Source organism: Flavobacterium anhuiense (genome assembly GCF_004151235.1).
Taxonomy (GTDB): Bacteria; Bacteroidota; Bacteroidia; order Flavobacteriales; family Flavobacteriaceae; genus Flavobacterium; species Flavobacterium anhuiense_A.
Map to the genome: position 1 here is coordinate 115,344 of NZ_JUIV01000003.1, position 115,343 is coordinate 230,686.

At 32.2% G+C, this 115,343-nt stretch carries 99 protein-coding genes, 3 tRNA genes and 2 pseudogenes (2 of these 104 cut by a window edge); 49 read left to right on the plus strand and 55 right to left on the minus strand.

Annotated features, from left to right (window positions below; genetic code table 11):
• Positions 1–1,199: the start of an alanine--tRNA ligase gene (alaS, locus tag NU08_RS06035; RefSeq protein WP_129746295.1), read on the minus strand. The gene continues 1,441 nt to the left of window position 1, outside the view; 1,199 of the gene's 2,640 nt are visible here — the first part of the coding sequence; the start codon lies at positions 1,197–1,199; its stop codon lies off the left edge, out of view.
• Positions 1,200–1,476: 277 nt separating this feature from the next.
• Between alaS and NU08_RS06040 the strand changes: the two genes are divergently transcribed.
• The 8 genes from NU08_RS06040 (at position 1,477) to NU08_RS06075 (ending at position 9,058) form a co-directional block, all read left to right on the plus strand.
• Entirely contained in the window at positions 1,477–2,454 is a 978-nt protein-coding gene (locus NU08_RS06040; protein WP_129746296.1) for a M23 family metallopeptidase, read from the plus strand.
• Between the two features lie 48 nt (positions 2,455–2,502).
• Complete coding sequence (locus NU08_RS06045) at positions 2,503–2,835, plus strand: MerR family transcriptional regulator (protein WP_012023968.1); 333 nt, start codon at positions 2,503–2,505, stop codon at positions 2,833–2,835.
• 34 nt (positions 2,836–2,869) lie between these two features.
• Positions 2,870–3,454, plus strand: coding sequence for a LemA family protein (locus NU08_RS06050; RefSeq protein WP_095928713.1), 585 nt, complete (start codon positions 2,870–2,872; stop codon positions 3,452–3,454).
• 86 nt (positions 3,455–3,540) lie between these two features.
• A complete protein-coding gene (locus NU08_RS06055; RefSeq protein WP_129746297.1) occupies positions 3,541–3,978 on the plus strand; it encodes a TPM domain-containing protein in 438 nt (145 codons plus the stop codon).
• A gap of 3 nt (positions 3,979–3,981) precedes the next feature.
• Complete coding sequence (locus NU08_RS06060; RefSeq protein WP_129746298.1) at positions 3,982–4,821, plus strand: TPM domain-containing protein; 840 nt, start codon at positions 3,982–3,984, stop codon at positions 4,819–4,821.
• Between the two features lie 117 nt (positions 4,822–4,938).
• Positions 4,939–5,352 (plus strand): RrF2 family transcriptional regulator, encoded by a 414-nt coding sequence (locus tag NU08_RS06065; RefSeq protein WP_012023964.1) that lies wholly within the window; start codon positions 4,939–4,941, stop codon positions 5,350–5,352.
• Positions 5,353–5,605: 253 nt separating this feature from the next.
• Positions 5,606–8,167, plus strand: a complete 2,562-nt coding sequence (locus tag NU08_RS06070; RefSeq protein WP_129746299.1) for a TonB-dependent receptor — start codon at positions 5,606–5,608, stop codon at positions 8,165–8,167.
• Positions 8,168–8,314: 147 nt separating this feature from the next.
• Positions 8,315–9,058, plus strand: coding sequence for a DUF2490 domain-containing protein (locus NU08_RS06075; RefSeq protein ID WP_242502488.1), 744 nt, complete (start codon positions 8,315–8,317; stop codon positions 9,056–9,058).
• A gap of 96 nt (positions 9,059–9,154) precedes the next feature.
• Here the strand turns inward: NU08_RS06075 and NU08_RS06080 are convergent, their stop codons facing one another.
• From NU08_RS06080 to era, 3 genes are all read right to left on the minus strand, one after another.
• On the minus strand, positions 9,155–11,908 hold the full coding sequence (locus NU08_RS06080) for an outer membrane beta-barrel protein (protein ID WP_129746300.1): 2,754 nt from the start codon (positions 11,906–11,908) through the stop codon (positions 9,155–9,157).
• Between the two features lie 156 nt (positions 11,909–12,064).
• The gene (gene der, locus NU08_RS06085; protein WP_129746301.1) at positions 12,065–13,378 is read right to left on the minus strand and encodes a ribosome biogenesis GTPase Der; all 1,314 of its coding nucleotides are present in this window, start codon (positions 13,376–13,378) and stop codon (positions 12,065–12,067) included.
• A 324-nt stretch (positions 13,379–13,702) separates the two neighbouring features.
• Positions 13,703–14,584: a GTPase Era gene (era, locus tag NU08_RS06090; protein WP_111377359.1), complete on the minus strand. Its 882-nt coding sequence runs from the start codon at positions 14,582–14,584 to the stop codon at positions 13,703–13,705.
• Between the two features lie 117 nt (positions 14,585–14,701).
• On the opposite strand from era, the gene NU08_RS06095 reads away from it, so the two are divergent.
• A tRNA-Met gene (locus NU08_RS06095) sits at positions 14,702–14,774 on the plus strand.
• A gap of 245 nt (positions 14,775–15,019) precedes the next feature.
• On the opposite strand, the gene NU08_RS06100 is transcribed toward NU08_RS06095, so the two are convergent.
• The 8 genes from NU08_RS06100 to NU08_RS06140 form a co-directional block, all read right to left on the minus strand.
• Positions 15,020–18,109, minus strand: coding sequence for a T9SS type A sorting domain-containing protein (locus tag NU08_RS06100; RefSeq protein WP_129746302.1), 3,090 nt, complete (start codon positions 18,107–18,109; stop codon positions 15,020–15,022).
• Positions 18,110–18,456: 347 nt separating this feature from the next.
• Complete coding sequence (locus tag NU08_RS06105) at positions 18,457–19,845, minus strand: serine hydrolase (RefSeq protein ID WP_129746303.1); 1,389 nt, start codon at positions 19,843–19,845, stop codon at positions 18,457–18,459.
• A 542-nt stretch (positions 19,846–20,387) separates the two neighbouring features.
• The gene (locus NU08_RS06110; RefSeq protein WP_129746304.1) at positions 20,388–24,188 is read right to left on the minus strand and encodes a T9SS type B sorting domain-containing protein; all 3,801 of its coding nucleotides are present in this window, start codon (positions 24,186–24,188) and stop codon (positions 20,388–20,390) included.
• 408 nt (positions 24,189–24,596) lie between these two features.
• Positions 24,597–24,947: a DUF3997 domain-containing protein gene (locus tag NU08_RS06120; RefSeq protein ID WP_165352417.1), complete on the minus strand. Its 351-nt coding sequence runs from the start codon at positions 24,945–24,947 to the stop codon at positions 24,597–24,599.
• Positions 24,948–24,960: 13 nt separating this feature from the next.
• On the minus strand, positions 24,961–25,245 hold the full coding sequence (locus NU08_RS06125) for a hypothetical protein (RefSeq protein ID WP_129746306.1): 285 nt from the start codon (positions 25,243–25,245) through the stop codon (positions 24,961–24,963).
• 65 nt (positions 25,246–25,310) lie between these two features.
• Entirely contained in the window at positions 25,311–25,796 is a 486-nt protein-coding gene (locus tag NU08_RS06130) for a hypothetical protein (protein ID WP_129746307.1), read from the minus strand.
• A gap of 3 nt (positions 25,797–25,799) precedes the next feature.
• Positions 25,800–25,988 (minus strand): hypothetical protein, encoded by a 189-nt coding sequence (locus tag NU08_RS06135; RefSeq protein ID WP_129746308.1) that lies wholly within the window; start codon positions 25,986–25,988, stop codon positions 25,800–25,802.
• Positions 25,989–26,375: 387 nt separating this feature from the next.
• Positions 26,376–26,954 (minus strand): hypothetical protein, encoded by a 579-nt coding sequence (locus tag NU08_RS06140; RefSeq protein WP_129746309.1) that lies wholly within the window; start codon positions 26,952–26,954, stop codon positions 26,376–26,378.
• A 23-nt stretch (positions 26,955–26,977) separates the two neighbouring features.
• Here NU08_RS06140 and NU08_RS06145 point away from each other — a divergent pair, with 23 nt between their 5' ends.
• The 5 genes and pseudogenes from NU08_RS06145 to NU08_RS06165 all read left to right on the plus strand — a co-directional run bounded on the left by NU08_RS06145 (position 26,978) and on the right by NU08_RS06165 (position 32,385).
• Positions 26,978–27,250 (plus strand): helix-turn-helix domain-containing protein, encoded by a 273-nt coding sequence (locus tag NU08_RS06145; RefSeq protein ID WP_262708811.1) that lies wholly within the window; start codon positions 26,978–26,980, stop codon positions 27,248–27,250.
• Between the two features lie 149 nt (positions 27,251–27,399).
• Positions 27,400–27,567: a hypothetical protein gene (locus NU08_RS22265; RefSeq protein ID WP_165352419.1), complete on the plus strand. Its 168-nt coding sequence runs from the start codon at positions 27,400–27,402 to the stop codon at positions 27,565–27,567.
• A gap of 155 nt (positions 27,568–27,722) precedes the next feature.
• Positions 27,723–29,312, plus strand: a complete 1,590-nt coding sequence (locus NU08_RS06150; protein ID WP_165352420.1) for a S8 family peptidase — start codon at positions 27,723–27,725, stop codon at positions 29,310–29,312.
• Positions 29,309–31,513 (plus strand): annotated as a pseudogene (locus tag NU08_RS22490) (lantibiotic dehydratase family protein). Before NU08_RS06150 ends, NU08_RS22490 begins: the two are co-directional and overlap by 4 nt.
• Positions 31,513–32,385: a thiopeptide-type bacteriocin biosynthesis protein gene (locus NU08_RS06165; RefSeq protein WP_129746314.1), complete on the plus strand. Its 873-nt coding sequence runs from the start codon at positions 31,513–31,515 to the stop codon at positions 32,383–32,385. The pseudogene NU08_RS22490 and the gene NU08_RS06165 overlap by 1 nt, the downstream one beginning before the upstream one ends.
• A 173-nt stretch (positions 32,386–32,558) precedes the next feature.
• Here the strand turns inward: NU08_RS06165 and NU08_RS06170 are convergent, their stop codons facing one another.
• The 3 genes from NU08_RS06170 to NU08_RS06180 all read right to left on the minus strand — a co-directional run bounded on the left by NU08_RS06170 (position 32,559) and on the right by NU08_RS06180 (position 34,514).
• Entirely contained in the window at positions 32,559–33,035 is a 477-nt protein-coding gene (locus tag NU08_RS06170; RefSeq protein ID WP_317126348.1) for a DUF1772 domain-containing protein, read from the minus strand.
• A 1-nt stretch (position 33,036) separates the two neighbouring features.
• On the minus strand, positions 33,037–33,663 hold the full coding sequence (locus NU08_RS06175; protein ID WP_129746315.1) for an NAD(P)-dependent oxidoreductase: 627 nt from the start codon (positions 33,661–33,663) through the stop codon (positions 33,037–33,039).
• An 80-nt stretch (positions 33,664–33,743) separates the two neighbouring features.
• On the minus strand, positions 33,744–34,514 hold the full coding sequence (locus tag NU08_RS06180; protein WP_129746316.1) for a helix-turn-helix domain-containing protein: 771 nt from the start codon (positions 34,512–34,514) through the stop codon (positions 33,744–33,746).
• A 236-nt stretch (positions 34,515–34,750) separates the two neighbouring features.
• Here NU08_RS06180 and NU08_RS06185 point away from each other — a divergent pair, with 236 nt between their 5' ends.
• Positions 34,751–35,515: a ThuA domain-containing protein gene (locus NU08_RS06185; protein WP_129746317.1), complete on the plus strand. Its 765-nt coding sequence runs from the start codon at positions 34,751–34,753 to the stop codon at positions 35,513–35,515.
• Between the two features lie 117 nt (positions 35,516–35,632).
• On the opposite strand, the gene NU08_RS22270 is transcribed toward NU08_RS06185, so the two are convergent.
• The 5 genes from NU08_RS22270 to NU08_RS06200 form a co-directional block, all read right to left on the minus strand.
• Positions 35,633–35,785, minus strand: a complete 153-nt coding sequence (locus NU08_RS22270) for a hypothetical protein (RefSeq protein WP_165352422.1) — start codon at positions 35,783–35,785, stop codon at positions 35,633–35,635.
• 613 nt (positions 35,786–36,398) lie between these two features.
• A complete protein-coding gene (locus tag NU08_RS22275; protein WP_165352423.1) occupies positions 36,399–36,560 on the minus strand; it encodes a hypothetical protein in 162 nt (53 codons plus the stop codon).
• 427 nt (positions 36,561–36,987) lie between these two features.
• Positions 36,988–38,319 (minus strand): DUF6734 family protein, encoded by a 1,332-nt coding sequence (locus NU08_RS06190; RefSeq protein ID WP_129746318.1) that lies wholly within the window; start codon positions 38,317–38,319, stop codon positions 36,988–36,990.
• 172 nt (positions 38,320–38,491) lie between these two features.
• Positions 38,492–39,289 (minus strand): SDR family NAD(P)-dependent oxidoreductase, encoded by a 798-nt coding sequence (locus NU08_RS06195; RefSeq protein WP_129746319.1) that lies wholly within the window; start codon positions 39,287–39,289, stop codon positions 38,492–38,494.
• A gap of 13 nt (positions 39,290–39,302) precedes the next feature.
• The gene (locus NU08_RS06200; protein ID WP_129746320.1) at positions 39,303–40,115 is read right to left on the minus strand and encodes an AraC family transcriptional regulator; all 813 of its coding nucleotides are present in this window, start codon (positions 40,113–40,115) and stop codon (positions 39,303–39,305) included.
• A gap of 249 nt (positions 40,116–40,364) precedes the next feature.
• Between NU08_RS06200 and NU08_RS06205 the strand changes: the two genes are divergently transcribed.
• The 3 genes from NU08_RS06205 to NU08_RS06215 all read left to right on the plus strand — a co-directional run bounded on the left by NU08_RS06205 (position 40,365) and on the right by NU08_RS06215 (position 44,586).
• Entirely contained in the window at positions 40,365–41,927 is a 1,563-nt protein-coding gene (locus tag NU08_RS06205; protein WP_242502490.1) for a serine hydrolase, read from the plus strand.
• Positions 41,928–42,211: 284 nt separating this feature from the next.
• The gene (locus NU08_RS06210; RefSeq protein WP_129746321.1) at positions 42,212–43,309 is read left to right on the plus strand and encodes an exopolyphosphatase; all 1,098 of its coding nucleotides are present in this window, start codon (positions 42,212–42,214) and stop codon (positions 43,307–43,309) included.
• Between the two features lie 194 nt (positions 43,310–43,503).
• Positions 43,504–44,586: a DUF1214 domain-containing protein gene (locus NU08_RS06215; protein ID WP_129746322.1), complete on the plus strand. Its 1,083-nt coding sequence runs from the start codon at positions 43,504–43,506 to the stop codon at positions 44,584–44,586.
• A 46-nt stretch (positions 44,587–44,632) separates the two neighbouring features.
• Here NU08_RS06215 and NU08_RS06220 read toward each other — a convergent pair whose 3' ends face one another.
• The 7 genes from NU08_RS06220 to NU08_RS06250 form a co-directional block, all read right to left on the minus strand.
• Positions 44,633–44,947 (minus strand): hypothetical protein, encoded by a 315-nt coding sequence (locus NU08_RS06220; RefSeq protein ID WP_129746323.1) that lies wholly within the window; start codon positions 44,945–44,947, stop codon positions 44,633–44,635.
• A 382-nt stretch (positions 44,948–45,329) separates the two neighbouring features.
• Entirely contained in the window at positions 45,330–46,382 is a 1,053-nt protein-coding gene (locus tag NU08_RS06225; protein ID WP_242502491.1) for a hypothetical protein, read from the minus strand.
• 76 nt (positions 46,383–46,458) lie between these two features.
• Entirely contained in the window at positions 46,459–46,938 is a 480-nt protein-coding gene (locus NU08_RS06230; protein ID WP_129746324.1) for a hypothetical protein, read from the minus strand.
• A gap of 53 nt (positions 46,939–46,991) precedes the next feature.
• Positions 46,992–47,471 carry a YybH family protein gene (locus tag NU08_RS06235; protein ID WP_129746325.1) on the minus strand — a complete coding sequence of 160 codons (480 nt, stop codon included), beginning with the start codon at positions 47,469–47,471 and terminating at the stop codon, positions 46,992–46,994.
• A gap of 140 nt (positions 47,472–47,611) precedes the next feature.
• The gene (locus NU08_RS06240) at positions 47,612–48,679 is read right to left on the minus strand and encodes a type II asparaginase (RefSeq protein ID WP_129746326.1); all 1,068 of its coding nucleotides are present in this window, start codon (positions 48,677–48,679) and stop codon (positions 47,612–47,614) included.
• A gap of 24 nt (positions 48,680–48,703) precedes the next feature.
• Positions 48,704–50,152, minus strand: a complete 1,449-nt coding sequence (locus NU08_RS06245) for an aspartate ammonia-lyase (RefSeq protein ID WP_129746327.1) — start codon at positions 50,150–50,152, stop codon at positions 48,704–48,706.
• Positions 50,153–50,190: 38 nt separating this feature from the next.
• Positions 50,191–51,417 (minus strand): DcaP family trimeric outer membrane transporter, encoded by a 1,227-nt coding sequence (locus NU08_RS06250; RefSeq protein WP_242502492.1) that lies wholly within the window; start codon positions 51,415–51,417, stop codon positions 50,191–50,193.
• 430 nt (positions 51,418–51,847) lie between these two features.
• Here NU08_RS06250 and NU08_RS06255 point away from each other — a divergent pair, with 430 nt between their 5' ends.
• Positions 51,848–53,425, plus strand: a complete 1,578-nt coding sequence (locus tag NU08_RS06255) for a tetratricopeptide repeat protein (protein ID WP_129746328.1) — start codon at positions 51,848–51,850, stop codon at positions 53,423–53,425.
• Positions 53,426–53,461: 36 nt separating this feature from the next.
• Here NU08_RS06255 and NU08_RS06260 read toward each other — a convergent pair whose 3' ends face one another.
• Positions 53,462–53,707 carry a hypothetical protein gene (locus NU08_RS06260; RefSeq protein ID WP_129746329.1) on the minus strand — a complete coding sequence of 82 codons (246 nt, stop codon included), beginning with the start codon at positions 53,705–53,707 and terminating at the stop codon, positions 53,462–53,464.
• Between the two features lie 295 nt (positions 53,708–54,002).
• Here NU08_RS06260 and NU08_RS06265 point away from each other — a divergent pair, with 295 nt between their 5' ends.
• Positions 54,003–55,259, plus strand: a complete 1,257-nt coding sequence (locus NU08_RS06265) for a putative DNA modification/repair radical SAM protein (RefSeq protein ID WP_129746330.1) — start codon at positions 54,003–54,005, stop codon at positions 55,257–55,259.
• A gap of 5 nt (positions 55,260–55,264) precedes the next feature.
• Positions 55,265–56,050, plus strand: a complete 786-nt coding sequence (locus NU08_RS06270) for a TIGR03915 family putative DNA repair protein (protein WP_129746331.1) — start codon at positions 55,265–55,267, stop codon at positions 56,048–56,050.
• Between the two features lie 155 nt (positions 56,051–56,205).
• Here NU08_RS06270 and NU08_RS06275 read toward each other — a convergent pair whose 3' ends face one another.
• Entirely contained in the window at positions 56,206–57,672 is a 1,467-nt protein-coding gene (locus NU08_RS06275) for a glycoside hydrolase family 130 protein (protein ID WP_129746332.1), read from the minus strand.
• A 190-nt stretch (positions 57,673–57,862) separates the two neighbouring features.
• Between NU08_RS06275 and NU08_RS06280 the strand changes: the two genes are divergently transcribed.
• Positions 57,863–58,402 (plus strand): helix-turn-helix domain-containing protein, encoded by a 540-nt coding sequence (locus NU08_RS06280; protein WP_129746333.1) that lies wholly within the window; start codon positions 57,863–57,865, stop codon positions 58,400–58,402.
• 88 nt (positions 58,403–58,490) lie between these two features.
• Positions 58,491–59,429, plus strand: coding sequence for a hypothetical protein (locus NU08_RS06285; protein ID WP_129746334.1), 939 nt, complete (start codon positions 58,491–58,493; stop codon positions 59,427–59,429).
• A 28-nt stretch (positions 59,430–59,457) separates the two neighbouring features.
• On the opposite strand, the gene NU08_RS06290 is transcribed toward NU08_RS06285, so the two are convergent.
• Positions 59,458–59,700 (minus strand): hypothetical protein, encoded by a 243-nt coding sequence (locus NU08_RS06290; RefSeq protein ID WP_242502494.1) that lies wholly within the window; start codon positions 59,698–59,700, stop codon positions 59,458–59,460.
• Positions 59,701–60,111: 411 nt separating this feature from the next.
• Here NU08_RS06290 and NU08_RS06295 point away from each other — a divergent pair, with 411 nt between their 5' ends.
• The gene (locus NU08_RS06295) at positions 60,112–60,657 is read left to right on the plus strand and encodes a DUF4494 domain-containing protein (protein ID WP_111422523.1); all 546 of its coding nucleotides are present in this window, start codon (positions 60,112–60,114) and stop codon (positions 60,655–60,657) included.
• Positions 60,658–60,743: 86 nt separating this feature from the next.
• Here NU08_RS06295 and NU08_RS06300 read toward each other — a convergent pair whose 3' ends face one another.
• Positions 60,744–61,163, minus strand: a complete 420-nt coding sequence (locus tag NU08_RS06300; RefSeq protein ID WP_129746336.1) for a hypothetical protein — start codon at positions 61,161–61,163, stop codon at positions 60,744–60,746.
• Between the two features lie 209 nt (positions 61,164–61,372).
• On the opposite strand from NU08_RS06300, the gene NU08_RS06305 reads away from it, so the two are divergent.
• From NU08_RS06305 to NU08_RS06315, 3 genes are all read left to right on the plus strand, one after another.
• Positions 61,373–62,905, plus strand: coding sequence for an ArnT family glycosyltransferase (locus NU08_RS06305; RefSeq protein WP_129746337.1), 1,533 nt, complete (start codon positions 61,373–61,375; stop codon positions 62,903–62,905).
• Entirely contained in the window at positions 62,898–63,422 is a 525-nt protein-coding gene (locus tag NU08_RS06310) for a DUF4269 domain-containing protein (protein WP_129746338.1), read from the plus strand. The genes NU08_RS06305 and NU08_RS06310 overlap by 8 nt, the downstream gene beginning before the upstream one ends.
• Positions 63,423–63,513: 91 nt before the next feature.
• Positions 63,514–63,586, plus strand: a tRNA-Met gene (locus tag NU08_RS06315).
• On the opposite strand, the gene NU08_RS06320 is transcribed toward NU08_RS06315, so the two are convergent.
• The 5 genes from NU08_RS06320 to NU08_RS06340 form a co-directional block, all read right to left on the minus strand.
• Positions 63,546–65,102, minus strand: a complete 1,557-nt coding sequence (locus NU08_RS06320) for a recombinase family protein (RefSeq protein ID WP_129746484.1) — start codon at positions 65,100–65,102, stop codon at positions 63,546–63,548. The genes NU08_RS06315 and NU08_RS06320 overlap by 41 nt on opposite strands.
• Positions 65,059–65,268: a hypothetical protein gene (locus tag NU08_RS06325; RefSeq protein ID WP_129746339.1), complete on the minus strand. Its 210-nt coding sequence runs from the start codon at positions 65,266–65,268 to the stop codon at positions 65,059–65,061. Before NU08_RS06325 ends, NU08_RS06320 begins: the two co-directional genes overlap by 44 nt.
• Before the next feature lie 258 nt (positions 65,269–65,526).
• Positions 65,527–65,913 (minus strand): hypothetical protein, encoded by a 387-nt coding sequence (locus tag NU08_RS06330; protein WP_242502495.1) that lies wholly within the window; start codon positions 65,911–65,913, stop codon positions 65,527–65,529.
• On the minus strand, positions 65,897–67,519 hold the full coding sequence (locus tag NU08_RS06335) for a hypothetical protein (RefSeq protein WP_129746340.1): 1,623 nt from the start codon (positions 67,517–67,519) through the stop codon (positions 65,897–65,899). The genes NU08_RS06330 and NU08_RS06335 overlap by 17 nt, the downstream gene beginning before the upstream one ends.
• 34 nt (positions 67,520–67,553) lie before the next feature.
• The gene (locus NU08_RS06340) at positions 67,554–68,123 is read right to left on the minus strand and encodes a hypothetical protein (protein ID WP_129746341.1); all 570 of its coding nucleotides are present in this window, start codon (positions 68,121–68,123) and stop codon (positions 67,554–67,556) included.
• 180 nt (positions 68,124–68,303) lie between these two features.
• Between NU08_RS06340 and NU08_RS06345 the strand changes: the two genes are divergently transcribed.
• Positions 68,304–68,705: a helix-turn-helix domain-containing protein gene (locus tag NU08_RS06345; protein WP_129746342.1), complete on the plus strand. Its 402-nt coding sequence runs from the start codon at positions 68,304–68,306 to the stop codon at positions 68,703–68,705.
• Between the two features lie 200 nt (positions 68,706–68,905).
• Here NU08_RS06345 and NU08_RS06350 read toward each other — a convergent pair whose 3' ends face one another.
• Together NU08_RS06350 and NU08_RS06355 are read right to left on the minus strand one after the other, a co-directional pair.
• Complete coding sequence (locus NU08_RS06350) at positions 68,906–69,202, minus strand: hypothetical protein (protein ID WP_129746343.1); 297 nt, start codon at positions 69,200–69,202, stop codon at positions 68,906–68,908.
• Positions 69,183–71,195, minus strand: a complete 2,013-nt coding sequence (locus NU08_RS06355; RefSeq protein ID WP_129746344.1) for a histidinol-phosphatase — start codon at positions 71,193–71,195, stop codon at positions 69,183–69,185. Before NU08_RS06355 ends, NU08_RS06350 begins: the two co-directional genes overlap by 20 nt.
• 584 nt (positions 71,196–71,779) lie before the next feature.
• Between NU08_RS06355 and mobC the strand changes: the two genes are divergently transcribed.
• From mobC to NU08_RS06400, 9 genes are all read left to right on the plus strand, one after another.
• The gene (gene mobC / locus NU08_RS06360; RefSeq protein WP_242502496.1) at positions 71,780–72,136 is read left to right on the plus strand and encodes a plasmid mobilization relaxosome protein MobC; all 357 of its coding nucleotides are present in this window, start codon (positions 71,780–71,782) and stop codon (positions 72,134–72,136) included.
• On the plus strand, positions 72,124–73,368 hold the full coding sequence (locus tag NU08_RS06365; protein ID WP_129746346.1) for a relaxase/mobilization nuclease domain-containing protein: 1,245 nt from the start codon (positions 72,124–72,126) through the stop codon (positions 73,366–73,368). The genes mobC and NU08_RS06365 overlap by 13 nt, the downstream gene beginning before the upstream one ends.
• 150 nt (positions 73,369–73,518) lie before the next feature.
• On the plus strand, positions 73,519–75,501 hold the full coding sequence (locus tag NU08_RS06370) for a class I SAM-dependent DNA methyltransferase (RefSeq protein ID WP_129746347.1): 1,983 nt from the start codon (positions 73,519–73,521) through the stop codon (positions 75,499–75,501).
• Between the two features lie 2 nt (positions 75,502–75,503).
• A complete protein-coding gene (locus tag NU08_RS06375) occupies positions 75,504–76,805 on the plus strand; it encodes a restriction endonuclease subunit S (protein ID WP_129746348.1) in 1,302 nt (433 codons plus the stop codon).
• Between the two features lie 3 nt (positions 76,806–76,808).
• Positions 76,809–78,101 (plus strand): AAA family ATPase, encoded by a 1,293-nt coding sequence (locus NU08_RS06380; protein ID WP_129746349.1) that lies wholly within the window; start codon positions 76,809–76,811, stop codon positions 78,099–78,101.
• Positions 78,070–78,804 carry a retron system putative HNH endonuclease gene (locus tag NU08_RS06385; RefSeq protein ID WP_129746350.1) on the plus strand — a complete coding sequence of 245 codons (735 nt, stop codon included), beginning with the start codon at positions 78,070–78,072 and terminating at the stop codon, positions 78,802–78,804. The genes NU08_RS06380 and NU08_RS06385 overlap by 32 nt, the downstream gene beginning before the upstream one ends.
• Positions 78,801–81,827 (plus strand): type I restriction endonuclease subunit R, encoded by a 3,027-nt coding sequence (locus NU08_RS06390; RefSeq protein WP_129746351.1) that lies wholly within the window; start codon positions 78,801–78,803, stop codon positions 81,825–81,827. Before NU08_RS06385 ends, NU08_RS06390 begins: the two co-directional genes overlap by 4 nt.
• A gap of 150 nt (positions 81,828–81,977) precedes the next feature.
• Positions 81,978–84,029, plus strand: coding sequence for an McrB family protein (locus NU08_RS06395; RefSeq protein WP_129746352.1), 2,052 nt, complete (start codon positions 81,978–81,980; stop codon positions 84,027–84,029).
• Entirely contained in the window at positions 84,016–85,326 is a 1,311-nt protein-coding gene (locus tag NU08_RS06400; RefSeq protein WP_129746353.1) for a 5-methylcytosine restriction system specificity protein McrC, read from the plus strand. The genes NU08_RS06395 and NU08_RS06400 overlap by 14 nt, the downstream gene beginning before the upstream one ends.
• Positions 85,327–85,658: 332 nt before the next feature.
• On the opposite strand, the pseudogene NU08_RS06405 reads toward NU08_RS06400, so the two are convergent.
• The 8 genes and pseudogenes from NU08_RS06405 to NU08_RS06440 form a co-directional block, all read right to left on the minus strand.
• Positions 85,659–86,243 (minus strand): annotated as a pseudogene (locus tag NU08_RS06405) (IS1 family transposase); the annotation flags it as partial.
• 297 nt (positions 86,244–86,540) lie between these two features.
• On the minus strand, positions 86,541–88,733 hold the full coding sequence (locus tag NU08_RS06410; protein WP_129746354.1) for a peptidase domain-containing ABC transporter: 2,193 nt from the start codon (positions 88,731–88,733) through the stop codon (positions 86,541–86,543).
• A complete protein-coding gene (locus tag NU08_RS06415) occupies positions 88,733–90,031 on the minus strand; it encodes a radical SAM/SPASM domain-containing protein (RefSeq protein ID WP_129746355.1) in 1,299 nt (432 codons plus the stop codon). Before NU08_RS06415 ends, NU08_RS06410 begins: the two co-directional genes overlap by 1 nt.
• Before the next feature lie 65 nt (positions 90,032–90,096).
• Positions 90,097–90,291 (minus strand): hypothetical protein, encoded by a 195-nt coding sequence (locus NU08_RS06420; protein ID WP_129746356.1) that lies wholly within the window; start codon positions 90,289–90,291, stop codon positions 90,097–90,099.
• A gap of 19 nt (positions 90,292–90,310) precedes the next feature.
• The gene (locus tag NU08_RS06425) at positions 90,311–90,511 is read right to left on the minus strand and encodes a hypothetical protein (RefSeq protein ID WP_129746357.1); all 201 of its coding nucleotides are present in this window, start codon (positions 90,509–90,511) and stop codon (positions 90,311–90,313) included.
• 16 nt (positions 90,512–90,527) lie between these two features.
• Positions 90,528–90,725: a hypothetical protein gene (locus NU08_RS06430; RefSeq protein ID WP_129746358.1), complete on the minus strand. Its 198-nt coding sequence runs from the start codon at positions 90,723–90,725 to the stop codon at positions 90,528–90,530.
• 154 nt (positions 90,726–90,879) lie between these two features.
• Positions 90,880–91,062, minus strand: a complete 183-nt coding sequence (locus tag NU08_RS06435; protein WP_129746359.1) for a hypothetical protein — start codon at positions 91,060–91,062, stop codon at positions 90,880–90,882.
• 28 nt (positions 91,063–91,090) lie between these two features.
• Entirely contained in the window at positions 91,091–93,499 is a 2,409-nt protein-coding gene (locus NU08_RS06440) for an outer membrane beta-barrel family protein (RefSeq protein ID WP_129746360.1), read from the minus strand.
• A 450-nt stretch (positions 93,500–93,949) separates the two neighbouring features.
• Here NU08_RS06440 and NU08_RS06445 point away from each other — a divergent pair, with 450 nt between their 5' ends.
• From NU08_RS06445 to NU08_RS06460, 5 genes are all read left to right on the plus strand, one after another.
• A complete protein-coding gene (locus NU08_RS06445) occupies positions 93,950–95,704 on the plus strand; it encodes a helix-turn-helix domain-containing protein (RefSeq protein WP_129746361.1) in 1,755 nt (584 codons plus the stop codon).
• A gap of 138 nt (positions 95,705–95,842) precedes the next feature.
• Positions 95,843–96,004 carry a hypothetical protein gene (locus NU08_RS22280; protein WP_165352424.1) on the plus strand — a complete coding sequence of 54 codons (162 nt, stop codon included), beginning with the start codon at positions 95,843–95,845 and terminating at the stop codon, positions 96,002–96,004.
• Positions 96,005–96,047: 43 nt separating this feature from the next.
• On the plus strand, positions 96,048–97,739 hold the full coding sequence (locus NU08_RS06450; protein WP_129746362.1) for a S8 family peptidase: 1,692 nt from the start codon (positions 96,048–96,050) through the stop codon (positions 97,737–97,739).
• Entirely contained in the window at positions 97,736–99,940 is a 2,205-nt protein-coding gene (locus tag NU08_RS06455) for a lantibiotic dehydratase family protein (RefSeq protein WP_129746363.1), read from the plus strand. Before NU08_RS06450 ends, NU08_RS06455 begins: the two co-directional genes overlap by 4 nt.
• Complete coding sequence (locus tag NU08_RS06460) at positions 99,941–100,813, plus strand: thiopeptide-type bacteriocin biosynthesis protein (RefSeq protein ID WP_129746364.1); 873 nt, start codon at positions 99,941–99,943, stop codon at positions 100,811–100,813.
• A gap of 145 nt (positions 100,814–100,958) precedes the next feature.
• Here NU08_RS06460 and NU08_RS06465 read toward each other — a convergent pair whose 3' ends face one another.
• From NU08_RS06465 to NU08_RS06475, 3 genes are all read right to left on the minus strand, one after another.
• Positions 100,959–102,437, minus strand: coding sequence for a serine hydrolase domain-containing protein (locus NU08_RS06465; RefSeq protein ID WP_129746365.1), 1,479 nt, complete (start codon positions 102,435–102,437; stop codon positions 100,959–100,961).
• 217 nt (positions 102,438–102,654) lie between these two features.
• Positions 102,655–103,035, minus strand: coding sequence for a nuclear transport factor 2 family protein (locus NU08_RS06470; protein WP_129746366.1), 381 nt, complete (start codon positions 103,033–103,035; stop codon positions 102,655–102,657).
• 93 nt (positions 103,036–103,128) lie between these two features.
• Positions 103,129–103,929 carry an SDR family NAD(P)-dependent oxidoreductase gene (locus tag NU08_RS06475; protein ID WP_129746367.1) on the minus strand — a complete coding sequence of 267 codons (801 nt, stop codon included), beginning with the start codon at positions 103,927–103,929 and terminating at the stop codon, positions 103,129–103,131.
• Between the two features lie 133 nt (positions 103,930–104,062).
• Here NU08_RS06475 and NU08_RS06480 point away from each other — a divergent pair, with 133 nt between their 5' ends.
• Positions 104,063–104,581: a GNAT family N-acetyltransferase gene (locus tag NU08_RS06480; RefSeq protein WP_242502498.1), complete on the plus strand. Its 519-nt coding sequence runs from the start codon at positions 104,063–104,065 to the stop codon at positions 104,579–104,581.
• A 53-nt stretch (positions 104,582–104,634) separates the two neighbouring features.
• Here NU08_RS06480 and NU08_RS06485 read toward each other — a convergent pair whose 3' ends face one another.
• Entirely contained in the window at positions 104,635–105,048 is a 414-nt protein-coding gene (locus NU08_RS06485) for a hypothetical protein (protein ID WP_129746368.1), read from the minus strand.
• Between the two features lie 500 nt (positions 105,049–105,548).
• Between NU08_RS06485 and NU08_RS06490 the strand changes: the two genes are divergently transcribed.
• Positions 105,549–105,620: transfer RNA gene (locus tag NU08_RS06490), tRNA-Glu, on the plus strand.
• Positions 105,621–105,726: 106 nt separating this feature from the next.
• The gene (locus tag NU08_RS06495) at positions 105,727–106,926 is read left to right on the plus strand and encodes a PQQ-binding-like beta-propeller repeat protein (RefSeq protein WP_129746369.1); all 1,200 of its coding nucleotides are present in this window, start codon (positions 105,727–105,729) and stop codon (positions 106,924–106,926) included.
• 73 nt (positions 106,927–106,999) lie between these two features.
• Here NU08_RS06495 and NU08_RS06500 read toward each other — a convergent pair whose 3' ends face one another.
• Together NU08_RS06500 and NU08_RS06505 are read right to left on the minus strand one after the other, a co-directional pair.
• Positions 107,000–107,305, minus strand: a complete 306-nt coding sequence (locus NU08_RS06500; RefSeq protein ID WP_129746370.1) for a hypothetical protein — start codon at positions 107,303–107,305, stop codon at positions 107,000–107,002.
• A 235-nt stretch (positions 107,306–107,540) separates the two neighbouring features.
• Positions 107,541–108,383: a Two component regulator three Y domain protein gene (locus NU08_RS06505; protein WP_129746371.1), complete on the minus strand. Its 843-nt coding sequence runs from the start codon at positions 108,381–108,383 to the stop codon at positions 107,541–107,543.
• 180 nt (positions 108,384–108,563) lie between these two features.
• Between NU08_RS06505 and NU08_RS06510 the strand changes: the two genes are divergently transcribed.
• Both NU08_RS06510 and NU08_RS06515 read left to right on the plus strand, forming a co-directional pair.
• The gene (locus tag NU08_RS06510; protein WP_129746372.1) at positions 108,564–109,052 is read left to right on the plus strand and encodes a DUF1761 domain-containing protein; all 489 of its coding nucleotides are present in this window, start codon (positions 108,564–108,566) and stop codon (positions 109,050–109,052) included.
• A 118-nt stretch (positions 109,053–109,170) separates the two neighbouring features.
• Positions 109,171–110,316: a GNAT family N-acetyltransferase gene (locus NU08_RS06515; RefSeq protein ID WP_129746373.1), complete on the plus strand. Its 1,146-nt coding sequence runs from the start codon at positions 109,171–109,173 to the stop codon at positions 110,314–110,316.
• A gap of 2 nt (positions 110,317–110,318) precedes the next feature.
• On the opposite strand, the gene NU08_RS06520 is transcribed toward NU08_RS06515, so the two are convergent.
• Positions 110,319–111,188 (minus strand): diacylglycerol/lipid kinase family protein, encoded by an 870-nt coding sequence (locus tag NU08_RS06520; protein WP_129746374.1) that lies wholly within the window; start codon positions 111,186–111,188, stop codon positions 110,319–110,321.
• Between the two features lie 61 nt (positions 111,189–111,249).
• Here NU08_RS06520 and NU08_RS06525 point away from each other — a divergent pair, with 61 nt between their 5' ends.
• A complete protein-coding gene (locus NU08_RS06525) occupies positions 111,250–112,212 on the plus strand; it encodes an App1 family protein (protein ID WP_008467079.1) in 963 nt (320 codons plus the stop codon).
• A 348-nt stretch (positions 112,213–112,560) separates the two neighbouring features.
• Here the strand turns inward: NU08_RS06525 and NU08_RS06530 are convergent, their stop codons facing one another.
• On the minus strand, positions 112,561–114,483 hold the full coding sequence (locus NU08_RS06530; RefSeq protein WP_129746375.1) for an ABC-F family ATP-binding cassette domain-containing protein: 1,923 nt from the start codon (positions 114,481–114,483) through the stop codon (positions 112,561–112,563).
• Between the two features lie 438 nt (positions 114,484–114,921).
• On the opposite strand from NU08_RS06530, the gene NU08_RS06535 reads away from it, so the two are divergent.
• Complete coding sequence (locus NU08_RS06535) at positions 114,922–115,305, plus strand: DUF983 domain-containing protein (RefSeq protein WP_066032663.1); 384 nt, start codon at positions 114,922–114,924, stop codon at positions 115,303–115,305.
• On the opposite strand, the gene NU08_RS06540 is transcribed toward NU08_RS06535, so the two are convergent.
• Positions 115,286–115,343, minus strand: the final stretch of a protein-coding gene (locus NU08_RS06540; RefSeq protein ID WP_129746376.1) for an NAD(P)/FAD-dependent oxidoreductase. 1,016 nt of this gene lie beyond the right edge of the window; only the last 58 of its 1,074 coding nucleotides appear in the window; its start codon lies off the right edge, out of view; the stop codon is at positions 115,286–115,288. The genes NU08_RS06535 and NU08_RS06540 overlap by 20 nt on opposite strands.

Below are 115,343 nucleotides of genomic sequence, written 5' to 3' on the forward strand. Positions count from 1 at the left end.
TCTGTATTGTTATTTGAAATTACAGCATCTAAAAGAACTAATCCTTGATCTAATGTTTTCAAGAATGAATTTTCCTCTTCACGAATTACATTCGAACAAAGTGCTTTCTGTGTTCTGATTTCTGGGAAAGAATCTCCCATTTGTTCGCTTAAAGTTTCAACTAATTTAAAAATAAATGGCTCTTTTGTTCCTAAGAAAGTAAATCCGTAACGAATTGCACGACGCAAAATTCTACGAATTACATATCCTGCACCCGTGTTAGAAGGCAACTGACCGTCAGCAATAGCAAAGGCTACCGCACGAACGTGATCTGCCACTACACGAATAGCAATATTCATTTTATTTTGTTCTTCACTAATGCCTGTTACATCATTAGTTGTATATTTAGCTCCAGTAATGGTTTCGATTTCTCTAATTAAAGGCATGAAAACATCCGTATCATAATTTGATGTTTTTCCTTGTAAAGCCATGCATAAACGCTCAAATCCCATTCCGGTATCTACGTGTTGTGCTGGAAGTTTTTCTAAAGATCCATCCGCTTTACGGTTGAATTCCATGAATACGTTATTCCAGATTTCAACTACTTGCGGGTGATCATTGTTCACTAAACTTTTTCCAGAAACTAATGCTTTTTCTTCTTCAGAACGTAAATCAACGTGAATTTCAGAACAAGGTCCGCATGGTCCTTGGTCACCCATTTCCCAGAAATTATCTTTTTTATTTCCTAAAATGATTCGATCTTCGTCGATTAAAGTTTTCCAGATATCCCAAGCTTCTTGGTCAAACGGAACATTATCTTCTTTACTTCCTTCAAAAACAGAAACATAAAGATTCTCTTTAGGAATTTTGTACACTTCTGTCAATAATTCCCAAGCCCAGTTGATCGCTTCTTTTTTGAAGTAATCGCCAAAAGACCAGTTCCCTAACATTTCGAACATCGTGTGGTGGTAGGTATCAATCCCTACTTCTTCAAGATCGTTATGTTTTCCTGAAACACGAAGACATTTTTGCGTATCGGCTATTCTTGGACTTTTTGGAGTTCCGTTTCCTAAGAAAAATTCTTTAAACTGGGCCATTCCCGAGTTATTGAACATTAGGGTTGGGTCGTCTTTAAGAACAATAGGAGCTGAAGGAACAATAGTATGCCCTTTACTCTCAAAAAAATCTAAAAATTGTTTACGTACGTCTTGTGATTTCATATTTAAATTAGAAAAATGTGTCTGTTTAATGTGTCAATTTGATAATTAGACGATTAGATAATCCATTCATTTGATGATACGTTAAGTTTTTTATAATGTGATTAAAAAACTTATAATTTAAACAATAAATTGCCTATTTTGCGCATTATCTAATGATAAAATAGCCCCAATATCTAATCATTAATCCTTGTAAAAAAAGTGTCGAAGAGCTGAAACATTTATCAGTTTTATTCGACTAACTTATTTTACAGGGAGCAAAAATAGCGTATTTTAAAATATGGCGAAAGTAAAATATTATTACGACCCAGAAAATCTGGCTTATACGAAAATAAAAACCAGAAAAAGAATAAAAATAGGTTACGCATTACTGTTTTTAACTGCTTCAGCATTATTCGGTTTTTTAGTTTTTGTCCTTTTAATTAACACGCCGTATTTCGAAACCCCAAAAGATCGTCTACAGGCACGAGAAATTGAAAATTTAAAACTTCAATATGCCATTTTGAATAAAAAACTGGATGAAATTGATGAAGCGGCAGATGCTTTAGAAGAACGTGACAATAACATTTATCGAGTTTACTTCAATAAAGCTGAAATTCCAGATTCGATTCGAAAAGCTGGTTTTAGAAGTTCTGACAGATACAAAGCATTAGAAGGATATAACAATTCTCAATTGGTTTTAAATGCAACAAAAAGAATTGACAAACTTTCGAAGCAATTAGCGATTCAGTCGAAATCTTTAGATGAAATTTTAAAATTAGCTGGAGCTAAAGAAAATTTATTGTTAGCGATTCCTGCCATTCAGCCAGTTCGAAATGAAAATTTAAAACGTGTCGCGTCAGGTTTTGGATATCGCATTGACCCTTTCACGAAAGTGAGAAAAATGCATAACGGAATGGATTTCACCGCCAATACAGGCGCTCCAATATACGCAACTGGAGATGGTGTGGTGCAAAGAGCTGACAATACGGCTTCGGGATATGGAAATCATATCGTGATAAGGCACGGTTTTGGATACGAAAGTTTGTATGCGCATTTAAGCAAATACAACTGTCATCCGGGACAACACGTAAAACGCGGTGATGTTATTGGATATGTGGGAAGCACAGGTAGATCTGAAGGTCCACATTGCCATTATGAAGTGCATAAAGATGGAAAAGTAGTCAATCCGTTAAATTTCTATTACGGAAATATTTCTGCTGTAGAATATGTAGCGATTTCGCAAATGGCAAACCAAGAAAATCAATCATTAGATTAATATTCTAAAAAATAGTATTTTTGAAATAAAAATAGAAAAAAACGAACCATGCATATTGAACTTTCTAAAGACAAACGATATTACAGTATTGGCGAAGTGGCCAAAGCTTTTAATGTCAATGCTTCTTTGATACGATTTTGGGACAGCGAATTTGACATTCTAAAACCTAAAAAAAATGCAAAGGGAAATAGGATGTTCACACCAGAAGATATTACAAATCTTCAATTGATCTATCACTTAGTAAAAGAAAGAGGATTTACACTTGAAGGCGCCAAAACACACTTAAAAGAGGGCCAGAAGAAAACGTTAGATAAATTCGAAATAATACGTAAATTAGAATCGATAAAAACGCAACTGAACGACATAAAAAACGAATTGTAATTAAAAATAGAAATAAACTTAAATCAAAACAAATATGAAAAAGTGGTTAATCCCTGTAGGAATTATTGTAGCACTTATTGCTATTATCGCATTTTGGTCGATTGGTATTAAAAATACTGCTTTACAACACAGTCAAGCTGTAAATAAAGAATGGGGAAATGTTCAAACGGCTTACCAAAGACGTAATGATCTTATTGGGAATTTAGTAAACACTGTAAAAGGTGCTGCTGACTTTGAAAAAGGAACTTTAACTGCTGTAATAGAAGCTCGTGCAAAAGCTACTTCAGTAACAATTGATCCAAGCAATGTAACTCCAGAACAATTAGCAGCATTTAACCAAGCTCAAAGCGGAGTAAGTTCATCTTTATCAAGATTATTGGTTTCTGTTGAGCAATATCCAACTTTAAAAGCTAACGAGAACTTCTTGAAATTACAAGATGAATTAGCAAGTACTGAAAATCAGATTTTAACTGCTAGAACACGTTTTAACGAAGCTGTACAAGTTTATAACGGATATGTCTTAAAGATTCCAAACAACTGGTTCTTGAGCGAATACAAAGAGAAACCATACTTTGAAGCTTCTACTGGAGCAGATAAACCAGTTGAAGTAAAATTCTAAAGATTTAATATTTTTGATTAACGATTTTAGATTTCAGATGTAATCTGAAATCTAAAATCTACAATCTAAACTCTAAAATAATTTCCATGTCAAAAGTAGAAGATTTTTTAAGCAAAGAAGAAGAGCAAGAAATTGTTGAAGCTATTCGTATGGCTGAAAGTAATACTTCTGGCGAAATTAGAGTACATATAGAAAAAACAACTTCTAAAGTCCATTTTGATAGGGCTTTAGAAGTTTTTCATGAATTGCGAATGGATGAAACTAAATTGAAAAATGGAGTATTGCTCTATTTTGCAGTTGAAGACAAAAACTTCGTGATTTGTGGAGACAAAGGAATTAATGATTTAGTTTCTAATGATTTTTGGGATTGTACCAAAGATATTATGGTGAATCATTTTAAAGCCGGCAATTTTAAACAAGGAATTGTTGACGGTATTTTGAATGCCGGAGAACAGCTTAAAAAATATTTTCCTTCTCAGGAAGATGATGTAAACGAACTATCTAACGAAATCTCAAAAGGATAAATAATGAAAAATTCCAAAATTAAAATCCCAAATTCTAATAGAATTTTTCAGATTACTTTTTTATTTATCGCATTATTTATCAGCAATGCTATTTTTGCGCAATTTGAGATTCCACCAAAACCTAGTTTTCAGACTTCTGTTTACGATTATGCTAATATTTTAAGTTCTACTGAAAAAGCACAATTAGAAGAAAAACTAATTCGCTATTCTGATTCGACTACAACTCAAATCGTAGTTATTACCATTGAAAGTTTAAAAGGAGAAGATGTAAGCCAATTAGCAACAAAATGGGGTCAAACTTGGGGAATTGGAGGAACTAAAGAAGACGATAATGGAGTTGTCATTCTTTTAGCTAAAAACGAAAAGAAAATCGCTATCAATCCAGGATATGGACTTGAAGATCGTTTAACCGCGGGGATTGGAGGAACAATCATCAGAAACATCATTATACCAGAATTTAAAGCAGGAAGTTTCTACAACGGTCTTGATAAAGGAACTGACGCTATTATTGATGTCTTTAAAGGAAAATTTAAAGGCGAACGTAAACAAGCAAAAAAAGGACAAGACTTTCCTATTCTGCCTTTTATCGTAATTGTCGTAATTGTTTTAATCTTGCTCTCTCGAAATAAAAGAGGCGGAGGCGGAAATTCTGGCAACAATGGTGGTGGAGGCCCTAGCCTACTCGACGTTATTATTTTAAGTAATCTTGGAAGAAGTGGCGGAGGAGGATTTGGAGGTTTCGGTGGAGGCTCATCTGGCGGTGGTTTTGGCGGAGGCGGTGGCTTCGGCGGCGGATTTGGCGGTGGAGGTTTCTCTGGCGGTGGATCTAGCGGAGGCTGGTAAATTAAATTTTGTTTGATGTTTTAAGTTTTGTTTAAAGTTTCAAGTTATCTTTGAAAAGATTTTAGTTTCAAAATTTAATTCATAATTTATAATTCATAATTCATAATTAAAAAATAGATGTTATCACATAAAGCAAAATACGCCCTTAAGGCCTTACTTTATTTAGCAGAACAAGACGAAAATCACATTTCTAGAACTGTAGAAATTGCTGATGGCGCTAACATTCCTAAAAAGTTTTTAGAGCAGATTTTATTAGATCTAAAACGCGGTCGTTTTGTAAGCAGTAAGCAGGGAAAATTTGGCGGATATTATCTGATAAAATCCAAAAATGACATCACTTTGGCAGAAATTCACCGATTATTTGACGGTGCAATTGCACTTTTGCCATGTGCTTCTTTAAATTTTTACGAGCCTTGCTCAGATTGTAAAACCGAGTCTGAATGCAGTCTGCGTCACGGTTTGATGCTAATTAGAGACAAAACTTTGAAGGCTATGGAAGGCATTACAATTGCTTCTCTTGTAAAAAAATAAAAAAATATTTTCTAAAGTCTAGTAAATCGATAGAATTAATTATATATATTTGCCAAAAATAATTAACTAATCATTTACAAAATTTTAACTCATGAAAGTACATTCTAGTAAATCAGGTGGACAAAATCTTTTGCAAAAAAAACCTAATTATAATTTCACAACTGTGAATAATGTTTCATCTATGATGTGTATGTGTTGGTAAAAAAAAATTTAATTTTAAATTCTACTAATCATATATACTTAATATAAAATAATGAAAACATCTATAAAAAATTTACTTACAATACTTGCAGTTTTAACATTCTCAATCTCATTCGCTCAAAAAATTGAAGGGGTTGTCACTACTGATCAAAATATCCCTTTAGAAGCTGCCAATGTGGTAATTAAAGGAACTACTTTTAGCACAATTACAGATTCTGAAGGAAGATTTTCAATAGAATCTCAAGGCAAATTACCGCTTACATTATTAGTTCAATATATTGGCTATAATACTGCTGAGCTTGAAATTACAGCTATACCAGCCTCTCCATTATTAATCACTCTACGCGAAGAAAATAAACTTGTTGAGGTTGTGGTTTCTTCAAGAAGAAGAATTGAAAAAGTGCAAGATGTGCCAATCGCCGTTTCTGTTGTTACAGGAAAACAAGCAGAAGCTGCAGGAGCTTTTAACGTTAACCGTATTAAAGAATTGGTTCCTTCTGTTCAATTATATTCTTCTAACCCTAGAAATACTGGAATTAACATTAGAAGTTTAGGTTCACCATTCGGACTTACAAATGATGGTATCGATCCTGGAGTTGGTTTCTACGTAGACGGTGTTTATTACGCTCGTCCAGCAGCAACTACTTTAGATTTTATCGATGTGGAGCAAATTGAGGTATTACGTGGTCCACAAGGTTCATTATTTGGAAAAAACACTACTTCTGGAGCTTTCAATATTACATCTCGCAAACCAAGTTTTACACCAGGCGCAGATTTCGAAGTAAGTTATGGAAACTATGCTTTTTTACAAGCTAAAGCTTCTATCACAGGAGCATTAGGAAAAAAAGTTGCGGGTCGTTTATCTTTCTCAGGAACGCAGCGTGATGGTTTAGTTGACAACATTGTTACAGGAAGACCAACAAACACTTTAAACAATCAAGGTTTTAGAGGACAATTATTATGGACTCCTACAGAAAATACAAACGTTACTTTTGCAGGAGATCTTACAACACAGCGTCCTGACGGATATGCTCAGGTTGTTGCTGGTGTTGCTCCTACTCAAAGAGCTGCATACCGTCAGTTTGATGCTATTATTAAAGATTTAAATTACCAATTACCGAGTTTAAATGCTTTTGACCGTAAAATAGATCATGACACTCCTTGGCGTTCTGGACAAGATTTAGGAGGAGTTTCGTTAAACATTGATACTAAAATTGGAGGCGGAACACTTACTTCTACAACAGCTTGGCGTTTCTGGAACTGGGATCCATCAAACGACAGGGATTTCACAGGATTACAAGTTTTAGCTAAATCTCAGAATCCAACAAGACAAACTCAGGTTACACAAGAAGTTCGTTATGCTGGACAATTAACTTCAAAAATTAGTGGTGTTGCAGGAGTATTCTTTATTGATCAAACTTCTCAAACAAATGGTACAGAAGAATCTGGAAATGCACAATGGAGATTTTCTCAAAGCTCAACTAGTCCGCTATGGAAAACTCCAGGTCTTTTTGAAGGATATGGAATTCATACTGATGCAAGAATTAGAGCTTCTAGTGCAGCAGTATTTGGTCAGATTGATTGGGCTCTTACAGAACGTTTCCATATTTTACCAGGTTTAAGATATAACTTTGATAAAAAAGATGCGCACTATTCTCGTACGACTTATGGAGGTCTTCAAACTACAGATCCAGCCTTATTGGCTTTGAAAAAATCTGTTTACTCAGATCAGGCATTTGATTCAGATACAGACAATACAGACTTTTCTGGAAACATAACGTTAACTTACAAAGCATCAGACAAAATCAATATTTACGCAACAGCTGCTAAAAGCTACAAACCTGTTGGAGTTAACGTAGCTGGTCTTCCATCAAACTCAGCTGGACAGCCAATGACTGAACTTGCAGTGATTAAACCTGAGAAAGTATATCATTATGAAGTTGGTGTAAAAACTTCTCCATTCAAAAATTCAATCTTCAATTTAACGTTCTTTAATACGGACATCAAAGATTTCCAAACCAACGTTCAAGCAGCTGAATTAGGAGTAAATCGCGGTTATCTTGCTAACGCAGATAAAGTACGTGTAAGAGGTGCAGAATTGGACGCAAGTTTTGTTATCAGCTCGCATTTAACTATCAACGGTGCTGCAACTTATACTGATGGTAAATATGTGAAATTTACAAATGCGCCACTTCCGTTAGAAGAAACAGGACTTGTTGTTAATGGAGTTCAGGTATCTTACAAAGATGTATCTGGAACTGAATTGCCAGGTGCATCAAGATGGGCAGGTTCACTTGGAGGTGAACTTTCTGATAACGCAAGATTCTTTGGTAATGCTGGAAAAATTTTCTTCGCTGCCGACGGATATGCTCGTTCTGAATTTTCTTCAAGCCCTTCGGCTTCAAAATATTTAGTAGTACAAGGTTATGCTATCTTTAATGCTCGTTTAGGTTTCCGTGCTTCGCAAGGTTTATCTATTCAGATTTGGGGAAGAAACCTTTTCAACAAAGATTACTATGAGCAATTATTGCCTGCAAGTGGAAACACCGGACAATATGCCGGAGTTCTTGGTGATCAAAGAACTTATGGAGTTACATTTAAGTATTCGCTGTAAGATGGTTAGTTAGTTTTAGTATAAAAAAGAGATGCATTTCACAATGTGTCTCTTTTTTTTTATTTCACAAAAAAAACTTCAAAACAAATTTTAAAATAGAAAGAAATAAGATCATTTGTATAAATTCGCAGCTTGAATTTATAGTTTTTGAACAAATCTTTTAGATTATTTTTTATTATAATCTTTGCTTGCCAAGTAATTACGGGGCAAAATCAAAGAAATATCGACCATCAGACTTTGACTTGGATTCGATACTATAATATTTTTCCCTTATCTGAAAAATGGGCTATTCATTCTGAATTTGATAATCGAAGCTTTGTAAACCCTGTCCATGAAAATCTTTTTGTTATAAGATCTCAAGCTCGTTACAGAGCAACTAAAATGATGGATTTTGGTGCTGGATTTGCTTTTTTTAGTGTGAATACTCAAAACCCAAACATTGATCCTGATTATTCCGTTCCTGAATATCGTGGACAGCAAGACCTTACTTTAATTAACGATATTTCCAAAATAACTTTTCATAATCGTTTTCAGTTAGAAGAGCGATTTATTCAAAAAGCAGACAAAAACGGACTTCTGGATGAATTCTCATTTGCTTTCCGATTCAGATATCGCTTGCAATCCATGTTTACTCTTTGGGAAAAAGAAGGCAGAAGCATAAAGGGTACGATCTCTGACGAAGTTTTATTCAATTTCGGAAAAGACAATCGCAGAAATACATTCGATCAAAATCGTTTCTACGTTGCTTTACGTTATCATTTCAATCCAAATCTGGGTTTAGAATTGGGTTATTTAAAAAACTTTCAAAGACGCGCCAGCGGTGTAGATTTCTATGATCGTGATATTATCAGGTTTACAGTCTATCATAGAATTAACCGGAAAAAGTTATGAGTTGTGAATTACAAAAAATGCCTATCAAATATAATTTGATAGGCATTTTTTGTAACCTTTGAACCTTTGTTCCTCTGAACCTTTGCACCTTAAAAACTAAGATCCTCTCTGTCTCCTTCCTCCTTTTTTGCTTTCGGCAAAATTTCCAATTTTATAAGCTAAAGAAAACATTACGTAACGTTTTAAAACTGTATTTTCTTCATCTCGGATCGAAGTTGGCGAAATGGTTCTTGTTGCACTTTGGTTTTGATTTAAAACATCATATACTTTTACTTTTGCATATAGTTTTTTATCCAAAAACCCGTAAGACAAACTAGTATTCCAAAGGAAGAAATCCTTTTTAAAATCATCTGAAATATTTGAATTATACGTATATCCAAAGTCATTTCCGAAAATTAAATTTGCTGGCCAATACGATGTTGTCTGTAAATTAATTCTATGAATTACATTTGAAGTCGCGTCTCTTGAATAGTTTTCATATCGCGTTTCATTATATGATAAACTATAAGATGGCGCAATCGAAAGCACTTCACCATAATCATAAGAAGCATAAACACTTGGCGTAACGACAACCGATTTTGCATAATACAAAACAGCATTGGTGAATCCTTTATCAAAATTATAATTACCGCTTAAACGCAAACCGTATCTGAGAGTATGTGCATCTTTTTTAATCTGCTGATTCCAGTTTCCTCCAATCGAAGCCGAATATGTTCCTGAAATATTTACATAAGTCGTATTTCTTTTTCCGCTGTCATCATAAATCGAAGTAGAAACAACATCATTATTATAATAATCTCCTTTAAGGAACAAACTATAACCTGAGCGCGTTCTAAAATCAAAGTTTTTAAAATCTATACCCGCAGTACTTTTTTCAATCGGATTAAGATTTGGATTTCCAATGACACTATTTAACGGATTATTTAAATCTGCAACCGGCATTAATTGCGTAGCCGACGGAAGTGCATTTGAATAATCGTATTTAAAAGTTAAGTTTCTAGAACGGTTGAATTTGTATCGAAGCTGCGCAGTTCCGTAAGGCAGCATATATCTTTTATTCAGATCTGTAGCTTGATTTAAATAAAAGGAATGATTATCAAACTCCACAATTGATGTTCTCGAATTTACATTCAGCGTAAATTTACTTTTCTGCCAAGTAATACCCACTTTTGGTGTAATCGAATTTTGTTTTGATGTGGTATAGTTGGTCAGCGATAAATTTAAATCTGAATATTCTTGTGATGCATCATCAAAATTAAATGTCTTCTGATCATTCATAGAACTCTGCCAGTCAAAATCGGTTCCGAAACGCAATCTCAATGAATCTGTAACCGGTTCTGTATATTCTAAATCTAGCGAATAAGCATCGCTTTTTGATGTATTTTTTGCATTCTGGTTTCTTTCATCATTTGGCTTATTATCCTGATAAAATATAGTCTCAGAAATATTGATTCCGTTAGAATCATTTTTAGTGTTATTATTATTGAAAACTACACTTAAATTTCGTGATTTCTTTTCGAAAGTTTTATTGAAATTAATACTGTTTGCAAAACTTGTATTAGAGCTTTCTGTGTGCGATGTGGCTGTACTTTCGTTTAATGCATCGCCATTTTCATTTTCAGAAAAAGTCGATGATTCAGTATTACTGTTTGATTCGGATAAATTCAATTTAGGAGCAAAAACAATCTGCATAGTAGGATTGATTTTGTATTCTAATTCAAAATTAGCCTTGTTTCCAGTGTTTTCATTTCTAGTTTTAGAATCGGCTTCGGTCAAAATATTCCCTGTTGGCAATAAACTCAATTGGTTCGATTTGCTATCATTTTTAGTCACGGCATTAGTAAAGTTGTAACTACTCATGAACTCCAAATCTTTTGTCCAGTCATCAGAATAATTAATTCCGGCTAGAGTAGATTGCGTAATTCCTTTTCCTCCACTGCTTGCGCCTTGACTTCCGCCTTTAGCATTTCGCCCGCCTCCCATATTATCAAAAACCTCATCCATAGAAAATCCTGTTGAGTTGATATTGTTTGAAGAAGCCAAAACGCTTATTTTTTGTTTATTTTTAAAGAAATTCATCATTAAACTGCTTTCGTAGCGCTCATCTGAACCATATCCGCCAAGAACTTTTCCGAAATAGCCTTTATTTTTTTTCTCGTCAATGGTGATATTTATGCTCGAATAATCTGAAGTCGATTCTTCTTTGGCCAATTCTTCTTTTTTGGTTTTAAAATCAGAAACCTGAACTTTTTTAATAATATCAGCTGGAAGGTTTTTAATGGCAATAGCGCCATCTTTATCAAAAAATGCTTTTCCGTTGACTAAAACCTGATTGACTTCTCGCCCATTTACTGTAATTTTTCCCGTATTATCTACATCAAAACCGGGCAACTGTTTCAGCAGCGTTTCGACATTTGCATCTGGACGCACTTTATAAGAACCTGCATTAAATTCTAGAGTGTCTTTTTTAATGGTAATTGGCGGTGCTTCGCTTTTAACTACCACTTCATTTAAAACATTCGCATTTTCAAGCAGGTATAATTTACCAAAGTCTTTACTTTCTGTAAGCGCTTTTTGTTCTTCAAAATAAGCTTGATATCCTGTATAATTTACTTTTAAGAAAACGGGCTTATCATACTTTTTAGTATTGATAATAAAATTTCCATTTTTGTCTGTGGTAGCATATTCAATAATGGTTGAATCTTTTACTGCTGAAAAATAAACAGTAGCTAGTTCTAGCGGAAGCTGCGAGTTGATATCAACCACAGTTCCTTTAATAACGATATTGTTTTGGGCATTTGCTGAATAAACAAAAGCTAAGAACAATAAAAGCGAATAAATTCTGGTCATAAAATTGGGTTAGTTAGATCAGTAAGACTTAAAAAAATGCAAAAGGTTTAATTGTATTTTTTACATTTAACCAAATATGATGCCAATACAAAAACCGATCTTTTAATAATCAAGACACCAAACATAAAAAAATCCCCTATTCAAGGGGACTATTTTTTATTTTTCTCTTATATAAATATCGATCGGAACTCCTGCGAAATCCCATTTCTCACGAATTTTATTTTCCAAGTATCTCTTATAAGGTTCTTTAACGTATTGCGGTAAATTGGCAAAAAATACAAATTGCGGCGTTTGAGTTGGCAACTGCATGCAATATTTAATTTTTACATACTTCCCTTTCATTGCTGGTGGCGGATAAGATTCAATCACCTTCAACATATATTCGTTGAATTTTGAAGTTGGGATTCTCTGTTTTCTATTTTCGTAAACTTGAACTGTAGCTTCAAGAGCTTTTAACAAACGTTGTTTTGTTAAAGCAGAAACGAATAAAATTGGCACATCTGTAAAAGGCATCAATTCTTTTTTGATTTTCTCTTCGTAATCACGTGTAGACATGGTATCTTTTTCTACCAAATCCCATTTGTTTACCAAAATTACAACACCTTTTCTATTCTTCTCAGCCAACCAGAAAATACTCTGATCCTGACCTTCAAATCCACGAGTTGCATCGATAACCAAAATACAGATATCTGCATGTTCGATTGCACGTACAGAACGCATTACAGAGTAAAACTCTAAGTCTTCCTTAACTTTTGCTTTACGACGAATTCCCGCAGTATCGACCAAATTAAATTCGAAACCAAAACGGTCAAATTTTGTATCAATTGCATCACGAGTAGTTCCAGCAATATCAGTAACAATATAACGGTCTTTACCAATTAAAGCATTGATAAAACTAGATTTCCCAGCATTTGGACGTCCTACAACCGCAAAACGAGGCAATTCAACTTCTGGCGTTTCTGGCTCTGGTTTTTCTGGGAAAGCTTCGATTAAAGCATCCAGCAAATCTCCTGTTCCGCTTCCTGAAATACTAGCGAAAGTATAATATTCACCTAAACCAAGGTTATAAAACTCAACCGCATCTTTTTCACGCATCGCGTTATCAACCTTATTTACAGCCAATAAAACTGGTTTTGTTACTTTACGAAGCAATTTTGCAACGGTTTCATCCATTGGTGTAATTCCTTCTTCAACATCAACCACAAAAATAATAACATCGGCTTCGTCGATAGCAAGTTCTACCTGTTTACGGATTTCACCTTCGAAAACGTCATCAGACCCTCGAACATATCCACCTGTATCAATGACAGAAAACTCTTTTCCGTTCCACTCGCTTTTACCATAGTTTCTATCGCGGGTAACCCCAGATACTGAATCTACAATAGCTTCTCTTCTTTGTATCAGCCTATTAAAAAGGGTCGATTTCCCTACATTAGGTCTTCCTACTATCGCAACAATGTTATTACTCATTTTATTGAATTTTAGATTTTAGACTTTAGATTTCAGATTCTTAGCTTCCTAAAAACCTAATCACTTGTAATCTAAAATGCCTTATTTAAATTTTTTGCAAAGGTAGTTAAAAAAAGTTGCTGAGACGCTAAGTTTCTTAGTACCTAAGTTTTTATTGTTTTTTTGTATAATTTTCAAGAGCTAATCCAGCTATCCGCTATATCTTTTCCTGGCTAAAGAAGCCAGAAAAAGGATACCGCTCCTATCTGGGCTAGGGCACCTATTTTCAAAAGAACTTTCGTTTGACGATTAAACAAATCAACGATTAACCGATTAAACAAAAAACTATTGATTATATCCGAAACGTTTCAGCATATTAGCATTGCTTCTCCAGTTTTTGTTCACTTTTACATAAAGCTCGATGTGAATTTGTTTTCCGAAGAATTTCTCTAAATCAGCTCTAGCATCAGTTCCCACTTTTTTAAGCGCAGCTCCTTTATGCCCGATAATGATTCCTTTTTGCGTATCGCGCTCCACCATAATTACCGAACGGATTCTGATAATATTGTCGGTTTCGTGAAATTCTTCTGTAACGATTTCTACTGCGTATGGAATTTCTTTAGCATAATTCAATAAGATTTTCTCACGGATAGTTTCATTTACAAAGAAACGTTCTGGCTTGTCTGTTAATTGGTCTTTTGGATAATAAGGTGGTGATTCTGGCAATAATTCGATAATTCTTCCAAAGACTTCTGGAACGTTGAAGTTCTGCAAAGCCGAAATCGGGAAAATCTCTGCATTTGGCACTTTTTCTTTCCAGAAAGAAACTTGTTGCTCTAATTGCTCTTGGTTTGAATTATCAATTTTATTTAAAAGCAATAAAACCGGAATCTTAGCATGAATGATTTTCTTGAAGAAGTCTTCATCTTTCAAGTCTTGCTCCCCTATTTCGACCATGTAGATTAAAATGTCAGCATCTTCAAAAGCCGATTTTACAAAGTTCATCATCGATTCCTGCATTTCATAAGCGGGTTTAATGATTCCAGGAGTATCAGACAAAACCAATTGGAAGTCTTCTCCGTTTACAATTCCAAGAATTCTATGACGTGTTGTTTGTGCTTTTGATGTAATGATCGACAATCGTTCTCCAACGAAAGCGTTCATCAATGTTGATTTTCCAACATTTGGATTTCCGATAATATTTACGAAACCTGCTTTATGTGACATTTGCATGATATTTTAAGATGCAAAGGTAGTCATATCAACTCAATACAGAAAATAAAACATTTTTTAAAGTTTTCGTTGGATTTCTAAAAAATCGGCGTATCTTTGCACCCGAAACATCGCGGGATAGAGCAGTAGGCAGCTCGTCGGGCTCATAACCCGAAGGTCACAGGTTCGAGTCCTGTTCCCGCTACTAAGTAAAGCTTCAGAGAAATCTGGAGCTTTTTTTGTTTTATTTAATCCACTGGGCTTATATCCTCCACGGACACCGGTTCGAGTCTTCGCTGTGGGAAACTATTAAGAGAAAGTAAAAGCTTGAGAAATATAGATTCTCAGTTTTTTTGTGATTCGAAAAATCTTGTTTCATTTTTTAAAAATAAAAAACCACATTTTCAAACGAATGAAAATGTGGTTTTTAACTTATATATGTTTTTTAATTTAATCGACTATTATTTTTCTAACAATAGTAGATCCTTCACTTTCTAAATACACATAATAAATCCCTTTTGGGAATCCTGATAAATTGATGCTGTTAGTGTTTGAGCCATTAGCAAATTTGACAGTTTTTACCAACTTTCCTGATGTTTCGTACACATTTGCCTTTTCTAGCACAATGTTGTCAATATGTAATTCTCCTTTGGTCGGATTAGGATAAATGGCGATTTTGTCAAAAATTAAATCTTCGATTCCTAAGGTACAAGTTGTTTTTGAATAAATTGCTGCTGTATCTTTAGCTGTTGACCAATTGGCATTAGCATAAGCAACATCATCTACCAGAATACAGGATAGTGAAGCATTCGTTTTGAAATTGACATTCGCCAGTTTGCTATTGTTTCCGTTACTTAAATTCAAAGAAGTCAATTTATTGTTGGAACAATTTAAATCTGTAAGAAGCGTATTCTTAGAAAGGTCTAAACTTCCTATTAGATTGTTAGAACAACTCAATTTAGTCAACCATACATTTTTAGAAACATCTAAGGTGGTTAGTTGATTGGCAACGCTGGTTTTTGCATTGATTTTTTTATTGGTTGTTACAATACCGTCACAATACAGTTCTGTAAGCTGGGTGTTTTTAGAAACATCTAAAGTCGATAGTGGATTCTTTGAACAATCTAAATATTTCAGTGCCGTGTTAGAAGATACATCTATTGAGGTCAATAAATTTCCTTGACACTTTAAGGTTTCCAGGTTTGAAAAATATTGGATTCCTGCTAAACTGGTAATACCGGAATTGGAAATGTCTAAACTGGTTACATTTTTTATGCTGGACAATAAAACAGAACCATCTTTAACAGTATCAATCCCTAAAGCGATTAACTTGCTCTCAAACTCACTATTAACTTCAACAATGATAGGGCAACTATGCGAATAACTTGCAGTAGCATCTTTGGCTGTAGCCCAATTTGCAGTAGAATAACTAGCATTATCTACCTGAATGCAGGTTAAATCAGGATTGTTTGTAAAGTTATTGGTGCTTTCGAACCAAGCATTCTTTCCATTCTGCATATTTAGACTTCTTAATTTATTATTATAGCAATAAAAAGTTCCTAAGCTGGTATTCTTGGAAACATCTAAAGCCGTTAATTGATTATCATAACAATCTAACTTTGTTAATCTAATATTTTTAGAAACATCTAAAGCCGTTAATTGATTAGAATAACAAACTAAATATACTAAACCGGCATTCTTTGAAACATCTAAAGCCGTTATTTGATTCTGATGACAATATAATTCTACCAAAGCAAAACTATTAGCAATATACAAACTCGTTAATTGGTTATTTTCACAATGTAAAGTCTGTAAATTTCTAAAATCTTGAATTCCGGTTAAATCACTAATAGAACTGGAGGAAACATCCAAGTCGTTTAACCAATAAACGTTGGATGTTAACACTTTTCCGTCAGGAGTTCCAAAATCAATTCCTAATGAGATTAACTTCTTTTCAAAATTCACATCAGGAATAACGGTGTATGCTGAGCAATCTCTGCTATAACTTGCAGAAGCGTCCTTATATGACTTCCAAGTGTTATTCGAATAATAATCGCTATCTGCCTGAATGCATCCTAAATCAGGGTTACTTTTAAAGTTTTTGGTATTGAGATATTCATTGCGTCCATTCTTCAAATTTAAACTCGTTAACTGATTCGAACTGCAGTCTATATTTCTTAAACCCATATTCTTAGAAACATCTAAATCTGTTAATTGATTAGAATAGCAATACAGGTCGGTTAAAGCAGTATTCTTAGAAACATCTAAAGTTTTTAGTTGGTTGGAATAACAATATAATTTGGTTAAAACACTGCTTTTAGAAACATCAAAACTTATTAATTGATTATTATGGCATCTTAGTTCTGTCAGCGAAACATTTTGAGAAACATTTAAGCTTGCCAATTGATTGGAATAACACTGTAAGTTTGTTAAAGCTGTATTATTAGAAACATCCAAAGCCGTTAATTGATTAGAATAACAATACAGCAATGTCAGAGCTAAACTATTCGAAACATCTAAAGCTGTTAATTTGTTGGAATAGCACGTTAATTGCTCTAAAGCGGTATTCTTAGAAACATTTAAACTCGTTAATTGATTCGATTCACAATATAATCTTGTTAAAGCAATATTCTTGGACACATCTAAAGACGTTAATTGATTGCCATTACAATTTAAAAACTGTAAAGCCGTAAAATCTTGAATTCCAGCTAAATTAGTAATAGAACTGCTTGAGACATCTAAAGAAGTTAATGCAGCAATCTTAGCTGTTGGCACTTTTCCATCAACTGCTCCAAAATCAATTCCTAAATAAATCAGCTTCTTCTCAAAATTCACATCAGGAATAAGAGTATATTGAACAAAAGCTGAGCAGTCTAAACTATAACTTGCCTCAGCATCTTTGGCTGTCCAATTGGCAGTAGAATAAGTCACATTATCTACCTGAATACAGCTTAAGCTATTACTATCAAAGGCACTATTGGTCGATAATTTAGAATTATTTCCATTTTTCAAATTAAGACTTACCAATTGATTATCAGAACAATCTAAATATGTCAAAGCAGTATTCTTGGAAAGATCTAAGTTCTTTAGTTGATTATTATAACAATGTAAAATTGTTAAAGAAGTATTCTTAGAAACATCTAAAGCTGTTAGTAGGTTATGATAACAACGTAACTCTGTTAAAGCAGTATTCTTGGAAACGTCTATAGTTGTTAAGTAATTGCTTCCAAAACTCAAGTAGGTTAAAGCGGTATTCTTGGAAACATCTAAAGACGTTAATTGATTGCTATCACAAAACAAAGATTTTAAAGCAGTGAAATCCTGAATCCCGGTTAAATCGGCAATAAAACCGACTCCCCTAACATTTAAGGTAGTCAGGGTGTTTATTTTTGAAGTTAAAACTTTACCATCTGGTGTGCCTGAATCAATTCCCTGACGGATTAGTTCTGCTTCAAAATATGCATCGGGAATCAGGGTGTATTGTTGAGCAAAAGAAGATACGCTCACAAAGAATATTAAATAAAGTAGTTTTATTTTCATAGGTAATGTTTTGTTAATATTAAAACCCCTCAAATATATAGAATATTAACTAGTATCTTACATAGACTGTTAAAGAAATCAAAAAATGTTTTAATCAAAAAAACATCTGCAAGTATATTTTTAAAAATTTCAAAGGAGATTATCCCAGATATTTAGAACCAGAAAATTTAGTATTCAGTGATTTTTATTTTCTTCAAATCATCAAGAAAATGATTCGAGAATTGTCCCGTTAGGGCTACACAGACAAAAAGCTCCAGAGAAATCTGAAGCTTTTTTTGTTTTAACTATCTTTGTTAACATCTCATTGCGATAACGAGCGGGACGCTCCGGCCAGCAGAGGGTAGTTTTTATTTCATTCGTTTTGCTTCTATCTTTTTTCCATTCTGCAATAAAAACAAATTTGAAACTTCTCCTTTTTCGTTCTTTTCAAATTGAATTTGTGCATCTACTACTTTGTAGAAAAATAACATTTCACTTTCTACAAATATCGGAAACGTATTTTGTCCTGTCAATTGTGAAAAAAGTTGATCTTTATCTAATGAAATTTTAATTTCAAAATCATTTTCAACTTTATAAATCCCAACAAACTTTTGAAGTTCTTCAGTTGTAATACTAATTTCTTTTCTGATTTTTTGCACAGGCAATGGCTTATTGTATTGAATATTTCTAATTGCTTTAGAAGGAATTGTAACGTTGTTGTGATTTTGAAGTATTATTATTGTTTTATCATTTGTAATATGTCTATCTATAAAAGTTACATAACCTGGCCAACCCCCGTTATGGTTTGCAATTGTTCCAAAATCAGCATTTTCTTCAATTCCCCAGCCAAAACCATAATTCCTTTTAGCCCCGTCTTTCAAAGTTGCTTTTTCAAAAACCGCTTTCATTCCCTCTTTTGTGAGTAATTTATTGGCATATAATGCTCTATCCCAAATCAATAAATCCTTTACAGTTGAATTAACTGTTCCGTCTCCAACAATACCATCAAGCCAAATAACCATTTTAGTTTCTTTCAATTCGTCTGGTAAAACACATTTTTTCAAACTATCTGAGTAAACATATCCAAAAGCATAATTGTCAATTTTCTTTGGTGATAATCTACGATTGTAAACAAAGGTATTTTTCATTTTCAACGGTTGGAAAATAGCTGTGTTTAGATAGTCAGCGTATGTCAAACCTGATGCCTTCTCAATTATTGATGCCAATAGCGCATAGCCCGTATTACTATATTCCCATTTAGTATTTGGCTCAAATACTATTTTTGGTTGATGTTTACTAAATAGATTAATTATGTCTTTGTTAGTAGCAATTTTAGATTTGTCAAACAAACTATCCATAAGCTGCATATAGTCTGGCAGGCCTCCCGTATGATTTAATAAGTTTCTTACAGTTACACCTTTATAAAAAGAAAGTTCGGGTAAGTATTTGTTGATATCATCGTCCAAATTTAACTTTCCTTTTTCTTTAAGTATCATTATCCCCATAGCTGTGAACTGCTTTGAACATGATGCCAATTCAAAAATCGAATTTTCGTTCAATTTTTCTTTTGTTGTTTCATTTGCAAGTCCAAAACTATGGCTGTAAATAACTTTCCCTTTTTCTGCAATTAGAAAATTTCCATTGATTTTCTCTTGTGAATAAAGAGAATTGAGTAAACTGTCAATTTTTTGAATTCTATCTTGTCCAAATGTAAGATGTGCAATTAAAAGAAGTCCGATTGTAATTGTTAATTTCATTTTTATTTCTTGTTAATTAATGTAGGTTAGATGTCCCACAAAATTGCCACCAACTTATTTATATGTGCGATAAAACCGCACAAAGCCATCCAAATTTGGATAGCTTTGTTTTATAAATTTCAGACATTATTTATTTTCAAATATATATTTTTTTCACTACAAACTTTCAAAAGGACATTAAATTTGATTGATGCTTTTTAACAATTATATGAATGGGCTATCCAAACAAAAAGCATAGAAAAAATAAAATATACATGCTAAAATATTGTAATAATCCAAGATAATCTGGTTAGATATTTGAATGCTTCCCGCTCTTACAAAACCCATGAATTTAGATTTCTTAGATTTGTATCTTATTCAGAAAAATTTATTTGATTTTAAACAAAATATTAGTGTTTTCAAGGGAGAAATGGTTTGGGGTAAAATTTCATATCACTAATTCTACGCTCCCCTTTTATTACATAAGATAAGTTCTTCCAGGCTTTTCATATAGTTAATAAAAAAAACATTCTACATTGCCTGAAGATATTAAAATTAATTTTTTATCGCTTCAAAGCAAAATGCCCTTTGAAAATTCGATTATCTTCTAATTTTATAACATACCAATAATCATCTGCCGGCATTTGGGAGCCAAGATAAGTGCCGTCCCAACCTTGACCCAATGGAGTAATTTGTTTTAATAATTTTCCGTATCTATCAAAAATCTCAATAGTGGTTTTTGAGTTTGACACTGGATCAACTCCTTCAATATTCCAATAATCGTTATAACTATCGTGATTAGGTGTAAAAAAATTAGGGATTCCAAAAACGGGCACTTCTTTCGGTACAGTTCCGCAACCATTTAGATCTTTGATGTAAACGGTATGTATACCGGCATGCACATTTTCAAATGTATTTCCTGTTTGGTAATCTCCATTTTGATCATCTAAGGCATAAACATAATCTCCATTTCCTGTGGCAGAAACCGAAATCGTATTGGACTGATCCACAACTGCTATAATATTTGAAGCGATATCAGATGCTGAGACTTTTATTGTTCTGATTCTGGAACAATTTGTTTGCTTATCAGTAACCTGCACAGTAAAAGTCCCTTCTTTATTTACAGTTAAGCTATAACTTGTTTGATCTGAAATTAGAATTCCATTAAAAAACCAAGCATAACTATAATTATTAACTAAACTAAGGTCCAAAAGTCCTGCATCAATCTGTTTGGTAAAAGTTGGCAAATTACTGCATACCAGCTCCTCTCCTTTTAGATTAATCTTAGGTACAGGATTTACAATGAAATTAATAAAGGTAGCCGCTGAACAGGTAGTGCTGTTTGGATTAATGACTTCAACTTTTACATTTTGTGAGCTGGTTAAAAATGGATTTGGAAGCGGGCTTGCTAATAAATTATTATTAGCATCATAATATTTCACAATCATTCCGGTTTGTCCGCCTAATAAAGCAGCTTCAAAAGAAGAAGTATCAAAAGCATATTTACCATCTTGTTTAACTGGATCAGATTCATCATCACAAACAGTAGTAAGTACCGGATCAATTGCAAATACTTCCGGCAGATCATCAACAACAAAGGTAATTGTTGAATTAAACGAACATGCCGTTGCTGTATTGTTGGTTAAAATAACTTTCACAATCTGAGAACCTGTACTAAAAGGATTTGGCAAAGGACTTGAAAGTGGATTGTTATTTTGATCCAAATAAGAAACGGTTACATTCGTTAATCCATTAAGCAGCTCTCGTTCAATAGTTGAAGTATCAAATCCGTACAATCCATCCTGATCATCATCACAATGAATCTTTTTTAAATTTTGTGGGACAGGAACCGGCTCGACTCTTAAAGTGATATAACCTCCTAATCCTAAACAATCATTATTAAGTCTGCTATCTACACGGATAAATATTTTTTGACTATTAGGAGAACTTGTATTTCGATAATTAGAAATATCTGAAATAGCATTCTTCTCTGCTAAAGCATCTTCTAAATTTTGATAATAACTGATACCTAAAAGTTGACCAGAGGGAAAAATAGCTTTAATTTCAGTTGTTACAGAACTAAAATCAAATGCGGCAACACCATCTTTGTTAGTCCCTAAAACAGCATCATCACATTGCACAAACACCTTGGAATAAGTTGATGGAATTTGCGTGGTAGATACAATTAGATTTAATTCTGCAATTCGATAACAGTCATTAATATTTTCAACACGAACATATACTTTATCAGTACTAACGGTTTGGTTTCGATATGTTGTCGGATTTAAAATTGGATTACTGTTATTTTGAGCATCAGCAAGTGTCTTGTAAAAAGTAATAGTTTCATTTGCTGAATTAGAAGTTATTTTTACTATAGCTTCTTCTAAATTGAAAACACTAAAACCGTCAATATCATCATCACATTGTTTCAAATTAACAACACTTGTAATTAAAGGCAAAGCAAAAACTTCTAATTTAAATGAGGTTGCCGCTTTACAATCAGGATTATCCTTATTTACCACTTTTATAAAAATAGTTTCTGAGGCAATTGTGTTTTGATACGCATTTGGCGAGGCAATAGCCTGCGTTAGTGCCGCATCCTTAAAATACGAAATGACAAACTGTGAAGATGATTGGCCATTTAAAATTGCTGTTGCTCTTAGCGTTAAATCGAAAATAACTTTTCCGTCTGTATCAGTTCCAACACTGCTATTATCGCAACTCGTTAAATTAGGGATTACCGTTGGTAAATTGGGCAAAGGAATATCAAATACATCAATATTAAAAGCAGTACTGCTTTTGCATTCTCCATTGACTTTGTTTGCCACTTCAGCAGTAATGGTTTCCTTTTGATAAGGAACAGTATTGATGTAAGAACCGGGAGAAGCAATTGCCACATTATTGGCAAAATAATTTACAGTAAACAAATTAGGGTCTTGTCCGTTTAATACAGCTGTATCCTGAGTACGTAAATCGAAAGTATGCAAACCGTCATTGTTAGCATCGCAAATTAATAAATCTTGAGGTTTCGTTGCGGTTGGAACTGCTGAAATTATGACATCTCTTGTTTTTACAACAGAGCCCCTCGTTCCTGTTGCCGTTACTGAAACGGTATAAGTTCCTGCTGTTGCATAAGTATGTGTAGGACTTAAATCTGTTGATCTGTTACCGTCTCCGAAACTCCAATTTGCCGACGTGATGTTTTGTGCATCTATTAAAGTAAATTGGGTATTTTGATTGGAGCAAGAATTAGTTAACTGAATTTCTGGATTAAAGAAAAAAGAACTTACAAAAGGGGGCAAACCCATATTACACATTCGACCAGCTAAATCAACTGCATCCATTTGAAGATCACATCCAACACCTGTTGTATTTGGATTATTAATAACTCCTAATTTCAGTTTTCCATATTCAGCTATATAGATCTTGCCATTGGGGCCGAGTTGGAGTGCGCAAGGAAATATACTTGGAATTAAAGTTGTAAATGCTGAACCAACAATATTACTTGATGTCAAATCATATTGTATTACTTTGTAAGGTGAAGGATTTGTTACCGAAAGATATAAAACAGCACTATTTGGCGAAAATTCAACACTATACATACCATCCCCCGTTCTTAATACTAAAGGGTTCGAAACCAAACCTGTGGCATTATCAAAATCTAATAATTCAAAGTTTTGCAAAGCGTGACAAATCGCTAATTTTGACCCATCAGGGGATATTTTCATGTAACCCCAAACATTTTCTTTTGAACCGCCCACAAATAGACCTACATTGGATGTTACAGGACTTGCACTTAATCCTGAAGAAGACAACAGGTAACTATAAAAAGTATTACTATTCCAACCGTGGGTAACGACCCAAAAATCAACCCCGTTTTTGTGCTTTACTATTGATAACTTTTCATCAGAGGGGGTATAGATTAATACATTTTTATCGGAGGTAACAGCTCCAAGACCGCCATCTAAATTAATATCAACAATAGAATATCTAAAACCATTGGGATGCACTTCATAATCTAGCGTGAAAACATAAAATAAATTGGAATAGCCCGGTTTCGGAACTATAGTTGCCGATTGGGTACTGGAACTATGCCCCATTAAATCTGCACCGTTTAGCATCACTTGATGGTTTCTGTTCCAGATAGTTACTCCATCAGTATAAAACAACAAATCTCCATTGCTGTTGGACAAACTGGCGCAACCTTCATCTGTGTTGAGTTGTCCGTCAGTAAGTGTGGTAACGGAACCGTCAGGGTGAAACTTGATTCCAGCATTCCTACCAAAATACCAATTACCTGCTTCTTGTTGAGAGAAAGCAAATCTGGTAAATAATAATACTATAAAAAGTAATTTGTGTTTCATGAAATCTACTCCCGCAATTTTATTAATGTTTTTTGAGTTTTATTAAAAAATAATCCAAAGGTTATTTTAATTAAATAACATCTTTTTTAAATGAATATTCCCGTTTACATAACGTTTTGGCAATCACGATAACATTGACGTGTAAAAACATCAATCCAGTCTACAACTGTGGGCGTAATAAAATGCGGCAGTTTTTGATCTCGAATAGCATAACCTTCTTTCATTTCATTTTTTCATTCAAAAATAATGATTTTTCTTATTTAATATTTTTTTAAGAAGTAATCGTAAAAAGTCGGAGACTTTAATTACGTTTAGAAATTCTAAGACCAAAAAAAATTGCGCAAAGTTTAAAGTGACATTTGCGCAGCTTTTCAATTCAAACTTACTACTCTTTGCGGAGCGGGATTGTTAGTCAAAATTGATCTCGATACCTAATTTTAATTTCCATTCATTAAAAGATTTCTCATCCAATGGCCCAAAAATTCTGCCGCTAAATTTATCAATTATAAAATATCTTGACACTTTCTCATTTTTAGGCAACTGTAAAGCAATGATATAATTATCATCTGATTTAGCATTTTTGACAGTTTCTTTTAATATTATATCACTAAATACATTTTTCTCAACACTTTTGTAAATGATAGCCCCATCAGGCAAACCAATGTCTAAAGCATCATCTTCTGATAGGTAATAATAGCCATTTCCTAGATCCGCTTGATCTGTACATCCAGCTGTAATAAATATTACTAGTAAACACAAAAATTTTCTCATTTTATTTTATTGTAATAGTCGGATTAATGTAATGAATTTTATATGGTACAAATCTACCATTATATTGTTCCATAGTACGTGGTCTTCCCAAATCAGTCGCAATATTCCTAACAACATTTATAAAACCATCATCTGAACCTGTATAAATTTCTCCCTTACTTTCTCTCAAGGTCATATACTGTGCTGAAGCTTCATTTCCATCATCTGACCAAGAAGAGTTTTTAAAATCAACTCTAACTTTCCCTCCAGCTGCTTTAAGTAAAGCTTTAAAGGTTCGCAATTTCATTAACTTATTTAACGTTTCTTGATTTGCAGGAGGGTTAAAAAGGAAAAACAAATCTATTTTGAGGATTATTTTATCTTTTTGAGTATTATAGTATGTCCATAGTCTTTCAACTCTTCAAAACTATTAAAAGAGATCAATTTGCCATCAAAATTCTTCTTTTTTATTGGAGGATCATCAAATGAAATAGGATTATCTAACATTGTAAAATTATTTGACTCATCAGATAATTGAAAAACTTTATTCCCAAATTTTATAAATCCACTTTCGCCTCCTTCAATCAATCCAATAAATTTATATTTTGGAATGACTACAATAGGGTTAAGTTTCATTTTAAGTTTTTCATCAAAAAAAATCACTATCTCATATACGTTTTCTATTTTGTTCCCAATTTCTACATCCACATTTCTATAGTATAGTCTTGCTGGTATTTTCTCACCGGCTTCATTTACAATATTATATTTTTTTTCTATTTTAAGAGCTTTAGCATCTTTAAAATAAAAATAAGCAAAAGCAGTAATTAAAATAAGAACTATAAAAATTATCTTTTTCATTTTCTATGGATATTGACGGTAATAATTATTTGTATTTGTTTGAATGGCATTAACTGCAGGAAGCCCAACGTATCTTCTGTAAACATATCCATTATTATTTGGATAATTTTCATAATAACTCTTATTATATCCAAAATCAGAAGTCTTAATCTTATAATCTCCTGCGTAGATAGATTTTGTTGAGGAAATCATAATTGCGACGTGACCTGAAGCATCCCTAAATTTCGTCGCTATTGCTACAATGTCTCCAGCTTGAGGAGATGTAACAATCTGCCAGCCAGGAATATTATAATTGGGATCAGCCCAGGTCTGTTATTGAAAACTGGAGAAAAAAGTTGCGCAAAGTCAGAGACATTTGCGCAGCTTTTCATATGGAACTCTTTGGAGAGCTAGGGGGTTACTTTTAAAAAAACTGATAATACACTTGCGCTCAATTTATTTTTAATAAGCAATAATAAAAAACGACAGACTTTTAGCAAGTTTATCATTTTCCATAAAAAAATGCGCAAAGTCAGACAGTGCACACTTTTCAATTTTAGAACTCTTTGTCGAGCTTGGACACGAAAGTACTTATTTTGATTATTTCCCCTTATCCGTATTTATATGATCTGGCAATGAATCTAAAAATTCCTTATAATTTCTGTTAGCATATTTTAATTCAAAAGGTCCATCTTTAAAATTTAATTCCTTTAATGCAATTGCTTTATGAATCTTTCTAAAATTTTTAATATTAAATTCGGTCATATTTCCTGAATTAAGCGATTCAATAAATATTATTCCATCTTCATTATTGGTGAAGATGTAACGATCAGCTTTATAGTTTTTTTTGTCTTCATAATAATATTTCGAAATTGATACAGCTTTTCCATCAACAACTAATTCTTTAGTATCAATCTTTTTTAAAATCTGAGAATTAAAATAAATATTGCTATAGAAGTAACGTAACGTATCACTATGCTTATCAAAATTATAAATATAATAAGATTCATTTGCTTTTACAATCTTAATCATTTGTGAATTAAATATTTCATAATTCTTATTGTTTGTCGTAAAATTAAAAACTCTTATTTTGATATCCGTCATTGTTTTTAAATCTACATTATTACATGAAGAAAACAACGATAAGGATAAAATGATGTAATAAATAATATGTCTCATGAGTTATAGTTTATTTAGGGATCTTGTTATCCACCACATTTGAATCCAATAGTAAACATGTGTCAAAAGTAGTTAATGTATACAAAGAAAAATCATTTACTCAATATATAAATGATTTACGAATTGAGTTTGCAATAAATCAATTACAAGTAAATAACAAACTAAGAAAATATACGGTTCAGGCACTTGCCTTAGAGTTTGGTTTTAACAATGCAGAATCTTTTTCGACCGCATTTTACAAAAAAACAGGTATTAAACCAACCTATTTCATTAAAGAACTTGATTCATCTACATGAATTTAGAATATTAAACTTCAACACTTTACTCAATTTAAACAACTCGAAATTCCTGAATTTCGACAAGTACACTAATTTATTTGTCAGCTTAATAATATAAGAATTATACATTTGTAATAATAAATTTACATAATTAAAGAAACAACAAAATGAAAACGAAAAAAGAGAAAAAAGAAGTGCAGAAATTTGGTCTTGAAAAATTTGAAGTAGCTAAACTAAAAAACTTACGTTTAATTATTGGTGGTGGAGATGACCCTGTTGACACGAATGATCATAAAGGAAAGAAAGGTTCTTCTGAAGTTTGTAATAAACCATAAAACTAAAAATCTAATTTTACTAAAAAAACATTTCTATAGGCATGAAGTTAATTAATAGTTTCTTGATTTTTTTGTTCTTTTTTGTAAGCTGCAAATCTGCAAAAGAATATAAGAATTCTAACAGAATTTTAAGTTCTGAAAACAGTCCTAAAACAATGTCATTAAAAAATTGGTATCAAAAAGATTACCAAGAAGATACTATTCCAGGTATTTCACTAGATAAATGGTATCGTTTAAATAAAAAGAAACCAGAAAATAAAAATATTATAGTAGCTGTAATAGATACTCAAATTGATATAAATCATGAAGATTTAAAAGGACAGTTTTGGATAAACAACAAGGAAATTCCAAATAATGCAATTGATGATGATCAGAATGGCTATCTAGATGATATTAATGGATGGAGTTTTACAGGAACTAAAAGTGGCGGTTATGTAGTCTGGAATAGATATGAATACGTCCGCATTCTACAAGAATGGACTCCCCTATTTAAATATAAAACAGAATCTCAAATTGATTCTAAAGATTTATACAAATACAATGAATATCAAAGAGCTTTAAAGAAATTTGAAGAAAAAGACAAATTTTACAAGAATTGGTTAAAATCATTAGATCATAATGTTGCTATTTATCCTTTAGTGAAAGATACGTTAAAACATTTTTTCCCTAAAGAAGATTATACCTACAAGCAATTGGATAGTCTCTATAAAAAATATAAAATAAATGATAAAAGATATCGACAAAGAAGAGATGACGGCGATACAGATTTAGGAGCCCTAATTTCTTATATGATGGTTAGTTTAGAAGTTGATCAAAATTCATTACAAGACATATTGGACCAACAAACTCAACTTGATTCTATAGTAAACAAAAACCTGAACGTAAATTATAACGAACGCCTTTCTATTGGTGACAACCCAAATATTTTAGAAAAAGGTTATGGCAATAATAAGATTAGCAATACCATAGAAGGTGTCAGAACCATTCAAGATCATAATACTATGGTTTCGGGAATTCTTGCAGCTAACAGAAATAATAATATCGGAATAAAAGGCATTGCAGATATAAAAATTATGCCTCTAAATATTTCTCCTTCTGGAGATGAGCATGATAAAGATATTGCAATGGCAGTTCGTTATGCCGTTGATAATGGAGCCAAAATAATTAATATGTCTTTTGGAAAAGAATTTTCACTGCATAAAGATTGGGTATCTGATGCTTTTAAATATGCCGAAGAACATAATGTCCTTTTAGTTCACAGTGCAGGAAACGATAGTGAAGATTTAGACAATGTAATTCACTACCCTAATGACCAAAACTATGAAGGCATTAGAGGGATCTGTAATAATTTTATTAATGTTGGTTCAACTACTAAAAATTTAGGAGAAAAATTAGTCTCTGATTACTCTAATTACGGTAAGGAAAATGTAGACTTATTTGCTCCTGGAGAAGATATTTATACCACAGGAGCAGGAAACATATATAAAACAGATTCTGGAACTTCATTTTCAGCGCCTATGGTATCTGGAACTGCTGCAATAATTTGGTCTTATTATCCAAATCTTACAGCAGCTCAGGTCAAACAAATCATTATGGATTCAGGGACTGTTTATACAATAGACGTAATATTGCCAGGAACTGAAGACAAAAAAGTTCCGTTTTCTGAATTATCTAAATCAGGAAAAGTTCTAAATGTTTACAATGCAATGCAACTCGCAGAAAAGGTCAGCAAGAAAAAGAAATGAAATCACAGTTTAAAATTTCATCCTTTTCACAATTTGTACTGAGAACACCTTTGTTTCCTATTTCATTTTATTTGGATCTTCTCAATAATTACAATTATGAAAAGGCAATTGCTATTTACCAAAATGCATTAATCAAAGAAGCGTTAAATCTAGCATCGCCAGAACTAGTAAATGAACTTAACAAATGGAAGACTTTTAAAGCTGATTCTTTTAATGAAAAAAAATTAGCTTTAGAATTTACTTTACTCAAGTACATTGCAAGAATGTCTTCAAGATGCACACCTTTTGGGCTGTTTGCTGGATGTTCTGTTGGGGAAATTAATACTGAAACTAATGTAATACTAGATTTGCCTGAAAAATACAAACGGTTTACTCAATTTGATATGCAATTCTGGGTAGCGTTACTTCAAAATATTGCTAAACGAAAAACAGCAATTTTTCACTTAAAATATTATCCTAATTCTTCTATTTATGAATTTGGTGATTTTTACAGATACATTGAATACAAATACATAAAGACTAAACGCGAACACAGTATTACATCTTTGCGAAAATCTGATGCATTAAAAGAAATAATATTAAAAGCGAAATCAGGCTTAACTGTAGATGCAATGGTTTCTGTTTTAGCAGACGATGACTCTGAAAAGGAAGAAGCCTATGAGTTTATAATGCACCTTATAAACTTCCAATTTTTAGTAAGCGAAATAGAAGCCACTGTAACCAGTAATAATGAATTCGAAAGGGTTTTAACAATTTTAAAAAATGTTCCAGACCTAAAAAAAGAATATCAATTTTTAAAAAACATAAATAAACAAGTTTTAGATTTAGATACTTCTTTAATTCCATCCGAAAACCAATACAAAAAAATCAAACAAAATATATTGGAAGAAGGATTTGAATATGATGAAAAATATCTGTTTCAAACCGATTTAACCACAACCCCTCTATCAAATAGTTTAAATGCAAGTGTTACAAAAAAAGTAACTAAAGGACTTCGTTTTTTAAATGGCATACAGCCTAAAAAAGAATCTAATAATCTTAAGGCATTTATTAAAGCATTCTCTAAAAGATATGAATATTAAGAAATGCCGTTAATGACGATTTTAGATACAGAATCTGGATTAGGTTATCCAATAAATCATGATATGAATGATTCGCACGAAATACTGGAGACTTTCTCTTTTAAACAGAAAAGAGATAAAAACGAAAATCAAGTTTGGACCACCTATGATTTTATTTTAGAGAAAAAACTTCAAGAATGTCTTTCAAAAAATCAAATAAAAATAGAATTATCAGAAAGCGATTTTCCTGATTTTGATGCTAATTTTGATTATACTCCCGTCACATTTTCAGCACTGATTGAAATTCACAGTAATGAAAAATTAACCATTGAATCTTCAGGGAATATAAGCGCCGCGAAGTTTTTGGGGCGATTTTGTAATGGAAATTCTGAGATCCATAAGCTGACCCAAGAAATTATTCAAAAAGAACAAAACTATCACCATGATAAAATTTTAGCTGAAATTGTTCATATACCTCAGTCCAGAACGGGAAATATTTTACGGAGACCTGTTTTAAGAAATCATGAAATTGCCTATTTGGCAAATTCAGGTATTGAAAAGAAAAACACTATCGATTTAAATGATTTGTTTGTGTCCATTAGAAACAATAAAATTACATTACGTTCTAAGAAACATGATAAAGAAATTATTCCTTGTCTCTCAAACGCTCACAACTTTTACAATAATTCTTTGCCGGTATATCATTTTTTATGCGACTTACAGGCACAAAACATAAAGCCAATATTTAGTTTTAATTGGGGAATTTTAGAATCACATTATAATTACTTTCCTAGAGTTGAATACAACGAAATTATACTTTCAAAAGCAAAATGGATAATTACTAAAGAAGAAACAGCTTCCTTTTTAAAATTAAGTGGCAAAGATTTGTTTGAAGCATTCTCAAATTGGAGAATCAGCAAAGATATTCCATGTCTCGTTAATTGGGTTAATTCTGACAATACCTTGTTATTAGATTTTCAAACAGAAATTGGAATTCAATTGTTTTTAAAGTCAGTTAGAAATAGAGACAAAATTGTTTTAGAAGAATTTCTATTTGCTGGCGAATCTATTGTAAAAAACAGTGCAGGAGAAGGCTTTACCAATCAATTTATAGTATCCTTTTTCAAACAGCAAGAATAATGCAGAGAAATTTTTGTTTAGGAAGTGAATGGCTGTATTATAAAATTTATACAGGAGTTCAAACAACTGATTTGGTTTTACTAGAAAAACTATATCCTGCTATTTTACAATTAAAAAAGAAAAAAATCATCCAAAAATGGTTCTTTATTCGATACAAGGATACTGACACACATTTTAGAATCCGATTTCTGGTAGAAAACAGAAAGGATTTAGCAAAAATAATTCAAATGCTTTATCGTCCGATAAATGAATTACTCCAAGAAAATTTGGCATGGCAAATTCAAACCGATACTTATAAAAGAGAACTGGAAAGATACGGTCAAACCACTATTGAAGGTTCTGAATTTTTGTTTTGGAAGGATAGTGAATTGGCGATTCAATATCTTTCGCTAAAAAAAACATTTGCCAAAAAAGAAATGGAACTGTTGTTCAGTTTCTGTTCTATTGATTCTTTTTTAAATTCTTTTTCTTTGTCGATTTTAGATAAGTATAATTTAATGGATAGATTGCAGCAATCTTTTAAAGAAGAATTTGGGGCAGATAAAATATTAAAAAAAGAACTTGATAAAAAATACAGAGAGATCGTTGCCGAACTTGGATGCTTTTTAAGAGAAGAAACTAAAAAAGATTTTCTTGATTTTTTCGAAATCATTGAAGAAAAACAAATTCAAATCGCAGAAAAGGCATTAGAAATAAAAAATGCAATCCAAATTGATCTTTATAGCTTTTTAGCTAGCCATATCCACATGATGATTAACAGGCAATATACGTCTAAACAAAGAATGTATGAGCTAATTATCTATGATCATCTATACAGATATTATAAAACTTTAAAGTATGAAAAAACGAATTCTCTTAAGTTAACACTATAGCAAACATTCTAAAATTCACACGCTGTTCATCCTTTTTAAATCATCACAAAAGCGGTTCGAAAATTGTCCCGTTAGGGCTACTAAGTAAAACACCACTTCTACAAGTGGTGTTTTTTTTGTTTATACCAAGCCTATTTTATATTTAGCATCAATTACTCTTTAATTTATGTCCACTATAAACACAGGCCAAAATAATGAAAAAACACGCTGCATAAGGAAGATAAAGATCTTATATTGTTCCAAAAATTCCAGCGGTCTTCGAAGATATTTCTCATTTGCCTCACACTTGTGTTTGAGGCACTTGTAAGATCAAACAACTCCAGGGTATTATTCAGAGGAACATTTACAAACACGGTTACAGCAAACACACCAAGTGAATAAAATAATGTAGCTGTCAAGAGCAACAGAAACGACGTTTTTTTGTAGTGCAGAAAACTGGTAATTGGGAGCATAATCAACGTTCCGAAAAAACAAATGAAAAATGGTATATTCTGAATCTCTCGATTGATGTTCTGCATGGCATTTAGAAATTCCTTATCGTTTAGTTTTCCTAATCCCAAACTCACCGAAATCGAGTATGAAAAGAAAAGCCCAGCCATTAATGCTGTTGTCGTTGCCGTAATAATTAGTAGAATATTTGATGCTTTCATTTTAATTGGAAATACTAACGGTTCTTTTTAAATATTCATTGGTATTTAGTTGACGTATCATAAAATCGGCAACTTCCTTACGGGCAATTTTTAGATTGAGTTTTTTAAAACTTCCGTCAAAACCTATGCGATACGTATTGGTAATTTGGTCATCTGTAAAAGCACTAGGCCTAACAATTGTATAATCCAAATTACTGTCCAAAATATATTTTTCTTGCAATTTATGGTCTTGAAATGCTTTTTTTAGCAACATCCCGAACATAACATGTTTCCAGATAAAATTAAGATTTCCATAGCTTTCGCCCAAGCCGAGCGTCGTTTGGCAAATCAACCTATTTAATCCTTTTTTTCTCATGGCTTCAATAATTTTTTTTGTTCCTTCTGCACGTATTTTGCCTTTTCTACCATCGCCTAAGGCACAAAAAACTGCTTCTTGACCATGCAACGCGTTTTCAACATCATTCAAACTCAAAACATCACCTACATGAATATGAAGGTTAGGATGAGAAATAGTTTGCAGTTTTTGCGGATCACGAACAAAAGCTGTTACTTCATCACCATTTTTTAATGCTTGTTTTACGATTTCAATGCCAACTGTACCCGTGGCTCCAAAGATTATTACTTTCATTTTGTATCAATTTTTAAGATTAGTGATACAAAATTCCAATAGATAAATGTTCTAAAATAGAATAAAAGCGACAGTGATAATTATTTCTCAAATGATTTTGGAGTTTTACCAGTAAAAGCCTTAAAAACTTTTATAAAATGAGATTGATCTGAAAACCCATTTTCATATACAATGTCGGTATGTTTTTCATAATCTTTAACCGTCAATTGATCCAATGAGGCTTGAAATTGGATAATCTTAGCAAACTGTTTAGGAGTAAGTCCTGTTTCAGTCAGAAATCTTCGCTCAAAGGTGCGAATATTGAACTTTAATTTACTAGCAATCGAGCGGATACTTTCTTGACCTTTTGTTTGAAAAATGTATTCTATACCTTGCCGTATTTCAAAATCAAGGTTTTCCTTTTTCTTTTCAAAATACCGTAAAAGCAATTTTGATATAATTTCAATTTTATCAAAATTGCTTTTACTCAATTCCAATTGTTTTTTGAGCCACTTTATATCTTCTTCAGTATCATCAAAGTAATAGCAATTATCGTTAATACTCTGAGGTTGTATATCGAAAAATGTCTTCAAAACATAGGGATAGAGCTGAAAAACGATAATAAGAAACGCGCCCGAAATCTCAAGCTCAATTGGTAGAATTGTTTGGCCATATAGAAAAACTTCTGGCATCTTTTTATCGTGAGGCTTTACAACCAATCCGTGATCGGTTTGCTGAAACATCAAACCTGGACAGCCGTCTGCAAAAAAAGGTAATGTTGTATGTATATTTTTATCTCCATTTTCAAACACCCATATGTTTTTCACAAAAAGCGAAATAGAGTCTTCGGGAACAATATTTTGATAGTTCATATTATTATAATTACCTATTTATAAAATAATTGCTAATGAGATTTTATACATCAAATATCTGATTTTTTTCCAAAACGCAAATTTCTAGACATTTATGAAGCTTTTCAATTGTCAACAGCAGTAATATCAATAGTAACTTATATAGATTATTTAAAACGAGCTATTTTGTAATAGCCTAGAAAACACACTCAACAGAAATATTTTTTTTCTATCTTCCCAAAATAAAATCATATAAAATGAACCACCTGTTTTCAATAAAAAAATCATTTTTATTCAGCTTCATTCTGCTAACAAGCTATTTTCTAGTTTCTTTTCATATCAACAACAAAGAACAAAGCACTTCTTATAAAACCAAAAAAGTACTAATTTTTTCTAAAACTAATGGCTTCAGACATGAAAGCATTCCCGCTGGAATTGCAGCGATAAAAAAACTGGGGGAAGAAAATCATTTTATTGTAGATGCTACTGAAGACTCTCTGGCAATTAATTCAAAAAACTTAAAACAATATCAAGCCGTTATATTTTTAAGTGCCTCAGGTTATGTTTTAGGCGAAAGTCAAAAATTGGCTTTACAAAAATTCATAGAAAACGGAAATGGTTTTGTCGGCATTCATTCGGCCACAAACTGTGAGCCAGACTGGTCTTGGTACACAGAAATGATCGGCGGAATTTTTGAAGGACATCCTGAGCCACAAATTGCAAAACTTATAATCGTAAATCATGAACATCCGTCTACAAAGCATCTTCCGACAATTTGGGAACGAAAAGACGAATGGTACAATTTTAAATATTTGAATCCAGACGTAAATGTGCTTATAAAAATTGACGAATCTTCATATAAAGGCGGTAAACATGGCGATAATCATCCTTTGGCATGGTATCACGAATATGATGGCGGCAGGGTATTTTACACTGCTTTAGGACATAGCTCTGAAAGTTACAATGATCCTCTTTTTGTACAGCATTTACTTGGTGGAATAACTTATGCTATTGGTAGATAAAATCCTAACTATTAGCCTCAATGCTTTATAAAAATTCTATTGTTTTAAATAAAGAAAATATTGCAGATTTATACAATAACGGTAATACTTCTTTTTTGCTTAAATCTCATTTATTTTCTAATGATTTGCAAAATAAAGGGTTTCTCCAAAAAATTTTCCAGCAAAATAAAATATTAAAGCACACAGAATACTAATATAAATTATAGCAAATAGTTTTTTATGTTTCTTACCTAAAAGAAGATTTTCAATAAAAGATTCTTTTTTTTTCATTTTTAACCATACAAGCAAAACACAAATTCACTTATAGAAAATTTAATTATTCCCAGTCCAAAATACTAATTTGCTAATGCTCTACCAAAAATCTCTCCCTTATTAAAAACATAAAGCAAAAACAACAGAGTAACAAAAGTTGCAAACAAAATATTAAACAAATTGCTTTTTAAAAATCTCATATTCTATTTTTTTTCTGTTATAAATCCGTAGCATTTCTTGACTAGCTAAAGACTAAAAATAAATTACTTTTTATAAGTAGAACCGATAATATACCCCAATAAATATATAAACAAAGAAAACAATATTATAATCCTTACTACTTTTAACATTTTTGATGATTGCATATTATTAATATATTTTTATCTATTAATGTACAGCGTTATAGCTTTCTAACAATTAAAACCAAGATAAAAAAACTAATGTGAAAACACTTTTTGATTATAAAAAACAAACAATCATTCTACCTATCGACCAGTTATCCTAATATTCTACTAAGTTTAGAAGGGAAGTCAAAAAGACTATCCCCTCTATTATTCATATTTTTGATGTTTCTATTAATTTAGCTAGTTACCTCATTATATTGCAAAACACCAAATCTGGAATATTATCATTATGCAGGACAAGGATAATATTTATCTGTAATCGGGTCAAGACAAACAGTATTCTCCACATAACCTCCCATAGTCTGTTTTAACTCTTTTTCAGTCAATCTTTGTACATCACTTGGTGTAAATTTTTTAATTTCTGTGTTTTTTGCGGTTTTTTTGAACATAACTTAATAATTTAAATTGATTAATATTTTCCAATAATTTAAAGACATTTGGAATCTCTGTCAATTCCTGCGCAGGACTTTTATTTTATTTATTTTATTTATTTTATTTATTTTAAAATGAAACCAAATCACCTTGCTCAAATATTATCTCATTAGAAATGAATATAATATTGCTGAACTTAAATATTTTTTAAAAACTACAGAATTAAACCTACCATAGACTTCCTATGGGGTTTGCATTCATAAAACCACAACCCTATTCACAAATATTGCTTTTTATAACGATATTTCCTTACGGAAAACCACATTTATATAAAAATTTAACATTTATAATTATTTTACAACACACAAAAACCCGAAAAACCTCAATAAAAACAATAGATAATAAAAATATCTAACAATACTATTTTATTATTTTCTTATAAAATTATTTATAAATAGCAATTATTTTCAAAACAATATAATTGGTCAGTTTAGTGTTTAACAAAACCAGAATATCTTTTTTTGACGCTTCTGAATCGTAATCGAAATGAATCAACATTTCAGAAATAAAATCTGAATATCGGATTCCGGCCTCAATTTTAGACAGAGCAATTTCATCTAAATCATCCAATTCATATTTTTTAGACACTTCATTAAGTTCTTTTATTTCTATAAAAGATGCTTCTTCCTCCTCTTGACCTGTAACGACTTCAAAACCTTTTAGCAGCACGATATTAAAATCTTCTTTGTCTACTAACCTTTTAAAATAATTTGATAAAGCTTCGGTATATAGATCTCTTTTCAATAGATAATTGTCGGCAAGAAACTTTTTATTTTTCAGCTCATAATCAAAATTCGAAATCAATTCTGCTACCTTCTCTTTATTAAGAAATTCAATTTCATTTTGATTTCCTACCGCTTCATTAATTAAGGCAGACATTTTTGAGTAACATTCGGGATAGTTTCTCATAACATAAACTTCCATCGCTTTGCATACGGCTGGGTTTCTTTTATATTCTCCCAGTAAGTGTAAGTATTTCTTTTCGGGCACATCCTGAAACTCAGCGAAGCCATCATAATAACCATCATTATATATTTCATCAAACAAAAAATCAAGCTTTACTCCCATATTTTGAGCACATTGATAAAATAAAATCTGTTCAAAAAACAAATTAAAATTAAGACAGTTAATTTTTGATGATGCAGCTATATTTTTATCTAAAAAATCAATGCTCGTCTTGGAGTACTGCCTAAAAAAATCTATGTCATTTCCTCCCACAACCCCCATATTGCAAGCAAAATTGTTGGGTGCCTTATGGTACTTCTCCATTTCAACTGGTACATACAAGAGTTCTGATGAAATTTTATCCCACATTTTTTTATAATTATCGGCGGTAATTTCTAAATTTTGAGTAAGCACAGCGGCATTTTTAAATTTAGCATCCAAAGATTCCCATACAAAAACATCTCCATCAACGTGCAAAAAAGGTTCGTTCTGCATCTGGTAAACTTTAATTTTAGAAACAGCCCATAAATCTTTAGGATAATTATTTAAATCGTCTAAAACTACATGAACTTTGGTGTAAGGCAAATTCAATTTTTCAATTAAAATTTCATATCCAAAACGATCTGTATACAGTTCAACTTCTTCATGAAATTTAACTAATTGATGACTGCTTAAAATCCAGCTCAGCCAATTATATTTATAAGAAATCCAGCCATAATTGCAGGTTAAATCATTTAAATTTCCAGACCAAAAACTCTGTATTATTTTCATTTAAAAATGATGCTAAAAATTATTATGTGCAATTTAACGTAATTTCTTGTAAGTTTTTTACGGTATCCCGTACACCATAATAATGCTTGCTACAAAAAAAGCTTCAGATTTCTCCGAAGCTTTTTTGCTTGAATAAATTCAATAGTACTAATGGTATAGATTTCTATATATTTTACATGCATTTAATGGTACCGCCATCTACCCTAATGATAGCTCCACTAATATAATTAGCATAAGTACTACAGAGATATGCAACTGTTCCTGCGACTTCCTCAGGCTCTCCAAAACGTCCAGTATCGTTAGGAATTAATTGCTGAACAGCTTTAGATTTTATTTCTTCTAAATCTGTTCCCCAGTTAAACTTCGGTGCAGCATTTACAAGCCAATCTTCAACCATAGGGTTTATAATTGCTCCAGGCGATACAATATTTGAAGTTATTCCGGTTTCTTGCAATGATCTCGCAAGTGAGATGGAAAGATTATGTCTCGCTGCGAGGGTTGCATTGTAATGTGGTTGTTCTTTAATAGGCTGTATGCCTAGCCCTCCACCAATATGAATAACTCGCCCCCAACCTAATGTTTTCATTTGTGGCACTATACGCTGAATCATTCTTACATAAGAAACGACATTGTTGTTATAAATTTCAGACCAATCATCTGTTGTTGCCTCACCCCAAGATTTATGCGATGTTGCACCAGCGTTATTAATTAAAATATCAATCTGGCCATTTTTAAGCGCTGCAGAAGCAACCTCATCAGCTCCTTTATCGGTACTAAGATCTCCTAAAGCTATTTCTGCACTTCCACCATTATCGATAATTTCCTGACACACGAAATTGGCACGATCTTCATTTCTACCATGAACTATAACGGTCGCTCCTTCATTTGCCAACATTTTAACTATTGATTCGCCAAGTCCCGAACTCGAACCCGTTACAAGCGCTCTTTTTCCTTTTAATTTTAAATCCATTTTTATCTGTAAATTAGTTGTTCTTATTCTTATGTAAAGGTGACATCCCAAATTCTTTTTTATAGGCATAAGAGAAATGAGACATATTAGCAAAGCCTATTTCTAAGTAGATATCACTTGGGCGTTGCTTACAATTTTCTATTAAATATTTTGCTTCAGAAAGCCGTTTTTTAGTAAGCCATCTGCTTGGAGTAACCTTAAATAATTTCGCAAAATCTCTTTTGAAGCCTGACAAACTGCGCCCAGTGAGGAAAGCAAATTTTTCCAACGGAACATTGTATCTATAATGACCATTCATAAACCCTTCTAAATCCAGTTTTCCTGGCTCGTTAAATTCAAACAGCATTTGCTTAATTTCAGAATCAATATCTGCAAGTATTAAAACCAGTTCTTTAATTTTAATTCGTAAAGCTTCACTGTCAACCTCTTTTCTTTGGGCATATTCACTGAATAGAGCTATAGATTTTTTCAACATGCTATTTGCCTTAATAATTTTCACTCCTTCACCATGAAATCTTTCTGATTTAAAACCCATTTCTTTCGAAATTTCTTTAAGAGTATTTTGGTCAAAATGAATAGCTATTGACTTGAATCCGTCAGCCTCTGTATGCTTAATCGATTTTGTTAATTGATTTCTTCTAAAGAAGCGGTAATCACCAGCAGTAAAAGTATATTTCTTATGTCCTATCCATACATCGTGTCTGCCACTTATGATATAACTAAAGATGTGATCGGACACAAAAGCTTCGCCTTCAACATTATCTCCCAAATAGAAGTTCTGCATAACCTTTGACTCTGAAAGAGTTTGATCTTTTTTGGATTCCATTTTCTCCTCATTTTTATCTGATACAAATTTCCCAAATATTTCAATCCGTAACTTTGTTCAAAAGTCCAAATTCATTTATTGTCTCTAAAAAAATAACTTCCTATTATTTTTGTTGATTTGGCAATCACTCCATTATCTTGATTAAAGATATTTCTTATATTCGTTATCACTAAATACATTATGAGCAATAATTTAAAGATATCGATACTCTTTTTATTGTTTTTACATGAGTCCAAAAATCAAATTAATATGAAAAAAAAGAGAATTCGTTTCGCCTTATTATTTTTTATTTGTTTTGTTTCTTCTGCATCATTTGCTCAATTATCTTCTGCAAAAATCGATTCCTTAATGCTTAATGCTCTACAAAGATTTAAAGTTGCAGGTGCCTCAATTGCAGTAGTTAAAGATGGGAAAATAATCCATTCTAAAGGATATGGCATTAATTCTATTGAAGCCAAAAAAGCAGTAGACGAATACACCAATTTTCAAATTGCATCTAATACAAAAGCTTTTACGACAGCCGCGCTGTCAATTTTAGAAGACGAAGGCAAATTGAAATGGACGGATAAGGTTAAAGATTATTTGCCTGAATTTAAAATGTATAACGATTATGTTACAGAGAATTTTAATATTCAAGATTTAGTAACGCATCGCAGCGGACTTGGATTAGGTATTGGCGATTTAATGTTTTTTCCTGACGGATCCAACTTTACCATACAAGATGTAACAAAAAGTTTTCAGCATTTCAAACCTGTTTCTGCCTTTAGAACCAAATTTGATTATGATAATTTACTTTATATAATTGCTGGGGAAATAATAGCAAAAGTCAGCGGTCAGAGTTATGAGCAATTTGTACAGCAAAGAATTATAGTTCCTTTACAGATGAACCATACTTTTGTTGGAAGCCTGCTGAAAGACAAAACAAATCTTGCCGTTCCGCATTCTTCAACTTCGGGAACAATAAAAACCGTTGATGCTTATGATATAGGTATAGCAAGTGCCGCTGGAGGTATTTACTCCAACGTTGCCGATATGTCAAAATGGATGATTACACAATTAAATAAAGGCAAATATGGAGAAGATCTAAAATCATCTTTATTTTCTATAAAAAATCATGACGAAATGTGGCGTCTGCATACCATCATGAATACCGATTCTGATCCGAGATACAACTCTCATTTTAATGGTTACGGTTTAGGATGGTTCATATCAGATTCAAAAGGAAATCTTAAAGTAGAACACACAGGCGGTCTGCCAGGAATGCTGTCTAAAGTAACCCTATTTCCTGATCTAAACTTAGGAATTGTGATTCTAACGAATACTGAAAATGGCGGTGGCGGTCTTTTTACTGCTGTATCAAATACTATTGAAGACAGTTATTTAGGCCTTGATGATTATGGCTGGACAGATAAATTAGTCCAATGGATGAGCGAGGACAAAACTACAGGTGATGACGTGACTAAAAACGTATGGAAGAAGGTAGAATCTGTAAAAAATGTCAAAATAAAAAACGAAGACTTTGTTGGCATTTACGAAGATAAATGGTTTGGAAAAGCAGAAGTGTTTTTAAAAAATAAACAGTTATGGATTAAATGTCTTCGATCACCAAAGTTAAATGGACCAATGGCTTTCTATAACGCCAATACATTTGCAGTAAAATGGGAATACCAAGCCATGGAGTGTGATGCGCTAGTTCTGTTTTCACTTGACGAAACAGGTAAAGCCCAATCTATTAAAATGAAAGGCATTTCGCCAAATATTGATTTTAGTTTTGATTTTCAAGATTTAGACTTCAAAAGAGTAGAAAAATAAAAACTCCTTTTTATCATTCTTAAATGTAAATATAGCTTCAGAGAAATCTGGAGCTTTTTTTATAAATATACTTTATCGAAATAAAACCCGTTATTTCTTTACAATTATTTAATATTATGTTTTCTCAATAACTGATTTTATATTATTAAATGTTTTCTTAAATTCGCAATTCCGTAATGAAACCATTTGTTTTCATTCTAAAATTGTGATTTTCACATCAATACCACAAAAACAACTTTATAATCTTTTAAAAACAAATTATACTATAATTACAATTCAACACAATGCTTAAAAAACACAACCCCAAATTTTTAGTTTTTACTCTTTTAACTTTATTTTTTTCTGTCACTTCATTTTCTCAAAAAAGTGTTTATGCTGGAATCGAAATCGGCCGCAGAGCCATAAAAGTTTCTGTAATTGATGTAAACAACATCAGAAAAGCAGATTACAAAATACTTTCTTTCTGGACCGAAAGAATTCCATTTGCTGATCATATTACTGCTAATGGCGAACTTACTCAAGAAGATATCACTAAAACTACTGTAACGGTTACCAATCAATTACAGAAAATTAAAGCTGAAAACAAAATTCTGGAAGAAAACATTTTTATTGTAGCGGCTCCTGTTTTTGCATCTGCGCGTAACTTAGATGTTCTAAAAAACAAAATTGCCCTTTTAACGGGAAAACAATTAGAGGTATTAGATGTTAACGAAGAAGCAAAAACACTTGTAAAAGGTGCTATTCCTCCTGTTGATTTTGCTAATGCTTTCCTTCTTGATATTGGTGCTCAAACTACAAAAGGCGGTTATATAGACGAACTTAAAGACGGTAAATTAGAATTTGTTCCGTTAGAACTTAGTTTTGGAACCATGACACTTACTGATGCTGTAGAAAAAACAGTGGTAAACAAAAGTCAGGTAAACGATATGTCGACTTATCAAGAAAAGTCTTTTGATTACAATGTAATTCTACGTAAAAAGACAAAAGAGTTATTTGACGCAAATCCTCCTTTAGCAAAAAAAGGTAAATTGTATTTATCTGGCGGTGCTGTTTGGGCATTTTCTACTCTTTTTTATGATGAAACTGTTAATAAAGATCATTACGTTGCTTTAACGCTTCAAGATGTTATCGATTATGACGCTATTCTTAAAAACAACTTTAGTAAGTTTACCAACCTTGCAAAAACAAACAAAGAAGCCGCAAGAGTTTTAAGCACTTATGACCAAAAATATTTGATTTCTGCAAATAACATCCTTGTAACTTGTCTTGAAAGTATTCCAGACTACGCAACAAAGAAAATTTACTTTGTAAAAGAAGGGCAAGTAATCTGGTTGATCTCTTATATTGCTGACCGTTCGAAAAAAATAAATACTAACTTCTAGAAGTATTTTTAAAATTTTATAAGCCTCGGAGAAATCTGAGGCTTTTTTTTTCCTTCCATTTAGCGCAATATATTTCAAAATGGTTGCAACTTATAATTTGCAACCAGTTTTGCCATCCAAAAAGGCGGAGTTTTTCTTTTAAACTCTAATTTTAAAATCAAAGAAAATCTTACGTGAAATAAAACCACCCGATTATGAAAAATTTAACCGCTTTTTTTATTACTGCACTTTTAACATTAACGGCTTGCAAAAAAGAAAAATCAAACAGTGATTCTGAAGCATTAAAAGATTCGACTGCTGTAAAAACAGATTCTTTGGCACAGAAAAATAGCACTACTGTAACAGCAGCAAATTTTAACCGTGCAGAAACCGATCTTTATTTTTCAACATCTGTCAAAGAATCAGGTGGTGTTGGAAACATGCACCATTACAAAACACTTATGCCAATTGACAAACAAACTGTTATTCGTGCCAATCGTGATGTTTTATATTCTTCTGGCGTTTTTGATCTCGATGCAGGACCTGTAACCATAACGCTTCCTAATCCTGGAAAACGTTTTATGTCAATGCAGACAATCGACGAAGATCAATATTCTGAAACCTATTATGCTCCTGGAACTTTTACTTTTACCAAAGAAAAAGTCGGCACACGTTACTTGATGTTGGCTATACGAACATTTATTGATCCAAATAATCCTAAAGATCTTCCTGTTGTAACGGGTCTTCAAGACGCTATTAAAATTGACCAGAAAGAAAAAGGAACATTTGATATTCCAAATTGGGATCAGGCGAGTCAGAAGAAAGTTCGCGATTCTTTAATTGAAGTTTCCAAAAAATTGTCTGACACCAAAGGAATGTTTGGCCCAAGGGGAAAAGTCGACGAAACCCGTCATTTGCTTGGAAGCGCTACAGGTTGGGGCGGAAATCCTGAAAAAGATGCCTTATATCTTTCTGTAAATCCGAAAAAAAATGATGGGAAAACAGTTTATAAACTTAAAATAAAGAATGTTCCAGTCGATGGTTTTTGGTCTGTTAGTGTATACAATAAAACGGGTTATTTTGAGAAAAACGATCTGAATATGTATACTTTAAACAATATTACGGCAAAAAAAGATGCCGACGGATCAATCACCATACAGTTTGGGGGCTGTGACGGAAAAACACCAAATTGTATTCCCGTTACTGATGGCTGGAATTATTGGGTTAGACTTTATCGTCCGCATAAAGAAATACTTAATGGCACATGGAAATTTCCTGAGGCTGTTGAGGTTAAATAAAATATTATAAAGGTGAAAGCTCTAGAGAAATCTGGAGCTTTTTTTATTATTTCACCTCATCGCAAAGTTCTTTAGTCCGCATTTCATTTATAATATCCAAAAGCTCCATTTCATCGGTTGGAAATAATTGAAGCGCTTGTTCTAAAACCAATCCAACATCTATTAAAGGCTTTTTATAATTATCATTTTCTAATGCCAAAATGCAAAGCTTTAACATGTTTGTTATTACACAACCTAATTCGGAGTAATTTAAAACCTTGAGTTCTGCATAGTAACCTTTATTAGCCGATTTTAAAATATTTAAATATTGAGCCGATTGTTTTTTTAGATATTTTACTTTCTCTATTTCTGCCGTTTCCATTCTTTCAATTTTATGTCATTTTCGCTAATTCAAATGTCATAATATATTTTCACTAATCGGTTATCTTATATGATAACAATTGTTAATATTCCGCTAGGAATATCTCGTCGGTAGAAAAAATAATATTATTCGCATTGTGTCCTGTAGGGACACCTGATTTTAGGGAAATAAAAAATACGTTCAATTTATCAAACGTTCCTACGGAACGTGTAATCATCGTTCACATTTAAATTCTACCAACGAGACATTCCTACGGAATGAATTGCTCTAAAAATCTTGTTTGTATTTTTAAACATGACTTCATCAGATATAAAAACCAAAAATGCGTAAACCCAAAAGGACTTACGCATTTTTTCTGATGAAACATTATAACAAACGCCGTTTATCTTCTTCTTCCGCCACCTCCGCCGAAGCCTCCACCGCCTCCGAAACTGCCGCGAGAACCGCCTCCCATTTGTCCTGCACTTGGCCTTGATGAAGAACCTCCTCCTCTATTAAAATTAGATCCTGAAGAACTTCCTCTATTGAGGTTTGAAGTCCCCGCACTTGGCGATGCGCTCTGACGGGTTCTTCCTGCAGCGCTCGTATTTCCTGCGCGATTGGTGTTTCCTGCCGATGGTCGCGAGTTGCCTCGATTATTATTATATCTGTTATTGGCAGAATTGTCTCGCACCGTATTAGAACGCATTTTATTATTGTTGTAATTATTAAAACTGTTTCTGTTATTAATATATACATTGTTTCCGCCATGATAATGTCCGCCATGATAACCATGATGATGGTAATAATGGTTATGACGATAAATTCCTACTGCTAGCACTGTAAAAGCAGCGAAATAAGGCGGATAAAATCCGTAGTAATAAGGTGGATAATATGGTACATACGCTGGAGAATACACATATTGCACAATTGGAACGGTTTCTACTACAACCGCTGTTACAGCTGGCGAGCTTTGAACGGGATCGTCTCCAGCATATGCAGGATTTGCTGTTTTTGCTGGTGACGATTTGCTTACTGGTTCAATAACATAATCTTTTCCATACAGCAGTTCATCGCCCACAATCTGCATTTTTACTTTTCCGTTTTTGTCTTTATCGACCAAAATAACAGCAACGTCCTGATTTTCATTTTTGTTTACAGCAACTTGAAGAATAAAAGTAAACGAATTGCCATTTTTCTTTGTAATCACTTTTATGAAGTCTACTTTTTTATCCAGATTCAAATCTAAGTTATTGATTCCTGTTTTCTCTAGATTTAAGTTTTTCTCAAATTCTTCAATAGTTTTTGATTTCTGAAACAGGGTCATCACGGCATAAAGATCAAGATTATCACCAGGAAGCCCAAGTTCTGGACCATCATTATCAGATTGGCAAAAAATCAATTGAGCAGACATGATTAATGCGACTGTCAAATATTTTGTAAATATCTTTATCATAGTAAGAGTATAAAATATTAATAAGAAGAGTAGAAAATGTTCTTTCTATACTTTCTACTCTGTACGCAGAAATCGTCTAATTTTTTTTGGTTTTATCCAATTCTCCAATAAAGGGAATGACATCTTGAATCTCTGCTCGTATGGTCACTTGTAAATACTGCTCAAGCTGTACAAATTTTGCGGCATTGATTCCGCCAATTGCTTTTACCAATTTAGAATGTGTTTTGGCAAGGAGTTTTTCAGAGTCTTGATTGTATTTCAAATTCTTTGAAGTTAATTCTGTTGCTTTTGCATCGCTTAAGGTGGCATAATTCTTTCCGTAATCTTCTAAAATCAGAATTTTTTGCTGGCTTAAGGCTTTACGTTCTGTTTCGTATTTGTCATAAATAGGTTTAAATGCTGCGGCTTGCGTATCAGATAAGCTTAAATATTCGTTAACTACATCGGCTTTTGATTTTCCATAAAGATCTTGGATTAAATTAATTTCATCAACAGAAGTTTGTGCTGCTGCGCTCAATCCAAAAGCTAGCGACAGTATAAATAGTATTTTTTTCATGATAGTAATTTTTTAGGTTTAGTGTATAGGATGCTATTTTTTAAAAAGATTCTTTACTCGACCAATCCATCAGAAGCACTCATATCTCTTACGCACACATATTTGCCATCTCTTTTTTCAAAATAGCTCATATAATTTCCTGTATTAATTGGCGTTTTTGTAGAATCTGTTACTTTATAATATCCTACTTCTAGAACCATATTTCCGTCATGCGAAACGAAAACTTCTTTGGTTTCAAATGATATCGTATTGGTGTTATTAGTTAAATCAGATTTTAAAAATTCATATCTAGCATCTTTACCAATAATTGGTGGTCTGTTCTGATAAAAAGTTATGGCATCATCTGCATAGTAGCCAATCTCTTTAAGCTGTCCGGCATTGTATGTTGCAGCATATTCATTCTCTTTTGCCTGAATTTGTTTCTTGATTTCTTTTATGTCAACTACGTCATTTTCATCCTTTTTTGTATTGCAGGAAACCAACAAAGCAGAGAGCCCTGCGAGAACCACTCTTATAACTGTTTTATTTTTCATACACATTAAATTTTCAAGTTGATATTACATTATTCCTCTTTACTAATAGACCAAAAAGCAACAGTTGTCTTTAGCAATGATTTAATCAGCATCAATAATAATATTAGGATCATAAGTTTAGATTTGCTTAAAAAATAAGATTAATATTCTTCGAATATTTTTTGGAGTTCTGCTAAACTTCTCTGCTTCAACAATGCTACTGACAATAGGATTCTGGATTTCTGCGGATTTAAAGCGTATGAAGCAATAAGTCCGAGTTCATCATCATTACATTCTACATTACGACTTACAAGTCCGGTTGCAACGCGCGTGCTTCTAACTACGATGATTCCTTTTTTGCTGGCTCTCGCGCACGCATCTAGAGAAGCCTTATTCATGTTTCCGTTTCCAACTCCGGCAATTACAATTCCTTTGGCTCCATGTTCTATAGAGGCATCAATTAAATCAGGTTTCATATCTGCATCTGCGTAGATGATATCTACACGTGGAAAAGAAGTTGCACCTTTAACGTCAAACTCTGAGTTTTTCCCGAATTTTTGGCTAGGGTAATTAAAGAAATCATTTGTACCGTAAGAAGTAATACCAATAAGTCCACGAAGCGGAGACATAAAAGTCTGAACTGCCGTTGTGCTCACTTTTGTTAGAGATTGCGCAGAATGAATCCAATCGTTCATTACTAAAAGCACTCCACGTCCTTTGGCTTTAGGATCAGCAGCGACTGCAATTGCATTATACAGATTTAAAGGTCCATCTGCACTAATTGCTGTCGACGGACGCATAGATCCTACAAGCACTACAGGTTTATCTGTTTTTACGACCAGATTTAAAAAATAAGCTGTTTCTTCCATAGTATCCGTTCCATGAGTAATCACAAAACCATCAACATCTTTACTGGAAGACAATTCATTAATTTTGTTGGCTACTTTCAGCATAATTTCAAATGACATATCCTGAGATCCAACATTCGAAATCTGATCTCCTTTAATATCTGCTATTTTCATAGCATCTGGAATGGCATTCACCATTGCATCAATAGTAACCTGTCCAGAAGTATATCCTGACTGCACCCCAGTTTGAGCAGAGCCAGCAATCGTTCCGCCTGTTGCTAATATTAAAACTTTAGGTTTAGCCTGTCCAAACATGCTGATGTTTAATGATATCATCACCAACAAAAGCATTTTTTTGCAAAAGTTTATATTCAATTTCATGTTTTGATTCGTTTAAGGTTGAGGTTATTTTTGGCCTGTTAAGGTTGCAGGATCAAGAAGTTTTTTAATTTGATCTTCTGTCAGCAATTTCTTTTCGCGTATAAGTTCTAGAATACCTTTATTGGTTGCCAATGCTTCTTTGGCCAATTCGGTTGTTTTTTCGTAACCCAAAACAGGATTTAAAGCCGTTACAACCCCGACACTTCGATCCATATAATGCGCTAAAATGTCTTTGTTTACTGTAATGCCATCGATACAGTTTTTTCTAAACAATGGCATGGCTTTAAAAAATAATCCTTGAGATTCCATCATAGCGATGGCCTGAACAGGCTCAAAAGCGTTTAACTGCAATAAACCAGATTGTGCGGCAACCGTAACTGTCAGATCATTCCCCATAACTTTAAAACACAATTGGTTCATAAGCTCAGGCATAACCGGATTTACTTTTCCAGGCATAATGGAAGATCCTGGCTGAAGTGCCGGCAAATTGATTTCGAAAAGACCAGTACGCGGTCCAGAAGCCAAAATGATTAAATCGCTGCTTATTTTTGCCAACGCAACTGCCATACTTTTCAATGTAGAAGAATACATTACAAATCCTTGCTGGCTAGTTGTTGCCGCAATAAGATCTTTGCTCATTACAATTGGTTTTCCAGTAATTTTTGCAAGATGCGTGGCTACTTTTTCTGCATAACCTGGAGAAGCCGTAATTCCTGTTCCAATAGCAGTAGCCCCCATATTTTGTTCGCACAGATAAGCTTCTGACTTTTTTAAAGCGCTAATTTCTGCATCAAGCTGATTCCCAAAAGCGTGAAATTCTTGCCCAACTGTCATTGGCACAGCATCTTGTCCTTCAGTTCGTCCCATTTTTAAGACATCCTTAAATTCGTCGCCTTTTTTATGGAAAGCTTTTGCCAAAAGATCAGCTTCCTGTATCAATTTGTCGTTATGAAGCAGTAAAGCTACTTTTATAGCAGTTGGATACACATCATTTGTTGACTGTCCCATATTAAGATCATCATGAGGTTCAATGTATTGATACTCGCCTTTTTTATGTCCGCTTAGTTCCAATGCGATATTCGCCAGAACTTCGTTAACATTCATATTGGCAGAAGTACCAGCACCCCCTTGATACAAATCAACTAGAAATTGATCATGATATTTGCCGTCAATTACAGCTTGACACGCTTTTTCAATAGCAGCCAATCTATCTTTTTTAAGTCGCCCTACATCGGCATTGGCGCGCGCAGCGGCTAGTTTTACCATTGCAAAAGCTTTAACATAATCTGGATACGATTGCGTTGAGAGGCCGCTTATCTGAAAATTTTCTAACGCGCGGGCTGTCTGCACTCCATAGTAAGCGTTTGCAGGAATTTGTTTTTCTCCTAGAAGATCTTTTTCGGTTCGGGTCTGAGCATTGAGAGAGCCTAGAGACAATCCGAACAATAGCAGGTATTGTACAGTTTTACACATATTTTTCTTTTTTTTATTGATTAAAAAACAAAAGGCTTTTACTGATTTCTTTTATAAAATGATTGTGAAAAATTATATCTAAAAGAAAACTGTATTTTATTTATTGAAGTACTCCAGCCATCATTGAAATTTTCGCGGTTACCCCACTGAAATTCAACACCTACCATGCAATTTTTTACAGGAGTGTATAAAAGATTTCCTAGAACATATTGTCCCTTTTTAAAAGCAGCGTCTGTCTGTCCGTCTGAATTGTCAATATCAATCATAGAATATCCAACTGCCGTACTGAATTTATCGCTCCAGTTATGATCTAAAAAGGCTACAACACCAACCAACGGAAGCGCAACACCTTTTACAGGAGTCACCGGATTACCAAAATTGTTTTTAATACCGACATCAACAGGAGCATCATTCATGTAGTTCTGAATTCCTTCTCCATAAACGACCTGTCCTCTAAAAACATCATTTTTACTAAAATTAATGTTTGTACTTAGATTAAGTCCCCATCCTACTGCATCTCCAGACAAGTCATACTGGTCATTATTCTGGTCTTTCCATTCAATTTTTCGCACTATACCGGCCAATTCAATATAGCCCCATTTTGTTCCCATATGGTATTCCGCTGAAAGGTCTGGCAAAGGAAATCTTGCCTTTACCCCTTGAAGTTCCACACGGTTTGCATAATCTCCCTGATCGGCACTCGCTCCTGGTCTTTCTAATGCAATTGTCAAACGGGTATCGCCTTGAATAGGCATGTATCGTATTTGGATGTTTCTAAAGAAAACCATTCCGGTTGGCCCCCAATATTCAAGCGAATTTGGAAATACGCCAATATCCATAAAAGGGCTCCAAGTTTGCCCTGCTCCAAATTTTCCTAATTCAGCATAAGCATGACGAAGACGAAAAGTTGTCTGTCCAGCATCGACACCTGTACCAAACAGCTCAAATTCAAAATGTGTTTTTAACTCGCCTATTCCAGTATCAAAATAATTCTTAAATCCTAATCTAGTCTGGCGCACAGAAGCGTAGTAACTGCCATCTGGTCCATATTCATTTTTAAAGGCAGGAAGCTTAGTCGGCCTTACTACATCATACCAATCTGATTGTATCTGATTAAAATTGTAACCGATATCGGTCATAATAAAACCGTAGATTTCCATACTCTTATTTCCTTCATCTTGAGCCCAAACAAAAGTGGAAATAAGAAAACAAATTATAATGGTCCGATGCCTCACCGTTACCATTTGTAAAAAACTTTTCTTCATAATGATTATAGTTTGTTTGTTGTGGGATACTATTTTTCATCTGCCTTTTACAATTCCGGCATAAAATAAATTACCTTTTATTTAAAAAAATCTGGGGTACTGGGTCTGAGTTCAATAACTAAACAATTCATTTTTTACAGATGTGCTTTTTTTGAAAAAGGGCAAAAAAACATTTTCAGCATAAAGACTATCCGATTTTTTGTTAAAAAAGCAACAAAAATCATTTTTTATACTGATTATCAAACAAATATAAACAATGCTAGCGCGCAATTGGGGTTATTAACCGTTACATTTAACCGTTAAAATATCAGATTAATAATACTAACATGTTAAAAATTTTCATAAATTTATGTCTTTATAAATATCTGGTCTTTAACATTTTATACGCCAAGTGACTTTTTTTACATTAATAATTTTCAAATAATTTATTATGGATATAAAAAAAATCCCCTCGGATAAAATATACGATGAGCTAGAAAATGTTTTAAAGTTTTATTCTTTTAAAAACTCAACATTATTAAGTAATTTTCTTCGATATATCGTTACAGAAACTCTAGATCAAAGGCAAAAGTATATCAAAGAATATTCAATAGCTGTAAATGCATTAAGCAGACCTTCTCACTTTAATCCCCATGATGATGCGATGGTTCGCATACATGCCGGAAGATTAAGAAAATTACTTAGTGAATATTATTCTACTGACGGAAAAGACAATTCGGTTATTATTCATGTCCCTAAAGGCGGTTACGTTCCCGAATTTATTCATAACAGTAAGATTAGACGGATTGATTCGTTTAGCAACAATACTAAAACAAATCCTGTAATTTCAGTTTTTCCTTTTAAATCAATGGCTCTCAGACCTGATTTAGATGCCTTCTCGCAAATTCTTTCTGAAGAAATAAGCGCAGAACTTTCCCGTTTTCAGGATATATCGGTAATTGGCCACTTTTCATCAGAAGTTATTTCAAAAATTAATGAAAATATTCTGGAGGCTGCCAATTTAGTCGGAGCAGATTTTATCATTACTGGACATATTCAGATTATTGATAATAAACTGCAGATTAGGATAAATCTAATCAACTCCTCTTCTGGAAAGTTTGTATTGACAAAATTGTTTACACCTGCTACAATAGATGATGGCATTAGAATTCAGAATGAAATTGTAAAGGATATTGTTGCTTCTATGGGCGGTTATTATGGTATTATTTTTAAAGAAATAGTAAAAACTGCACCTTCTAAAATAGAAAACAACTCTAGTATCTTAAAAGCAATCTGCAGTTATAACGAATATCAGTTATCTTATTCTATCGAAAATTATGCTAATGCCCTTTCCAATTTAAATGAGGCCGTAGAATTAGATCCAAACCACGCCATTGCTTGGGCAATGCTCGGCGAAATGCATCTAGCTTCTCTTGCCTTGGGATTAGACAATTGCAAAAAAACAATAGAAAAAAGCAGTCATTGCGTCTCAAAAGCCTTAACAATCGATCCCAATTGCCAGCAGGCATGGCATGCGCTGACACTTTTAAACTGCTTTAAAAAAGATCAGGATAATTGTCTTGCCGCTGCAGAACAATGCATAAAAATAAATCCTAATTCATCTGGAATTGCTTCAGGAGTAGGCTGCATGCTTATTTTTGCCGCGTATTTTGAGAAAGGTTTCAATTTGTTAGAAAATGCAATCCGCATGAATCCTTCGCATCCTTGGTGGATCAATATTGGGTATTGCTGCTATTACATTCATAAAAAAGATTATCAGAAGTCTTTATATTGGGCCGATAAAATGGACTTTAGTGAAACCATCTGGGATTCTATACTTAAAGCCGTCTCTCTTTCGCTATTAAATGAAGATGCAAAAGCGAAAATCCAATTACATAACCTTCTGGAACTACAGCCTCAAACTGCAACAGAAATTAAAGAAATACTTTCTAGTTTTATACTTTCTGATGAAGTTGTTTTTAAAATGCTAAACAGCTTGAAAAGAATTGGATTAAAGGATGAGGTTTGATCCTTCTAGCGAAAACAAAAACGGCAAAAACTGGCTTTAAGCCACTTTCTTTGCTGTACGCTTTTTCTTTTCCAATAATTTAAGATGATTTTCAGCACATAAGATTTTTTCGGTTGTGCCGTTTTTTTGTATTTCAATGAGATAATGAAAATCTCTTTCTTTTGAAATCGATTTTATTATAAGCCCCTTTTTAAAATCCATTTTTCTTTCGATTATGGTTCCCTTGTAAGATATCCCACTCCATGCCGTGTAGGAAACATCTTGACCTTTTACAAATTTCATTGTTTTAGCGGTTTGTTTCTAATATTTGCTAATACTTCTAAATCTGAAAAACTAATGTTAAGGGGGGAAATCAGTTTTTCTATTTCGGCGAATGTAAAAAGTTTTGACAATCTACAAACCCGTATTTATACCTGTTTTTTGAATCTTAAATATACAAATTTTTCCAATGTAAAAATAACCTTGCAAAAAAAATTGATACAATTTAGAACAGCTTCTTTTATTCCTTTTTTAGGTTGAATTCCTAGCTTTGAAAGAATGAATTTTCGTTTCAAAAACAACTAAAACAAGGAGCAAAATGGTACAGGAAAGAGTAATGGAAAAGCTAGCAATTTTGGCAGATGCGGCAAAATATGATGTTTCTTGCTCATCGGGACAAAGCACACGCAAAAATAAAAACAAAGGATTGGGCGACACTGGAAGCGGAATCTGTCATGCCTTTACTGAAGACGGACGTTGTGTTTCTCTTCTCAAAATCCTACTTACCAATCACTGTATTTTTGACTGTGCCTATTGTGTCAGCCGAAAAAGCAATGATATCAAACGTGCCGCATTTACGGTACAAGAAGTGGTTGACTTGACGATTGGTTTTTACCGAAGAAATTACATTGAAGGATTGTTTCTGAGTTCGGGTATTTTTGACAATGCCGATTATACAATGGAACGTCTGGTTCGAATTGTAAAGAAATTACGGTTAGAAGAAAATTTTAATGGCTACATTCATCTCAAAGCGATTCCTGGCGCAAGCGAAGAATTACTAAAAGAGGCTGGATTGTATGCAGATCGTCTGAGTGTAAATGTAGAAATGCCAACAGAACAAAGCCTAAAATTGCTGGCTCCCGATAAAAATCATAAAGATGTCATAAAACCAATGCAATATCTTAAAAACGAAATCATTGGTTACCAAGAAGAGAAAAAATCGAATTACAAAACACCGCTTTTTGCACCTGCAGGACAAAGCACGCAAATGGTAATTGGCGCAACAAAAGAAAATGATATGGAAATTCTCGGAATGGCTAATTATTTTTACGAACAAATGAAAATGCGTCGGGTGTATTATTCTGGTTATGTGCCTATAAGTTATGACAACAGACTTCCCGCTATTGGAACTCCTGTTCCTATGATTCGTGAAAACCGATTGTATCAGGCCGATTGGCTAATTCGTTATTATGGATTTAATGTAAATGAAATTGTGGGATTTGACCAGCCTAATCTGGATTTGGATATTGACCCAAAATTAGGTTGGGCATTGCGAAATCTGCATCAGTTTCCAGTTGATATTAATATGGCAGATTTGGAATTAATTCAGCGTATTCCAGGAATCGGATTTTTGAGCGCGAAAAAAATTGTCGCTGCCAGAAAGTTCAAAAAATTACAACCCGAAGATTTAAAGAAATTAGGAATTGCCTACAACCGTTCTAAATACTTTTTGGCCTTTTCCTCACCTTTCTATCTGCAAAAAGATTTGACTCCTATTCAAATAAAAAGTCAAATTTTGAATATGCAGAATAGTAAATACAAAAATAATTTTTCGAACCAGCTTGCTTTATTTTAATTCTGATGACACAACTGCTTTATGATGGAAGTTATGAAGGCTGGCTTACAGCTGTTTTTGAAATCTACGAATACAAACTAAAAGATGTTGTTTTTGCCAAAGAACAGATTTCAAACACATTGCTTTTCTCAGATACTCATTTTGTAATAACTGATAATGTTAAAGCAAACCGAGTTTTAAATGGTTTGGAACAACGTCTCTCCCATCAAGGTTTCAATAACCTATATTTTGCTTTTTTATCTGAAATGGATCAGATTGAAGATATCTTATTCCGATTTGTGGAATATGTTTTTTCAAGTCCAATCAACATTGAAGGAGATTTAAGCCGAAACGAAGTATTGGACGTAAAAAAAGCGGCACATTTAACGGGAAAAGAAAGCCATAGAATGAAAGCTTTTGTTCGTTTTAAACTCACAAAAGACAATTTATATTATGCCATCATAGAACCAGATTGCGATGTTTTAACACTTATCGAACAGCATTTTAAAAACCGCTACGCAGACCAACGCTGGTTGATTTACGATTCAAGACGTAAGTACGGAATTTATTATGACCTTGAAAATGTATCGACTGTCGAAATGCAGTTTGAATCAAATCCTTCTTCCCGTTTTTTGGCAGAAATAAATGATGAAAACGAAGAATTCTTCGAGAATTTATGGCGCAATTATTTTAAGAGTGTCAATATTGAATCAAGAAAAAACACCAAACTTCACATCAAACACATGCCAAAACGATATTGGAAAAACCTGACAGAGAAAATTCCAAATCTTAAAAACAAAAGAACAATATAGTTTTATAAAAAAATCTAATTTAATCTGCTGAAATCAATCAGATCTGCGTGAAATATTTTTTGCGAATTGATTTTTTTCACGCAGATTAAAAAAGATAAAAAGCAGATGTGTGCAGATTAAACATAACTAGTGAGTGAAATTGGAATCTAAAAGTATTACTTGCTTTTCTTAAGCGCATCTAGCAATTCAACCATATCAACTACAGCATAAGTTGAGCAATAATCTGATACGGCATAAGGAAGAATTAAGCTATTGTTATGAATAATCGCTCCACAAGAATATACCACATTCGGCACATAACCTTCTCTCTCATCTTCTAAAGGAGATAGCAAAGGTTCTGTCAATCTTCCTATTTCTTTTGAAGGATCGTCGAGATCAAACAATGAAGCGCCAATGCAATAACGTCTCATCGCTCCAACTCCATGCGTAATTACAAGCCATCCTTCTTCTGTCCAAAGCGGTGACCCACAGTTTCCAATCTGAGTAAGCTCCCAAGTATAGCGTGGTTCTTGCAGTAAAACAGGAGTATTCCATTGTGTTACTCGATCAGAATACATAATATAATTGTTTACCCCGTCAATTCTGGCAAGCATGGCATATTTTCCCTTTATTTTTCGAGGAAACAATGCGAGATTTTTATTCTGAGCCCCTTCTCCGTGAAGCGGCATAACTCTAAAACTATAAAAATCTTCAGTAGAAATTAACTTAGGAAGAATTGTATGCCCGTTATAAGCTGTATATGTTGCCATAACTCGACTTGAACCGTTATCATCTGTAAAACGAACAAAACGCGCATCTTCTATTCCGCGGCTCTCCGAATCAGAAATCGGAAAAATGACACGCTCCGTAATGTCAGAATCATGTTTGAACTGTAAATCGTAAAAAGAATTGGCCAGCCACAATATTTCTTCGAGCGCTACTTTTCTTTCTTCACGAATTAAAGGATCTTTTAAAGACTCAATCAGTAAATTTTTAAGAACAGCAAATTCAAATTCATCTGGAAGATCCTGCATTATCTGAGCAATGTATTTATCTGCTGTATGCATTTCGTACAGCTTAGTAAGAAATCGCTCTTTATTAAATAAGGTTTTATGTTCTATTTCTGCCTTATCAATATGATTTCCTATTTTCATGATATGCAGATTGTTATCACGGTCTAAAATTGCTCTTCTAAAAACAATTGACGAGATGTGACCTTCACCAGTTGCTCGAAAAGAAATAATAACTCGTTTTTCTCCTACTTCTAATCCCGTCTGATCAAAATCTTCTACAATTGACGGATTAAAAATTGCCGCCGATTCTATAGCGTACTCCATAGTGCAATAAGACCCAATGAGCATTTTACGGTCTAGAGACATTGCCTCATAATCAATTTGCATTTCTTCTATTATAGGTCTTATTCTTTCGCAGTGTCTAAAAAATACTGCCGAAATATTTCTATGTCTTCTAGCAAATTCACGAAGTGTCTGCTCTAAAGTCTGCAAGACCTGTTTCTCATCCAGCATCATTATCCGAAGTACCATTTGCTGCGTTCTTTCCTGCCCATTCATAAAATATCGGGCAACAACTCTTTTGGAATCTGGTAATAACTTTACATTTTTTCGGACAACGGATACTCGCATAATTGGAAATTTTATAACAAAAACATTTAAGGAAATTATTTATTACACAACAAGTTAGTAATTTTTGTTAAAGAAAAAAACTTAATTTTTTATTAAAACTTTGAATCGGCCTAGAATTGAAGGTTTTATTTATCGTCATTTCATCAAAAGTTTTTTCATAATTTCGTCTTTAGACCAGCAACTTAAAATCATGAAGAATAAAGTTAAATTTTTGAGAGAAGAAAAAAATATGACTCAAAATGAACTTGCCGAAAAATCGGGACTTTCTTTACGGACTGTTCAGAGAATTGAGGCTGGAAATATTCTTAAAGGTTTTACCTTAAAAACTATTGCTGAGGCGTTAGAAACTCTTCCTGAAAATCTCATTATAAAAAAAGAAAATATACAAATAGAAAGGGCAAAACTTATTAATCTTTCGGTTTTATCAGGACTTATCATTCCGTTTGGCAGCGTCATTTTTCCTTTAATTTTAACGCACAAAACCCAAGATTCTATAAACAAAGAATTAGGAAAACAAATTGTGAGTCTTCAAATTGTTTTAAGCCTTTTACTTTCAATTTTAATGATCGCAAGTCCGTTTGTACAAAATTCGCTTACTTTAAAATTTCCGCTTTTCATTATTCCATTAATTGCAATTTTAAGCTTAAAACTCATTATCGTTATTCTAAACGGAATCAGTTTAAACCAAAAACAAGATCTTGCTATAAAACTGAAAAACAACTTCTTATAATTCAAGTCATAAAAATGACGTAAAACTGTCGTAGTGTTTTTGCACGAAAATCGGAATCGAAATCCGAATCTTGCAGAAAAAACAGACCATGAAATTATTTAAGAAAATTGCATTCGTATTTTTAATTATTATTGTTTTATTCTGCTTGGGAGGATATTTTTATTTTCAAAAGAAATTCACTCCGCCAGAGAACTATCTGAAGGTTTCGGGAATTGCTGAAAACATCCCCATAAAATGGATTTCTAGCAACGAAAACCCCCATTCTGCTTTACTTTTGCCTATAGAAATAAAAGGAATCAATCGAACATTCTATATGCAGTTTGACTCAGGTTCTCCTGTTACCGTTTTCTATAAAAAATCATTGGAATCAATTGCTGAAAAATTTCAAAATCAATTAAAAATCGATAATGAAAACTCCTCGATCTATAGTGCTTTTAAGATCGGAAAAATGAATGTAGCTTCAAATGATTTTGGAATTTTAGATTATGGCGAAAAAATCAATTTCGACAATCCAAATGCTGAAAATATAATTGGCACAATCGGAACCGATTTATTAGAAAAACGAATTACTGTTTTAGACTTTAAAAACAGTCAGTGTTCTTTTATAGAGAAAATTAAAGAAGATGATTTTGCTAATTTTGAATTCAAAAAACGCAAAATTCTTATTCCTTCGGTTATCGAAAATGAAAATCTAAAACTGCTCTACGATTCTGGAACGAGCGGTTATGAATTGATTACTACAAAAGAAATCTGGCAGCAATACCGTAATAAAAACAGTGCAATAAAAACAGAAAAAGGGAATTCATGGGGAAATACTTTGAGTGTTTATTCCGCTTCCGCGAAAAAGAAAATACAATTTGGAAAAGTCACATTGAATCTTTCTGAAGTTACTCATATAGAAGGCACTTCAGATTTGCAAAAATTCTTGATGAAACGTTCTGGAATGCAAGGAATGATTGGCAACAAACTTTTCCTGAATCACAAATTGATTCTAGATTGCAGAAACGAAAAATTCAAATTGGAATAAAAGTAAAATTCTACAATACTAAACGGTTTTAAGAATTGATTTTGATGATATTTTTGACGTTTTCGATAAAGATTTCCGTGTCTTTGATTTCTTGTTTAATCAAGTGATGATGATCAGATAAATTGTGCTGTTCCATCATATCTTTCTTTAAATATTTAATCATCGATTCCAGACTTCGCGTATCATTTTGATTCTGTCTTTTTAGTTCACGCTGTTTGCTTTCCAAATATTTTAAAGTCTCTTTTAACTTTTGAACGTCTAATTTTCCCAAACTTTTACTTTTAATATTCATAAAAAAATAATAGCGTAGGAATGCGATAAGATTCAATATGCTCCAAAAACCAATACCATTTGAATTTATCTCATTCCCAGCCATTATTATTGACAATTACGTTCAAATCGAGCTTTTGGATTTAGGAAAGGCTTCTTTTTTTATTATTTTTCCGAATAAAAAAATAAATCACTGAATTACAATTATTTAATTTTAAATCTAGAAGAAAATATTTTTATTTTTTATAAGATGAATGCAACTACAAAGCATTATAACCATTAAAAAAAACACAACTTTCAGAACTTCAAAACATTACCAAAAATCATCTAAAATTGTGAATATCTATTTGAAGATTTAACTATTATTTCTGCTGTAAAATTTATCTTTGGCATCCTTAAAATTTAAAAAGAGATGAGCGCAGTTTGGTACGAATGCAAAGTAAAATATAGAAAAACAGATGAAACTGGAGGACAAAAAGTTTTAACCGAACCTTATTTGGTTGATGCTTTGTCTTATACTGAGGCCGAAAAAAGAATGACTGAAGAAATGGCTGCTTATACTAGCGAAGAATTTAAAATCACAGCTATCAAAGTGGCAAATTATGCTGAAATTCATCCTTTTGAAAATGCAGATAGATGGTTTAAATCTAAAATCACGCTAATCGCTTATGATGAAGAAAGCGGTAAGGAAAGAAAAACTAGCATGTATATGCTGGTTCAGGCAAATGATGTTCGCGAAGCTTATGACAATACACTTCACATAATGAAAAATACAATGGGCGAATATTCTATTCCTGCTATTACAGAAACTCCAATTATGGATGTTTTCCCTTATTTCAGTGGTGAAGAAGGCGAAACAGAAATGTTAGAAAGATTTAATGCCTTGAAAGCTTCTAAACCAGAAAAACCAGAAGCAGAAATAATTGATCACATGGAATTTGAAACTGTCGAGGAATAAGCCCCTTAGATTGAAGATTTTTTCTAAAAAATTTGACAAAAAAAGCAAAATAGAATTCTATTTTGCTTTTTTTTATTTAAGACTATTTAATAAAGCATTTTCGCCAATGGAGTTACTGCCGAAGCAGATTTTGGCAATAAAGCTGTAAGTGCATCAAATTGTGTCGGACTTATAGTCTTTTTCATTTTAGATATAAAAGACTCTCTATTTGTAGTCATTTTAGACGTATAGCCTGCTTTGTCGGTAGCCATTGTAGGCAAGATATTTTTCTTTTTATTTAGAGTTTCATTTACCAATGAATTTACCGCTGGTTTTTGAGCATCAGTTAACTTCAATTTTGGAGATAATACTCCCATAACCTGATTTGCAATACTAGCAACATCAAAAGCTGGCGCCGCTGTTGTCGAAGCCTTACTGGCTGCTTTTGTTACGTCTCCTATACTTTGTGCATTTGCAAATGAAACTGTCCCTAAAAAGACAGCTAAAATCAATAATTTCTTTTTCATGGTATTTTCGTTTATAGTTATTTGCTTGATACTAAAGGTAATAAAAATGTTAATTCAATTGACATTTTTAAAAACATAAATACCTAAATACCTGCACTTTACAAGATTTCAACAAGAAACATTCCTAATATTCAAAAATCAAAATAAGTTCTATCTTAGCTACAGAATTACACCAAAAGACGAAACCAACCTAAGAAACCAAAATCTACATGAACCAAAAAACACTTATTTTAATTGGGTTTATCATTTTAAAATTTGCACTTCAATGTATTTTAGTAAGTCCTGAATACGATTTGCAGCGTGACGAATATCTGCATCTCGATCAAGCAAATCATTTGGCCTGGGGCTATTTATCTGTTCCGCCAGTTACTTCTTGGTTTTCGTATCTTATTCTGTTGCTTGGAAATTCGGTTTTCTGGGTAAAGTTCTTTCCTGCCCTATTTGGCGTCTTGACGCTTTTGATTGTCTGGAAAACAATAGAACTTTTAAAAGGTAATCTTTACGCCTTAATTCTTGGTGCTTTATGTGTATTGTTTTCGTGTTTGCTGCGTTTAAATACACTGTATCAGCCAAACTCTTTTGACGTTTTATGCTGGACTGCATTTTATTATGTTTTAATACAATACATTACTTCAGAAAACACAAAATGGCTCTATATAGGAGGCGTAGTTTTCGCCTTTGGCTTCTTGAACAAGTACAATATTGCGTTTTTATTCCTCGGATTAGTTCCAGCCATTTTACTTTCTAAACAGCGAAAAATACTGGCTAAAAAAGAGTTTTATTTCGCTTTGGTTTTAGGATTACTATTAATTCTGCCAAATCTTTACTGGCAATACAGCAATCATTTTCCAATTGTACATCATATGAAGGAACTGGCCGAAACGCAATTGGTCAATGTCGATAGAGCCGATTTTATAAAAGAACAGATTCTTTTTTTCATCGGCGGTTTATTGGTGATTCTAGCAGGACTTTATGCGGTTTTATTCTATCAGCCTTTCAAAAAATACCAGCTCTTTTTTGCTGCATTTGTTTTCACACTTTTGATTTTTATTTACTTCAAAGCAAAAGCCTATTACGCAATCGGATTATATCCAATTTACATTGCTTTTGGAGCTGTATTTTTATCTCAAATCTTAAACAATGGATGGAAGCGTTTTCTAAAACCTGTTTTTATCCTAATTCCGTTATTGTTTTTTATTCCGATGTATGATATTGCTTTTCCAAACAAAAGTCCTGAGTATATGGTAGCGCATTCAGAGAAATATAAAAAAATGGGAATGCTGCGTTGGGAAGACGGAAAAGACCATCATTTGCCTCAAGATTTTGCCGATATGCTGGGCTGGAAAGAATTGGCCAGAAAAACAGATTCGCTCTACGCATTATTGCCCAACCAAAAAGAAACAATTGTGCTCTGCGATAATTACGGACAAGCTGGAGCGATTAATTATTATACTAAAAAAGGAATAAAGGCTGTTTCTTTCAACGCTGATTATCTCAATTGGTTTGATCTTAGTATTCAATACAAACATTTGATTCGTGTTAAGGATTTTGAAGAAAACGATAAAGAAATGAAAGAAACAAGTCCGTACTTTGAATCTTCGGTTATTGGCGGTGAGGTCACAAACCAATACGCTAGAGGATACCGCGCTACAATTTTTGTTTTCAAAAATGCTAAAATTGATATCAATAAAAGATTAGAGCAGGAAATCAACGAAGAAAAAAGTAAGATCATAAATGATTAATTTCAAAAACATATCTTATTTAAAAACTGGAAATCTAAAACAGCAAGCGGCATTTCATATATTGACCAAACATCAAGTTTTGGAAAATCTTGCCGAATTTGATCCAATCTTGGTTGGCACGATTCCGATTAATATTGATATTGAAAACAGCGACTTGGATATTGTCTGCTATTGGAAAAACAAATCTGATTTTATTGAAAGGATCCAATATTTGTTCGAGAAAGAAAACCGTTTTTCGATTCGAGAAATCATAATTGACAATCAGGAATCAATAGTTGCAAACTTCTTTATTGAGGCTTTCGAAATAGAAATTTTTGGCCAAAATATTCCAACAGAACTTCAAAATGGCTACAGACATATGGTCATTGAAGACCAAATTCTAAGTTCTAAAGACGAAAACTTTAGATTAGAGATTATAAAACTGAAAGAAAGTGGCATAAAAACCGAACCTGCATTTGGCTTGCTATTAGGCTTAAACGGAAACGTTTACCAAGAATTATTGGATTATAAAGTCTAAGAAAAGCCATCTCTTTTTAAAATTATAAAAAATAAAGTACTAAAATTATTTGCATAACCGTATTTAGTGTGTATCTTTGCACCCGAAACATCGCGGGATAGAGCAGTAGGCAGCTCGTCGGGCTCATAACCCGAAGGTCACAGGTTCGAGTCCTGTTCCCGCTACTAATTGGGACAAAGAAGAAAATTTCTTCTTTGTCCCTTTTTTATTTAGCCCTATCAGCCTGTTAATACTGTAGATGAGATGCACAACTTCGTTTACTCTAGCGGTTCGAAACCCGTTTTCAGAAATCGTAAAATTCTCAGGAAAAATCGAACCTAATAAATCTCTCGATTCAATCCAGTTGCCGTTCTCATAATATTCGTTAAGCTTCATCAGGTTATCTACTCCCGCTTTTAAAAGCTCTTCAATATCTTTATTTTCATCATCGATGCCAGATAATTTTAATTCAAGCTTTCTTACCATCTCTCCATAATCTGACTTCATCTCTCTATAGTCCGAAGCTTCAATCTGTTTTGTTGCAAGAAGATCCCTTGCATTTGAGATTCTGGTTTCATAATCTTTGATCTGGCTTATGATTTTAGTCTTTTCTTCTAAGACATCCTTAATCTGTTCTTTATAACAATCGCCTATGACATTGGCATAGATATTTTTGATTTCAGGAATTGGCACATATTTTTTCAGATTCTGTATAAATATCTCATTGGCTGTTTCCGAGTTTATCCTGTATCTGCAACCTGCACTGCAATGATAGTACGGGTAATATTTATGTCGTCCTTTAGATATGCTCCCTGTCAGCATTTTTCCGCAATCGGGACAGAGGAAAAAACCTCTCAGCGGAAAAGGTTTTGCTGAAACAGCCTTCGGCAGATATTTGCGGGATCTTCCATCAAGCACGTCCTGAACTTTATAGAAAAGCATTTCAGAGATTAAAGCTTCATGCTGTCCTCTCACTAAAGTGCGTTCCTCATCCTTATATTTAGGAACTTCGATCTTACCGCAGTAAAGAGGATTGCGAATCGCTCTCCAGAAATGGTTTTTGCCTGCTTTAAGCCCTTTTTCTTTTGCCATGTGAAGCACCTGTTCAGTATTAAAAATTCCTTTGGAAAGTTCTTCAAAAGCCCATTTTAAAATAGAAGCTTCTGGCTGGTCGAATGCAATATATTTTGTACCGTCTTCTTTTACTCTGTTAATATAACCTATGGGTGCAATGCCCATATACCTTCCCTCTTTTCTAGCTCTTCTCATGCCGTGAAAGGTATTTAAGGCTCTTCGGTCATTCTCCACCTCGGGCGCAGCCAGATAAAAAGCCAGCATCATTTTATTCTCGGGTATTGATAGATCCAAAGGCTGTTCTATTGCCTGAGGTTCAACTCCCAATTTTCTGAGCATACTGATCATTTGGTATGCATCTCCCGCATTTCTGCTGAACCTGTCCCATTTGGTAAACAGGAGAAGATCGGTTTTATTCTTATGCTTCTTTAGATCCGCAAGCAGTTTCTTCCACTGCGGACGGTTGAATGTCTTTGCCGAATGGTCTTCATAAATAACGTGTCTTATTTCAACTGCGTTTATTTCGCAATACTTGCGAAGCATTTCTTCCTGATTCCTCTGTGAGTAGCCCCTGTCTGCCTGCTCATCGGTACTCACTCTCACGTATAGGTCTGCTATTTTTCTCATCTTTTCTCTTTAAATAGTTTGAAACTGCCATATTTGCCAGTTTTCTTAAAAATTCTAAAATCATTCCCGCCTGTTCCAGCGTCACTTCCACTCCTTCATCTTTCAGCATTTTTCTGGTCTTTTCTGCCGTCATTTTTCCTCTTTCTTCTCTTCCATCCTTCTCCATTTGAAATTCCTCTTCATTAAAAAAAGACCGAGTCTCGGTCTTTTTTGTTCCACAATCACTGTCCGCTCTAAAGTTAAAAAACTTTTTTCATTTTATCCTGATCAAAATATGGTGGGGATAATACAAATATAAAACCTAATCCACTGAGGATCATAAGTAAAATTTACCTATCATAACTCAATCCTTTCTTAGATTTTTATAAAGATAAGCCTCTTTTCTCTCAATGTCATGGACATAATATGTACATCAAAACGCAAATCATGAATTGGAATCTACATTGCCTTCATCTTTCATATCCTTACATAAATAACTTATTTCGTTTATAAGCTCAAATTCATCTATCGGTAACAGCTGAAGCGTTACTCCCAATATAAGCCCCACATCAATATTCTGGTTTAGAACCGTAGGCGGAACTTCTGCACTGTCGTTGTCCAGAGCGATTATGCAGAGCTTCATCAGGTTTCTTATAATTGAAAGAAGTTCGCAATAATCATATATTCTGATCTCTGCATTATACATGCCTCTTTTATCCTGTGCTGGTTTTAAAGTATTAAGAAGTCTATTGCTTAACATTCCGATTCTTTCCAGTTTTATAATTTCATCTGTATCCATAATCTTTATACTTAAATTAATTTGCCGAATCATTCTGTCCAATTTTTTTCACAAGCCCGCCTTCAACAACTGCAAGACGAAGTTCATCCATAAGTTTCTCCGCGATTACTTTCATTTGATTAATTTCTTCCGTAGCCAGTCTTGATGACCAGTTAAACACAGCTCTGTTTTTATCCAAGAAAGGAAAAAAGCCAGTCCAGAACTGTTCCGTCAAATAACTGTGCTTTATCATATCAGGATTAGCATAAATGCAAAGCTCCCATAGGGTCTGGCTTGGCAGATAATTCGGCATGTAATACGTTTTTGCAAAAATGTAGGTTCTGCAGAATGACATGAAAAATAACGAAAAGATAGAAGTCAGCCCGCAGTAATTGCCATCAGCATTACTGGCGATCATAGAAAACTGGCGGAAACTCTGTTCTGTCCATCTGTAAAAAAAATCGATGTCGCCATGATATGGTCTGTGAGGAGATTCCCAGTGAAAATCTGGGTGATGCCTGTTTGATGAATAGATAAGAAAATCTTCCTTAATTATCTTTTGAAAGAAGTTTTGGTATTCGTAGAGATTATTCTGTATCCAATAACGGCTGTGGCTGATCAGAACAAAAGAAGAACTGCCTTGTGTCCTGCTTTTTATGGTGTTAGTGATCGATTTTAATTTTTCATTCCCCAGACCCTCACCTATTATCAGAAGATAATAAGCAGTTTTTGAATGGTTGACAGTCTGATTATAAAGATAGATCTGTTCTGCATCAGCTGAGCCTAAAATAGTCTGAACAGCGATTTCAAGCACTTTATCTTTAGGTTCTGCATCACATAAAACTTCCTGCTTCAGGGCATGTTCTTTTTTTATCAGTTTTCTAAACTCATTAAATCTATTCCCAATAAGACTATACAAACTTTCTTCAGCATTTTCCACAGCCTGAAACATTTCATTTCTGTACATCGCTTCCTCATCGCTGGAAGCTTCTTTTGCCTGCTCAAAAAGATCAATAAGATAATACCCGCCCTTAGCAGTTTTGACAAAGCATTTTTGGATTACTGGAATGTATTGGATAAGATTATTTATCCTTTCATTCAGATCGGCAGAGTCTGATTTATTTCCCATATATAATTCTTCCAGCCATTGGAGATCATATTCAATTAGCCTGCTGTAGGAGGTAAAAACACTGTTGGAAGAGCCTTCTGAAATGAGATTTTTAATCTGCCATTTATGAAGCTGATGATCATGGTGGAAATTGTTTTCAAATTCATTAAATCTCTTTTTGAATTTCCGCCATTCCACCGTTTTAAAAGCAGAATCTGCAAATGGATTATTCTGATAAATGACAGCAGACTCACGGCAGTAGAATGCTTTGAATGGATCTCCAAGAGAATAGTGATGTCGGATTTTTGAAGAAAAAACAAATAACACATCAATGTGAAGGCGTTCTTTAACTTTTCTAACCCATTTGGCACGCTGATGTTTCTGCGCATCTATACTGTTCTCAATGTTGATTATAAGTTTTGAAAATACCGAGGATTGCTCTCTTGTAAAAAAAATCTGAACAATCTTATATTTACCCGCAAGTTCTCTTAATATGTTTTCCAGATACTCGTTTTCGAGTTGTGGAAAAGTAAGTTTATCTAAAGTTTTCATATTGTTTATTTTTTGAAATTGATATTGCGGTTATCTACTCGGCAGGGGATAAAATATCCTCTCGCTGTTTATCTTTTTTAATCTTTTCTATGCCTCTTTCCATGATAAGTTGTCCTGCATCGAGCATTTTGACTAAGTGCACATAAGGAGTGACAATGTCATAATCCGATTCTTCTGCGTGGGGAGATAATGAAAGGTGCACGATTTCACAGAGGAAGGATTCAAACTGATCCAGCGATTTCTCTTCGAAGGCATTTTGAAATGCTTTAAAAGGATTTTTATACTCTGCTTTACTTAAAGAAGCTAAATGGACTAGTGAAGTATAGTCTCCTGAACCCTTCGCAATCCATTTTCTGCTTTTTCTTTTCAGACAGTGGCAGACTTTTAAAAAAGAGCTTAAAGCGGTATAAATGACAAAGACATGGCAGGGATTATGCTGTCTGCAAATCTCCCTCTTGTAGCTGTGCATCACTAAATCGTTTAAAGTCTGCTTGTACTCGTCAAGATGTGAAAAATCAAAAAAAGCGTGAAGAGTCTCATACGGATTTCCTGCCTCGTAAGCTGACCAAAAATTAGTTCCAAAGGATAATTTATTCTTTTTCATAGCGGAAATATTTAGAATTCAAAAGCGAAGTTCCTGCCTTTCAAAAGGATAAACTATTCAGAAATCGGATATAATATCTGACAAAAGGGATATTTTACAGGATATTTTTCTATCTTTGGTTTTCAGACTTTTTAATCCAAATGGCTTTATCTTTGAGCCTTCAGAAAACTAACACTCATTATGGAACAGAAAATTCATCAGGGAAGAAACGTTAAACGTTTTAGGGAAATGCTTGGCATCAAACAGGAAGCACTTGCTTATGATCTGGGGGAAGACTGGAATCAGAAGAAGATTTCTATGCTGGAGCAGAAAGATGTAATTGAAGATAATCTACTTAAGCAAATCTCAGATTCATTAAGAATTCCTGTTGAAGCTTTTAAGAATTTTGATGAGGATAATGCAGTAAATGTAATAGCCAATACTTTTGGAGATAATGCTTGCGTTGGAAATCCTAATTCTACATTTAACTTCAATCCTATTGAAGAGGTAAAAAAACTTCACGAAGAAAAAATTGCTTTATTTGAACGTATGCTAAAAGAAAAAGATGAAATGATAGCAAGACTTGAACAATTAATCAAATAAATAATTTCAAAATCAATAAAGAAAAATAGCTTTTTCAGAAAATATATTAATTCAAACAAAAAGAGACCTTCTGGTCTCTTTTTTAATTATTTATATTAGTAATATTTTAACTTGCATATAATTTTTCATACTGAAAAATAAAAACTTCTGCCCATTGCGTGCTTCAATATATGTGTCGCTAAAAAACGTATTATTAGTTTTTATTGATATTTTTCTAATGCTGTTTTAAACAAATTTTCAGCTTCATCTTTGAATCTATCTTTATTGGTTAAAAAAGTTGTAAACTTCTCTGCAATATGTTTATAAATAATTTGATGTGCTTTGTTTCCTAACAAATTTTCTTCGTAGGCATCTAATTCGAAATCATTACTTGTCGCATGATCAAGTAAGTTTAGCAAATCATCTTTTTCAATTTGATCAATTTCAACCCAGTTTGTTGGCGCTGTAGCGTCTTTTATGTAATATCCTTTATTATCTTCAATTTTTAAGTATTTCATATGCCTTTTGTTTTCTTTCGTAATAAGCTTCTTCTCCTGCTTCCAAACAATTAAATAAAATATCAATGTTTTGTATTTCTTTTCCTTCATGATTTTTCAAAACTTTACTCATGGGATGTCCAAAATAAACTTCATATTTTATGTCTCCATCTACAATTTTCTTTTGCGTATAAAGTAGAAAATCTGGTTTTATCGACGCTCCAATTGTATTGTTATGGGTCACTACTATAACTGGAATTTCTTTTGATATTTCTTTTATTAATTCATTTACTTCATTTTTGAGAAATATGTTATCAAAAGAAGATTCTGGTTCGTCTATCATTAATATGTCATGCTTTAACGCATCACTAATTTCATGCAATAAATTGAATTCTGAACGCTCACCTCCAGAAACTGGGAAACCATGTTTATTAAGAGTTTTGTATTCTATATCAACGAAATATTTATAATAATCAGTCTCCTCAATAGCAATGCTCTTTAATGATATCAAATATTTATATGGTTTATTGTAATTCTCGAAAGCTTCACTAAAAGCGAGTCTGCTTTTACTTTTCTTTTGTAGCTGACTAGCACCAGTAAATTTTTTTGTTTTAGCAACAACCTTAAAACCTCTAATTTCCTTACTATCAATCACATTCTCCCTCTGGAGATTGCTTACCAATTGATTAAATTTACTAACTTTTAACTTGTCTAATTGAATTTTACTGAAATCAATATCTTCAATAGATGTGGAAGATGACCGTATTTTCAAATCATCTTTAATTCTTTCAGTTAAGTCGTTTACAAAACTCCTCTCAAGATTTTTAGTATATTTTATTTTGTAATTATGAATTAGTTCAAAAAACAAATCCTTTAGGCTTTTCTCAGACACATGTTTATTAATCAATGCTTTATATTCAACATTATCTAACAAAAGTTTAGTCGCTTTAATTAATGCTTTCAAATTTTCTAAATCGTCTAGTTCAAACTTAGTTTCGTTATATAGCTTACATTTTGAAAAACTATCCAATTTATCACTTTCGGATGCAAACTTTTTAAGTGAGCCAAGATATTTCTCCACTTCTTGATTATTTGATTTTATATCCACATCATTAACTTCGTAAATAACATCTTTAAATTCTTTCAGATAGTTTTCAGACACTAAACTATGACGAGTTGTGACTAATTCTTTGAATTTTTCTTCATCATTTTGGAGCAGTGAAAATTGTTCGATATATTTTACATTTTCAATCCCATTAATAATTTTTTCTAATGTGTAAGTTTTACCAGTTGAGCGTTCCCCAATTATAACATTTAATCCTGTTGATAAAATAATTCCGTCGTCAGTTGCTTGAAAAAATTCATTACCTTCTTCTTTTGAAAGATAAACTTTATTCTTGTCGAATAAACAGCCTTTTAATGCCATAAGTGAATCATCATTAGCATCAATGTACGTTTGGCGTGTTGGATAATTAATCATCCCTTCGACAAATCTACAATCACTAAATATAACTGGAACAAGTTTATCGCTTTCAGCAAGACACGCTTTGAATTTCCTTACACTTGTAACTTCCCCACAAAAGATATTATCGCCCAGTTTTCCTAATGTTTCAATTTTAATATTAGGCTTTTTATCGTAATGAGGGATAAGAAGATATCTTGAAAGCAGAGGAAAAATTTCTATTAGTTGTTCATAGCTAATGGAATCTGTTCTAGTTTTTATGAGCTCAGTTACTTTTTTACATTTTAGATCAAAATCTTCTAAATCTTCATTTTCAGAAATTAGTAATATGTGTCCCGCCTCTAAATCTATTTCAATTCCAGGAAATACTTTTATTGGTAACTCCGACGAAATTTGTTCGAATTGTCCTTTATCAAAAAGATTATGATTAGTTATTGCTATACAATCCAATTCTAGTTTTTCTGCATAATCTTTTAAAGAATTTAAACTAAAAAAGAATTCCTTGTCACTTAAAGATGGTATTGTATGAATATGTAAGTCTACTTTTTTCAAATTACTTTGTATTTGGTTGAAATTAAAGACAACTATTTTTTCGAACTGCTATATCTCTTAAAATATATAAGTTTTGATTATATAATTTATAATGCATGAAATTAAACTATTATATCAAATAGATAACACGTATAATTACCTTTTTTAAATATTTTAAAAAGAAAAAAAGCAAAGCAAAGTATTGGACACAGTCAGAGAAGTGCACATAACATTTTCTTCGTTCCTCAAAAAATGCCCTTCGGGACTTATAGCACTTCAACTGTCTGAATGTCCAATTAAAGACTGCTTTCTTTTTTCCCTTTTTCTTTTTTAAGCATTTATACATTGTAACAGCCTACAGCCATCATGACCATATTTTGATCATGATACATATAAATATTTTCCTTAAATTAGAAGCCTGCTTTTAAAAATCTCCAAAGATTGCCACGTTCCTGCAATCAGCAAGATGAACGGTTGTTTAACAACCGCCTATCTTGCCACCCATTGCCTCGGAACTCGGCGGTGGAGAAACTTAAAAGCAAAGAGTTTGATAATAATGAAAATGAAAGATGATGAAAAGAGAAAATTCAAACAGAACACGAATCGTGGGACTGCGATTCACTCCTTTGGAGTATGCCGAACTAGAAAAAAGATTTAGAGCAAGCACCTGCCGAAAATTAAGCGACCACATCAGAAGCCACTTATTCAACAAACCAATTGTCGCCACCTACAGAAACCAGTCTTTAGACGATCTGATGGAAGAGACAGCTGTACTTACTTCCGAATTACGGGCAATCGGCAATAATATCAATCAGATTGCCAGAAAAATAAACTCGCTCAAAACAGTTCCCGATTTTAAAGGGCATCTTTATCTGTTCGAAATCCAAAGAAAAAGGCTTTTTGATAAAATGGCGGAGGTCTCAGACCACACCCAGAAAATAGCAGAAAAATGGTTGCAGTGATAAAAACAAGCTCGTCCATAAGAAGTGTTCTGAATTACAACGAAAATAAAGTTGAGATCGGAAAAGCGGAATGCATAAGCGCTGTGAATTATCCTCTGGAGCTGGAAAAACTGAGTTTCACATCAAAATTAAACCGCTTTCTAAAACTGGCAGAACTCAATACCAATGCGAAGAGAAACACAGTGCATATCTCGCTCAACTTTGATCCCTCGGAGAATCATTCGAAAGAAAAACTGGCTGAAATTGCAGACACTTATATGGAAAAACTGGGATTTGGCAGACAGCCTTATCTGGTATATCAGCATTATGATGCAGGGCATCCACACTGCCATATAGTGACAAACAACATTCAGAGAGACGGAAAAAGAATCGATCTGCATTTACTGGGAGTCAGAAAATCCGAACCTGCTCGAAAAGAAATTGAAGAAATTTTCGGACTTGTAAAAGCCGAAGGAAGAAAACAGAAAGAACAATTTTCGTTAAATCCGATAGATGTCGGCAGAGTCCAATACGGAAAAGCAGAGTCCAGAAAGGCTATTAATTCAGTTTTAAGCAAGGTTTTATTTGACTATAAATATTCAAGCCTGCCTGAACTCAATGCCGTTCTGAACCTCTATAATGTTCATGCTGACAGAGGAAGCAAGGAATCGAGAGTTTTTAAAAACTACGGACTTCTTTACAAGATACTTGACCAGAATTCAAAACCGATAGGTGTGCCGATAAAAGCCAGCGAATTCTACAGCAGACCTACACTGAAATTTTTGGAAGGAAAGTTTCGGTCTAATGAAGCAGAGAAAGAGTCTTGTAAAAAATATGTCAAAAATGCCGTAAAACTCGCTTTCAATCGTGAAAACATTTTTTCTCCCGAAAAATTATCCAAGATATTAGAAAGAGAAAGCATTCATATGATACTAAGAAAAAGCAATGAAGGACAGCTTTACGGAATAACTTATGTTGACCATAAAACCAGATCTATTTTCAACGGAAGCAGTCTTGGAAAAGAATTTAGTGCAAAAGGGATTCAGGAAAGCTGTGCCATGAAAATTCTTGGATTTGAAAGAAAGCATAAAAACTCGATATCTACTAGTTCAGAGTACTTTCAAAATGTAGAATCAAAAGAGTATATAAAAGAAAATTTAGCTGATATACTTCTTCGTGGTGAAAAAATAAATGATTATGTATCAAAAAAATTTAGACAAAAAAAGAAAAGGAGAATTTACAGAGGAATTTAAAAACAATTTTCTGAGATAAAAAATACACTTACCCTCATATTCAATCTTTCTGTATACATTATTAATAATCCCTCAATAAGTATTGTTTTTTTTCTATTTTTACCTTTCAGTTTGTCTTATAAAGAACTGCACTTACAATTCAAAAAAAATATGACCTCACACCAACACCATATAAAATTCATTTGGGATATAGCAGATTTATTACGAGGACCTTACAGACCTCCACAATATGAACGTGTAATGTTACCTATGACAGTATTACGTCGTTTTGATTCTGTACTAGAAAATACAAAAGAAGATGTAGTAAACGAGTATAAGAATCTAAAAATTAAATATAACAATGATATTCCTGTTTCTATTTTAACCTCTAAACTGGCAAAAATTACAAAGCAAAAATTTTACAATACCTCACCTTTTACATTTGAAAAGTTAAAAGGTGCACCAGATAGTATTGCGCAAGATTTAGTAAGTTATATTAATGGATTTTCACCCAACGTTAGACAAATATTTGAATTCTTCGATTTTGAGAAAGAAATATTTGCAATGAACGATGCTAATATTCTGTATTTAATTGTATCTGAATTTGCCAAAGTAAATTTGCATCCTACTATAGTTTCTAACCGAGATATGGGATTGATTTTTGAAAACTTAATTCGACGATTTAATGAGTTGGCAAATGAAACAGCAGGTGACCACTTTACTCCTCGCGAAATCATTAAGTTGATGGTGAATATCTTATTCATTGATGATGATAACTTCCTACAAGGCAAATCCGTTATTCGTGAAATTATGGATCCTACTTGCGGTACAGGTGGTATGCTATCTGAAGCAAAAAATCATGTAAAAGAACTCAATGAAGATGCTATATTAGTAGCCTACGGACAAGACTACAACAAAAGAGCGTTTGCAACTGCCGCTGCCGATTTATTGATTAAGAACGATACAAATGCTAAATTTGAAGATACCATAAAGTATGGTGATACTTTGATAGACGATCAGTTTCCTGATAAAAACTTTGATTATCTTATTGCAAATCCGCCTTTTGGAGTGGATTGGAAAAAACAAAAACCACAAATAGACCGTGATAAAACAGGGCGATTTACGGCAGGACTACCTAGAGTAAATGATGGTGCGTTATTGTTCTTACAGCATATGATTAGCAAATTTGAGCCTTACGCTCCTCAAGATAAAAAATACGGTTCACGTTTAGCTATCGTATTTAGCGGTTCGCCTATGTTTTCTGGTGGAGCCGGTTCAGGTGAAAGTGATATTCGCAAATGGATCATTGAAAACGATTGGCTAGAAAGTATCATTGCCTTGCCAGAACAAATGTTTTATAATACAGGCATTACCACTTATATATGGGTATTGACCAATAGGAAGAAGCACGATCGAAAAGGTAAAATCCAATTGTTTGACGCACGAGATTTTTATATCTCAATGCGTAAAAGCCAAGGTAGTAAACGCCGTAAAATAGGAGAAGGAAATGTAGATGATGGTATTATACAGGTAATGGAGCCTGATCATATTGCAATGATTACCCAACAATACGGTTTGAATACGACTACCGAGCATTCTAAGATTTTTGACAATGAAGATTTTGGTTTTACTAGAGTTACCATTGAACGTCCTTTGCGTTTAAAATATCAAATGAGTTTAGAAGCCAAAACTGCATTCTTAGACGCTTGTCCTCATTTATTAGTCGATTTACAAGCCATAGATAAAAAACTTGGTCGTGAACCTTTACTCGATTGGAACAAAACGCTAAAAGAAATCGGAAAGATCAATCAGCTAAAATGGTCTGCTAAAGAACTAAGTTTATTCCGAAGTGTATTTACGACCAAAGATCCAGAAGCCGAAAAAGTACTAAAAGGCAAAGACGACTATGAAACCGATACTGATTTACGTGATTTTGAAAACATCCCTTTAAAAATAGATATAGAATACTATTTTAAAAATGAAGTACTGCCTTTTTTACCTGATGCTTGGCTGGATCGTACCAAAGATAAAGTAGGCTACGAGATCAATTTCAATCGTTATTTCTTTACAATGAATGAAAATCGTTCGTTACAAGAAATAAATGAAGAATTAAGTATAGTTGAGAATCAAATTTTGGATTTATTAAATAATTAAGTATGAGTAATTATTTAGATTGGCAAAATAAGATTTCATCAGACAGAAAGATTGTGCCACTTTTTTACATTGCTGATTTTTCGATTTCGCCAGTAGATAAAATAGTGAAGGAGGAAGAAGAAAAGGTTAATTTATGCAATTATACAGATGTATATAAAAACACCTATATTACCTCTGACCTAGAATTTATGGAAGGTTCAGCATCGGAGAATGAAATAAACCGTTTTCAAATATACGATGGAGATGTTTTAATTACCAAAGACTCTGAAAGTTGGGATGATATTGGAATTCCTGCAATAGTAGTTGGAAATTTTCAAAACACAACACTTTGTGGTTATCATTTAGCGCTAATGAGACCTAAGAAAAACTTAGTAAATCCAAAATTTTTATTCTACTGTTTCGAGTCAAAAAAACATAGAACTCAACTAGAAATTGAAGCCACTGGAGTTACTCGATTTGGTATCCCTAAAGATGCTATTGGTAAATATAAAATTCCACTTCCATCACTCGAACTGCAAAACAAAATTGTAGAATATTTAGACCGCGAAATAGTAAAAATAGATTCCTTAATTGAAAAGAAAACAAAATTAATTGCGCTACTAGAAGAAAAGAAAAAAACCGTCATTAATGAAGCAGTGACTAATGGCTTAGATACTACGGTGACTATGAAGAATTCTGGTATAGAATGGCTTGGAAAAATCCCAAAACATTGGGAAGTAGTCAAGTTGAAGTATTTTATTGATATTAATTATGGATTAAGTCAACCCCCAGAATATTTCGATACTGGGACCCCGCTTATAAGAGCTACAAATATTTTTAGGGGAAAAATCTCTAAAAAAGACATGGTTTTTATTGATGCAGATCAACTAAAATCGAATAAAAAAATTATTTTAAAAAAAGGTGATATTATAATTGTTAGGAGCGGAGCATATACAGCTGACAGTGCTATTATAGATGAAGAATTTGAAAATAGTATTGCTGGATTTGATATGGTAATTCGATCTAAAAATGATTTATTTAGTAATTTTCTGGCATATGTATTATTATCAGATTATATGTTAAATAGACAACTTATACCTATGAGAATCCGCGCTGCACAACCTCATTTAAATGCAGAAGAAGTTGGAAGTACTACATTAATAAAACCTTCATTAGAAGAACAAAAATTAATTGTACAAAAATTAGAAACTTTCTTTCAAAAAAATAAAGAGAGTATTAATCTTATCAATAATTCAATTAATTTATTAAAAGAAAAACGAACTACAATCATATCTGCTGCAATCAACGGAGAAATAGCATTATAATTTATGAAACTAAATACCCTAGAATTAACTAACGTTCGTGGTTTTACCTATGCAAAACTAGATTTTCAGCCTGGTTTTAATTTGATAGTAGGTATCAATGGAGTAGGTAAAACAACTGTATTGGAAAGTTTACGAATTGTGCTTTCTCATATCCTTACTGAAATAAAAGCTCCCGTAATCACAAAAGAGAGTTTTAAAAAAACAGACATTAATATTAATACTGATCAACTTCAGGTTAATACTAATTTTTACATTGATGGCATTAGTTATGATTTTGTATATTCAAAATCATCCAAGGATTATAGTGTAATTACAGTAGATCAGAAAAAAAGAACTAACGAGAGTGATAGTAATACTAGAGAAGAAGGAATTACTTTAGAAGATAAATCAGTATTTACTCCTACTATCTCTCGAAAAAATAAAAATAATCTTTTAGGTATTTTCTTTTCAACAAAAAGGTCAGTTATTACCAATCAAAAAACAAAGGCGAAAAGCTCACTTGCTTTTAGTGCTCCAGCTTATGTTGAATCATTATCAGAAAATAGAGCTTTTAATACCAAGACTCTTGCAGAATGGTATCATTTTCGAAAAATTTTAGCGACCGAAAATCCTAATGACGTAAGATATTCAAGGATTGTTGAATTAATTCAACAAACTATTTTAAGCTTTTTACCTGAATTTTCAGAATTGGATTTGATTGAAGATGAAATTACAAATGATTTAACGTTTTGTATAAAAAAAGGGAAAAAAAAGTTAAACTTTACTCAGTTGTCAGATGGGGAAAGAGGCATTTTAGCTTTAGTTTTTGATATTGCAAGACGATTGATTATTGCTAATAGTGATGCTGTAAATCCATTGCACGGTGAAGCTATCATTTTAATAGACGAACTAGATTTACATTTACACCCTAAATGGCAACGAACAATCGTTCAAAAACTAAAAGAAACATTTCCTAAATGTCAGTTCATAGCTACTACGCATTCACCGCAAATTATATCTTCAGTACTCCCTGAAAACATTCAGATAATTAAAGATTTTCAAATTGATCATGTTGTAAAAAGTTATGGATTAGATATAAATTATGTACTTAAATACATAATGGAAGATGATGATCGTTTAGATGAATCCAAACAAGCCATAGCAACAGTTCAAAAGCTTATTGACGAAATTGAGTTTGAAAAAGCTAGAGATTTAATACAAGTGTATAAAAAGAATAATCTTGATTTATCTGAATGGGTTATTTTAGGAGCAAGAATGTCTCATCTTGAAATGTTTGATGATGAAGAGGATAATTAAAGGAAATGAGCCAGCTAGTTTTATCAAATTTAAACAGGATAATGCAAAAGCGGGGATAACAATTCGCTATGATAATGGTTTAGGAAATGCAGAAAGAAAACCTATTAAAGAGGCATTATTAACTGAACAAGGTTTTATTTGTGCTTATACTTTAAAACGCATTGATGAGGATTCTTGCCATATAGAACATTTAAAACCCGAGGAGCTTTGTCGAAAACTTATGGAAGAAGGCATAGAAACAGTTTCTGACTTAGATTATTCAAATATGGTAGCTTGTTTTCCAAAAGATGCACCTAAAGGAACACCAAAGCAAAAATATTTTGGAGCAATCAAAAAAGATGCTAGTTGGGCAAATGATGGAAAAGATTACATTTTACCTTTACAGGCAAATTGTGAAGATCATTTCCAATACTTTATCTCTGGAGAAGTTAAAGGAGTAACAACAAAAGGAAAAAATACAGTTTCTTTGTTAGCTTTAGACCATTCTACTTTAATTAATGAAAGAAAAGACGCTATTGAAGCTTTTATAGGAAAAACAAATCCTATAAGAAAAGGAAAAACAATTCAAGCCATAGCAGAAATTGATAAGCGGTCAAATGGTAAATATGTGGAATTTTGTATTCCTCTAAAACACGCTTTAGTACAGCATTTAGCTTTTTTAGAAAAACTTGAAAATAAACTAAAGTACGCTAAAAAGAAATGAGAAATATCCAAACCAAAGAAATAGCATTTGAAAAAAGTATAGAAACCGAATTGCTATCTAAAGGATTCGAGACTATACCCAGTATTAGTTACGACAAAGACAAAGCTATTTTTCCTGAAACAACGCTCGCTTTTATACAAGATACCCAGCCTAAAACTTGGGAAAAATTGCAATCTATTTTAGGGGATAATACAGGCAATCAAATTTTATATGATTTGACGAAATGGATTGAACTACACGGTATTTTGTTCACCTTACGTCACGGCTTTAAATGTTATGGCAAACAACTGCAATTGGCTTATTTTAAACCTTCTCATTCTATGAATGAAGAGGTTTTAGAACGTTATCATAAAAACATATTTGGGATTACGCGGCAGCTATATTATAGTAATCGAAATCAAAATTCAATCGATGTTGTTTTAAGTGTAAACGGTATTCCTATGATAACCTTAGAACTTAAAAATCAACTATCACATCAAAACATAATACACGCCAAAAAACAATATTGCAACGATCGTGATCCACGAGAATTAATATTTGAATTTAAAAGAAGAACTTTAGTCCATTTTGCCGTAGATACTGATCTGGTCGAAATGACGACTCGTTTAGCTAAAGAAGCCACTTATTTTCTTCCATTTAATAAAGGAAACGCAGGTGGTGCAGGCAATCCTGTAGATATACAAGGATTGAGTTATAAAACTGCCTACCTCTGGAAAGAAGTTTTGCAAAAAGATAGTCTAATGGATATTTTAGGTAAGTTCATTCATTTGCAAGTAGAGGAAAGAATTACTGATGAAGGGAGAAAAATAAAAAAAGAAACCATGATTTTCCCTCGTTATCATCAGTTACAAGCTGTTCGCAGTATGATTGAAGCGGCATTAAAGGATGATGTTGGGACTAATTATCTAATAGAGCATTCCGCAGGAAGTGGTAAAAGTAATACCATAGCCTGGGTAGCGCATCGTTTATCTTCTTTGCATAAAGTAGATAATACCCGTTTGTTCGATTCGGTAGTAGTTATAACTGATCGTGTGGTCTTAGATAGACAATTACAAGATACTATTTATCAGTTTGAACATAAAAAAGGCGTCGTTTTAAAAATAGATAAAGACTCTAAACAATTAGCAGAGGCTTTAGAAAATGGTGTTCCTATTATTATTACCACCTTACAAAAATTTCCGTTTGTTACGGAACAATTACTAAAACTTGCTGAAGAACGAGGAGAAGAAACTACAGGATTACTAAAAACTAAAAATTATGCCATTTTAGTTGATGAAGCCCACAGCTCACAATCAGGAGAAACCGCTACTGATTTAAAAGAGGTACTTGGTGGTGAAACCTTAGCAAAAGAAGCGCAGGAGAAAGCGCAAGAGGAAGAAGCCTACGGTCTCGAGGCTCTTTACCGTAATATGGCAAAACGTGGACAACAAAAAAACATTAGTTTCTTTGCTTTTACAGCCACGCCCAAACATAAAACCATAAAATTATTTGCTACCAATGGCGAATCGCTTCATAAATACACGATGCGTCAAGCCATTGAAGAAGGTTTTATCTTAGATGTTTTAGAAAATTATACATCTTATGCTACTTTTTACAAATTGATTAAAGCTTCTGAAGAAGATCCTAAAGTAGAACGGAAGAAGGCAGCCAGAGCCTTAGGTCGCTTTATGCGTTTGCATCCGCATAACATTGCACAAAAAACAGAGGTAATGGTAGAACACTTTTACCAATCGACTAGGCATAAAATAGGAGGTAAAGCAAAAGCAATGGTTGTTACAGGTTCTCGTTTAGAAGCGGTTCGATATAAGCAAAGTTTTGACGAAGTAATTAAAGCCAAAGGCTATAACATAAAATCATTAGTGGCTTTTTCGGGAGAAGTTAAAGATGATAAATTACCTGATACCCTTTATACAGAAGTTGAAATGAATAAGGGAATCAAAGAAAAAGATTTACCGGAACATTTTGCCACTCCAGAATATAGTATTTTATTAGTAGCCGATAAATACCAAACAGGATTTGATCAACCGCTTTTGCATACTATGTATGTAGATAAACGTTTGTCGGGTATTCAAGCAGTACAAACTTTATCACGTTTAAATCGTACCCATCCGCTTAAGGAAGATACCTTTGTACTTGATTTTGTGAATGACCGCGAGGAGATTCAAGCAGCTTTTAAAACCTACTATGAAGGTGCTGTACTAGGTCAGGAAGCAGACCCTAATAATTTATATCGTATTCAACAAGATTTATTATTAGAAGATATATTTACTTTTGATGATATAAACCATTTCACTGAAATCTATTTTAAACCTAAGGAAAAACAGAGCAACAAGGATCACGAGGATATGAATCATATCTTAGACACTCCTGTTGAAAATTTCAGACATTTTTTACAAGAGCAAGAAGAAGAAGCAGAATTATGGAGAGGTAAAATAACATCCTATAAAAATTTGTATGCTTTTTTAAGTCAAATTATACCTTATCAGGATTCTGATTTAGAGAAACTATTTATTTTCTTAAGGCATTTATCAAACAAATTACCCAAACGAAATACAGGAGCAGTCTATAATTTTGATGATACAGTTCGTTTAGAATATTATCGCTTACAAAAAATTAGTGAAGGCTCTATAAGTTTAAAAACACCTAAACAATACCAACTTGATGGTCCAACAGATGTTGCTACAGGAATGGTACGAGAAGAATATACCCCTATATCTAGAATTGTAGATGTAGTAAATGAACGTTACGGGACTGATTTTACCCAATCCGATCAATATTTCTTTGATCAAATTATTGAATCAGCCATTGAAAATGATGACATTGTACAAGCGGCACAATCTAATCCTCAAGATAAATTTACCTTGATGTTTAAAAATGTTTTACAACAACTATTTGTAGAGCGTATAGATCAAAATGAAGATATTTTTGCAAGGTATATGGAAGAAAAAGATTTTAATAAAACGGTGACTGAGTTGTTAGCTAAGGAGGCTTTTAATAAGATAAATAAATTACAGAACGAATAATTCTACTCTCCCTTTTTTCGCAATAAACAGCTAAATATTTTTAAAATTAGCTGATCAAACGTAAAATCTAACAAGACACAAATGAACCTCGATTAAATTTGTAATTGAGATAAATTTAACTAGCATTAAAAAAAAATAATTACAAAAAATATGGTTGATTTTAAAATACTAAAAATTTCACACGGTACTTATTTTTTTTCTCTTGAAGATCATAAATTTATGCTTCAACATCGTTTAGCAAGTGTTCATCCAAATACTTCTGCAATGGGGGTCTCAGGAACAACTCAATATGAGAATTTTATTAATGCGAAAAAAGGAGATGTTTTTTTTATTTGTCGTTCCAATGAATCGGTTAATGTAATTGGAATGTTCAGAGATGAAAGACCTCTACATTCACTTATGAAAAACCATTATGAGGAATGGATAGACCGTGAATTTATTGTCTTATATGAACCACAAGATAAAAACAATTATGATAAAACCAAAGACAAATGGTGGTTGCCTGGCAATAATTCAACTTGTAATGAAGTAAAAAATAATGAATTTCATCTTTTTGAAGAAAAAATACTAATGCCAGCATTTGGCAAAAATATAGAAGAGTTAGAAGAAAAAAGAAGTCAGGAATTGAAGAAGCTTGAAATGTCTATTTCTGATATATCTAAAATCCAATCTGTATTTGATGAATTATCACAAAACGATTTAAAAATTTTTGAAATAATAAATAATTTAAGTCAAATAGAAAAACTCAAAATCTATTATGAATATAGTAGTAAAGGCGACATTGATAAACAACCTGTAGTTTCTCTAAGAAAAAAAAATATCCAGTATTTGGTTGAATCGAATTCTCCATTAACAAAAGAAAAGGTTGAAGAGTTAAAAAAAGAAGTTGCAAATCAGTTTGACAAAAATGTCTTCCAATCATGGAGTTCTTATTTCAGAATTTTATACCCTATCTATTACCATCAATATAAAACTGATGTTGTTCGATCAATAAAAAATCTTATCAATGATACAAGAAAAGATTTAGATATTGAAAGTTTTACAAAATCAAACTTTGTACATTTTGACGGAGCGCAAAACCAAGGATTTAATAGAGTGTGGTTTGCTATCTACAATTCTAGTCATAAAAATCAAAAATCAGCTAAACAACTATTTTTTAACATTTATAATGGTGGGTATGAGTTTGGATTACTTTCTCATAAAAATCCATCTATAAATAAACTAATTAGCTCACAGAATTTTGATTACCAAGAATTACTTGAGGTTTATAGAAAATTTATCCCTGAAATAAAAGAAGATGATAACACTAAATATACAGAAATGAACGATTTAAAAGAGTTATTAGAATATAAAAAACAAATTATACTACAAGGTCCTCCCGGTACTGGAAAAACCTATACAGCTAAAGATCTAGCAGAATTTATTGTAAACGACACAGTCAGTATAAATAAGAAAGAACAAGCAGAATATATTTCAAAATGTAATCAAATAGATATCATTCAGTTTCATCCTGCTTACACGTACGAAGATTTCATTAGAGGAATTATCACCGAACCATTTGGAGATAAAGTTATCTATACTTCGAAGGATAAATTGTTTTTGGAAATGGTAGAAAAAGCGTCAAGGAATAGTAATCCACATATATTAATTATTGATGAAATAAATAGAGCAAATTTATCTTCAGTTTTGGGAGAATTGATTTATGCTTTAGAATACAGAAATGAATCTTTCAAATCGATGTACGCCAACAAACAAGGCATTTATGAAATTACTATTCCTGAAAATTTATACATTATTGGAACTATGAATACAGCTGACCGAAGTGTAGGTCATCTAGATTATGCATTAAGAAGAAGATTTGCTTTTTATGATATATTACCTAAAAATTTTGAACAAGAAGAAGCCTTTCAATCAGAACTATTCCAATTAGTATCTCGTTTATTTGTAAAAGAAATAAAATCATCTACTGCTGAATTAGAAGCATCAGAACATTTAAGTTTAGAGTTTCAAGATAGACCGCAAGACATTTGGCTTGGGCATAGCTACTTTTTCAAGAAAGAAAATATGGATTTTAGTCTACAATTAAAATATGAAATTGTTCCCATATTACAAGAATATGTTAAAGATGGTATTTTAAATAATACTGAAGCAGTAGCGCAAATAATTAAAGATTTACTAAAATATCAAGATGTCAATTCTTAGAATAAGAGAAAATTTTGTTTCCAGCATTCACGGATTAAACTCGATCATAAATTATGAAGCGAATTGGAAACCTCATTTATTAAATTGCCTCACAAATAAAACAGAATTCAAAATAAAGTGTGATAAAATTGATGCCGAAATCAATTGTATTGAACTTAAAAAAAATGGTGATGACATTCACTTAAATACTTCTTATTTAATAGGATTAGATTACTTAGAAAACAATATACCATTCGTGGTTGAGCCAAAGTTTGAAGATGATAAAAAAGAATTTTCAATTAACTTTTATGACATATTATTCAAAAGTTTACCTTTTGTAAAAAGTACAGAAGACATTTCGGATCTATACTTTGTCGATTTTTCAAAACCAACAATAGAAATTAATCAGCAAGATGATTATTTAACCCCTATATTGATTATTCAGTTTATAATATATTTAGATAAAATCTGTCATTCAGGTCTACAAAAGGGATATTATTGGGTAGAAGAAAATTTAGATAATAAAATAAAAGGAAAAATTTTAGTAAAAAACACTGTTAAATTTAATCATTTAAAATCAAATTACACAAAAACATATTGTCGTTATCAAGAATTTGGAATTAATACACCTGAAAATCAATTTTTGAAATACACTCTTCATTTTTGCTTAAGTTATCTCAATCAATTTAAAAAGCTAGAACTAGTTAATAATTTAGAAAGCAAACTAGGCTTTATAAAAAGCTCATTGCAAAATGTAGATTTAAAACTATCATTAAGAAATGAAATTCTCATTAAAAAAAATCCACTTTTTCCACTCTATGAAAATGCATTAAAGCTTTCAAATCTTATATTAAAAAGAAACTCTTTTAATATTACCAATACAACCAAAAACATAGTAAACACTTATCCGTACTGGATTAATATGAGCAAATTATTTGAAATTCATGTTTTAAGATTGCTTCGTACAACTTTTAAAGAAGGAATCTATTTTCAAAAAGAATACGCTGGTCGAATTCCTGACATCATAATAAATCAAAAAGATCTTAAAGCTATAATCGATGTTAAATATAAAGCTTATGCAGAAAAATTAATAGAAATAGAAGATATCAGACAAATAGCTGCTTACGCAAGGATGAAACCTATTTTTAAAGAATTAGGTCTGCAAGCACACGAAATTTTAGATTCTATTATTATATATCCAAAAGTAAATAGTGAAAACTTAGAATTAAACCAAGAGGTTCTCGATAAAAAAATAGAAAGTAATTACTATAATATCTATGCTTTAGATGTATCCATTCCAACTATAAATAAATATTAAAATATTATTTTACGAACAAGAAACTGAATTTAAAAGTAAAGGCGTCAAGTCCTTTATAATTTATTCAAAGTAAAAACTTTTTTAAACTACCGAAAATTTTAAAGAAACTATAAATTCTAAATTGGACTTAAAATTTTTAAATCGTCAGTAAAATGGTTCGAGAATTGTCCCGTTAGGGCTACTAAGTAAAAATTAAAAGCCGAGAAATCTAGATTTCTCGGCTTTTTTTGTGGTTCGAAAAATCTCGTTTCATTTTTTTTAAATAAAAAAACCACCAAAGTTTTCAAGGAAAATTGGTTCGAGTCCTGTTTAGTCAAATAAAAGACTCAAATTCAAAAATAAATCTTCAAAACAGCAGTAAAAACAGCTAAACTTTTGCTAAAACAGATTGTACGTCTGTTGAGTCTTTTCAGATGGGTTCTGAGCGTCAGATTCTTTCTTTCAATATGATTTGTCCCGAAACGTTTTGCTGAATGCATTTTCTCATCAATCAAATACCTGTAGTTTTTAAGCCTGTCCGTAAATATCTTTTTTGCTTCTGCCAATTTCAGAGTTTCCAAAACACGGTTTAGAGTTTTATTAGTTCGTTTGCCTACATTAAAACTAACCACATTTTTAGAATTCTTTTCCAAAGCATAAACCAGCCAGATATAATTTTTCTTGTGTCTGATATAAGTACACAGTTCATCTACTTCATACGTTTTGCCTTTGCTGACTATTGGCCTGGTTATATTTCTTACAATGGAGACAATTCTTTTCAATAATGTTGTCGCTGATATTTTTAATACTCTTGCCGTGCTTCTTATTCCTATAGCTTCTTTGGTGAACAGCACTATCTCCTGATTGAGATCTCCTTTGTAAGCTTTGTACCTATAGTTAATCTGCTGTCGCTTTTGACAAATAGTACATTTATAACGCTGATTACCTTTAGATTAAAATCCATTCTTTATGCATTCACCATTGCAAAAATTACATTTTATTTTCATGACCTAATTTGAAACACGAAGGTAAGGCAAAAGCATTTTAAGGCTTATTAAAAGACAAAAAACGAGAGAGACGACCTGCTGGCCGTCTCTTTTTCTATTCAACAATTTAACTTTAACACTCTTTTTCAGTTAGTTACATGCGTATGTTATCAAAACACCTAATCTGTAACACTACCAATTGTTTTCAAAATTAAGCAACTTTCTTAAGGGATCGTAAAAGACTAAAAACTAATTTCCTAATTCCAATTGATTTTTAACCAATTTAAAATAATCAGACTGTTTTTTAACCAATTGCTCATGATTTCCTATCTCGGAAACTTGACCATTTTTAAGAACTACTATTTGGTCAGCATTTTTAACAGTACTTAAACGATGTGCTATAATTAAAACGGTTTTTCCTTTAAAGAATTTTTGCAAATTATTATGAATAATTTTTTCGTTTTCAGCATCTAGAGCAGATGTTGCCTCATCAAAAAAAATGTAATGCGGATCTTTATAAATAGCTCTCGCAATAAGGATTCTTTGCTTTTGGCCTCCAGACAATCCATTTCCAGAAGCTCCAATTTTAGTTTTATACCCTAACGGTAAACTTTCTATAAAATCTTCAATATTTGCTACTTTAACCGAATTTTCTAATTTTTCTACATCTATTTTCTCATCACCACAAACTATATTTCTTTCTATTGTATCAGAAAATATAAAACCATCCTGCATTACAACACCACAATTTTCGCGCAAATTTTTAGGCGAAAGAATTTTTATATTCTCTGAATTGAACAGTACATCTCCTGCTGTTGCCTCATAAAATTTTAGTAGTAATTTCATAAGTGTGGTTTTCCCGCTCCCACTTGCCCCCACTATGGCAGTTACTTTTCCTTCTGGAATTATAAAATCGATATTTTTTAATACATAAGCTGATTTAGGCCCTTCATATTGGAATGAGACATTTTTCAGAAATATTGCCGAATTCTCGTTTTTAACTAAGGATAATTGTTTTTGATTTTTCTTTTCTTCCGTTTCATGGTTTTGAACTTCATTCAAACGTTCTAAACTTAATTTTGCATCTTGCAGCGAACGAAAAAAATTAACTAATTGACTAACAGGAGAGTTTAACTGACCTACTATATAAGAAACACTTAGTAATTCTCCCAATGTCATTTTACCTTTTACTACCAATGTGGCAGCTAAAAAAGTTACAACGATATTTTTTATTTGATTTAAAAAATCAAAACCAGATATTTGAATTTGGTCTAGTTTCAAAACTTTAATATTTGTCTCGAACAATTTTTTTTGAATGATTTCCCATTGATTGCGTTTAAAGTTTTCAAACTGATTGATTTTCATTTCTGTTACTCCATTGATTATCTCGAATATTGATTCCTGATTTTCACTACGTTGCTGAAATTTTAAGTAATCTAATACTCTGCGTTTTTTTAACCAATAAAATGACCAAGAAACAGATATTATAGTTAGAAGAAAATAAACAGTTAATATGAAAAAATCATAATACCATAACACTCCAAAAAAAACAGAAAAAGTAATAATTGAAAAAAAAGTCAATAGGCTCTGCGAAGTCAAAAAGTATTCTATTCTTTCATTATCTTGTATTCTTTGATTAAAATCTCCCATCAATTTTGTTTCAAAAAAATTAATTGGCAACTCTAATATTTTTTTTAAAAAACTTGAGATTATAGTAATACTTATTTTGGTTCCTATAATTAACATTAACCAATTTCGTATTATATCAATTACAATTGAACCCAAAAACACTAACAATTGTGAGAGCAAGATAATGCTTATAAAATTTAAATCTTTTTTGTTTACTCCTTTATCTATTAAGTTTTGAGTCAGAAATGGAAAAATTAATGTCAAGACACTTCCTAATAAAAGAAGGAAAAACATGTAAAAAATTTGTTTCTTATAAGGTTTTAAATAACTTAAAATATATTTTAAATTTAAACCTTGACTTTTTGGTGGTGTCATATTAAAAAATAATTCTGAAGGCTTTAAAAATAACAGTATCCCATCCTTTTCATCAGTAATCCATGATTTTTTAAAAATTTCTTCCCGTAATTTAATACATCCATGCGCTGGATCGGCAATATAAAAAGTTCTGTTTTTTGAAAATCTGCTTTTTGATATCTTATACAAAACGACAAAATGATTTTGATTCCAATGAAGAATTATGGGCAATGCTTCTTGTTCCGCAAGCAACTCTTCTATAGATATTTTTGCAGCAAAACTCTTCAAGCCAATAGTATTTGCAGCTTCAACAATTCCTAATAAAGAAACTCCTTCACGCGTAATAAAGGAGTTTTTTCTAAGATACTCTAATTCATATTTTTTTCCATAAAAACTTGTTATCATTGATAAGCAAGCTGGACCACAATCCATCTGGTCATTTTGTTTAACAAATTTCATTAACTTATCGCATACATAAATTTATCCTTAATAATTTCAATTTTTTTACTTTCATCAAAATTGTGAATACAATATTCTATGCCCTCATGTTCTATTGCTTGTTGTGAGCATCCTCCATTACAAATAGGTAGTATTTTACAACTTAAACAAGGTGGATTCTTAAATTTTGAATTCATCCTTCTTTCGTACTTTTCATTCCATTCAATTTTGCCATCTTGATTTAAAACTCCTTCTTTTGATGCAGATTCGAAGTCACGCGCCGTACATTTGTAAACCTCACCATTGTAGTTAATAGTTGCGTGGTTATTTTTGTCAGCATAACACGAATTACGAACTGTATCCAGATTTACCCCTTTATAAATAGAATTGAATCCTTTTTCTCTAAACAGATTAACAATCTTCTGTACATCATCGTTAATATCTTTTTGTTCTTGCCAAACCTCGTGAAACGAAAAATTTAAATACTTTTTATCTTCATCATCTAAAATGATAAAGTCATCAATGATTAAATGTAATTTCTCTATTGTTTCCTCAGAAATATTCAATCGCACACTCACTTTAAATTTATTCTTTAAACATAGATGTATATTATTTACTATTTCGTCATAAGAGCCTTTTTCTTTAGAAACGTATCTTACCTGATTATGTCTTTCTCTATGTCCATCTAATGTAATTTGAAAGAAGTTTACCCCATTTATCCTGCAACTATCTAACATTTCTTGATTAATAAGTAATCCATTAGTGGTAAAGCCTGATGAAAAATTGACATTCCTCTCTTTCATTTTAGGATAAATATCTTCCAATATTGGCTTAACTGTTTTGTCAAAATATAATAACGGCTCACCTCCAAACCAGCTTAAATGAAATGTTTCCAGTTTTTTTCTTTCAACAAGAATATTTTCAATTAATTTCACAACAGATATTAATGTTGTATTGGTCATTTTAGATGCTTTGATATGAGTTTCATAGCAATACCAGCACTTAAAATTACAATTCATTGTCGGATTAATGGTAAGTTGGTAAAAAGTCTCATTGCCGAAATCTACTTTTCTTGACAATTCTTTTACTTTTTCAATTTCGTCTTCGTCGATATTTACCAAAAAACCTTTTTCAATCAGATGTGAATAAAATTCAGGATGGATTTCATTTAACTCTCCAAGATTATTTTCTCTCACTGCAGCCTGCAAAATTTCATATAATTCAGGATCCAAAATTGTAAAATCGTTGGCAAATGCATTATACCCGATTTTTCTATCTTCATAGTTAAAAAACGAATTAAATTGACTAAATTTCATCATAATCTTTGAAAAGTTGGTGGTTATAATTCAATAACCACCGTTTTTAAATTATTAATTATATAATTTTATGTACATTGTATTTTGTTAGTACAATCTCCATTATTACCAGTACAAATTCCATTTAAACAAGTGTCATTAGAATTTTCAGCATCTTTTTGTCCTCCTTTAATTTTACTTAACTGATCATCAGTTAATGACGAGAACCCTCCTGCAAATTTATCGTTATTGGCAATCAGCCATGATTTTTTAAAATTTTCCATTCTTCTTTGTTTTTAGTTATTAACAACTCCCACTATTATTACATATACCGCCATTTCCACTTTTAGTACAATCGTTTTCGTTTGTACAAACTGCGTTCGTGTCGGCAGCATCTCTTTGACCTCCTTTGATTTTCAATATTTGATTGTCACTTAAGGATTCAAAACCTCCTCTAAATTTATTCTCAAAAATCTGCAATTTTAATTTTTTAGAATTTTCCATTTTTCTTTTTTTATTACTAACAGCTACCATTTACGCAAGATCCAACATTAGTTTCTCCTGGACACGAACCATTTAGACAATTTGTATTTTGACAATCGGCATCTTTTTGACCACCATTAATTTTCTTCATCTGTTCTAACGATAGTGAAGAAAAACCACCTTTTAAAGCAAACTCATTGTTTCCTTTAGAATAGATTAATTTCGTTTTTTTCATTTTTTAATCAGTTTAAATTTATATTTAATAATTATTTACATGACATCACATACTTTATTACGATACATTGTTTTATAACAATCATTATTCGTAAATCCAATTACATTTTATTTCATTTTTATTAATAATTTTAATTTGATCTGTTAGCTAAGAATTAACACCAAACTGCATTTGAGCAGTTTTCACAATTTGTATTGTGATCTACCTGACATACGTTTGATTCTTTATCTTTTATTCCTCCCTTAATCTTAGTTAATTGTGATGTACTCAAAAAGTAGAAACCTCCTATTAGTTTTCCATCGTTTTCAGTCAATTTAATTTTTAATTTTTTTTTCATAATTTTCTTATTTAGTTATTTGTAAAAATTAGTTTACCCTTTGTATTTCTTCTTGATTTCCCAGTTTTCGTTGTTTTACACCAATTTTGTTGCTCCCAAATTTATATAGCAACGAAAGCCTTATACTCTGAGTATCATAATATTGTCGAAAACTTTGGTCGATATTATTTGAAGTATAACTCATGGTTACCCTGTCAGATTTCAAAATATTAGTAAATAATAATGTTAACTGTAATTTCTTATCTAAGTAAAAGTACTTAAACGAGATATCAAGACTGGAAGCAGGTGCTTTTTTTACTTGCATTGACATTGATTGAAAATCATACCAATAAGCTCCTTCTATAAAAAATGTTTTTGCTTTGTTTGCAGTAAACGTATGGCGAGTTTCAAAACCTCCCCCTGCTCCTGAACCTGTAGCCTCTATTTCAGGTATATGACTTTTATATTCTACATAATAAAAATAAATGCTAGAAACTGTAGACCATCGTTTATTAAAATCAAAATTTATAGATTCATCAAGATTCACTCTATTATAGTCGGCATAATTTTCCCATGTGGCTGTTTGAGTATTATCTAATTGCGGAATGTTAATTTGACTAATATTATTTTTACCTATAGTATAACTAGCGGAGCTAGTAAAGATGCTTTTGTAACTATGTTTGATTTCTGCATTGTATACGAAAGATGGCTGTAAAAAAGGATTACCAAATACGTAACTATTTATGGAACTATATCTTCTCGCTGGATTTACATAATCATATCCCGGTCTATTAATTCTTCTGTTCAATGAAAATGAAAATGAATTATTTTCATTTACTGTAAATGTTGTAAACAATGTTGGAAAAAACTTTGAATAGTTTTTTCGATTAGTTATATTTTCACTAAAAACGGCTCCCTTAGTTTGTGTGTTTTCGAAACGCAAACCAACTTTAAATTCCCATTTTTTTATTTTTTTGTTTGCTGAAAAATAAATAGCCTGAGTATTTTCTTGGTAGTCGAATTGAGTTTCCTGATTCAAAACATCTTCATTTGCTATATTATCATAAAAAAGAAGATTCACTGCACTATTGGTATTAATAAAACTTAACTTACCGCCATATTCATAATTTGCAAAATGACTTGGAATAATAAAGTCGATTTTACCAGCATAATTTTTTATTTCTAGATTACCTTTATTAATGACATAATTATCAAGAATGACATTATTTTCTTGATCAAGAATTATCGAATTGAATGGATTTATTTTGTTATTCTTATATGTCAGATAATCTAAGTCAAAAGTCATTAATTTTCCTTTTTCATTTAACTTAGTAACTCCATTTACATTTAAAGAAGATCTCGAATAGTCTATTTTAGAATTACCATTTGAAGTATAAATATTTTCCAGATCACCTGTTTCTTTATTAGTCACAATAGAGTTACTGTAATCATAAATTGTTGGCTTATTTGTCGTGCCAATGTATTGTACTCCAAGAGTAGTTTTATCGGTTACTTTATAATTAAAGATAATTGTAGGCGTAATAAATGCTGTATTATTCACATTGTGTAAATAAACATTCCAGAAAGATGAAGGATAATTATAGGTAATATCGTTCTCATAAATTGTTTTTGATTTATTAAAACCTATATCTGCTAAAAAACTAATTTTCTTTTTTTGAAATGAAAAATTTGCTCCCATAATATCTGAAAAATATGTTGCTTGTTTCATTGTATTTCTCAGTGTTACATTCCAGCTGTCATTTTTAGGCCTTTTTAATTTTATATTAATCAAACCACTATTTCCTTCTGCATCATATTTAGCTGGAGGAGTTGTAATGATTTCTATAGATTTTATATTATCTGATGAAATTGATTTTAAATAATTCACTAGATCATCTCCAGAAAGTTGAATTAATCTATCGTCTACCATCAACCCTATACCACTTTTTCCTATCATAGATACAGTTTCATTTTGTACGCGTATTCCAGGAGCAACTTTCAGTGCATCCAAAGCATCACCTCCTGATGCAGCAACACTATTTTCTACATTAAAAACAAGTCTATCTACTTTTCGTTCAATAAGCTTTTTTTTGGCAGTTACTACAACCTGCTGTAATTGTTTTTCCTCTTCTATTAACTGAATGTCTCCCATGTCAATATCCTTATCAACTGTCAAATTTCTAGTATAAGTTGATTTTCCAATTTGCCTTATTTGTAAAATATAACTGCCCGATTTAACTTCAATTTGAAAATATCCTTTTTCATTGGAAAACGAGCTTTTTTCTGCAATACTATCTTTTGTCAGAACAATTGCTTCAGCAAGTTCTATTGGTCTGGAATTTGATTCAGTAATTTTACCTGTAATTTTTATTTGAGAGAATAATGCTATTGGCAATAATATTAGTATTAAAAAAATTAGTCTTTTAATTTTATTCTGTTTTTTCAATTTTTGATTCATTTATTTATTCTGTATTGTTTTAAAAATCTAAATTAAGATTGCCCATTTTTAAACATTTTGTTAATTCAAAGACTTCATAAATCTTTACAGTAAATAAATTAGAAACAACCTTAATTATTAGCTGAATTGAATAGAATGCTTAACAAAATACTACTAGTGATTTTTATAAAATGGTCTTTAGACTAAAATCCAAATTAATTATCTCATTATTTTATAGTCTTACTTTTTTGTCTTTAGTAATGTATTATTAAAAAAAGCATTTCAGGTAACCGGAGTCAAAACTAGAGAAACATCTAACTGATAACAAATGTTGCTTCTCGAAATTCTTGAATCTCGACATTTAATTCAGGAATTTAGTTTAAAAAAAATCTTAAAACACTAAAAACAAACACATTAAATTCGACCAAAAAAACATCCCTTTTAATGATGAAGTTTTAAAAGACATACCTTATGTTTGTAGGAAATTATTTTTATTTCATGAAATACAGTAAATTCATAAAAGTCCTATTTTTTACACTTACCCCTATTTTCTTTCTAGCTCAAAATAAAAACGAGGATCTTACCAAATTATCATATGATGCTTTACATGATTTATATTTTGCCAATAGTGAAAATCAAAAACGACAATTCGAAATTGTGAAAACTTATTTGAATAAAGCTAATATTGAAAATATAGATATTAGAAAAGCAAAAGCATATTATCATTTTGCTATTCTGTATTATAAGAAAGATTCAGATAAGGCAATTAAATATTTAGACAGTGTTATTAAATATTCACAAAATACAAAAGATCATTTTTTTCCCGCAGTTGCTTATTGTGAAAAAGCAGATCTTCTAAAAAGGAAGTATAAGTTTAAAGAAGCTATGTTAAATTATAATTTAGCTGAAAAGATAGCGATTAAAAACAATATTGATTATTATTATATTGTACGGGAATATATAGCAATAACTAAATCGGAAGATTTAGGTGATTATAATGAAGCACTCGATATTTTCAAAGAATGCTATGGATACTATAAACATAAAGATACCAGAAGCCCTAAATATGCTGGAGAATATCAAAGTATCATTTTTGGATTAGCAGATTGCTATAAATCTTTAAAAAATATTGATTCCACAACTTATTATAATAATTTAGGATACCAAGAATCAAAAGCAACTAATAATGAAGAATACAAATACCTCTTTGTCTTAAATGAAGGAGCAAACCAAGCATTAAAAAAAAACTACAAAATAGCATTAGACAGTATCGAAATAGCCTTACCAAAGATGATTTTTTACAACAATACTGGCAATGTGCTGGCAGCTTACTACTACCGTGGAAAGATATACGAAGGACTTGGGAAAAAGACACTTGCCGCACAAAACTTTATTAAGGTAGATTCTATAAATAACAAGACTGGAGTATACAGTGGAGAATTTATTGATGGCTATTCATTTCTTATTTCATACTACAAAAAACTCGGCAATAAAGAAAACCAATTAAAGTACATTATTACTTATATGAGTATAGATAGTACTTTACAAAAAAACTATAGAGCATTAAATAAGATTGTCAATAAAGAATACGACATGCCTCATTTAATTTCGGAAAAAGAGGAATTAATTGATTCTCTTCATAATAAACAAACAAAATTTTATTGGGGGTTATGGATTTTTTTTCTAATTATTATTCTTAGTTCAGGATTTGGTTTATATCAATATGAACTCAAAAAAAGGTATCGTCTTAGATTTGAAAAAATAGTCAGTAATACGATAGAACTGCAGGAAAGCAAAATTAAAAATAGCCATATTGAAAAATTGAGTGCCAATTCAAAAAATGATGACAACATTGGAATTACAGAAGAAGTTGTAAATCAAATTTTAGAAAAACTCACTCATTTTGAGAATGAGAAAAAATATCTTGAAACTAATATTACAATACAAATTCTATCTAACTCATTTGAAACAAATAGCAAGTATATATCTAAAATAGTAAATACATACAAAGGGAAAACATTCATTCAATATATAAATGATTTGAGAATTGAATATGCTATTTCAGAACTTAAACAAAATAGTAAAATAAGAAAATATACAATTCATGCTCTTGCATTGGAGTTTGGTTTTAACAATGCCGAGTCATTTTCTAGTGCCTTCTACAAAAAAACAGGCATAAAACCATCTTATTTTATCAAGGAATTAGATATGCAATCAGAAAAATAACCTATTGATTTACAATACAAATAAAAATCAAACAGACTCGAAATTCATGAATTCCGACTATATAATCTATTTTTTATTGCTTTTGTGATTAAATGCAAATATATATTTGCATCTCAAATAATTTAAAAAAATAAAATAATGAAACGTAAAAGCGAAAAAAAGGAAAGCCCTAAATTTGGATTAGAAAGATTTGAAGTAGCAAGATTAAAAAATCTGACAGTATTAAAAGGAGGAGGCGATGATCCCGTTGACACAAATAATACTACTAAAAAGCCATCTAATATCGACTGCGGTAAGTAACTGATAATTCTAGATTTAAAAATATATTAATTACAATATAAACATGAAACCCCATTTCCTTATTATTTTTCTTTGTTGCTTTGTTGCCTGTAAATCCATACAAAAATCAGGTAATACTTCTTCTTTTAAAAGTGAATTAACGTCACAGGAACAGAGAAACTGGTATCAGAAAGATAAGGTTTTAGAGGGAATACCCGGCATATCATTGGATAAATGGTATGCCTCGAATAAAAAGAAACCCAAAAGCAAAAACATTATAGTAGCCGTAATTGATACCCAAATTGATATAAATCATGAGGATCTGCAAGGGCAATTTTGGACAAACAGCAAAGAAATTCCAAACAACGGAATTGATGATGACAAAAACGGCTACATAGATGATATAAATGGGTGGAGTTTTACAGGGACTAAGAGCGGAGGTTACGTGGTTTGGAATAGATACGAATATGTCCGCATTATACAAGAATGGGGACCAAAGTTTAAAGATAAGACCAAATCCCAAATCGATCCTAAAGATCTTCCTAAATTTAACGAATATCAAAGAGCTCTAAAAAAATTTGAGGAAAAAATGCCATATTATAAAAGATGGTTTAAATCCTTAAATTACAAAGTCGCACTTTATCCAACCGCAAAGGACACTTTAAAACATTTTTTTCCTAAGGAAGATTACACTTATGAACAATTGGACAGCCTATACAAAAAGTATAAGATTAATGACAAAGAATTTTGGCAAAGACGAGATGATGGCGATAAAGATCTTGGAGCATTAATTGGCTGCATGATGGCTAATCTCGTTATGGATCAAAAAAAATTAAAAGATATTCAAGACATGCAGACCCAGCTGGACTCAATTGTAAACAAAAACCTGAACATAAACTACAACGAACGTCTATCGATTGGTGACAATCCTAATATTTTAGAAAAAGGTTATGGCAATAATAAAATTAGTAACACCATAAAAGGCGTAAGAACAATTCAAGATCACAATACCATGGTCTCGGGAATTATTGCAGCTAACAGGAATAATAACATCGGAATAAAAGGCATCACAGATGTAAAAATTATGCCTTTAAATATTTCTCCTTCTGGAGACGAACATGATAAAGATATTGCAATGGCAGTTCGTTATGCCGTTGATAATGGAGCTAAAATAATTAATATGTCTTTTGGAAAAGAATTTTCCATGCATAAAGATTGGGTATCAGATGCTTTTAAATATGCCGAGGAGCATAATGTTCTTTTAGTACACAGTGCAGGAAACGACAGTGAAGACTTAGATAAAGCATTTCACTATCCTAATGATCAAAACTATGAGGGCATTAGAGGAATCTGCAATAATTTTATTAGTGTTGGCTCAACTACTAAGAATTTAGGAGAAAAATTAGTTTCTGATTACTCTAATTATGGCAAAGAAAATGTAGACTTATTTGCTCCTGGAGAAGATATTTATACCACAGGAGCAGGAAACATATATAAAACAGATTCTGGAACTTCATTTTCAGCGCCTATGGTATCTGGAACTGCTGCAATAATTTGGTCTTATTATCCAAATCTTACAGCAGCTCAGGTCAAACAAATTATTATGGATTCTGGAACTGCATATGATTTCGAAGTTATATTACCGGGTACTGAAGACAAAAAAGTTCCATTCTCTGAATTGTCTAAGTCAGGAAAAGTTCTAAATGTCTATAATGCAATGCAACTCGCAGAAAAGGCCAGCAAGAAAAAGAAATGAAATCACAGTTTAAAATTTCATTCTTTTCACAATTTGTACTGAGAACACCTTTGTTTCCTATTTCATTTTATTTGGATCTTCTCAATAATTACAATTGTGAAAAGGCAATTGCTATTTACCAAAATGCATTAATCAAAGAAGCGTTAAATCTAGCATCGCCAGAACTAGTAAATGAACTTAACAAATGGAAGACTTTTAAAGCTGATTCTTTTAATGAAAAAAAATTAGCTTTAGAATTTACTTTACTCAAGTACATTGCAAGAATGTCTTCAAGATGCACACCTTTTGGGCTGTTTGCTGGATGTTCTGTTGGAGAAATTAATACTGAAACTAATGTAATACTAGATTTGCCTGAAAAATACAAACGGTTTACTCAATTTGATATGCAATTCTGGGTAGCATTACTTCAAAATATTGCCAAACGAAAAGCAGCAATTTTTCACTTAAAATATTACCCTAATTCTTCTATTTATGAATTTGGTCATTTTTACAGATATATTGAATACAAATACTTAAAAACTAAACGCGAACACAGTATTACATCTTTACGGAAGTCTGATGCTTTAAAAGAAATAATGCTGCAAACAAAATTAGGATTAACTATAGATCAAATGGTTTCTATTTTAGCAGAAAATGATTCTGAAAAGAAAGAAGCCTATGAGTTTATTAAACACCTTATAGACTTCCAGTTTTTAGTAAGTGAAATAGACGCCACTGTAACCAGTAATAATGAATTTGAAAGGGTTCTATCTATTCTAAAAAATATTCCAGATCTAAAAAAAGAATATCACTTTTTAGAGAACATAAATAAACAAATTTTAGATTTGGATATTTCTTTAATTCCATCCGAAAACCAATACAAAAAAATCAAACAAAATATATTGGAAGAAGGATTTGAATATGATGAAAAATATCTGTTTCAAACCGATTTAACCACAACCGCTCTATCAAATAGTTTAAATGCAAGTGTTACAAAAAAAGTAACTAAAGGACTTCATTTTTTAAATGGCATACAGCCTAAAAAAGAATCTAATAATCTTAAGGCATTTATTAAAGCATTCTCTAAAAGATATGAATATCAAGAAATGCCGTTAATGACGATTTTAGATACAGAATCTGGATTAGGTTATCCGATAAATCATGATATGAATGATTCGCACGAAATATTGGAGACTTTCTCTTTTAAACAGAAAAGAGATAAAAACGAAAATCAAGTTTGGACCACCTATGATTTTATTTTAGAGAAAAAACTTCAAGAATGTCTTTCAAAAAATCAAATGAAAATAGAATTATCAGAAAGCGACTTTCCTGATTTTGATGCTAATTTTGATTATACTCCCGTCACATTTTCAGCACTGATTGAAATTTACAGTAATGAAAAATTAACCATTGAATCTTCAGGGAATATAAGCGCCGCGAAATTTTTGGGGCGATTTTGTAATGGAAATTCTGAGATCCATAAGCTGACCCAAGAAATTATTCAAAAAGAACAAAACTATCACCATGATAAAATTTTAGCTGAAATTGTTCATATACCTCAGTCCAGAACGGGAAATATTTTGCGAAGACCTGTTTTAAGAAATCATGAAATTGCCTATTTAGCAAATTCAGGTGTTGAAAAGAAAAACACTATCAATTTAAATGATTTATTTGTGTCTATTAGAAACGATAAAATTATACTACGTTCTAAAAAACATGATAAAGAAGTTATTCCTTGTCTCTCAAACGCTCACAACTTTTATAATAATTCTTTACCTGTATATCATTTTTTATGCGATTTACAGTCACTAAATACAAAGCCAATATATAGCTTTAATTGGGGAATTTTAGAATCACATTATAATTACTTTCCGAGAGTTGAATACAACGAAATTATACTGTCAAAAGCAAAATGGACTATTACAAAAGAAGAAATAGCTTCCTTTTTAAAATTAAGTGGCAAAGATTTGTTTGAAGCATTCTCAAATTGGAGAATCAGTAAAGATATTCCTTATCTCGTTAATTGGGTCAATTCTGATAATACCTTGTTATTAGATTTTCAAACAGAACTTGGAATTCAATTGTTTTTAAAGTCAGTTAGAAATAGAGACAAAATTGTTTTAGAAGAATTTCTATTTACTGACAAATCTATTGTAAAAAACAGCAATGGAGAAGATTTTAGCAACCAGTTTATATTATCATTTTTTAAAGAACAACTATAAATGCAGAGAAATTTTTGCTTAGGAAGTGAATGGTTGTATTATAAAATTTATACAGGAGTTCAAACAACTGATTTAATTTTGCTTGAAAAATTATATCCTGTTATTTTGCAATTAAAAAAGAAAAAAATCATCCAAAAATGGTTCTTCGTTCGATACAAGGATGCTGACACACATTTTAGAATCCGATTTCTAATAGAAAACAAAAAGGATTTAGCAAAAGTAATTCAAATGCTTTATCGCCCAATAAATAATTTACTTCAAGAAAATTTGGCATGGCAAATTCAAACTGATACTTATAAAAGAGAACTGGAAAGATACGGTGAAACCACTATTGAAGATTCTGAATTTTTGTTTTGGAAGGATAGCGAATTGGTAATTCAATATCTTTCGCTAAAAAAAACATTTGCCAAAAAAGAAATGGAACTGTTGTTCAGTTTCTGTTCTATTGATTCTTTTTTAAATTCTTTTTCTTTGTCGATTTTAGATAAGTATAATTTAATGGATAGATTGCAGCAATCTTTTAAAGAAGAATTTGGGGCAGATAAAATATTAAAAAAAGAACTAGATAAAAAATACAGAGAACTAGATGATGAACTTGGATGCTTTTTAAGAGAAGAAACTAAAAAAGATTTTGTTGATTTTTTCGAAATCATTGAAGAAAAACAAATTCAAATCGCAGAAAAGGCATTAGAAATAAAAAATGCAATCCAAATTGATCTTTATAGCTTTTTAGCTAGCCATATCCACATGATGATTAACAGGCAATATACGTCTAAACAAAGAATGTATGAGCTAATTATCTATAATCATCTATACAGATATTATAAAACATTAAAGTATGAAAAAACGAATTCTCTTAAGTTAACACTGTAGCAAACATTCTAAAATTCACAAGCTGTTCATCCTTTTTAAATCATTACAAAAACGGTTCGAAAATTGTCCCGTTAGGGCTACTAAGAAAAAAAGCTTCAGATTTCTCTGAAGCTTTTTTTGTTTTCTAAACTTTTATATTAATTATTTACAGTAGTTCTTTCAATACCTTTTTACCATTTTCATTATCTGGATTTAATTCAACAGATTTTTGATACATTTTAATTGCCTCCTCTTTTTTACCACTTTGAAGCAATGCCTCTCCATAGCTATCATATACATTTGAGCTATTTGGAAAAATTAATGCTGCTGAGGCGAATGTCAGTAAAGAGTTGTCTGTTTTTTGAGATCTAAGAAATTGATATCCTAATCTATTAAAGTCTCTTTCTGACGCTTCGTAACTGTCTGGCTTTTTTAAATATTCTTCAATTAACTGATTTGCTTTTTCTTTATTCCCGCTTTCAAGCAAACTGCCATAGACTCTCGAAAGACTCTGCAGAGGCATTTTATAAGGCTTATTTTCAATTATTTTTAAAGCTTCATTAGCCGTAACGAAAACCGGACTTGCTGTATTGGACAACATAATGACAGTATTGTTTCTAGTGATATTGTACATTAAAATTGATGTAAGTCCAGTATTGAGCCCATCGTGAAAAACTATTTTTTCATTATTATCATTAGTATAAGTCTGCCAACCCAAACCATAGGCTATTTCTTTTTCATACGCACGATAAGAAGCAAATGTTCCGTTATTAAGTTTTGCTGGAGTCAGCGCTTCTTCTAATTCTTTCTTGCCTAAAAGCTTATAGCTAAATAATGCTTTTTGATATTTCTGCAAATCTTGAGCTGTACTTACAATACCTCCAGGACCGTAAAAATTACTTTTCTCATCTATTAAAAAAGTTTCATTTAAGGTTTGAACATTTACTACGTTTGTCGAATAAAGGTTTGGATAAGTATACAACTCTACCTGATTTGGCGTTTTAAGCCTTCTATTCTTAGGCAGAAATGAATCTTTCATTTTTGCGGGTTCGAAAATATTTTTTTCCAAATAATCTCTAAAAGCAATTCCAGCTATTTTTTCTACTATCAAAGCTGCAAGACAGTAATTAACATTATTGTATTCCCATTTGTCTCCTGGAGCAAATGAAAGCTGCACTTTATTTTCAATTAATGCCGATATAATATCCTCATTCGAAAAGATTTTTTCTGGCTTTTCTTTTATTGCTTTATCAAATAAACGATAATAAGGAACCACTCCCGAAGTATGGCTGAGCAAATGTCTAATGCTAACATTTGGATAAGGAAAATTCAGAAGATACTTTTGGACTGGATCATCAATATTCAATTTCCCTTTTTGTTTAAGCTGCAGTATGGCAACTGCCGTAAACGTTTTTGATACCGATGCAATTGTAAATTGAGATTTTTCATTGATTTTTTCTTTCTTCTCGATATTAGAATATCCATAAAAAGCAGAAAAAACATTTTCTCCTGATTTAGAAATTAATACACTGCCATTAAAAAGGTCTTTTTTAGCAAGTGTTGAAAAGAAATCTTTTATCTCTTGCGCTGAGATATTACTTGTAAAAAGTAAAACTGTAAAACAAAGAATGATTTGTTTTTTCATTTGATTGATTGATTGATTGATTGATGATTTTCTTAAACGAAAATAATAAAATATTATTACTACAATATATTTTCAAAAGTATATTATAACTATATATTTTTCTTAACCTGAAAATACAGTTGCATTACTAAAACAAAAAAGCTTCAGAGAGATCTGAAGCTTTTCTGTTTGGATTTTCGCTGTAACTATATATTAGCTATATTTTAAGTACATTAGATTACTCTTTTATTTCCAATTCTGTTTCGGTATGCATTACACATGCCCATTGGTTATCTTCTTTAACCCAAGTAGAAGTGCAGACACATTTCACAGGTGCTTTTTGACTTTGATCTGCTATCTCAAAATCGAGACGATATCCTAGTACGGCGGTATTTTCGGCAATTAGCTTTTCTTTTACATCATAGATGTTCAGCACTTTTATTTTATTGGTTTGTCCAGAGTCGAACATATTTTTGAACTCAGTCTCGCTGATGCTCTGAATACCATTTTTTCCAGCAACTATGCAAGGAAAAAATGTCAAATTTCTTACCGTTTCATAATCATTATTTTCAACTCCTTGCCAGTATTTTTTTTCCAATTCTATAATTTGTCCTTCCATATTATCTCGTTGTTAATTAGACATTTCACAAATTTCACATTAATATTAAAACAAAATCGTTCTTTTAACATAGATTTAATTCTAGCTTCTTAATTATAAATCAGGCTTTGAACCTTTTGAAATTATAGATCTCATCACTCCAGGAAACCATCTATGCAACCAGACAGCCAGTTTGCCATGACCTGTAAAAATGTAATTTCTCTTTCGTTTCAAAATAGCACTTATCATCACCTTCGCCGCTTTATCTGTCGGCCACATTAAATTTGATGGTCGTGGATCTTGTTGTTCAGGATGCCAAATTCCGTCATTATCAATTCGTGCAATTTCTGAAACCACAAATCCAGGATGCAAAGTAGTGCAACTCACGCCTGTTCCTATTAATTCAACCTGCAAAGTCTGACCAATAGAATTTACAGCCGCTTTTGAAGCGCCGTACGCGCCCACATTAGGATTAGGAAGATAAGCAGCAACACTTCCAACCAAACCAATTCGTCCTTTGTTTTTCTTTAAATATGGCGATGCATATTTTACCGTTAGGGCTAATCCCGTAACATTGCCTTGCAATTGCCTATTCCAATCTTTGGCTGTTAAGTTTTCGATGCTTCCAAAAACGCCAAAACCAGCATTGGCAACAACTATATCCAATCGCCCCCACTCTTTAATGATTTGTTGGACTGCATTTTCAATAGAGGTTTCTTCCATTATATCACATGGAATTACTAATGCTTGTCCACCTGAATCTCTAATTGCGTCGGCAACTTTATCCAACATCTCTTTACGCCTTGCAGAAAGAACTACTTTATATCCTAATCTTGCCCATTCAAAAGTCATTGATTTTCCAATGCCAGATGAAGCACCTGTTATCCATATTACGTCTTCTTTTGCTTTTGTCATTTTTGCAACATTCATTTCAAACATCTAATTTACTCATTACAAACTAGATAAACAAAATAAAGACTTTTTATAATTGCATATTTACGAGCAGTAAGTTTACCTTATTTATTTCTCTAAATTCGATATCTTTACAATGAAAAATCCTAAATCAATGCTCACTATCTATCAAAGTCCAAAAATAATTATTCGCGAATTTTTACCTCAAGAGAAGCAGACATTCTTAGACCTTTTTAAAGACGATCAGGTTACACAATATCTTCCTGAAACTTCGCCTGAACGATATGTCGAAATGTTTAACGAATTGCTGGAAAATTATGAAAAGAAAAATCTCAGCAGATGGGCAATATTTAGTGCTATAGACAATGATTTTATAGGAATGTGTGTTGCACGTGTTTTTGCGCACAACACAAACCAGATAGAAATCGGATATGTATTAAGCCGAAACTACTGGGGAAAAGGTATTGCTACAGAAGTATGTAAGGCTCTCACGCAGTATAGTTTTGCAAATACAGATACCAAGGAAGTTGTAGCCATAACAGATCTTGATAATACAGGATCGCAAAATGTATTGCAAAAAGTTGGATTTGAACGATTAAGCAATTTGATAAGAAATCAAGAAGAGCTGGCTTATTTTAAGATAGAAAAGGTGTAATTTTGATAGCACAATTTATGCAGTCTCCCTAAAAATTTGAGAGATAATGTTAATTACCTGTCAAAATTCCATAAATCCAGTCTAGTGATGTTTTTAATTGTTCCTCCAAACATTCCCATATGTCCTCTCGAATTCATATCAAAAGTTCCCACAATTATTACATATTTTTTATTGTATTCGTTCAAGTTTTTCTTTTGAGAAATTTGTTTTGAAAAATTGACCCAAAAACCATTATCAGATATGCCTTTTGAAAAATCTTCTTTATGCAAATAAATTGCGTCTCCTTCAAATTCCAAATTCAAATACCCTATAACTTGAATTTGTTTTCCATCATATTTTTCTGGAGTTGAAATTAGCCTTATTAACGATATGTCATATTTGTGAAAAGATATAGCTTGATCTTTCTCGCTTTTTGATTTGTTAGGAGTTTTTTTATTCTGCGAAAAAGCATTTAATGAGAATGTCAATAAAATTAAAACGATATATTTTCATGCTTCAAACTTATTTTATCAAGCAGACATTATTGCTGACTTTTAAATAATAAATATTTTTACCTCACATATTGACCCCATATAAAAAGGTCTAGCAATACTACACAAAAAAAGCAAACAGTCACTACGGTTTTTCTATAAACTCAGAATTATTTTTCAAAAAATCCTACTTTCCAAAAGCAATATGATTCTTTTCTATTAGGATTACCCCTTAAATACTATAAAAATATTCTTTCAAAAATAAAATCATTCAATATTTCTAAAATTATTTTCTTCTTAAAAAAACAAACATTTTCTCCGCATAAACATAAAACAACAAATTATTAATCAAATAAATACAAATACATTAACTCGATTAAAACTGAAAAAATCATCCTGTAAAACAATTTTCAATCAAAAAAAATCAAAAAGTTTTTTCCAAAATGCTTTGTACATCTCAAAAATAGTTGCATTTTTGCACCCGCAATAGCAAACTAGGTCCGTTCGTCTATCGGTTAGGACGCCAGGTTTTCATCCTGGTAAGGGGGGTTCGATTCCCCCACGGACTACTTACTAAGACAAAAGCTTCAGAGAAATCTGGAGCTTTTTTTGTTTATATTTACTCCATTAAATGTTTTAAAAAAGACAATCAAAAAAATCAACCCAAATCTTAAAATGAAACACAAATTAATAGCCCTTTTATTTGTATTCGCCTTTGCAAATATGTCTGGACAAGCGCCCGCCAGCAAAACCAATTATTCTAACAGCAATTTACCTGCAGAAGAAGCTGTTACCAACAAATCTTTAAAACCTCTAAAAAAGATTTCTCTAGACGACACTTCTATGTTAATTTATGATTACGACGGATCGCTTTTTTCATGGGATTTAGAAGTCGAAAGTATTGTTTGGACCGTAAAAGCTTCGGATGCTCAAACCGAAATGTGCGCCAACAAAATAACAATCCATGACGGAGTAGTATATATTCCGTTTATTAATGGTGAAATTTATGCTGTAGATAACGGAACAGGAACTATTTTCTGGAAATCCAGAATAGGCAATATTAAAGACCAGATTGTTCTAAAAGACCAAACTCCTGTAATAAGCAACGGAAAATTGTTTATTACTGCTCAAAATCAAAATCAGAGCAGTAATTTATATGCTTTGGATTTAAAAGATGGAAGTTTGTCTTGGAACTACAAATTAGACACGCCAAATAACAACATTGAGCCACTTGTTTTTGATAATAAGGTTTTTATTCAAAGTGCAACAAATGTATATTCGTTTGAAGTCAATACAGGAAAGCTATTGAATCAGAAAAGCTTTGATGAAACCATGAACGGAAAACCTGTTACAGATGGTGAAAGTATTTTTATTGCTGGCGACAAGAACTGGCTTTACGCTCTTAAGCCAAACAGTTTGGATGTTTTATGGCAGTTTAAAATAGAAGAAAACCAAAACAATGTTAAGGAACGCATAGTGTGCCACGACAAAAAACTATATTTTGCAGCACAAGGACCGGAGGTTTCATCTATTTATGCTGTTGATTCTAAAACAGGAACTCAGCTTTGGAAAACTGACTTTAAAGGTGATAATGTAGAATATATTGTCAAAGAGGTTGACAATCTTTGGGGATATACGCGCAACAAGAAACTTTTTGAATTAGACTTATCAAACGGCGAAATCGCTTTTGAAGAAAAACTAACTACGCTACCTATTTCAAATATTGAATTTCCTGCCGACGATAACTTGCTTTACTATTATTGCGATGCAGGCTTAATTCAGTTTGATTTAAAAGAAAAAGATGAAAACGTATATTATATGCGTACTTCCCTTACAGACAACCCCTATAGTGCTTTTATCAAGATAATTCGATAATAGCTTCTCGCTTCTCAAATAAAAAAAAGACCATTTTTTCAAATGGTCTTTTTTATGCTGTTTTTAGAAAAATTTATGCTCTAAACAAAGCATATTTATTGTAGTTAAACAAAACTTTATCATAAGGAACATAAAGCGAAACTATTTTCTCTGTTGATTCATTGAATTTGATTCCGTTGTGTTTTCTAAACAAGTAGATCTCTTTTAAACAATTAGAAAGACTTTGGTGAATTTCGCTTGTAAAAGTTGGCAGTTTCTTATCTCCAACCAAAAGATCAATCTGATAGTTTGAACTACTTTTTGATAAGTTGTTCCCAATAATTCTAAGTGTAAAAGTTGTTGGTTTTCCGTATTGTTCTCCCTGATATTGCAGTGTCATGATTTCTTCTTATTAAATGATTAGTAATACCGCCTGTTAAATGGCTTTTGGTTCTCTAGATACTTTTATTAAAATTATAAAAATTTAGGCAAACATAAAAAATTCCGTTCTAAATTATAGGTTATTTTTCAAGAAACCTTTAAGTCTAAAAAAACGAAAACCGTAAGAAATTACGGTTTTAAATAATTAACTAAATGTAAAATTCATTCATAAGCATCGATTAATTTTGGGTAAACTATTGTAATTTATTTTCTTGGTTTATTTCTAATAAAAATGGATTTCCGTTTTCATCCATCATCGTCATATTTAAAGCATCTAATAATGCTATTTTTTTCGAAACTTCGCCTGTAAATTTATTGTACGAAAGATTCAATTCTTGCAACTTGCTAAGCTTTTCGATTTCTAGAGGAATTGCGCCTGTAAAATCATTATCAAACAAACTAAAATTCTGAAGTGAGTTCAGATTAATAATATCATTTGACAAATTTCCTGAGAATTTATTATTGTTTAACAGCAACACCTTCAGTCCAGAAATCTTATAAATTGAAACAGGCAGTTTTCCGTTAATTTCGTTATTAAAAACAGCTAAAGTTTCTAACTGATTCAACTTTCCAATTTCCGCTGGAAGCTCTCCTGAAATGTTATTCATAAAAAGCTGTAAATCTTTCAATTTTACCAATTGGCAAATAGAAGACGGAATTGCACCCGACAATTTATTATCAGCTACATTTAGCAATTCTAATTCCTTCAAATTAAAGATTGATGAAGACAAACTTCCTTCAATTTTATTCTTTTCAAGATTTAGCGATTCTAAATTTATAAGATCGTAAAGAGCTTCTGGCAATTCTCCCTGAAGATTATTATCTGCCAGATTCAGCGCCACAACTTTTCCATTTTCAGCTTTAACACCGTACCAAGTAGAAACAGACAGACTTAAGTCCCATTTGTTTTTCCATTGCAAACCATTTGTTGCATAGTACAATTTTATAAGCGCCTCTTTTTCTTTATCCGAAACGGTATCTGCCAAAACATTTAGCGAAAAAGCAAATAATAAAGAAAGGGTTACTAAAATTTTCATAACAGATTTGGGGATTTGTTATTAGCGTAAAAATATGCAATTCGCAGTTAAAACACACTAAATATCGACAAAGTGTTGAAAAAAATTTTACATGTAAGATTTATATTGCTTTTAATTATTTTCTAAAATCTGCACTTTTTTTGATTACATTTGATCAACTAATTCTAAAAACCTCATATCATGCAAATTAACTTCGCCGCTTTATTTATTGCAGCAATTGTTACACTCGTAACTGGTTTTATCTGGTACAGCCCAAAAGTATTTGGAACAATCTGGATGAAGGAAAACAATCTTACTCAAGAAGAGTTAAGAAAAGGAAATATGCTTAAAATCTTCGGACTTACGTATATTTTCTCTTTAATGATCACCATGACTTTAATGTCGCTTACCATTCATCAATCTGGCGCAATCGGAATGGTTGGCGGACCTCCTTTAATGGATAGTGCAAAACCTTCATTTGCAGCCTTTATGGCAGATTACGGAATGGCATACAGGACTTTTAAACATGGTGCACTTCATGGTTTTATGTCTGGATTATTTTTCGCTTTTCCATTAATAGGAATTAATGGTTTATTTGAAAGAAAATCTTGGAAATATATTTTTATTCATAGCGGATACTGGATCCTTACTCTGACTCTTATGGGCGGAATCATTTGTGGATTTGCTTAATAATCTTCTTAAAAACCCGTTTGAAAAACTTATCTCAAACGGGTTTTTCTTAATATTAACTTAAAGCAGATAAGTTATTACAAATATTATCTAATTTTGAAGAAATTAGCTCACTCTTTTGAATACAACATATTCTTTCCAGATTTACAAAAGCGCATCTTTACTGCCTGTAGAATGGAACTCGCTTGCTGAAAACAACATCTTTTTGACACGAGAATATCTCGAAGTGCTGGAAAATTCTTCTCCAGTCAATATGACTTGTCATTTTATCGGCCTTTTTGAAGAGAAAAAATTAATTGGAATTGTATTAACTCAGTTCTTATTTGCAGAAAAACTCGAATCTTTTGGAGAGCGTGACAAATGCTTAAAAACTTCGGTACGTAATTTTGCTTTAAAGAATTTTGCCTCACACGTTTTATTTGTTGGAAATAATATGCTCACGGGACAAAATGCTTTTATTTTTGACAAAAGTGTCAAAGAGTCAAAAGCTATAAAAACGCTTCACAAAGCTATTAATCAGCTAAAAAAAGATTTAAAAGAAAGTGGAAAAAAGGTTCACATTACCAGTATTAAAGATTTTACAGCAAAAGAAATAGAATCGCTTCAGGCTGAATTCAAAAACAATTACACGTTTTCGACTCAGCCTAATATGATTTTCGACATCAAAGAAAACTGGAAAACAGAACAGGATTATATTGATGCCTTGTCAAAGAAATATCGTGATCAATACAAACGCGCACGCAAAAAATCGGAAGGAATTGTAAAACAGCAAATGTCGCTTTCAGATATTAAACAATATGAAGATGTTATTTATGATCTTTATTTTCATGTTGCTAAAAATGCACCTTTCAACACTTTTTTTCTAGCTCGTGACCATTTTAGCTTTTTTAAAGAAATAATGGGCGATAACTTTCTTCTCTATGGCTATTTTTTAGAAGGAAAATTAATAGGCTTCAATACTTTGATCAAAAATGGCGAAGTAATGGATACTTATTTTTTGGGTTATGACGAAAGCATTCAGCGCGAAAAAATGCTGTATTTAAATATGCTTTACGACATGATTGCCTATTCTATCAAAAAAGGTTTCCGTGAAATCGTCTTTGCCAGAACTGCTCTTGAAATTAAAAGTTCTGTTGGAGCAAAACCTGTTAAAATGTACGGTTTAATCACACACAGCAATTCTTTGATTAATCACAACATTTCAAGATTTTTCAATTATTTGGAACCCAAAACAGAATGGCAGGAACGCAATCCGTTTAAATAAATCTACGGAACTGCAATTTTCATCTGCTTGTGCAAAATATCAATTTCTAACGAAGTCTGCGCTCCGCAATATTCTCCATCAATTTGAAAATTAACAGGATAATCCGTTTTTATAGTTGCTTTATTGGTTGAAATAATTACAATGTCATCAGAGTCAATCGGCATATTTCCGGTAATTATTTTTCCAATTAAAAGCAGATCAAGACTTTTTAAAATCACCAGTTCAAACTTTCCATCATTCATCGCGCCATTCGGATTAATGATAACTCCTGTTCCGTATTTCTGCGAATTGGCAATTACAATCATTCGCGCTACATGCTCAACGGTTTTATTATTTGCTGAAATTGTTGCCACAAATGGCTCTTCAGATTCTTTAAGCGTAGTAAAAGCTTGGAGCGCGTAACCCCAAAATCCGCGAACATCACTTTGCTCATAATTTTTAACCAGATTGGCATTCAAGCCAAGATCACTCAGATGAATACTTTTTTTTCCGTTGATGCAAATCATATCCATTTCGATATAATGGTGCAAAAAGGCTATTTTAAGGTTTTCCTCTATTCCTGCAGGAAGATTCAAGTCCACCGAAAGTCCGTTTGCAGAACCTGCTGGTAAAATTCCGATTATCACATCATGCTCTTCCACAGCTTCGGCGACCATTTTTATCGTTCCGTCGCCTCCAGCAACAATAATTCGTTCTGGAACAGATTCATTATATAAAGATTGTATTGTTCTTAAATCATTTTTTCCAGTTGTTTCATACACTTCCAAATCAAAATAATTAGTTGCCGCAAACTCTTCAACAGCATCAATCAAATCAGATTTATCCAAATCTCCAGAAATCGGATTTACAACAAACAGAATATTCTTTTTCAAAATTTTAGCTTTAAAATCAATTAAATTAAGTAAATTACAGTTACATAAATATACGTAATTAATGAAACCAATTCTACAATTATATCGCGGTTATGCAAATGAACAAGAGCTAATTGTAATGGGACACGTTTTAAAAAGAGAAAACAAATACAATTTTGAGAAAAGGAAATTAAAAAATGCCACTTCTATTCTCCGATTGTTCCGAATAAAAACCATTAAAAATTTTGATGTTTATCTTCATTACAATAACGAAGTAATTCATACCAAAACATTAGATGATGGTTATTTTAATTTCTGCATTCCGTTAGAAAAAGAAACTCATTTTGGATGGATGTCTTACGAAGTCAGCTTAAAATACAAAAACGAAATTATATCTTGCAAAGGCAGTTTTATACGACCTCATAAAGGAAAACTCGGAATCATATCGGATATTGACGATACATTCTTGATTTCGCACACCAATAATTTCTTTCGAAAACTTTACATTCTATTGTTCAAAAATGTAAATGACCGAAAAGTTTTCAAAGATGTCGTACCGCATTATCAAGCTTTAAGTTCTGCGGGAAGAGATAATGTAGAAGAAGTAAATGCCTTTTTTTACATTTCTAGCAGTGAATGGAATTTATACCGATTTATTGCCAAATTCACACGAATTAACAAATTGCCCAAAGCGGTTTTTCTTCTAAAAGACATCAAAAGAGGAATCACCGATTTCTTCATGAGCGGAAGAGGAAATCACGATCATAAATTTGAAAAAATCAAACATGTTGTAGAATTTTATCCAACCTTAAAATATGTTTTAATGGGCGATGATTCTCAGCACGATCCTATTTTATACGAACGCATTTGCAAAATATTTCCAGTTACTGTGATTGCCGTTTACATAAGACAGACGGGAAAATCTCAAAAAAATGAGGTAAAAAAAATCTTGAAGAATTTAGAAAACCTGAATGTGTCAGTTTGCTATTTTAAAGAAAGTAGTAAAGCCATTGAACATTCTAGATCGATTGGGATTATTAAGTAGTTTTTTAAACTTAAATAATTTGGGCGAGACAACATTAGAAAAAGTGGGCCAACATACTTTGTCTTTATTTGCCCACTTTCTCTAATGCTGTCGGGCTGTACGCTCCGCCGCGACGGATTGCTCCCATCCCTCTCGCGACCAATCTTTGTCGAGCTACTTACGGAGATCCCTCGTTCCTCGGGATGACATACTTTGTGGAAAATGAGTAACTTTCATCAGCCTAGATTGATCCGAAAAACTGAATTAGCTCGTGAAAATCAAAAAACCTTTATCAAAATTTGAAACTTTGACAAAGGTTTACATATATTTTCAAGTACTGTGACTGTGACCGAGACTGCGACTTAAAAACTAAGCATTAAAACTATCAATCTCTTCTGAAACCACTTCCCAATCAATTAGCAATTGCTCTAAATCTTGTTTCTTTTTATTGTAAGCCGTAAAAAATGAAGCATCTTCGATATGTTTGTCGTAATTAGTTTCCAACATTTTATCGTCGTGCTGGATTTGTTTTTCTAACTGCTGAATCTGACTTTCAATCTTACTTAATTTGTTCTGAAGCGCTTTTCCTTTCTTCTGATCTTCGTAAGACAATTTACTCGCTTCTTTTTCTTTTGGAGCTGCTGTTGGTTTTACAACATCTTTTTTCTCCACTTCGCGCATATTTTCCATATTACGCTGCTCTAAGAAAAAGTTGATATCTCCAAGATATTCTTTAATTTTTTGATCTTTAAATTCGTAAACGATGTTCGACATTCCTTGAAGAAAATCCCTGTCGTGAGACACCAATAATAAAGTTCCTCCGAATTTTTGAAGCGCTGCTTTTAAAACGTTTTTAGATTTAATATCCAAGTGGTTCGTAGGCTCATCCATCAGCAAAACGTTAATTGGCTGCAACAACAATTTACAAAGAGCTAAACGGTTACGTTCTCCTCCAGAAAGCACTTTTACTTTTTTCTCAACATCATCTCCACGGAAAAGAAAAGAACCTAACATGTCTCGAACTTTCATTCGGTTTGTGTCGGTTGCCGCATCTTCCATTGTTTGAAGCAAAGTGATTTCTCCGTCTAAATATTCAGCCTGATTTTGAGCAAAATATCCTAATTGCACATTGTGTCCTAATTTGATATTTCCTTCATATTCAAATTCATTTACCAATGCTTTTATAAAAGTAGATTTCCCTTGTCCGTTTTGTCCAACAAAGGCAATTTTACTTCCTCTTTCTACCAATAAACTAATATCTTTTAGAATCGTTTTGTCTCCATAAGCTTTTGTTACATGTTCAGCCTCAATAACTACTTTTCCTGGCTCTTTAGAAACTGGAAAAGAGATATTCATAACAGAATTATCGTCTTCGTCAACTTCGATTCTTTCTACTTTATCTAATTTTTTAATCAGCGATTGCGCCATTGAGGCTTTTGAAGCTTTTGCACGGAATTTCTCGATTAATTTTTCAGTTTCTTCAATCTTTTTCTGCTGATTTTTTTGCGTCGCCAATTGCTTTTCGCGAATCTCATGACGAAGCTCTAAATACTGAGAATATGGTTTATTGAAATCGTATGCTTTTCCTAACGAAATCTCGATTGTTCTATTCGTCACATTATCCAAAAACATTTTATCGTGCGATACAATTACCACAACTCCAGGATAATTTCGAAGGAAATTCTCCAACCAAATAATACTCTCAATATCTAAGTGGTTGGTTGGCTCATCCAGAAGCAATACATCATTAGACTGCAATAAAAGTTTTGCCAATTCGATACGCATTCTCCATCCTCCAGAAAAAGTCTCGGTTTGGTTATTAAAAACTTCTCTTTTAAAACCTAGACCTAAAAGAATTTTTTCTGTATCTCCGACATAATTATATCCACCAAGAAGATCAAAACGGTGCGTATAGTCAGATAGATCTTCTATAATCTTAGCATACTCTTCGCTTTCATAATCGGTTCTAGTCACCAACTGATGATTGATTTCTTCCAGTTTTTTCTCAACAACTTTAATTTCTGTAAAAGCTTCATACGCTTCTTCCAAAACGGTTCTTCCTTGTTCAAAATCAATATCCTGACGCAAGAAACCCATTTTAATATCTTTCTCCTGAGAAATTACTCCTGAGTCAGGTTTAAAATCGCCTGCTAGCATTTTTAGCATTGTAGATTTACCTGCTCCGTTTTTACCAACAAGACCTACGCGGTCGCCGGCACCCAAACGAAAAGTAACTTCTTCAAATAAATAGGTTCCTCCAAAAGAAACGGAAAGATTGTGTATATTAAGCATAATGTATTGCTGTAAATGTAAAGGCTAGAAAACCTTTTTATTCATTAAATAAATAGATTGCAAACAAGCGAATTATCCTGTTACAATTTTGAAAGTGCAAAAGTATAACTTTTAATTGAAGTTTTTATACTGAAAAACAATAGCTTTTAGAAAATTCAAAAACTAAAAGTCTTGTTTAATTCTAGACTTTTCTTCTTTAAATAGTTCGAAAATCATTGAATTGAAAATATACTTTTAAATGAATTTTAGAAAAAAAAAGAAACATCTAATAGTAAACATTATACTCAAATCAAACCAAAATAAGATGTAAGTTTTTATCCTAATTAAATAGCTTAAAGCCTGAAAATACCTTATATTTGCTTTAAATAATTACTCCAAATTCACACTTGTATCCAAATACAATCGAGGTGAATTAAAGACTATAAAAATTTACTTAAAATGTTCAAAAGAGGCTCCAAACTAAACAGCATAATAACAGGAAGTTGTCCAAAATGCCAAAAAGAAAGCATGTATGAAGACAAAAATCCGCTTCATTTAAGTAAAGTTCTCAAAATGAATGACCATTGCAGCCACTGCGGATTCAAATACCAGATTGAACCTTCATTCTTTTATGGCGCGATGTATGTTAGTTATGCTTTAAACGTAGCCGTAGGTGTTGCTGCTTTTATAGTTTCTTTTGTATTTTTTAATACCACAATAGAGCAGTCATTTTTGGCAATCATTATAACGCTAGTGATATTATTTCCGTTCGTTTTGCGTCTCTCAAGAAACTTATACATCAATATGTTTGTTTCTTACGATCCTAAGGCTGGCCAAAAATAAGACCTTTCAAATATCTTTTATGAAATCGCTTAATGTCT

Coding starts and splice junctions, on each gene's coding strand:
- NU08_RS06040 (WP_129746296.1), top strand. CDS start 1,477: ATGGCGAAAGTAAAATATTATTACGACCCAGAAAATCTGGCTTATACG.
- NU08_RS06045 (WP_012023968.1), top strand. CDS start 2,503: ATGCATATTGAACTTTCTAAAGACAAACGATATTACAGTATTGGCGAA.
- NU08_RS06050 (WP_095928713.1), top strand. CDS start 2,870: ATGAAAAAGTGGTTAATCCCTGTAGGAATTATTGTAGCACTTATTGCT.
- NU08_RS06055 (WP_129746297.1), top strand. CDS start 3,541: ATGTCAAAAGTAGAAGATTTTTTAAGCAAAGAAGAAGAGCAAGAAATT.
- NU08_RS06060 (WP_129746298.1), top strand. CDS start 3,982: ATGAAAAATTCCAAAATTAAAATCCCAAATTCTAATAGAATTTTTCAG.
- NU08_RS06065 (WP_012023964.1), top strand. CDS start 4,939: ATGTTATCACATAAAGCAAAATACGCCCTTAAGGCCTTACTTTATTTA.
- NU08_RS06070 (WP_129746299.1), top strand. CDS start 5,606: ATGAAAACATCTATAAAAAATTTACTTACAATACTTGCAGTTTTAACA.
- NU08_RS06080 (WP_129746300.1), bottom strand. CDS start 11,908: ATGACCAGAATTTATTCGCTTTTATTGTTCTTAGCTTTTGTTTATTCA.
- der (WP_129746301.1), bottom strand. CDS start 13,378: ATGAGTAATAACATTGTTGCGATAGTAGGAAGACCTAATGTAGGGAAA.
- era (WP_111377359.1), bottom strand. CDS start 14,584: ATGTCACATAAAGCAGGTTTCGTAAATATTATCGGAAATCCAAATGTT.
- NU08_RS06100 (WP_129746302.1), bottom strand. CDS start 18,109: ATGAAAATAAAACTACTTTATTTAATATTCTTTGTGAGCGTATCTTCT.
- NU08_RS06105 (WP_129746303.1), bottom strand. CDS start 19,845: ATGAAATTAACAATTACAATCGGACTTCTTTTAATTGCACATCTTACA.
- NU08_RS06110 (WP_129746304.1), bottom strand. CDS start 24,188: ATGAAACACAAATTACTTTTTATAGTATTATTATTTACCAGATTTGCT.
- NU08_RS06125 (WP_129746306.1), bottom strand. CDS start 25,245: ATGAAATTGCGAACCTTTAAAGCTTTACTTAAAGCAGCTGGAGGGAAA.
- NU08_RS06130 (WP_129746307.1), bottom strand. CDS start 25,796: ATGAAAAAGATAATTTTTATAGTTCTTATTTTAATTACTGCTTTTGCT.
- NU08_RS06135 (WP_129746308.1), bottom strand. CDS start 25,988: ATGATTTCCTCAACAAAATCTATCTACGCAGGAGATTATAAGATTAAG.
- NU08_RS06140 (WP_129746309.1), bottom strand. CDS start 26,954: ATGAGACATATTATTTATTACATCATTTTATCCTTATCGTTGTTTTCT.
- NU08_RS22265 (WP_165352419.1), top strand. CDS start 27,400: ATGAAAACGAAAAAAGAGAAAAAAGAAGTGCAGAAATTTGGTCTTGAA.
- NU08_RS06150 (WP_165352420.1), top strand. CDS start 27,723: ATGTCATTAAAAAATTGGTATCAAAAAGATTACCAAGAAGATACTATT.
- NU08_RS06165 (WP_129746314.1), top strand. CDS start 31,513: ATGCAGAGAAATTTTTGTTTAGGAAGTGAATGGCTGTATTATAAAATT.
- NU08_RS06170 (WP_317126348.1), bottom strand. CDS start 33,035: ATGAAAGCATCAAATATTCTACTAATTATTACGGCAACGACAACAGCA.
- NU08_RS06175 (WP_129746315.1), bottom strand. CDS start 33,663: ATGAAAGTAATAATCTTTGGAGCCACGGGTACAGTTGGCATTGAAATC.
- NU08_RS06180 (WP_129746316.1), bottom strand. CDS start 34,514: ATGAACTATCAAAATATTGTTCCCGAAGACTCTATTTCGCTTTTTGTG.
- NU08_RS06185 (WP_129746317.1), top strand. CDS start 34,751: ATGAACCACCTGTTTTCAATAAAAAAATCATTTTTATTCAGCTTCATT.
- NU08_RS22270 (WP_165352422.1), bottom strand. CDS start 35,785: ATGAAAAAAAAAGAATCTTTTATTGAAAATCTTCTTTTAGGTAAGAAA.
- NU08_RS22275 (WP_165352423.1), bottom strand. CDS start 36,560: ATGTTCAAAAAAACCGCAAAAAACACAGAAATTAAAAAATTTACACCA.
- NU08_RS06190 (WP_129746318.1), bottom strand. CDS start 38,319: ATGAAAATAATACAGAGTTTTTGGTCTGGAAATTTAAATGATTTAACC.
- NU08_RS06195 (WP_129746319.1), bottom strand. CDS start 39,289: ATGGATTTAAAATTAAAAGGAAAAAGAGCGCTTGTAACGGGTTCGAGT.
- NU08_RS06200 (WP_129746320.1), bottom strand. CDS start 40,115: ATGGAATCCAAAAAAGATCAAACTCTTTCAGAGTCAAAGGTTATGCAG.
- NU08_RS06205 (WP_242502490.1), top strand. CDS start 40,365: ATGAAAAAAAAGAGAATTCGTTTCGCCTTATTATTTTTTATTTGTTTT.
- NU08_RS06210 (WP_129746321.1), top strand. CDS start 42,212: ATGCTTAAAAAACACAACCCCAAATTTTTAGTTTTTACTCTTTTAACT.
- NU08_RS06215 (WP_129746322.1), top strand. CDS start 43,504: ATGAAAAATTTAACCGCTTTTTTTATTACTGCACTTTTAACATTAACG.
- NU08_RS06220 (WP_129746323.1), bottom strand. CDS start 44,947: ATGGAAACGGCAGAAATAGAGAAAGTAAAATATCTAAAAAAACAATCG.
- NU08_RS06225 (WP_242502491.1), bottom strand. CDS start 46,382: ATGATAAAGATATTTACAAAATATTTGACAGTCGCATTAATCATGTCT.
- NU08_RS06230 (WP_129746324.1), bottom strand. CDS start 46,938: ATGAAAAAAATACTATTTATACTGTCGCTAGCTTTTGGATTGAGCGCA.
- NU08_RS06235 (WP_129746325.1), bottom strand. CDS start 47,471: ATGAAAAATAAAACAGTTATAAGAGTGGTTCTCGCAGGGCTCTCTGCT.
- NU08_RS06240 (WP_129746326.1), bottom strand. CDS start 48,679: ATGAAATTGAATATAAACTTTTGCAAAAAAATGCTTTTGTTGGTGATG.
- NU08_RS06245 (WP_129746327.1), bottom strand. CDS start 50,152: ATGTGTAAAACTGTACAATACCTGCTATTGTTCGGATTGTCTCTAGGC.
- NU08_RS06250 (WP_242502492.1), bottom strand. CDS start 51,417: ATGAAGAAAAGTTTTTTACAAATGGTAACGGTGAGGCATCGGACCATT.
- NU08_RS06255 (WP_129746328.1), top strand. CDS start 51,848: ATGGATATAAAAAAAATCCCCTCGGATAAAATATACGATGAGCTAGAA.
- NU08_RS06260 (WP_129746329.1), bottom strand. CDS start 53,707: ATGAAATTTGTAAAAGGTCAAGATGTTTCCTACACGGCATGGAGTGGG.
- NU08_RS06265 (WP_129746330.1), top strand. CDS start 54,003: ATGGTACAGGAAAGAGTAATGGAAAAGCTAGCAATTTTGGCAGATGCG.
- NU08_RS06270 (WP_129746331.1), top strand. CDS start 55,265: ATGACACAACTGCTTTATGATGGAAGTTATGAAGGCTGGCTTACAGCT.
- NU08_RS06275 (WP_129746332.1), bottom strand. CDS start 57,672: ATGCGAGTATCCGTTGTCCGAAAAAATGTAAAGTTATTACCAGATTCC.
- NU08_RS06280 (WP_129746333.1), top strand. CDS start 57,863: ATGAAGAATAAAGTTAAATTTTTGAGAGAAGAAAAAAATATGACTCAA.
- NU08_RS06285 (WP_129746334.1), top strand. CDS start 58,491: ATGAAATTATTTAAGAAAATTGCATTCGTATTTTTAATTATTATTGTT.
- NU08_RS06295 (WP_111422523.1), top strand. CDS start 60,112: ATGAGCGCAGTTTGGTACGAATGCAAAGTAAAATATAGAAAAACAGAT.
- NU08_RS06300 (WP_129746336.1), bottom strand. CDS start 61,163: ATGAAAAAGAAATTATTGATTTTAGCTGTCTTTTTAGGGACAGTTTCA.
- NU08_RS06305 (WP_129746337.1), top strand. CDS start 61,373: ATGAACCAAAAAACACTTATTTTAATTGGGTTTATCATTTTAAAATTT.
- NU08_RS06310 (WP_129746338.1), top strand. CDS start 62,898: ATGATTAATTTCAAAAACATATCTTATTTAAAAACTGGAAATCTAAAA.
- NU08_RS06320 (WP_129746484.1), bottom strand. CDS start 65,102: ATGAGAAAAATAGCAGACCTATACGTGAGAGTGAGTACCGATGAGCAG.
- NU08_RS06325 (WP_129746339.1), bottom strand. CDS start 65,268: ATGGAGAAGGATGGAAGAGAAGAAAGAGGAAAAATGACGGCAGAAAAG.
- NU08_RS06330 (WP_242502495.1), bottom strand. CDS start 65,913: ATGATTCGGCAAATTAATTTAAGTATAAAGATTATGGATACAGATGAA.
- NU08_RS06335 (WP_129746340.1), bottom strand. CDS start 67,519: ATGAAAACTTTAGATAAACTTACTTTTCCACAACTCGAAAACGAGTAT.
- NU08_RS06340 (WP_129746341.1), bottom strand. CDS start 68,123: ATGAAAAAGAATAAATTATCCTTTGGAACTAATTTTTGGTCAGCTTAC.
- NU08_RS06345 (WP_129746342.1), top strand. CDS start 68,304: ATGGAACAGAAAATTCATCAGGGAAGAAACGTTAAACGTTTTAGGGAA.
- NU08_RS06350 (WP_129746343.1), bottom strand. CDS start 69,202: ATGAAATACTTAAAAATTGAAGATAATAAAGGATATTACATAAAAGAC.
- NU08_RS06365 (WP_129746346.1), top strand. CDS start 72,124: ATGGTTGCAGTGATAAAAACAAGCTCGTCCATAAGAAGTGTTCTGAAT.
- NU08_RS06370 (WP_129746347.1), top strand. CDS start 73,519: ATGACCTCACACCAACACCATATAAAATTCATTTGGGATATAGCAGAT.
- NU08_RS06375 (WP_129746348.1), top strand. CDS start 75,504: ATGAGTAATTATTTAGATTGGCAAAATAAGATTTCATCAGACAGAAAG.
- NU08_RS06380 (WP_129746349.1), top strand. CDS start 76,809: ATGAAACTAAATACCCTAGAATTAACTAACGTTCGTGGTTTTACCTAT.
- NU08_RS06390 (WP_129746351.1), top strand. CDS start 78,801: ATGAGAAATATCCAAACCAAAGAAATAGCATTTGAAAAAAGTATAGAA.
- NU08_RS06395 (WP_129746352.1), top strand. CDS start 81,978: ATGGTTGATTTTAAAATACTAAAAATTTCACACGGTACTTATTTTTTT.
- NU08_RS06400 (WP_129746353.1), top strand. CDS start 84,016: ATGTCAATTCTTAGAATAAGAGAAAATTTTGTTTCCAGCATTCACGGA.
- NU08_RS06410 (WP_129746354.1), bottom strand. CDS start 88,733: ATGAAATTTGTTAAACAAAATGACCAGATGGATTGTGGTCCAGCTTGC.
- NU08_RS06415 (WP_129746355.1), bottom strand. CDS start 90,031: ATGATGAAATTTAGTCAATTTAATTCGTTTTTTAACTATGAAGATAGA.
- NU08_RS06420 (WP_129746356.1), bottom strand. CDS start 90,291: ATGGAAAATTTTAAAAAATCATGGCTGATTGCCAATAACGATAAATTT.
- NU08_RS06425 (WP_129746357.1), bottom strand. CDS start 90,511: ATGGAAAATTCTAAAAAATTAAAATTGCAGATTTTTGAGAATAAATTT.
- NU08_RS06430 (WP_129746358.1), bottom strand. CDS start 90,725: ATGAAAAAAACGAAATTAATCTATTCTAAAGGAAACAATGAGTTTGCT.
- NU08_RS06435 (WP_129746359.1), bottom strand. CDS start 91,062: ATGAAAAAAAAATTAAAAATTAAATTGACTGAAAACGATGGAAAACTA.
- NU08_RS06440 (WP_129746360.1), bottom strand. CDS start 93,499: ATGAATCAAAAATTGAAAAAACAGAATAAAATTAAAAGACTAATTTTT.
- NU08_RS06445 (WP_129746361.1), top strand. CDS start 93,950: ATGTTTGTAGGAAATTATTTTTATTTCATGAAATACAGTAAATTCATA.
- NU08_RS22280 (WP_165352424.1), top strand. CDS start 95,843: ATGAAACGTAAAAGCGAAAAAAAGGAAAGCCCTAAATTTGGATTAGAA.
- NU08_RS06450 (WP_129746362.1), top strand. CDS start 96,048: ATGAAACCCCATTTCCTTATTATTTTTCTTTGTTGCTTTGTTGCCTGT.
- NU08_RS06455 (WP_129746363.1), top strand. CDS start 97,736: ATGAAATCACAGTTTAAAATTTCATTCTTTTCACAATTTGTACTGAGA.
- NU08_RS06460 (WP_129746364.1), top strand. CDS start 99,941: ATGCAGAGAAATTTTTGCTTAGGAAGTGAATGGTTGTATTATAAAATT.
- NU08_RS06465 (WP_129746365.1), bottom strand. CDS start 102,437: ATGAAAAAACAAATCATTCTTTGTTTTACAGTTTTACTTTTTACAAGT.
- NU08_RS06470 (WP_129746366.1), bottom strand. CDS start 103,035: ATGGAAGGACAAATTATAGAATTGGAAAAAAAATACTGGCAAGGAGTT.
- NU08_RS06475 (WP_129746367.1), bottom strand. CDS start 103,929: ATGACAAAAGCAAAAGAAGACGTAATATGGATAACAGGTGCTTCATCT.
- NU08_RS06480 (WP_242502498.1), top strand. CDS start 104,063: ATGAAAAATCCTAAATCAATGCTCACTATCTATCAAAGTCCAAAAATA.
- NU08_RS06495 (WP_129746369.1), top strand. CDS start 105,727: ATGAAACACAAATTAATAGCCCTTTTATTTGTATTCGCCTTTGCAAAT.
- NU08_RS06500 (WP_129746370.1), bottom strand. CDS start 107,305: ATGACACTGCAATATCAGGGAGAACAATACGGAAAACCAACAACTTTT.
- NU08_RS06505 (WP_129746371.1), bottom strand. CDS start 108,383: ATGAAAATTTTAGTAACCCTTTCTTTATTATTTGCTTTTTCGCTAAAT.
- NU08_RS06510 (WP_129746372.1), top strand. CDS start 108,564: ATGCAAATTAACTTCGCCGCTTTATTTATTGCAGCAATTGTTACACTC.
- NU08_RS06525 (WP_008467079.1), top strand. CDS start 111,250: ATGAAACCAATTCTACAATTATATCGCGGTTATGCAAATGAACAAGAG.
- NU08_RS06530 (WP_129746375.1), bottom strand. CDS start 114,483: ATGCTTAATATACACAATCTTTCCGTTTCTTTTGGAGGAACCTATTTA.
- NU08_RS06535 (WP_066032663.1), top strand. CDS start 114,922: ATGTTCAAAAGAGGCTCCAAACTAAACAGCATAATAACAGGAAGTTGT.